102 protein-coding genes and 5 tRNA genes (2 of these 107 cut by a window edge) are annotated in these 115343 nt (G+C 64.2%); 75 read left to right on the forward strand and 32 right to left on the reverse strand.

The genetic code is table 11. The features are described 5' to 3' along the window. Window positions 1–261: the 5' portion of a DUF962 domain-containing protein gene (locus tag ABFA30_RS09715; RefSeq protein ID WP_225789750.1), read on the reverse strand. 51 nt of this gene lie to the left of the window's left edge; only the first 261 of its 312 coding nucleotides appear in the window; it begins with the start codon at window positions 259–261; its stop codon lies off the left edge, out of view. Window positions 262–416: 155 nt separating this feature from the next. On the opposite strand from ABFA30_RS09715, the gene ABFA30_RS09720 reads away from it, so the two are divergent. Then, the gene (locus ABFA30_RS09720) at window positions 417–1469 is read left to right on the forward strand and encodes an AraC family transcriptional regulator (RefSeq protein ID WP_225789749.1); all 1053 of its coding nucleotides are present in this window, start codon (window positions 417–419) and stop codon (window positions 1467–1469) included. Between the two features lie 16 nt (window positions 1470–1485). Here the strand turns inward: ABFA30_RS09720 and ABFA30_RS09725 are convergent, their stop codons facing one another. Beyond that, complete coding sequence (locus ABFA30_RS09725) at window positions 1486–2940, reverse strand: TrkH family potassium uptake protein (RefSeq protein WP_225789748.1); 1455 nt, start codon at window positions 2938–2940, stop codon at window positions 1486–1488. A 183-nt stretch (window positions 2941–3123) separates the two neighbouring features. On the opposite strand from ABFA30_RS09725, the gene ABFA30_RS09730 reads away from it, so the two are divergent. After that, window positions 3124–3681 carry a nitroreductase family protein gene (locus ABFA30_RS09730; RefSeq protein WP_225789747.1) on the forward strand — a complete coding sequence of 186 codons (558 nt, stop codon included), beginning with the start codon at window positions 3124–3126 and terminating at the stop codon, window positions 3679–3681. Between the two features lie 32 nt (window positions 3682–3713). Here the strand turns inward: ABFA30_RS09730 and ABFA30_RS09735 are convergent, their stop codons facing one another. The 6 genes from ABFA30_RS09735 to ABFA30_RS09760 form a co-directional block, all read right to left on the reverse strand. Continuing rightward, window positions 3714–5048: a sensor histidine kinase gene (locus ABFA30_RS09735; RefSeq protein ID WP_225789746.1), complete on the reverse strand. Its 1335-nt coding sequence runs from the start codon at window positions 5046–5048 to the stop codon at window positions 3714–3716. A 69-nt stretch (window positions 5049–5117) separates the two neighbouring features. Beyond that, window positions 5118–5534 carry a Spy/CpxP family protein refolding chaperone gene (locus ABFA30_RS09740; RefSeq protein WP_225789745.1) on the reverse strand — a complete coding sequence of 139 codons (417 nt, stop codon included), beginning with the start codon at window positions 5532–5534 and terminating at the stop codon, window positions 5118–5120. A 167-nt stretch (window positions 5535–5701) separates the two neighbouring features. After that, window positions 5702–6379 carry a response regulator transcription factor gene (locus ABFA30_RS09745; RefSeq protein ID WP_225789744.1) on the reverse strand — a complete coding sequence of 226 codons (678 nt, stop codon included), beginning with the start codon at window positions 6377–6379 and terminating at the stop codon, window positions 5702–5704. A 7-nt stretch (window positions 6380–6386) separates the two neighbouring features. Continuing rightward, window positions 6387–6773 (reverse strand): translation initiation factor 2, encoded by a 387-nt coding sequence (locus tag ABFA30_RS09750; RefSeq protein ID WP_253081468.1) that lies wholly within the window; start codon window positions 6771–6773, stop codon window positions 6387–6389. A 142-nt stretch (window positions 6774–6915) separates the two neighbouring features. Next, on the reverse strand, window positions 6916–7215 hold the full coding sequence (locus ABFA30_RS09755) for a YciI family protein (protein WP_225789742.1): 300 nt from the start codon (window positions 7213–7215) through the stop codon (window positions 6916–6918). A gap of 1 nt (window position 7216) precedes the next feature. Further along, a complete protein-coding gene (locus tag ABFA30_RS09760) occupies window positions 7217–7813 on the reverse strand; it encodes a septation protein A (RefSeq protein WP_225789741.1) in 597 nt (198 codons plus the stop codon). Between the two features lie 67 nt (window positions 7814–7880). On the opposite strand from ABFA30_RS09760, the gene ABFA30_RS09765 reads away from it, so the two are divergent. The 6 genes from ABFA30_RS09765 (at window position 7881) to ABFA30_RS09790 (ending at window position 14339) form a co-directional block, all read left to right on the forward strand. Next, window positions 7881–8741 carry a PHP domain-containing protein gene (locus tag ABFA30_RS09765; protein WP_410045375.1) on the forward strand — a complete coding sequence of 287 codons (861 nt, stop codon included), beginning with the start codon at window positions 7881–7883 and terminating at the stop codon, window positions 8739–8741. Window positions 8742–8754: 13 nt separating this feature from the next. Continuing rightward, the gene (locus tag ABFA30_RS09770; RefSeq protein WP_225789739.1) at window positions 8755–9384 is read left to right on the forward strand and encodes an L-threonylcarbamoyladenylate synthase; all 630 of its coding nucleotides are present in this window, start codon (window positions 8755–8757) and stop codon (window positions 9382–9384) included. Window positions 9385–9509: 125 nt separating this feature from the next. Continuing rightward, window positions 9510–10208 carry a segregation and condensation protein A gene (locus ABFA30_RS09775; RefSeq protein ID WP_225789849.1) on the forward strand — a complete coding sequence of 233 codons (699 nt, stop codon included), beginning with the start codon at window positions 9510–9512 and terminating at the stop codon, window positions 10206–10208. A gap of 21 nt (window positions 10209–10229) precedes the next feature. Further along, complete coding sequence (gene scpB / locus ABFA30_RS09780; protein ID WP_253081470.1) at window positions 10230–10994, forward strand: SMC-Scp complex subunit ScpB; 765 nt, start codon at window positions 10230–10232, stop codon at window positions 10992–10994. Between the two features lie 187 nt (window positions 10995–11181). After that, on the forward strand, window positions 11182–12246 hold the full coding sequence (gene rluB / locus ABFA30_RS09785) for a 23S rRNA pseudouridine(2605) synthase RluB (protein WP_253081471.1): 1065 nt from the start codon (window positions 11182–11184) through the stop codon (window positions 12244–12246). Between the two features lie 674 nt (window positions 12247–12920). Next, a complete protein-coding gene (locus tag ABFA30_RS09790; protein ID WP_225789372.1) occupies window positions 12921–14339 on the forward strand; it encodes an amino acid permease in 1419 nt (472 codons plus the stop codon). 145 nt (window positions 14340–14484) lie between these two features. Here the strand turns inward: ABFA30_RS09790 and ABFA30_RS09795 are convergent, their stop codons facing one another. Further along, window positions 14485–15369 (reverse strand): LysR substrate-binding domain-containing protein, encoded by an 885-nt coding sequence (locus ABFA30_RS09795; RefSeq protein ID WP_253081472.1) that lies wholly within the window; start codon window positions 15367–15369, stop codon window positions 14485–14487. A 175-nt stretch (window positions 15370–15544) separates the two neighbouring features. Here ABFA30_RS09795 and ABFA30_RS09800 point away from each other — a divergent pair, with 175 nt between their 5' ends. Continuing rightward, entirely contained in the window at window positions 15545–18565 is a 3021-nt protein-coding gene (locus tag ABFA30_RS09800; protein ID WP_253081473.1) for an FAD-binding and (Fe-S)-binding domain-containing protein, read from the forward strand. A 135-nt stretch (window positions 18566–18700) separates the two neighbouring features. Here the strand turns inward: ABFA30_RS09800 and ABFA30_RS09805 are convergent, their stop codons facing one another. The 5 genes from ABFA30_RS09805 to phhA all read right to left on the reverse strand — a co-directional run bounded on the left by ABFA30_RS09805 (window position 18701) and on the right by phhA (window position 22720). Next, window positions 18701–19882 carry an MFS transporter gene (locus tag ABFA30_RS09805; protein ID WP_253091267.1) on the reverse strand — a complete coding sequence of 394 codons (1182 nt, stop codon included), beginning with the start codon at window positions 19880–19882 and terminating at the stop codon, window positions 18701–18703. 102 nt (window positions 19883–19984) lie between these two features. Next, on the reverse strand, window positions 19985–20113 hold the full coding sequence (locus ABFA30_RS09810) for a hypothetical protein (protein WP_262923792.1): 129 nt from the start codon (window positions 20111–20113) through the stop codon (window positions 19985–19987). Between the two features lie 229 nt (window positions 20114–20342). Further along, window positions 20343–21536, reverse strand: coding sequence for an amino acid aminotransferase (locus ABFA30_RS09815; RefSeq protein WP_410045376.1), 1194 nt, complete (start codon window positions 21534–21536; stop codon window positions 20343–20345). Further along, a complete protein-coding gene (locus ABFA30_RS09820; protein WP_225789367.1) occupies window positions 21536–21892 on the reverse strand; it encodes a 4a-hydroxytetrahydrobiopterin dehydratase in 357 nt (118 codons plus the stop codon). The genes ABFA30_RS09815 and ABFA30_RS09820 overlap by 1 nt, the downstream gene beginning before the upstream one ends. Before the next feature lie 39 nt (window positions 21893–21931). Further along, complete coding sequence (phhA, locus tag ABFA30_RS09825) at window positions 21932–22720, reverse strand: phenylalanine 4-monooxygenase (protein WP_225789366.1); 789 nt, start codon at window positions 22718–22720, stop codon at window positions 21932–21934. Window positions 22721–22977: 257 nt separating this feature from the next. On the opposite strand from phhA, the gene ABFA30_RS09830 reads away from it, so the two are divergent. Further along, on the forward strand, window positions 22978–24537 hold the full coding sequence (locus ABFA30_RS09830; RefSeq protein WP_225789365.1) for a sigma-54-dependent transcriptional regulator: 1560 nt from the start codon (window positions 22978–22980) through the stop codon (window positions 24535–24537). 97 nt (window positions 24538–24634) lie between these two features. On the opposite strand, the gene ABFA30_RS09835 is transcribed toward ABFA30_RS09830, so the two are convergent. Next, on the reverse strand, window positions 24635–24892 hold the full coding sequence (locus ABFA30_RS09835; protein ID WP_225789364.1) for a DUF2790 domain-containing protein: 258 nt from the start codon (window positions 24890–24892) through the stop codon (window positions 24635–24637). Window positions 24893–25300: 408 nt separating this feature from the next. Here ABFA30_RS09835 and acs point away from each other — a divergent pair, with 408 nt between their 5' ends. The 21 genes from acs (at window position 25301) to mgtE (ending at window position 47155) form a co-directional block, all read left to right on the forward strand. After that, the gene (gene acs, locus ABFA30_RS09840; protein ID WP_410045377.1) at window positions 25301–27262 is read left to right on the forward strand and encodes an acetate--CoA ligase; all 1962 of its coding nucleotides are present in this window, start codon (window positions 25301–25303) and stop codon (window positions 27260–27262) included. A 621-nt stretch (window positions 27263–27883) separates the two neighbouring features. Next, on the forward strand, window positions 27884–28669 hold the full coding sequence (locus tag ABFA30_RS09845) for an ABC transporter substrate-binding protein (RefSeq protein WP_253081411.1): 786 nt from the start codon (window positions 27884–27886) through the stop codon (window positions 28667–28669). Window positions 28670–28760: 91 nt separating this feature from the next. Beyond that, complete coding sequence (locus ABFA30_RS09850; RefSeq protein WP_225789361.1) at window positions 28761–29450, forward strand: ABC transporter permease; 690 nt, start codon at window positions 28761–28763, stop codon at window positions 29448–29450. Beyond that, the gene (locus ABFA30_RS09855) at window positions 29447–30145 is read left to right on the forward strand and encodes an ABC transporter permease (RefSeq protein WP_410045378.1); all 699 of its coding nucleotides are present in this window, start codon (window positions 29447–29449) and stop codon (window positions 30143–30145) included. The genes ABFA30_RS09850 and ABFA30_RS09855 overlap by 4 nt, the downstream gene beginning before the upstream one ends. 22 nt (window positions 30146–30167) lie before the next feature. Continuing rightward, entirely contained in the window at window positions 30168–30932 is a 765-nt protein-coding gene (locus ABFA30_RS09860) for an ABC transporter ATP-binding protein (protein WP_253081410.1), read from the forward strand. Between the two features lie 99 nt (window positions 30933–31031). Continuing rightward, window positions 31032–32012, forward strand: a complete 981-nt coding sequence (argR, locus tag ABFA30_RS09865) for a transcriptional regulator ArgR (RefSeq protein WP_225789358.1) — start codon at window positions 31032–31034, stop codon at window positions 32010–32012. 323 nt (window positions 32013–32335) lie between these two features. Further along, on the forward strand, window positions 32336–33556 hold the full coding sequence (locus ABFA30_RS09870; protein WP_225789357.1) for an aspartate aminotransferase family protein: 1221 nt from the start codon (window positions 32336–32338) through the stop codon (window positions 33554–33556). Between the two features lie 140 nt (window positions 33557–33696). After that, window positions 33697–34716: an arginine/ornithine succinyltransferase subunit alpha gene (aruF, locus tag ABFA30_RS09875; protein ID WP_410045379.1), complete on the forward strand. Its 1020-nt coding sequence runs from the start codon at window positions 33697–33699 to the stop codon at window positions 34714–34716. Window positions 34717–34797: 81 nt separating this feature from the next. After that, window positions 34798–35829 carry an arginine N-succinyltransferase gene (gene astA, locus ABFA30_RS09880; RefSeq protein ID WP_225789355.1) on the forward strand — a complete coding sequence of 344 codons (1032 nt, stop codon included), beginning with the start codon at window positions 34798–34800 and terminating at the stop codon, window positions 35827–35829. Then, the gene (gene astD / locus ABFA30_RS09885; protein ID WP_253091264.1) at window positions 35826–37289 is read left to right on the forward strand and encodes a succinylglutamate-semialdehyde dehydrogenase; all 1464 of its coding nucleotides are present in this window, start codon (window positions 35826–35828) and stop codon (window positions 37287–37289) included. Before astA ends, astD begins: the two co-directional genes overlap by 4 nt. Window positions 37290–37312: 23 nt before the next feature. Continuing rightward, window positions 37313–38662, forward strand: coding sequence for an N-succinylarginine dihydrolase (gene astB, locus ABFA30_RS09890; protein ID WP_410045380.1), 1350 nt, complete (start codon window positions 37313–37315; stop codon window positions 38660–38662). Window positions 38663–38676: 14 nt separating this feature from the next. Then, window positions 38677–38964, forward strand: a complete 288-nt coding sequence (locus tag ABFA30_RS09895) for a topoisomerase II (RefSeq protein ID WP_225789352.1) — start codon at window positions 38677–38679, stop codon at window positions 38962–38964. An 11-nt stretch (window positions 38965–38975) separates the two neighbouring features. Continuing rightward, entirely contained in the window at window positions 38976–39983 is a 1008-nt protein-coding gene (astE, locus tag ABFA30_RS09900) for a succinylglutamate desuccinylase (protein WP_225789351.1), read from the forward strand. A gap of 341 nt (window positions 39984–40324) precedes the next feature. Beyond that, window positions 40325–42949 (forward strand): alanine--tRNA ligase, encoded by a 2625-nt coding sequence (gene alaS / locus ABFA30_RS09905; RefSeq protein WP_225789350.1) that lies wholly within the window; start codon window positions 40325–40327, stop codon window positions 42947–42949. Window positions 42950–43034: 85 nt separating this feature from the next. After that, window positions 43035–44270 carry an aspartate kinase gene (locus ABFA30_RS09910; RefSeq protein WP_225789349.1) on the forward strand — a complete coding sequence of 412 codons (1236 nt, stop codon included), beginning with the start codon at window positions 43035–43037 and terminating at the stop codon, window positions 44268–44270. Between the two features lie 171 nt (window positions 44271–44441). Continuing rightward, the gene (csrA, locus tag ABFA30_RS09915; protein WP_043209419.1) at window positions 44442–44630 is read left to right on the forward strand and encodes a carbon storage regulator CsrA; all 189 of its coding nucleotides are present in this window, start codon (window positions 44442–44444) and stop codon (window positions 44628–44630) included. A 72-nt stretch (window positions 44631–44702) separates the two neighbouring features. Continuing rightward, window positions 44703–44793 (forward strand) — tRNA-Ser (locus ABFA30_RS09920). 107 nt (window positions 44794–44900) lie between these two features. Next, window positions 44901–44977, forward strand: a tRNA-Arg gene (locus ABFA30_RS09925). Window positions 44978–45051: 74 nt separating this feature from the next. Further along, window positions 45052–45128 (forward strand) — tRNA-Arg (locus ABFA30_RS09930). Window positions 45129–45202: 74 nt separating this feature from the next. Further along, window positions 45203–45279 (forward strand) — tRNA-Arg (locus tag ABFA30_RS09935). A 433-nt stretch (window positions 45280–45712) separates the two neighbouring features. Next, complete coding sequence (gene mgtE / locus ABFA30_RS09940; RefSeq protein WP_225789348.1) at window positions 45713–47155, forward strand: magnesium transporter; 1443 nt, start codon at window positions 45713–45715, stop codon at window positions 47153–47155. A 131-nt stretch (window positions 47156–47286) separates the two neighbouring features. On the opposite strand, the gene ABFA30_RS09945 is transcribed toward mgtE, so the two are convergent. Beyond that, entirely contained in the window at window positions 47287–47613 is a 327-nt protein-coding gene (locus ABFA30_RS09945) for an Arc family DNA-binding protein (RefSeq protein ID WP_225789347.1), read from the reverse strand. Between the two features lie 86 nt (window positions 47614–47699). Between ABFA30_RS09945 and ABFA30_RS09950 the strand changes: the two genes are divergently transcribed. The 12 genes from ABFA30_RS09950 to ABFA30_RS10005 all read left to right on the forward strand — a co-directional run bounded on the left by ABFA30_RS09950 (window position 47700) and on the right by ABFA30_RS10005 (window position 59407). Beyond that, complete coding sequence (locus tag ABFA30_RS09950) at window positions 47700–47945, forward strand: hypothetical protein (RefSeq protein WP_225789376.1); 246 nt, start codon at window positions 47700–47702, stop codon at window positions 47943–47945. 11 nt (window positions 47946–47956) lie between these two features. Next, entirely contained in the window at window positions 47957–48568 is a 612-nt protein-coding gene (gene phnN / locus ABFA30_RS09955) for a phosphonate metabolism protein/1,5-bisphosphokinase (PRPP-forming) PhnN (RefSeq protein ID WP_410046038.1), read from the forward strand. 161 nt (window positions 48569–48729) lie between these two features. Continuing rightward, window positions 48730–48804, forward strand: a tRNA-Arg gene (locus tag ABFA30_RS09960). 147 nt (window positions 48805–48951) lie between these two features. After that, window positions 48952–49974 (forward strand): LacI family DNA-binding transcriptional regulator, encoded by a 1023-nt coding sequence (locus ABFA30_RS09965; protein WP_225789346.1) that lies wholly within the window; start codon window positions 48952–48954, stop codon window positions 49972–49974. A gap of 83 nt (window positions 49975–50057) precedes the next feature. Continuing rightward, window positions 50058–50828, forward strand: a complete 771-nt coding sequence (locus ABFA30_RS09970; RefSeq protein ID WP_225789345.1) for a sugar phosphate isomerase/epimerase family protein — start codon at window positions 50058–50060, stop codon at window positions 50826–50828. Beyond that, window positions 50821–51774 (forward strand): sugar kinase, encoded by a 954-nt coding sequence (locus tag ABFA30_RS09975; RefSeq protein WP_225789344.1) that lies wholly within the window; start codon window positions 50821–50823, stop codon window positions 51772–51774. Before ABFA30_RS09970 ends, ABFA30_RS09975 begins: the two co-directional genes overlap by 8 nt. A gap of 64 nt (window positions 51775–51838) precedes the next feature. Beyond that, window positions 51839–53116 carry an MFS transporter gene (locus ABFA30_RS09980; RefSeq protein ID WP_225789343.1) on the forward strand — a complete coding sequence of 426 codons (1278 nt, stop codon included), beginning with the start codon at window positions 51839–51841 and terminating at the stop codon, window positions 53114–53116. A gap of 9 nt (window positions 53117–53125) precedes the next feature. Continuing rightward, complete coding sequence (locus ABFA30_RS09985; RefSeq protein WP_410045381.1) at window positions 53126–54112, forward strand: 2-hydroxyacid dehydrogenase; 987 nt, start codon at window positions 53126–53128, stop codon at window positions 54110–54112. A 139-nt stretch (window positions 54113–54251) separates the two neighbouring features. Further along, window positions 54252–55004: a gluconate 2-dehydrogenase subunit 3 family protein gene (locus tag ABFA30_RS09990; protein WP_368816031.1), complete on the forward strand. Its 753-nt coding sequence runs from the start codon at window positions 54252–54254 to the stop codon at window positions 55002–55004. Between the two features lie 3 nt (window positions 55005–55007). Then, on the forward strand, window positions 55008–56795 hold the full coding sequence (locus ABFA30_RS09995; protein ID WP_410045382.1) for a GMC family oxidoreductase: 1788 nt from the start codon (window positions 55008–55010) through the stop codon (window positions 56793–56795). A 10-nt stretch (window positions 56796–56805) separates the two neighbouring features. Next, entirely contained in the window at window positions 56806–58119 is a 1314-nt protein-coding gene (locus ABFA30_RS10000; RefSeq protein WP_368816030.1) for a c-type cytochrome, read from the forward strand. A 289-nt stretch (window positions 58120–58408) separates the two neighbouring features. Beyond that, window positions 58409–59407, forward strand: coding sequence for a diguanylate cyclase domain-containing protein (locus ABFA30_RS10005; protein WP_225789338.1), 999 nt, complete (start codon window positions 58409–58411; stop codon window positions 59405–59407). An 86-nt stretch (window positions 59408–59493) separates the two neighbouring features. Here ABFA30_RS10005 and lpdA read toward each other — a convergent pair whose 3' ends face one another. The 4 genes from lpdA to ABFA30_RS10025 are packed head-to-tail and all read right to left on the reverse strand — an operon-like array spanning window position 59494 to window position 64434. Beyond that, complete coding sequence (gene lpdA, locus ABFA30_RS10010) at window positions 59494–60873, reverse strand: dihydrolipoyl dehydrogenase (RefSeq protein WP_410045383.1); 1380 nt, start codon at window positions 60871–60873, stop codon at window positions 59494–59496. Window positions 60874–60875: 2 nt separating this feature from the next. Further along, window positions 60876–62141 (reverse strand): dihydrolipoamide acetyltransferase family protein, encoded by a 1266-nt coding sequence (locus ABFA30_RS10015; RefSeq protein WP_368816028.1) that lies wholly within the window; start codon window positions 62139–62141, stop codon window positions 60876–60878. Further along, a complete protein-coding gene (locus ABFA30_RS10020; protein ID WP_225789335.1) occupies window positions 62142–63200 on the reverse strand; it encodes an alpha-ketoacid dehydrogenase subunit beta in 1059 nt (352 codons plus the stop codon). Window position 63201: 1 nt separating this feature from the next. After that, window positions 63202–64434: a 3-methyl-2-oxobutanoate dehydrogenase (2-methylpropanoyl-transferring) subunit alpha gene (locus tag ABFA30_RS10025; RefSeq protein WP_225789334.1), complete on the reverse strand. Its 1233-nt coding sequence runs from the start codon at window positions 64432–64434 to the stop codon at window positions 63202–63204. A gap of 198 nt (window positions 64435–64632) precedes the next feature. Here ABFA30_RS10025 and bkdR point away from each other — a divergent pair, with 198 nt between their 5' ends. From bkdR to ABFA30_RS10040, 3 genes are all read left to right on the forward strand, one after another. Beyond that, entirely contained in the window at window positions 64633–65118 is a 486-nt protein-coding gene (gene bkdR / locus ABFA30_RS10030; protein ID WP_054891915.1) for a Bkd operon transcriptional regulator BkdR, read from the forward strand. A 268-nt stretch (window positions 65119–65386) separates the two neighbouring features. After that, window positions 65387–66628 carry a glutamine synthetase family protein gene (locus ABFA30_RS10035; RefSeq protein ID WP_225789374.1) on the forward strand — a complete coding sequence of 414 codons (1242 nt, stop codon included), beginning with the start codon at window positions 65387–65389 and terminating at the stop codon, window positions 66626–66628. Between the two features lie 149 nt (window positions 66629–66777). Beyond that, window positions 66778–68112: an MFS transporter gene (locus ABFA30_RS10040; RefSeq protein ID WP_410045384.1), complete on the forward strand. Its 1335-nt coding sequence runs from the start codon at window positions 66778–66780 to the stop codon at window positions 68110–68112. 263 nt (window positions 68113–68375) lie between these two features. Here the strand turns inward: ABFA30_RS10040 and ABFA30_RS10045 are convergent, their stop codons facing one another. From ABFA30_RS10045 to flgA, 4 genes are all read right to left on the reverse strand, one after another. Then, on the reverse strand, window positions 68376–69119 hold the full coding sequence (locus ABFA30_RS10045) for a flagellar brake protein (RefSeq protein WP_225789332.1): 744 nt from the start codon (window positions 69117–69119) through the stop codon (window positions 68376–68378). 80 nt (window positions 69120–69199) lie between these two features. Beyond that, window positions 69200–69667 carry a flagella synthesis protein FlgN gene (locus tag ABFA30_RS10050; RefSeq protein ID WP_225789331.1) on the reverse strand — a complete coding sequence of 156 codons (468 nt, stop codon included), beginning with the start codon at window positions 69665–69667 and terminating at the stop codon, window positions 69200–69202. 47 nt (window positions 69668–69714) lie between these two features. Beyond that, a complete protein-coding gene (flgM, locus tag ABFA30_RS10055; RefSeq protein WP_225789330.1) occupies window positions 69715–70029 on the reverse strand; it encodes a flagellar biosynthesis anti-sigma factor FlgM in 315 nt (104 codons plus the stop codon). Window positions 70030–70240: 211 nt separating this feature from the next. After that, window positions 70241–70993: a flagellar basal body P-ring formation chaperone FlgA gene (gene flgA, locus ABFA30_RS10060; protein WP_253081016.1), complete on the reverse strand. Its 753-nt coding sequence runs from the start codon at window positions 70991–70993 to the stop codon at window positions 70241–70243. Between the two features lie 66 nt (window positions 70994–71059). On the opposite strand from flgA, the gene ABFA30_RS10065 reads away from it, so the two are divergent. The 16 genes from ABFA30_RS10065 to ABFA30_RS10140 all read left to right on the forward strand — a co-directional run bounded on the left by ABFA30_RS10065 (window position 71060) and on the right by ABFA30_RS10140 (window position 91312). Next, window positions 71060–71989: a chemotaxis protein CheV gene (locus ABFA30_RS10065; protein ID WP_225789328.1), complete on the forward strand. Its 930-nt coding sequence runs from the start codon at window positions 71060–71062 to the stop codon at window positions 71987–71989. Window positions 71990–72038: 49 nt separating this feature from the next. Then, on the forward strand, window positions 72039–72866 hold the full coding sequence (gene cheR / locus ABFA30_RS10070) for a protein-glutamate O-methyltransferase CheR (RefSeq protein ID WP_225789327.1): 828 nt from the start codon (window positions 72039–72041) through the stop codon (window positions 72864–72866). Between the two features lie 209 nt (window positions 72867–73075). Continuing rightward, window positions 73076–73483 (forward strand): flagellar basal body rod protein FlgB, encoded by a 408-nt coding sequence (gene flgB, locus ABFA30_RS10075; protein WP_225789326.1) that lies wholly within the window; start codon window positions 73076–73078, stop codon window positions 73481–73483. A gap of 2 nt (window positions 73484–73485) precedes the next feature. Further along, window positions 73486–73929, forward strand: a complete 444-nt coding sequence (gene flgC / locus ABFA30_RS10080) for a flagellar basal body rod protein FlgC (RefSeq protein WP_043210925.1) — start codon at window positions 73486–73488, stop codon at window positions 73927–73929. 15 nt (window positions 73930–73944) lie between these two features. Next, entirely contained in the window at window positions 73945–74643 is a 699-nt protein-coding gene (gene flgD, locus ABFA30_RS10085) for a flagellar hook assembly protein FlgD (RefSeq protein WP_225789325.1), read from the forward strand. Between the two features lie 32 nt (window positions 74644–74675). Continuing rightward, window positions 74676–76031: a flagellar hook protein FlgE gene (flgE, locus tag ABFA30_RS10090; RefSeq protein ID WP_225789324.1), complete on the forward strand. Its 1356-nt coding sequence runs from the start codon at window positions 74676–74678 to the stop codon at window positions 76029–76031. A gap of 69 nt (window positions 76032–76100) precedes the next feature. Next, window positions 76101–76286, forward strand: coding sequence for a hypothetical protein (locus ABFA30_RS10095; RefSeq protein ID WP_410045385.1), 186 nt, complete (start codon window positions 76101–76103; stop codon window positions 76284–76286). A gap of 302 nt (window positions 76287–76588) precedes the next feature. Then, window positions 76589–77329, forward strand: coding sequence for a flagellar basal-body rod protein FlgF (gene flgF, locus ABFA30_RS10100; RefSeq protein ID WP_225789322.1), 741 nt, complete (start codon window positions 76589–76591; stop codon window positions 77327–77329). A 48-nt stretch (window positions 77330–77377) separates the two neighbouring features. Beyond that, window positions 77378–78163, forward strand: a complete 786-nt coding sequence (flgG, locus tag ABFA30_RS10105; protein WP_225789321.1) for a flagellar basal-body rod protein FlgG — start codon at window positions 77378–77380, stop codon at window positions 78161–78163. Window positions 78164–78197: 34 nt separating this feature from the next. Continuing rightward, a complete protein-coding gene (gene flgH, locus ABFA30_RS10110) occupies window positions 78198–78893 on the forward strand; it encodes a flagellar basal body L-ring protein FlgH (protein ID WP_225789320.1) in 696 nt (231 codons plus the stop codon). A 12-nt stretch (window positions 78894–78905) separates the two neighbouring features. Beyond that, window positions 78906–80015 carry a flagellar basal body P-ring protein FlgI gene (locus tag ABFA30_RS10115; RefSeq protein WP_410045386.1) on the forward strand — a complete coding sequence of 370 codons (1110 nt, stop codon included), beginning with the start codon at window positions 78906–78908 and terminating at the stop codon, window positions 80013–80015. 11 nt (window positions 80016–80026) lie between these two features. Next, window positions 80027–81187, forward strand: coding sequence for a flagellar assembly peptidoglycan hydrolase FlgJ (gene flgJ / locus ABFA30_RS10120; protein ID WP_410045387.1), 1161 nt, complete (start codon window positions 80027–80029; stop codon window positions 81185–81187). Between the two features lie 12 nt (window positions 81188–81199). Continuing rightward, the gene (gene flgK / locus ABFA30_RS10125; RefSeq protein ID WP_225789317.1) at window positions 81200–83248 is read left to right on the forward strand and encodes a flagellar hook-associated protein FlgK; all 2049 of its coding nucleotides are present in this window, start codon (window positions 81200–81202) and stop codon (window positions 83246–83248) included. A gap of 13 nt (window positions 83249–83261) precedes the next feature. Continuing rightward, window positions 83262–84830, forward strand: a complete 1569-nt coding sequence (locus ABFA30_RS10130; protein ID WP_410045388.1) for a flagellar hook-associated protein 3 — start codon at window positions 83262–83264, stop codon at window positions 84828–84830. A 77-nt stretch (window positions 84831–84907) separates the two neighbouring features. Then, a complete protein-coding gene (locus ABFA30_RS10135) occupies window positions 84908–88483 on the forward strand; it encodes a glycosyltransferase (protein WP_410045389.1) in 3576 nt (1191 codons plus the stop codon). Window positions 88484–88537: 54 nt separating this feature from the next. Next, the gene (locus tag ABFA30_RS10140) at window positions 88538–91312 is read left to right on the forward strand and encodes a glycosyl transferase (protein ID WP_410045390.1); all 2775 of its coding nucleotides are present in this window, start codon (window positions 88538–88540) and stop codon (window positions 91310–91312) included. A gap of 104 nt (window positions 91313–91416) precedes the next feature. Here ABFA30_RS10140 and ABFA30_RS10145 read toward each other — a convergent pair whose 3' ends face one another. Genes ABFA30_RS10145 through ABFA30_RS10180 form a run of 8 tightly spaced genes read right to left on the reverse strand, consistent with a single transcriptional unit; the run spans window position 91417 to window position 100980 of the window. Then, window positions 91417–95811 carry a glycosyltransferase gene (locus tag ABFA30_RS10145; protein ID WP_410045391.1) on the reverse strand — a complete coding sequence of 1465 codons (4395 nt, stop codon included), beginning with the start codon at window positions 95809–95811 and terminating at the stop codon, window positions 91417–91419. Then, window positions 95808–96224 (reverse strand): FdtA/QdtA family cupin domain-containing protein, encoded by a 417-nt coding sequence (locus tag ABFA30_RS10150; protein ID WP_368816020.1) that lies wholly within the window; start codon window positions 96222–96224, stop codon window positions 95808–95810. The genes ABFA30_RS10145 and ABFA30_RS10150 overlap by 4 nt, the downstream gene beginning before the upstream one ends. Beyond that, window positions 96215–97363, reverse strand: coding sequence for a DegT/DnrJ/EryC1/StrS family aminotransferase (locus tag ABFA30_RS10155; RefSeq protein WP_368816019.1), 1149 nt, complete (start codon window positions 97361–97363; stop codon window positions 96215–96217). The genes ABFA30_RS10150 and ABFA30_RS10155 overlap by 10 nt, the downstream gene beginning before the upstream one ends. Next, window positions 97347–97829, reverse strand: a complete 483-nt coding sequence (locus ABFA30_RS10160; protein ID WP_368816018.1) for an acyltransferase — start codon at window positions 97827–97829, stop codon at window positions 97347–97349. Before ABFA30_RS10160 ends, ABFA30_RS10155 begins: the two co-directional genes overlap by 17 nt. Further along, complete coding sequence (locus tag ABFA30_RS10165) at window positions 97826–98974, reverse strand: CDP-glycerol glycerophosphotransferase family protein (RefSeq protein WP_410045392.1); 1149 nt, start codon at window positions 98972–98974, stop codon at window positions 97826–97828. Before ABFA30_RS10165 ends, ABFA30_RS10160 begins: the two co-directional genes overlap by 4 nt. After that, window positions 98967–99638: an NTP transferase domain-containing protein gene (locus tag ABFA30_RS10170; protein WP_368816016.1), complete on the reverse strand. Its 672-nt coding sequence runs from the start codon at window positions 99636–99638 to the stop codon at window positions 98967–98969. The genes ABFA30_RS10165 and ABFA30_RS10170 overlap by 8 nt, the downstream gene beginning before the upstream one ends. Next, a complete protein-coding gene (locus ABFA30_RS10175) occupies window positions 99614–100216 on the reverse strand; it encodes an HAD-IB family phosphatase (protein WP_368816015.1) in 603 nt (200 codons plus the stop codon). Before ABFA30_RS10175 ends, ABFA30_RS10170 begins: the two co-directional genes overlap by 25 nt. Further along, a complete protein-coding gene (locus tag ABFA30_RS10180; RefSeq protein ID WP_410045393.1) occupies window positions 100213–100980 on the reverse strand; it encodes a class I SAM-dependent methyltransferase in 768 nt (255 codons plus the stop codon). The genes ABFA30_RS10175 and ABFA30_RS10180 overlap by 4 nt, the downstream gene beginning before the upstream one ends. A 314-nt stretch (window positions 100981–101294) precedes the next feature. Here ABFA30_RS10180 and ABFA30_RS10185 point away from each other — a divergent pair, with 314 nt between their 5' ends. The 13 genes from ABFA30_RS10185 to fliH form a co-directional block, all read left to right on the forward strand. After that, on the forward strand, window positions 101295–102227 hold the full coding sequence (locus tag ABFA30_RS10185) for a ketoacyl-ACP synthase III (protein WP_410045394.1): 933 nt from the start codon (window positions 101295–101297) through the stop codon (window positions 102225–102227). A gap of 238 nt (window positions 102228–102465) precedes the next feature. Then, entirely contained in the window at window positions 102466–103317 is an 852-nt protein-coding gene (locus tag ABFA30_RS10190; RefSeq protein ID WP_368816012.1) for a flagellin domain-containing protein, read from the forward strand. Between the two features lie 72 nt (window positions 103318–103389). Then, complete coding sequence (locus tag ABFA30_RS10195; RefSeq protein WP_410045395.1) at window positions 103390–103749, forward strand: flagellar protein FlaG; 360 nt, start codon at window positions 103390–103392, stop codon at window positions 103747–103749. Window positions 103750–103828: 79 nt separating this feature from the next. Then, a complete protein-coding gene (fliD, locus tag ABFA30_RS10200) occupies window positions 103829–105244 on the forward strand; it encodes a flagellar filament capping protein FliD (protein WP_410045396.1) in 1416 nt (471 codons plus the stop codon). A 132-nt stretch (window positions 105245–105376) separates the two neighbouring features. After that, window positions 105377–105772 carry a flagellar export chaperone FliS gene (gene fliS, locus ABFA30_RS10205; protein ID WP_225789311.1) on the forward strand — a complete coding sequence of 132 codons (396 nt, stop codon included), beginning with the start codon at window positions 105377–105379 and terminating at the stop codon, window positions 105770–105772. A 13-nt stretch (window positions 105773–105785) separates the two neighbouring features. Then, window positions 105786–106082 (forward strand): flagellar protein FliT, encoded by a 297-nt coding sequence (locus ABFA30_RS10210; RefSeq protein WP_225789310.1) that lies wholly within the window; start codon window positions 105786–105788, stop codon window positions 106080–106082. Between the two features lie 166 nt (window positions 106083–106248). Next, a complete protein-coding gene (gene fleQ, locus ABFA30_RS10215; protein ID WP_225789309.1) occupies window positions 106249–107724 on the forward strand; it encodes a transcriptional regulator FleQ in 1476 nt (491 codons plus the stop codon). Between the two features lie 884 nt (window positions 107725–108608). Then, on the forward strand, window positions 108609–109826 hold the full coding sequence (locus ABFA30_RS10220) for a sensor histidine kinase (RefSeq protein WP_410045397.1): 1218 nt from the start codon (window positions 108609–108611) through the stop codon (window positions 109824–109826). Then, window positions 109826–111199 carry a sigma-54-dependent transcriptional regulator gene (locus ABFA30_RS10225; RefSeq protein WP_225789307.1) on the forward strand — a complete coding sequence of 458 codons (1374 nt, stop codon included), beginning with the start codon at window positions 109826–109828 and terminating at the stop codon, window positions 111197–111199. The genes ABFA30_RS10220 and ABFA30_RS10225 overlap by 1 nt, the downstream gene beginning before the upstream one ends. Window positions 111200–111362: 163 nt before the next feature. Continuing rightward, the gene (fliE, locus tag ABFA30_RS10230; RefSeq protein ID WP_225789306.1) at window positions 111363–111695 is read left to right on the forward strand and encodes a flagellar hook-basal body complex protein FliE; all 333 of its coding nucleotides are present in this window, start codon (window positions 111363–111365) and stop codon (window positions 111693–111695) included. Window positions 111696–111709: 14 nt separating this feature from the next. Then, window positions 111710–113488 (forward strand): flagellar basal-body MS-ring/collar protein FliF, encoded by a 1779-nt coding sequence (fliF, locus tag ABFA30_RS10235; protein WP_225789305.1) that lies wholly within the window; start codon window positions 111710–111712, stop codon window positions 113486–113488. Beyond that, window positions 113481–114500, forward strand: a complete 1020-nt coding sequence (gene fliG, locus ABFA30_RS10240; RefSeq protein WP_225789304.1) for a flagellar motor switch protein FliG — start codon at window positions 113481–113483, stop codon at window positions 114498–114500. The genes fliF and fliG overlap by 8 nt, the downstream gene beginning before the upstream one ends. Before the next feature lie 107 nt (window positions 114501–114607). Beyond that, window positions 114608–115343, forward strand: partial view of a flagellar assembly protein FliH gene (fliH, locus tag ABFA30_RS10245; RefSeq protein ID WP_225789303.1) — the 5' portion only. Its footprint extends 32 nt past the window's final position; the window shows 736 of its 768 coding nt (coding positions 1–736); its start codon is at window positions 114608–114610; its stop codon lies beyond the right edge, outside the window.

Below are 115343 nucleotides of genomic sequence, written 5' to 3' on the forward strand. Positions count from 1 at the left end.
GATCAGGCTATACAGCGGATGGCTGAACGTCGCCGGACGGTTCTTCTCGAAGAAGAAATGCCCAACCCAGGCAAAGCCATAGCCTGCCACGGGCACCGCCAGCAGCAACCACCAGCTCCCACTGGCAAAGGTATAGGCCAGCAGGGCGATGACCAGGCTGGTGCCGACGAAGTGCAAGCGACGGCAGGTGGGGTTGCTGTGCTCCCCCAGGTAATAAGGGTAGAACTCGGCAAAACTGCGGAACTGCGCTCTGCGGTTCATGGCTGTGCTCCCGGAGGATTCGCGTTCTGGACAGGATACACGGCGTGGAGCCTGATTCGAGTCTAGAGTCATTGGCGGAGCCGGCCAGTGACAATAGGCGCCAAATGAGTATCCTTTGGGTTCACCGCAGGAGCGGTCAGCACAAGAAGCCTGTCATGAGTGAAAGAACCACGTCAGCCAGCTGGGCATCAGGGATCGTCAAGGCGCTCGAGCTGGAAGGGCTCGATTGCCGGGCCATGTTCAAGCAGCTCGGGCTGGACTTCGCCGCCCTCGACGACCCGGACGCACGTTTCCCCCAGGACGACATGACCCGCCTTTGGCAATTGGCGGTGGAGCTGTCCGGCAACGAGGCCATCGGCCTGAACATGGCGCGGGTGGTGCGTCCGGCCTCGTTCCACGTGGTGGGCTATGCGCTGATGTCCAGCCGCACCCTGGCCGAGGGCTTCGAGCGCCTGGTGCGCTACCAGCGGATCATCGCCGAGAGTTCCGACCTGAGTTTCCGCCTGGAGCCGGACGGCTATGTCCTGACGCTGACCGTGCACGGTGACCATCTGCCCCCGACCCGCCACAGCGCCGAGGCGTCGCTGGCCTGCGCGTTGTCGCTGTGCACCTGGCTCAGCGGGCGGGCGGTCCAGCCGCGGCGGGTGCTGATCCAGGGGCCGCAGCCGAAGAACGTCGAGCCGTACAAGGTAGCCTTCCATGCGCCGCTGGTGTTCGGTGCGCCCCATGATGCGTTGGTGCTGGAGCGTGCCGACATGGAGGCGCCGCTGCCCACCGCCAACGAGGCCATGGCCATCCTGCACGATCGCTTTGCCGGGGAATACCTGGCGCGTTTCTCGGAAAGCCGGGTGACCCACCGGGTACGCCAGGTGCTGTGCCGCATCCTGCCCCAGGGCGAGCCCAAGCGCGAGACGGTCGCCCAGGCCCTGCACCTGTCCCAGCGGACCCTGCAGCGCCGTCTGCAGGAGGAGGGCACGAGCTTCCAGGCCTTGCTCGACGATACCCGTCGGGAGCTGGCCGAGCAGTACCTGGCCCAGCCCGGCATGACTTTGCTGGAAAGCGCCTACCTGCTGGGGTTCGCCGATCCGAGCAATTTCTTCCGGGCGTTCCGGCGCTGGTTCGACGTCACGCCCAGCGAGTACCGTGCCCGCCTCGGTGCCGGGGCGGCTTCGTTCGCGCCCCCGTTGCAGCGGCACGCGCCCCACTAGCGGGGCGTATCCTGGGTCAGTGACGCCAGAATGCCGGCATGCACAAGACCAGCACCGTGATGATCTCCAGGCGGCCGAGCAACATGCCGCCGGCGAGGATCCACTTGGCCGCGTCCGGCAGGCTGGCATAGTTGCCGGCCGGGCCGATCACCTCGCCCAGGCCAGGGCCGACGCCCGAGACGGTGCCGGCGGCGCCGGTCAGGGCGGTCATCCAGTCCACGCCCAGCAGTGACAGCAACAGGGCGATGATGCAGATGGTGATGGCGAAGAAGAACGAGAAGGTCAGGATCGAGCGTACGATCTCCTCGTCGAGGCGGTGGCCGTTGTACTTTTGCTTGATCACCGCGCGCGGGTGGATCAGTTGGTTGAGGTTGGCCTTGAGCAGGATGTAGGCCACCTGGAAGCGGAAGATCTTGATCCCGCCAGCGGTCGACCCCGAGCAGCCGCCGATGAAGCCCAGGTAGAAGAACAGCATCAGCGAGAAGTTGCCCCACAGGCTGTAGTCGCCCAGGGCGAAGCCGGTGGTGGTGACCACCGAGGTGACGTTCAGTGCCACGTGGCGCAAGGCGTCGAGCCAGGGCAGGCTGGTGGTGGCCCAGTACCAGGTGCCAAGGACGACCCAGGTCGCGACCAGCAGGCCGAGCAGGCCCTGGACCTGCTGGTCCTTGAACAGTGCCTTGCGGTGCCCGCGCAAGGTGGCCACGTACAGGGTGAACGGCATGCTGCCGAGGATCATCACCACCACCGCGACCCAGTGCACCGCCGGCATGTCCCACTTGGCCAGGGATTGATCCGAGGTGGAGAAGCCGCCGGTGGAGATCGCCGACATGGCGTGGTTGACGGCGTCGAACGGGGTCATGCCGGCCCACCAGAAAGCCAGGCTGCCGAGCAGGGTGATGCCGATGTACACCAGCACGATCGACTTGGCGACCATGTGCGAGCGTGGCATGACCTTCTCCGAGCGGTCCGAGGACTCGGTCTGGAACAGGCGCATGCCACCGATGCGCAGCAGCGGCAGGATCGCCACCGCCATGGCGATGAAGCCGATGCCGCCGAGCCAGTGCAGCATCGAGCGCCACATCAGGATCCCTGGCGACATGTTGTCCAGCCCGCTGAGCACCGTGGCGCCGGTGGCGGTGATGCCGGACATGCTTTCGAAGAAGGCGTCGGTATAGCTGATGTGCTGGGTCAGGAGCAGGGGCAGGGCGGCGAACACGCACACCACCACCCAACTGCTGACGGTCAGCAGGTACATGTCGCGAGGCCGCAGGCGCACGTGTTCGGGGCGGCCCTGGATGACCATGGCCAGGCCGGCGACGAAGGTGATCAGGCTCGACCAGAGGAACGACGGCATGTCGCCGGTGCGCTCGAAGATCACCAGAGTCGCCATGGGCACGACCATGCTGACCGCCAGGGTGATCAGGAAGATGCCGATGATGAAACCAATGATCCTTAAGGTCGGCAACGCCATGTGATCTGCTCTGACTCGAAACGGAAGGGCGCCATTCTACCTGTGGGTCAGGCAGCTGCAAGCGACAAGCTGCGAGCTGCAAGAAACAGCGGGCTGTGCATGGCCGGCTTTTTCCTGAAGCTTGCAGCTTGTCGCTTGCAGCTTGAGAATGGCCGCACATTTCGTTTGCCAGGAGGGTAGCCTATGGAGGCTCTCGACGCATTGCTCAACCGTGTTTCCGTGCCACGCCTCACCGACCCGGCGCCCAATGCCGCCCAGCGCGAGGCGCTGTTCCAGGCGGCGCTGCGTGCCCCGGACCATGGCCAACTGCGCCCCTGGCGCTTCCTGACCATCGAGGGGACGGGCCGGGAAAAGCTCGGTGAGCTGTTCGCCGAAGCCGTGCAGAACAAGGGCGATGCCAGCCAGGCCGCGCTGGACAAGGCGCGCGCCATGCCGCTGCGGGCGCCCCTGCTGGTCGTGGTGATCGCACGCCTGCAGGATCATTTCAAGGTGCCCAAGTCGGAGCAGCGCCTGGCCGCGGGCTGTGCGGCACACGGTATTCTCATCGCCGCCCATGCCCAGGGTATCGGCGCGGTGTGGCGCACGGGCGACATGGCGTTCGATGCCCATGTGCATCGGGGGCTGGGCTTGGCGGACAACGAGGAACTGATCGGCTACCTGTACCTGGGCACGCCGGTGAGCGAGCCGCGGACCGCGCCGGTGCTGGAGACTGCCCAGTTCGTCAGTGCCTGGGGCGAATGAGGGTTTTGGGGGCCGCTTCGTGCCCCCGGGATTCAACTGCCCATCGCCTCGGCCAGGGGTAACTCCAGCCTGGCGATGAAGCCCCCCTGCGGGTGATTGCTCAGCACCAGGCTGCCCCCATGGCGCTCCGCCGCTCGCCGGGCGATGGCCAGCCCCAGGCCGTGCCCTGGCGCCTCCTGCCCCGGTGCGCGGAAGAAAGGCTCGCCCAGTTGCGCCAGGTGCTCCTCGGCTACCCCAGGGCCATGGTCGCGCACACTCAGTACTACGCGGTCTTGTTCACGGCTGGCACGGATCTCGATCGGTTTCCCCGGCGGATTGAAGCGCAAGGCATTGCGCAGCAGGTTGTCCACGGCACGTTCGATCAGCGTTGGCCAGCCCTGCAAGGTCAGGCCGGGCGTGGCTTCCAGGCGCACGTCCTGCTCCGGGGCGCTGAGCTGGGCATCCTTGCGCACGCTGCCGAGCAGGGCGTTGACGTCGACAGCCTCGCTGTGGGCCTGCTCGGCATCGACCCGGGCCAGGGCGAGGATCTCGCTGATCAGGTCTTCCAGGCGGTCGCACTCGCGGGTCAGGCGTGGCCATAGCGTCTGGCGCTGCTCGGGGCCGGCGCGTTCGGCCAGGGCCAGGGCGATGCGCAGGCGCGCCAGGGGCGAGCGCAGTTCGTGGGACACATCGCGCAGCAGCTGGCGCTGGCTGCCGATCAGGCTCTGCAGGCGCGCCCCCATCTTGTTGAAGTCGTTGGCCAACACGCCGAACTCGTCGCGCCGGGCGGCCAGACGGGCCAGGCTGTGCTGCTGGTAGCTGGTCTGGCCAAGGTCGTGCACCGCGCCGCGCAGGCGGCTGAGTGGGCGGGTGATGGACAGGGTCACCAGCAGGCTGAACAGGGTCAGTACCACCAGGGCGATGCCCAGGGCACTGAGCGGCCAGAGCAGGCTCTCGCGGTGCCAGGCGTCCAGCGCCGGGTGGGGAATGCGGTAGATCAGCAGGTAAGTCTCGCCGCTGTAGGGGCTGGTGTATTCCTCGGTCAGGCGACGCCAGGGCAGGCGACGCTGATCGTTGTGCTGGCGCGCCTCGAAGGCTGCGGCACGGCGCGGGAAGGTGCCAGGCACCACGGCCTCGCCGCTGTCGTCGAGCACCTGGACATCGATCTTGAAGCGCTGTTTGCGCCGTTCCAGGAAGTGCTGGGCGGATTCCCTGCCTTCCTGTTCGTAATGCCGGGCCCAGTGGCTGGCCAGGGTGTTCAGGCCAGGGTGGCGACTGAGGATCCAGGCGTCCTGGTTGAGCATGTGGCCGAGCAGGATCGACAGGCCGGCGACCAGGGTAATGGCCAGCCAGAAACTGGCCAGGATGCGCCAGAACAGTGAACGCAAGACAGGCTCCTCCAACGAACGGACAAAACCCGGCCCGCATGGGAGCGGGCCGGGCAGGGGGGGGACAGCTTACTGGGCCTTGCCGGCTTTTTCAGCCTTCCAGGCCTGGAACTCTTTCCACTCGGCCTTGCGTTCGGCACGTTTCTTCTGCAGTTCGTCGAACTTCTTCTGTTGCTCAGGCTTGAGCAGGCCGCGGATGTCGGCCTGGGTCTTGTCGTGGCTGGCCTTGAGCTCGTCCTTCAGGGCTTTCTGCTCGGCCGCGGGCAGTTTGTCCAGGTAGCGCTGGGTGATGTCGCGGCGCTGCTTCATCTGCTCACCCATCAGCTTGCCGATCTGCTGGCGTTGCTCGCGGCTCAGGTCCAGCTGGGCGAAAGGCGCGTCACCGCGATGATGCGGGCCGTTGTGGCGCGGGCCGCCGTCGGGCATGGCCATGGCTACGGTCGGCAGGGCGGCGGCGAACATCAGGGCGATAAGGGTCTTGCGCATGGTGTTTCTCCTTTCATGGGCCGGTGATTACCGGATGAGCCCAGTCTAGGGGGATCAAGGTCAAGGGCGGTCAGCGGACGGTAAAGGCTGGGTAAAGACAGCTTCAAGCTGCAAGACAAGAGCGGATCGGTGTCGGTCGCGTGATCTGCTTCTAGCTTGCAGCTTGGTTAGAGGCTGTAGTAGTAGCCCCGGCTGCGCAGGGCGACGATGCGAGGGCGGCCGTCGGCGTGTGGGCCGATCTTCTTGCGCAGGTTGCTGACGTGCATGTCCAGGCTGCGGTCGTACAGCGTCAACTTGCGTCCCAGGCCGACCTGCGCCAGCTCCTGCTTGTCCAGTGGCTCGCCCGGTTGGCGCAGCAGGGCTTCGAGGATGCGGCTCTCGGAAAGGGTCAGGGTCATCTCGCGCTCGTCGATGCTGACCACACCCCGTGCAGGGCTGAAGGTCAGGTCGCCGACCTCGACCTGGCTGCTGCTGGCGGCCGGGTGGCTGCGGCGTAGCACGGCGCGCAGGCGGGCAGTGAGCTCGCGCGGGTCGCAGGGCTTGGCCAGGTAGTCGTCGGCCCCAAGCTCCAGGCCGAGGATGCGGTCCAGCGGCTCGCCCCGCGCCGAGAGCATCAGCACCGGCAGGTCGGCATGCTCGCTGCGCAGCTGCTTGAGCAGCTCCAGGCCACTGCCGTCGGGCAGCATCACGTCCAGCACCACCGCCGAAGGGGCGTGCTCGGCCAAGGCCTGGCGCGCGCTCTGGCCGTCGTGGCAGGCGCGTACCGCAAAACCTTCCTGGACCAGCCAGCTGCCGAGCAGCTCGCAGAGTTCCTGGTCATCGTCAATCAGTAACAGCTCGCTCATGACTCACTCAATTCAACCATTGACGGCGTCTCCTGTGTCCGCCACTGGCAAAGATACCGCAGACGGCCGAGAACAGTGCAACGGCCGAACCGATCAGGAACCACAGCTGCTGGTCGGTCAGCAGGGCCTGGGCAGGGCTGGCCTGCAGTTCCTTGATCGCCAGCTTCAGGCGCTGGTTCTCCTGGCGCAGGCGGGTGAGCTGGGCATCCAGCCGCTCGCTGTCGGCGTTCTGCAACTGCTGGGCGAGCGTGGCGCGTTGCTTCTCGCTCTCTTCCAGGCGCTGTTGCAGCTCGGTGATGCGGGCACCGGCTTCCAGCGACAAGGGTTGCTGGGCAGTGGCGAAAGGGGACAGCAACAACAGGCAAAGCAGCAGGGACATCGGACCTTGACGCATTGGAACTCCTGATTCCTATCGGTTCAGGAGGTTGTCGGCCGTTCGTCGGAAGAGATGAGCCGAAGGGCGGCGGTAGCTACAGCTTGGGGCTGCAAGGCAGCCCCAAAAACGGCTCAGGCCGGCACCGAGGTCGTCTCGCTGCTCAGGGCAGGACCTGCTTGAACGGCTTGACCACGACCTTGTCGTAGACGCCCGCGGCGACGTACGGGTCGGCATCGGCCCAGGCCTTGGCCGCGGCCAGGGAATCGAACTCGGCGACGATCAGGCTGCCGCTGAAGCCGGCTTCGCCCGGGTCGTTGCTGTCGATCGCCGGGTGCGGGCCGGCCAGTACCACGCGGCCTTCGGCCTTGAGCTGCTGCAGGCGCTCGATGTGCGCGGGGCGGGCGGCCAGGCGCTTTTCCAGGGAACCTTCGACGTCGCTGGCAATGATGGCGTAGAGCATGTCAATCCTTGGGTTTGGAGGTGGAGGGATCGCTGTCGTGCAGGTGGCGCGAGAGGTACACGCCCTGGGCCACCAGGAAGATCACGGTCATGCCCAGGCTGCCGAACACCTTGAAGTCGACCCAGATGTCCTGGAAGGTGAAGGCGACGAACAGGTTGGCCGCGCCGCAGACCAGGAAAAAGCCGATCCAGGCCAGGTTCAGGCGTGTCCAGATGGCGTCGGGCAGGGCCACGGCATGGCCCATGATGCGCTTGATCAGCACCCGGTCGCCGATGAAGTGGCTGGCGGCGAAGCCCAGGGCGAACAGCCAGTTGACCACCGGGGCCTTCCACTTGAGGAAGGTCTCGCTGTGGAAGGCGAGGGTCAGGCCGCCGAACACCAGGCAGGCCACGAGGGTCAGCAACTGGCCTTTTTCCAGCTTGCCCTGGCGCACGAACAGCGCCCCGTAGACCACCAGCGAGCTGATGATCAGCACCGCCGTGGCACTGTAGATGCCGCCCAACTCGAAGCCATGGCCGGCGATTTCGAGGGGGCGCGGATCGAGCTTGTAGACGATGAAGAACAGCAGCAGCGGGATGAAATCGATGAATTGTTTCACAGTGGCAGCCAGAAGCGGGATGTGACGGCATAATATCAAACATCGATTCCAGCGAAAGCGCTCCTCCATGAATGTTGATCTGCACTGTCACAGCACGGCCTCCGACGGCGCCCTGTCGCCCTCGGCACTGGTCGCCCGGGCCCATGAGCACGGCGTGCGGACACTGGCGCTCACCGACCACGACACCATCGAGGGCCTGCCCGAGGCGCGCCAGGCCTGCCGCGAGCGAGGCATGCAATGGGTCAGTGGTGTGGAGCTGTCGTGCACCTGGGGTGGCGCCACCATCCATGTGCTGGGCTATCACTTCCCGCTCGACGCAGTGCCGCTGCTCGAGGCCATCGAGGCCTTGCACCGTGGCCGCTGGCTGCGCGCCGAGGAAATCGACCGGCGCCTGGCGGCCAAGGGCATGCCGGGCAGCCTCGAAGGCGCGCGTGCCGTGCAGCAGGCGCTGGGCGACAGCGACAACGCCCCGGCGCGCCCGCACTTCGCCGAGTTCCTGGTGCGTGCCGGGCACGTTAAGGACCGCGGCGAGGCCTTCCGCAAGTGGTTGGGCGCCGGCAAGCTGGGCGACGTCAAGCTGCACTGGCCGACGCTCGAGGAAACCGTCGCGACCCTGCGCCAGTCCAACGCATGGGTGAGCCTGGCCCATCCCATGCACTACGAACTCACACGCAGCAAGCGCAGACGGCTGATTGCCGACTATATTCAGGCAGGCGGGCAGGCGCTTGAGGTGGTCAACGGGATGATGCCGGCCGAGCAGGTGGGCACGATGTCCATCCTCACCCGTGAGTTCGGTCTGCTGGCCAGCGCCGGCAGTGATTTCCACGGCCCCGGCACCTGGGGCGAGATCGGTGCCTACCGGCCACTGCCCGAGGACCTGCCACCTTTGTGGCGCCGATTCAGCCATGAACAGCCTATGGCGGTATGAACAGGACGACTACGTGAGCCAATTCTTCCAGATCCATGCGGAAAATCCGCAGGCACGCCTGATCAAGCAGGCCGTCGAGATCATCCGCAAGGGTGGCGTGGTGGTGTACCCCACCGACTCGGCCTACGCGATGGGCTGTCAGATCGGTGACAAGACCGCCGTGGAGCGGGTCCGGCGCTTGCGCCAACTGGACAAGAACCACAATTTCACCCTGCTATGCTGCGACCTGTCGCAGATGGGCCTGTTCGCCAAGATCGACACGGCCACCTTCCGCCTGCTCAAGGCGCACATCCCCGGGCCGTACACCTTCATCCTCAATGCCACGCGCGAAGTACCACGGCTGTTGCTGCACGAGAAACGCCGGACCATCGGCCTGCGGGTGCCGTCCAACCCGATCGTCCTGGCCTTGCTCGAAGAGCTGGGCGAGCCGTTGATGAGCGTGAGCCTGATCATGCCGGGGGACGAAGAGCCGATGACCGACCCCTACGAGATCCGCCAGCGCCTGGAGCACCACGTCGACCTGATCATCGACGGTGGTTTCGGCGACCTGAAGGCCTCGACCGTGATCAGCCTGGCCGGCGACGAACCGGAAGTGATCCGCGTCGGCTGCGGCGACCCCGCGCCGTTCCTGGCGCTCGCGTGAGCCAGGTGGATGCGCCCGAGGCGCCGCCCAGCGACGCCGAGGCTCCCCAGCAACTGCAGTTGGCGCTGGTCTACGGCGAGGCGGTGACCGAGCTGCCGGTGGACCTGTACATTCCACCGGATGCGCTGGAAGTCTTCCTGGAGGCCTTCGAGGGCCCGCTGGACCTGCTGCTGTACCTGATCCGCAAGCAGAACATCGACATCCTCGACATCCCGGTGGCGGAGATCACCCGCCAGTACATGGCCTATGTCGAACTGATGAAGTCCGTACGCCTGGAGCTGGCCGCCGAGTACCTGGTGATGGCCGCCATGCTCGCGGAGATCAAGTCGCGCATGCTGTTGCCGCGCTCCAGCGAAGTGGAGGAAGAGGAGGGCGACCCGCGCGCCGAGCTGATCCGCCGCCTGCAGGAGTACGAACGCTTCAAGGCCGCCGCCGAGGGCATCGACGAGTTGCCCCGGGTCGGCCGCGAGATCGTCGTGCCGCGCCTCGACGCGCCCCAGGCCAAGGTGCGCAAGCTGTTGCCCGAGGTCAGCCTGGAAGAGTTGCTGGTGTCCATGGCCGAGGTGATGCGCCGCAACGACCTGTTCGAAAGCCACCAGGTCACCCGCGAGGCGCTGTCTACCCGCGAGCGCATGAGCGAAGTGCTCGAGCGCCTGAAGGGGGGCGGCTTCGTGCCCTTCGTCGAGTTGTTCACGGCAGAGGAGGGCAAGCTCGGCGTGGTGGTCACCTTCATGGCGATTCTCGAATTGGTGAAGGAATCGCTCGTCGAACTGGTGCAGAATGAGCCCTTCGCCCCGATCCATGTCCGTGCCCGGGCCGAGTGACAACGAGCCAGCCCCCATACGATGAACCTGAACGAACCCCGCGACCTGGCGTCGCTGATCGAGGCCTTCCTCCTGGCATCCGGCAAGCCGCAATCCCTGGAGCGCTTGTACGAGCTGTTCGAGGAAGCCGAGCGCCCGGCGCCTGCTGTCTTCCGGAAGGCCCTGGAGGTCCTGGGCAAGTCCTGCAGCGGCCGTGCCTTCGAGCTCAAGGAGGTGGCGACCGGCTACCGCCTGCAGATCCGCGAGGACTTCGCACCCTGGGTCGGGCGGCTGTGGGAGGAGCGTCCGCAGCGCTATTCCCGTGCCCTGCTGGAGACCATGGCGTTGATCGCCTACCGCCAGCCCATCACCCGCGGCGAGATCGAGGACGTGCGTGGCGTAGCGGTCAACAGCAACATCATCAAGACCCTGATGGAGCGCGAGTGGATCCGCATCGTCGGTTACCGCGAGGTACCTGGCAGGCCGGCCATGTTCGCCACCACCAAGGCGTTCCTCGACCATTTCAATCTCAAGAGCCTCGACGAGCTGCCGCCTTTGGCCGAGCTGCGCGAACTGGAGCCGGGGCCGTTGCTCGACCCCGACGAGGCCGCGGTGCCTGCGCACCTGCAGGCCCTGGCCGATGCCAGCCTGGGCGAGGAGGGCGAGGCTGCGCCGCCTGCCGAGGAAACCAGTTTCCGCACCCTGCTGGTGGAGCTCGATGCCATGGAAGAGGGGCTCAAGACCGATTTCGACGATTTGCGCGATGAAGCCCCGCAGGCCGAGGTCGAGGACGAACCTAAGCCGTAGGCGGTGCCGGCCCATTCGCGGCGGCCCGGCATGACCTGCCGAAAACCTTCGGGCGGAAAACCGGGGCGCGCGCAAGAAAACCCGCTAGTCTCCAGTGCGTTCGCCCGTCGAACCGCGTATGATGCGCGCCCCTTTGGCGCATCCGTCGCCAAGACCGATTTCACTACATACACCGGGAGGTGCCCAGATGAGTGACAAAGACCTGCAGGAAACCCAACCTACCCCGCCGTCCGGCGAAAAGCTGCAGAAGGTGCTGGCGCGCATTGGCGTCGGCTCGCGCCGTGATGTCGAGGCCTGGATCAGCCAGGGCCGGATCAAGGTCAATGGCGTCGAAGCCACCCTCGGCCAGCGCGTCGACCTGCACGACGCCATCGCCGTCGATGGCAAGCTGATCAAGCGCGTGGAAGCCGCCGAGGCGACCCGCCGGGTGATCATGTACAACAAGCCCGATGGCGAGATCTGCACCCGTGACGACCCCGAGGGCCGCCCGACCGTGTTCGACCGCCTGCCGCGGCCGAAGGAAGGCCGCTGGATCAACATCGGCCGCCTGGACATCAACACCACCGGCCTGTTGCTGTTCACGACCGATGGCGAGCTGGCCAACCGCCTGATGCACCCGTCCTACGAGATGGACCGCGAGTACGCGGTACGGGTGCGCGGCGAGGTCGACGACGACATGATCGAGCGGCTCAAGGCCGGCGTGATGCTCGAGGACGGCCCGGCCAAGTTCACCGATATCCAGAAGGCTCCGGGCGGTGAAGGCTTCAACCACTGGTACCACTGCGTGGTGATGGAAGGCCGCAACCGTGAGGTACGCCGCCTGTGGGAATCCCAGGGCGTGGTGGTCAGCCGCCTCAAGCGGGTACGCTTCGGCCCGGTGTTCCTCAATGCCGACCTGCCCATGGGGCGCTGGCGCGAGATGACCCAGGGCGAGATCGACATCCTCGCCGCCGAGGTCGGGCTGCAGCCGGTGGCGCTGCCGGCATTGAACCTCAAGGCCAAGGACAAGCTCGAGCGCATGCAGCGCAAGTCCACCCGCCCGCTGGGGCGTGGCGAGCGTGTGCGTACCTTGCGTCCGGCCCATGAGGGCCAGGCCGAGCGTCCGGCGCGCCCTGCTCGCGAAGAGGCCGCACCGCGCAAGGGTGGTCGCGGTAGCACCGTGGCGGAGCGTCCGAGCGAGATGCGCAAGCGCCCGGCCCGGCCCGACGGCGACAAGCCCGCGGGGCGTGGTCGCGGCAAGCCGCGCGGCTGAGCAGCGATTGCCTGGGGCCGTTTCGCGCCCCTATCGCGACACAAGGCCGCTCCCACAGGCACAGCGCTGTGCCTGTGGGAGCGGCCTTGTGTCGTAATAGGGGCGCAAATGGGCAGTCCCTAACTACCTGATCCCACAGATATTTCTTCAAGCAGCGGAAACTTTTCACACCGCCTTGTAAGGATTTTTTTACGAATCAGGGTGAATTCCCTACTCTTTCCCCTGCCTGTAAACAGAACTTGCCGCATCCGCCGTCCCAGCGCTTTTCCCGCCCCTCCCGCCCCCTTGTCCAAACCCTCGCCCCGCGTTGATATAGCGCCATTGCCGTGTGCAAGGCCGGGCCGCAGAGCCGGGCATCGAAAACAACAAATGGAGGCGCCATGTACGCCGATCACTCCGCCTTTCCAGGCTTTCCCCCCAGGACCGGTGCGTTTTTTCATCAGGAAACGACGCAACGCGTTGACGCCTGCGCGTGCGCAGGGGTATACAATGCGCCGCGTTTTACCTGTGACCCCTATGCGTACCACGCACTCTCGCCGACTCCCGGTTGATCCGCCCAGGGCTCTTGCCCGAGTCCCGAGAAACCCAAGGTAACCACCTTGCCCATTCCGCTGCGCCACGAGCGCGGTGGGTCCGATTCCGTCACAGATAAAAACAAGCAGGTGACTTCGTTCATGAGTGGACACAACATGCAGTCAGGCGAGCTCAAGCGGGGCCTGAAAAACCGCCATATCCAGCTGATCGCCCTGGGAGGCGCGATCGGTACCGGATTGTTCCTGGGCTCGGCCGGCGTGATGAAGTCCGCCGGCCCGTCGATGATCCTCGGCTATGCCATCTGCGGCTTCATCGCCTTCATGATCATGCGCCAACTGGGCGAGATGATCGTCGAGGAACCGGTGGCCGGCTCCTTCAGCCACTTCGCCCACAAGTACTGGGGTGGCTTCGCCGGCTTCCTGTCCGGCTGGAACTGCTGGGTGCTGTACATCCTGGTCGGCATGTCGGAGCTGTCGGCGGTCGGCAAGTACGTCCACTACTGGTGGCCGGAGATCCCCACCTGGGTCACGGCGGCTGCCTTCTTCCTGCTGATCAACGCCATCAACCTGATGAACGTCAAGGTGTTCGGCGAGGCCGAGTTCTGGTTCGCGATCATCAAGGTCCTGGCCATCGTCGGCATGATCGGCCTGGGTGCCTACCTGCTGACCAGTGGCAGCGGCGGCCCTGAAGCCTCGGTCACCAACCTCTGGGCCCATGGCGGCTTCTTCCCCCATGGCGTGAGCGGGCTGGTCATGGCCCTGGCGATCATCATGTTCTCCTTCGGCGGCCTGGAAATGCTCGGCTTCACCGCAGCCGAGGCCGACAAGCCCCGTACCGTGATCCCCAAGGCGATCAACCAGGTCATCTACCGTATCCTGATCTTCTACATCGGCGCCCTGGTGGTGCTGCTCTCGCTGACCCCGTGGGACAGCCTGGTGGCCAGCATCGATGCCTCTGGCGGTAGCTACGGCAGCAGCCCATTCGTCCAGGTCTTCTCCCTGCTGGGTAGCGACGTGGCCGCCCACCTGCTGAACTTCGTGGTCCTGACCGCGGCACTGTCGGTGTACAACAGCGGCACCTACTGCAATGCGCGCATGCTCTACGGCATGGCCGAGCAGGGCGATGCTCCGGCGGGCCTGGCGAAGATCGACAAGCGTGGCGTACCGGTACGCTCGATCCTGGCGTCGGCGGGCGTCACCCTGGTGGCGGTGCTGCTCAACTACCTGATCCCGCAGCACGCCCTGGAGCTGCTGATGTCGCTGGTGGTCGCGGCACTGGTGATCAACTGGGCGATGATCAGCTACTCGCACCTGAAGTTCCGCCAGCACCTGGACCGTACCGGCCAGAAGCCGCTGTTCAAGGCGCTGTGGTACCCCTATGGCAACTACCTGTGCCTGGCCTTCGTGGTGCTGATCCTGGGCATCATGCTGCAGATTCCGGGGATCCAGATCTCGGTGTATGCGATTCCGGTGTGGCTGGTGGTGATGTACGTGTGCTACCTGCTCAAGAGCAAGCGTGGCCAGCAGCGCCACGCTGCGGTGGGTAGCGTGGCCAAGTAAGCGCTCAGGCGCAGGCTTGGGAAACCCGATGCCAGGTGACTGGCATCGGGTTTTTTGCTGTCAGGGTCGGCTAATGTCGGGCAGTGTAATTTCGGGGCCGCTTCGCGCCCCAAAGGGCGGTGAAAATAGTGCCCACCCAATAGGCTCAGATCTGCTCCAGCAACCAGCTGCGAAACGCCCGCAACGATGGCAATGCCTCGTTGCGCGGTGGGTAGATCAGGTAATAGCTGCGCTGGCTGGCGAACGGCAACCCGGCGCTGAACAGCTCCCCGCTGGCCAGCTCTTCCTCCACCAAGATTCGCGGCACCAGGCCGATGCCGATCCCGGCCCGTACCGCCTGGATCAGGTGCGAGGTCAGCTCGAAGCTCGGCCCCAGGCGCATGGCTCGGTGCGCCAGGGCGTGGTGGGAGAACCATTCGCCCCAGGCATGGGGGTTGTTGGCGACATTCAGCAGCACCTGCTCGCTGATGCGCGCCGGGCTCCAGCCTTGCGGGTCGCCCGCAGCCTCCGGTGGCAGGATCACCACCAGCTCCTCGGCATGCAGCCGATGGCAGATCAACCCCGGCAGGTCATGGGTCGCCACGCCGATGGCGGCGTCGATCTCGCTGGTGTCGAAGTTGATGGCTTCGATCCGCGAATGAATGTGTACCAGCATCCCTGGGTGGGCGCTGTAGAACGCATGCAGGCGCGGCAGCAGCCATTTCGAGCCGAACGTGGGCAGGGTGGCCAGGCGCAGGGTGCCGACGCCGGACTGATAGGCCAGCGCCTGCAAGGTGGCGCTGCGGATGCGGCCCAGGGCTTCGCTCAGTTCGCGCTGGTACAGGCGGCCGACATCGGTCAGTTGGACCTGGCGCCCCTCGCGGCGAAACAGCGTCAGCCCAAGCTGCTGCTCCAGGGCCTGCACCTGCCGGCTGACCGCGCTCTGGGTCAGCGACAGCTCGGCGGCGGCGCGGGTATAGCTTTCGTGCCGGGCGGCGGCCTCGAAGGCCAGCAGCAGCGACATCGAGGGTGTCAGGTGGCGGTAATTCATTCATAAAGCTCATCGATAGCGGCAGGAATATCCGTTTGCCCCTGGCTGGAAAGTACAGGAACATTGGCACATCCGTCATCCGGTCTTGAAACATACATACCGGAACTGCAGGGGAACGCCCTGCAGCTGCACCCGAATGCCCGTGACCTAGCCAATATCAAGAGGCCATCCATCGATGATCGCCCAGTTGCCGACCAGCGCCCCTAGCGCCAACTACCCTGAATTTCTCGACGCCCTGCGTGCCAGCGGCTTCCGTGGCCAGATCAGTGCCGACTACGGCACCCGCACGGTGCTCGCCACCGACAACTCCATCTACCAGCGCCTGCCCCAGGCGGCGGTGTTCCCGCAGGATGCCGACGATGTGGCGCGGGTGGCGGCGCTGATGGCCGAGCCGCGCTTTCGCCAGGTCAAGCTGACCCCGCGCGGCGGCGGCACGGGGACCAACGGCCAGTCGTTGACCGACGGTATCGTCGTCGACCTGTCGCGGCACATGAACAAGATCCTCCAGATCAACGTCGAGGAGCGTTGGGTGCGGGTCCAGGCCGGCGTGGTCAAGGACCAGCTCAATGCTGCGCTCAAGCCCCATGGGCTGTTCTTCGCCCCAGAACTGTCCACCTCCAACCGCGCCACCGTGGGCGGCATGATCAACACCGATGCCAGCGGCCAAGGCAGTTGCACCTATGGCAAGACCCGCGACCACGTGCTCGAGCTGCACAGCGTGCTGCTCGGCGGCGAACGCCTGCACAGCCTGCCGATCGACGACCAGGCGCTGGAGCAGGCCTGTGCCGCGCCTGGCCGGGTCGGCGAGGTGTACCGCATGGCCCGAGAGATCCAGCAGACCCAGGGCGAATTGATCGAAAGTACCTTCCCCAAGCTCAACCGCTGCCTGACTGGCTACGATCTGGCCCACCTGCGCGACGAGCAGGGCCGCTTCAACCTCAACAGCGTGTTGTGCGGCGCCGAGGGCTCGCTGGGCTACGTGGTCGAGGCCAAGCTCAACGTGTTGCCGATCCCCAAATACGCGGTACTGGTGAACGTACGCTACACCAGCTTCATGGATGCCCTGCGCGACGCCAATGCGTTGATGGCGCACAAGCCGCTGTCGATCGAGACCGTCGATTCCAAGGTGCTGATGCTGGCCATGCAGGACATCGTCTGGCACAGCGTCGCCGAATACTTCCCGGCCGACCCGGAGCGTCCGACCCTGGGCATCAACCTGGTGGAGTTCTGCGGTGACGAGCCGGCCGAGGTCAACGCCCGGGTCGAGGCCTTCATCGCCCACCTCAAGGCCGACACCAGTGTCGAGCGCCTGGGCCATACCCTGGCCGAGGGCGCCGAGGCGGTGACCCGTGTCTATGCCATGCGCAAACGTTCGGTGGGTTTGCTGGGCAACGTCGAGGGCGAGGTCCGGCCGCAGCCGTTCGTCGAGGACACCGCGGTACCACCGGAGCAGTTGGCCGACTACATCGCCGACTTCCGTGCCTTGCTCGACGGCCACGGCCTGGCCTACGGCATGTTCGGCCATGTCGATGCTGGCGTGTTGCACGTGCGCCCGGCCCTGGACATGAAGGACCCGGCCCAGGCCGCGCTGGTCAAGCCGATTTCCGATGCCGTGGCGGCGCTGACCCAGCGTTATGGCGGCCTGCTCTGGGGCGAGCACGGCAAGGGCCTGCGCTCGGAATACGTGCCGGAGTACTTCGGTGAACTGTACCCCGCGCTGCAACGCTTGAAGGGGGCCTTCGACCCACACAACCAGCTCAACCCGGGCAAGATCTGCACGCCGCCGGACAACGCCGAAGGCCTGACCAGGGTCGATGGCGTGACCCTGCGCGGCGACCTCGACCGGACCATCGACGAGCGGGTCTGGCAGAGCTTCGGCAGCGCCGTGCACTGCAACGGCAATGGCGCCTGCTACAACTACGACCCCAACGATGCCATGTGCCCGTCGTGGAAGGCCACTCGCGAGCGCCAGCATTCGCCCAAGGGCCGTGCCTCGCTGATCCGCGAATGGCTGCGCCTGCAGGGGGCGGCGGATATCGACGTGCTGGCGGCGGCGCGCAACAAGGTGTCCTGGCTCAAGGGCCTGCCGGCGCGGCTGCGCAACAACCGGGCGCGCAGCCAGGGCCAGGAGGACTTCTCCCACGAGGTCTACGACGCCATGGCCGGCTGCCTGGCGTGCAAGTCCTGCGCGGGGCAGTGCCCGATCAAGGTCAACGTGCCGGACTTCCGCTCGCGTTTCCTCGAGCTGTACCACGGCCGCTACCAGCGCCCGCTGCGTGACTACCTGATCGGTTCGCTGGAATTCACCATTCCCTACCTGGCCCACGCGCCGGGGCTGTACAACGCGGTGATGGGGTCGAAATGGGTGAGCCGGCTGCTGGCGGACAAGGTCGGCATGGTCGACAGCCCGTTGATCAGCCGCTTCAACTTCCAGTCGACCCTGACCCGTTGCCGTGTCGCCGTGGCCAGCGTGCCAGCCCTGCGCGAACTGACCCCGGCCCAGCGCGAGCGCAGCATCGTGCTGGTCCAGGACGCCTTCACCCGTTACTTCGAGACGCCGCTGCTGGCGGCATTCATCGAACTGGCCCATCGCCTCGGCCACCGTGTGTTCCTGGCGCCCTACAGCGCCAATGGCAAGCCGTTGCACGTGCAGGGCTTCCTCGGTGCCTTCGCCAAGGCGGCGATCCGCAACGCCACCCAGCTCAAGGCCCTGGCCGACTGTGGTGTGCCGCTGGTGGGGCTGGACCCGGCCATGACCCTGGTCTACCGCCAGGAGTACCAGAAGGTGGAGGGGCTGGATGGCTGCCCGAAGGTGCTGCTGCCCCAGGAGTGGCTGATGGACGTGCTGCCCGAGCAGGCCGAGGGCAATAGTGGCAGCTTCCGCCTGATGGCCCACTGCACCGAGAAGACCAACGTGCCGGCCAGCACCCGGCAGTGGGAGCAGGTGTTCGCCCGTCTGGGCCTGAAGCTGGTCACCGAGGCCACTGGCTGCTGCGGCATGTCGGGCACCTATGGCCATGAGGCGCGCAACCAGGAGACCTCGCGGACCATCTTCGAGCAGTCCTGGGCGACCAAGCTGGACAAGGAAGGGGAGGCGCTGGCGACCGGCTATTCGTGCCGCAGCCAGGTCAAGCGCATGACCGAGCGGCAGATGCGGCATCCGCTGGAGGTGGTGTTGCAGTACGCGCAGCGCTGAAAGAAGGGGCGCCTCGCGCCCCGACAAGCCCGCTCCCACAGGGCCCTGCAAACCACAGCGTTTGCGAGCGACTCGCAACCCTGGGGGAGCCGGCTTGTCGACGATGGGCTGCAGAGCGGCCCCAGGATCGTCCTTTCAGCGCCCCAGTCGCGCCTGGCGATACAGGTACAGGCTCAACACCAGCCCACAGCAAGACGCCGCCGCCGCGAACAGGAAGATCGAGGCAAAGCCGAACCCCGACGCCACGGCCCCCACCAGTGGTCCCGTGATCCCCAGCGACAGGTCGATGAACAGCGAATAGGCACCCACTGCCGCCCCGCGGTTGGCCGCCGATACCTGGTTCACCGCCTCCACCCCCAGTGCCGGGAACACCAGCGAGAAACCGAACCCGCTCAAGGCCGCGCCGGCCAGGGCCAGTTCGGCACTCGGCGCCAGCCACAGCATCAGCAGGCCCAGGGTTTCCACCGCCAGGCAGACGATCGCCACACGGAAACCTCCGATGCGGTTGATCAGGTTGCCGAACAGCAGCCGTGCGCTGATGAAGCTGGCGCCGAACAGGCTCAGGGTCAGTGCGGCGTTGGGCCAGTCACGGCTGGCGTAGTACAGGGTGATGAAGGTGGCGATGGTGCCGAAGCCGATCGAGCCCAGGGCCAATCCAGAGCCATGGGGGAATACTTTGCCCAGCACCCGCAGGAACGGCAGGCGCACGCCGGCGACCACTGGGGCGGCATGTTTCGGCCAGGCCAGCAGCAAGCCGAGCACCGCCAGCAGGATGATGCTCGCGCCCATGCTCCACAGCCCCAGGGTCTTCACCATCAGCACGCCCAGCGGGGCGCCGATGGCCAATGCGCCATAGCTGGCGATGCCGTTCCAGGAGATGACCTTGGCGGTGTGCTCGGCGCCGACCCGGCCGATGCCCCAGCCGATCGAGCCGGAGCCCACCAGGCTTTCGGCGCTGCCCAGCACCAGGCGGCCGATGAGCAAGCAGGCCAGGCTCAGCCAGGGCAGCGAGGTGAGGAAGCTGCAGGCCAGCATGAACACCCCGCTCAGCCCGCAGCCGAGCAGGCCGTACATGACCGCTTTCTTGCTGCCGAGGTTGTCGATGATGCGGCTGGCGGTGGGGCGGCTGAGCAGGGTGGCCAGGTACTGGACGCTGATCACCAGGCCCGCGACCACGGCGCTGAACCCCAGGTCGTTGTGCACGTAGCCGGGCAGCACGGCCAGGGGAATGCCGATGTTCAGGTAGCCGATGAAGGTGAAGAGGACGATGGAGACGACTTGCAGGGTGACCGCAAGGGGGCGCGGTGAGTCGGGCATGGGGCGCTTTCGTGGGCTGGGGTTCTGGACGGTGTGAAAACGCGATGACGGGCAAGGTTCCCGCGAGTCAGCCGTTTTCACACTGTCGGATGGGATGCGCGGTTATTCCTGGTCGGCGCAGGGTTGATCGTCGCCATCCTGCTCGACGGCGGGCGTCGGTTCGGTGTGGGCGGCAACGGTTTGCTCTTCGGGGTTCAGGCTTGGGAAGGGAAGATTCGGGATTTCATGCATCTCGTCGTTCCTCGCAAGTGTGAGTGAAAAGACTGCGCCAGGCGCGTGGAGGCTTCGAAAAGCTGGGGCAGGATACAGGAGTCTGGGTGACAGTTTGAAATTTTTCCGGGTCGCTGGTCGGTTTTGCGACGGTGGTGTTGGCGGTTGCGGGGCTGGTCGGTCCAGGTTTGCAGCGCTATCTGGGGCTGCAAGGCAGCCCCAGATCATGGGTGAGCGGCTCGGGCCAGGCTCAGCGACAGACGTCGGCGATCGCCGCTGCCAGTTGCTCCAGGCGCTGGGCATCGGCGCCGGCGATGTTCGCCCGGCCGGTACCGACCATGTACACGCTGTGCTTTTCCCGCAGCAGGCGAACCTGCTCCGGATCCAGCCCGGTGTAGGAGAACATCCCGCGTTGCGCGGCGATATGAGCGAAGCGCTGCGCCAGCCCGTGGGGCTCCAGCGCCTTGACCAGGCCGTGGCGCAACTCGGCGATGCGCTGGCGCATGGCGTTCACTTCCTCGACCCACAAGGCCTTGAGGGCCGGGTCGCCGAGGATCTGCGCGACCACCGCGGCGCCGTGGTCCGGCGGTGTCGACCACAGGTTGCGGGCCAGCAGTGCCAGTTGGCTGCGCACGTCCTGCAGCTTCTCGGCATCGTGGCTGCACACCAGCAGGGCGCCGGTGCGCTCGCGGTACAGGCCGAAGTTCTTCGAGCAGGAGCTGGTGACCAGCAGCTCCGGCAGCTCCGCGGCGAACAGCCGTACCGCCCAGGCATCTTCTTCCAGGCCGTCGCCGAAGCCCTGGTAGGCGAAGTCGATCAGCGGCAGCAGGTTGCGCCTGCGCACCACCTCGAGCACCGCACGCCAGTCGTCCTGGCCCAGGTCGAAGCCGGTGGGGTTGTGGCAGCAGGCGTGCAGCAGCACCACGTCGCCTTCCGGCATCTGCTCCAGGGCCGCCAGCATGCCAGCGACATCCAGGCGGTTGTCCGCACCGACATAGGGGTAGTGCGACACCTTCAACTTGGCGCTGGCAAACAGGGACTCGTGGATCGGCCAGGTCGGGTCGCTGAGCCAGACGCCGCGGCCCGGCAGGCAGTGGGCGATGAACTCCGCCGCCAGGCGCAGGGCGCCGGTGCCGCCCGGGGTCTGGGTCGCGCCGGCGCGCTGGCTGGCGAGCAGCGGCGAAGCGCTGCCCAGCACCAGTTCGCTGACCAGGCGGCCGAACGCTGGGTCACCGTGGCCGCCGACATAGCTTTTGGTGGCTTGCTGCGCCACCAGGCGCTGTTCGGCCTGCTTGACCGCCGCGGGGATCGGCGTCAGGCCCTGGGCGTCCTTGAACACGCCCACACCCAGGTCGAACTTCGCCGGATTGGCGTCGCGGGCGTAGGCGTCCATCAGCCCCAGGATCGGGTCGCCAGGGACCCGGCCAATGGCTTGGAAATGCATCACTTGCGCCCTTCGGCAGTTTCGGCGACTTGGTCGGTGCGCGCGGCCATGATGAAGTCGTTGCGGTGCAGGCCCTTGATCGAGTGGCTCCACCAGGTGACGGTGACCTTGCCCCACTCGGTCAGTAGGCCTGGATGATGGCCCTCGGCCTCGGCGATCTCGCCGATGGCGTTGGTGAAAGCCAGGGCGTGCTTGAAGTTCTTGAACAGGAAGACGCGCTCCAGCTCCATGTGGCCGTCGCGAACTTCGATGTTCCAGTCTGGAATCTCGCGGATCAGTACCGCCAGTTCCTCGTCGGTGACTTTCGGCGCGTCGGCGCGGCAGGCTTCGCAATGGGCTTGGTTCAAGGCATTCATGGGTCTTTTCCGGTTTGAGTTGTTATTCGGCAAGGCGGCTCAGGCGGCCGCCTTGGGTGGAAACTTCGGTGCGTGCAGGCCCAGTTGCATGGCCTGGCGGACCAGGGCCATGATGTCTTCGTGGGCCAGGTCGAACAGGCGCTTGAGGTTCGGCAGGACGAAGTACAGCGGCTGCAGGATATCGATGCGATACGGCGTGCGCATGGCTTCGAGGGCGTCGAAGGCCTGGTGTTCCGGCTCGCCGGACAGGCAGTAGACGGTTTCCTTGGGCGAGGACAGGATGCCGCCGCCATAGATCTTGCGGCCCTGTGGCGTGTCCATCAGGCCGAACTCGATGGTCATCCAGTACAGGCGCGCCAGGTACACACGTTCTTCCTTGGTGGCCGCCAGGCCCAGCTTGCCGTAGGTGTGGGTGAACTCGGCGAACCAGGGGTTGGTCAGCAGCGGGCAGTGGCCGAAGATCTCGTGGAAGATGTCCGGCTCTTGCAGGTAGTCCAGTTCTTCCGGGGTGCGGATGAAGGTGGCGACCGGGAAGCGCTTGCTGGCCAGCAGTTCGAAAAAGGTCTGGAAGGGGATCAGCGCCGGTACGCGGGCGACCTGCCAGCCGGTGGTGGCACCCAGGACCTTGTTGATTTCACCCAGTTGGGGAATACGATCGTGGGGCAGCTTGAGCTGCTCGATGCCGTCCAGGTATTCCTGGCATGCGCGGCCTTCGATCACCTTCAGCTGCCGGGTGATCAAGGTGTTCCATACCGCGTGTTCCTGCTGCGGGTAGTCGATAAAACCGTGCGCATCGGGCTCGCGTGCCACGTATTGCGTCTGTTTCATGTGGCTCTCCTGGTGAGGGCTTTCTTGTTATGTTCACGACATACCCTAGGAATATCCCCTCGCTGCCAGCTTTGCACGGGGTGCGGTGGGGTGCATGGAGGACCTTTCATCCTGTTTTCGTAACGTAAATTTTACAAAATGAGCCTGGTCCCGGAAAATCGCGGGTATCGAGCTGGCCGTCTGGATTATTTTGTCAGCTTATCTTTACGACTTTTCCATGCGCCGGTGAAAAATCCGGCTGCCTCGGGGCCTTTTCCATGCGTATCAAAGTGCATTGCCAGAACCGCATCGGCATCCTGCGCGACATCCTCAACCTGCTGGTGGAATACGGCATCAACGTGCTGCGGGGAGAGGTCGGCGGCGACCATGGCAACGCCATCTACCTGCATTGCCCGAACCTGATCAACCTGCAGTTCCAGGCGCTGCGGCCGAAGTTCGAGTCGATCGCCGGGGTGTTCGGCGTCAAGCGTGTGGGCCTGATGCCCAGCGAGCGTCGGCACATGGAGCTCAATGCGTTGCTCGGTGCCCTGGAGTTCCCGGTGCTGTCGATCGACATGGGCGGCAGCATCGTCGCTGCCAACCGCGCTGCTGCCCAACTGCTCGGGGTGCGGGTCGACGAGGTGCCGGGCATCCCCCTGGCACGCTACGTCGAGGACTTCGACCTGCCGGAACTGGTGCGCGCCAACAAGTCGCGGATCAACGGCCTGCGCATCAAGGTCAAGGGCGATGTGTTCCTCGCCGACATCGCCCCGTTGCAGTCGGAGCATGACGACAGCGAGGCACTGGCCGGCGCGGTGCTCACCCTGCACCGGGCCGACCGTATCGGCGAGCGCATCTATAACGTACGCAAGCAGGAGCTGCGCGGCTTCGACAGCATCTTCCAGAGCTCGCGGGTGATGGCGGCGGTGGTGCGCGAGGCGCGGCGCATGGCGCCGCTGGATGCACCGCTGCTGATCGAAGGCGAGACCGGCACCGGCAAGGAGCTGCTGGCCCGCGCCTGCCACCTGGCCAGCCCGCGTGGCCAGGCGCCACTGATGGCGCTCAACTGCGCCGGCCTGCCGGAGTCCATGGCCGAGACCGAGCTGTTCGGCTACGGCCCGGGCGCGTTCGAGGGTGCGCGCGCCGAGGGCAAGCTGGGGCTGCTGGAGCTGACGGCGGGCGGCACGTTGTTCCTCGACGGGGTGGGGGAAATGAGCCCGCGCCTGCAGGTCAAGCTGCTGCGCTTCCTGCAGGATGGCTGCTTCCGGCGGGTCGGCAGCGACGAGGAGGTGTACTTGGACGTGCGGGTGATCTGCGCCACCCAGGTGGACCTGTCCGAACTGTGCGCCCGTGGCGAGTTTCGCCAGGACCTCTACCATCGCCTGAACGTACTGTCGTTGCACATCCCGCCGCTGCGCGAATGCATGGATGGCCTGGAGGGCCTGGTGCAGCACTTCCTCGACCAGGCCAGCCGGCAGATCGGCTGCCCGATGCCGCACCTGGCGCCAGCGGCGATGGAAAAGCTGGGCCAGTACCACTGGCCGGGTAACGTGCGGCAATTGGAGAACGTGCTGTTTCAGGCTGTGTCGTTGTGCGAGGGCGGTGTGGTGAAAGGCGAACATATTCGCCTGCCGGATTATGGTGCGCGTCAACCCTTGGGTGAGTTTTCACTGGAGGGGGATCTTTCGGAAATTGTCGGGCGTTTTGAAAAAGCCGTACTGGAAAGTTTGATGAGCGAGTTTCCAAGTAGTCGGGCATTGGGCAAGCGGTTGGGCGTTTCCCATACGACGATTGCCAATAAGTTGCGTGATTATTCGCTCAATAAAACAGCCGAGTAGAACCAGGTTCATATCGGGGCTGTCATGCAGCCCTTTTGCGAAGACGCTCGGTTGTCATTTTGGGGCCGCTTCGCGGCCCCAAAGAAGGCAAGGCGCCTCAACCGTTGGAGCAGCCGTTGCCCATCACACGGTATTCGAGAATGTGCTTCTGGCCCTTGGAATCTTCGTAGGTCATGCGTGCAGGCACCACTTCGCAGACATTGGGTACTTCGCTCATGGAGATGACCCGGGCAATGTCCAGGTGCTGCGAATAACTGTACTGTTCAACCGGAATCTGCTCGGCATCCTTTGCAACTTCGTCGGCCATCGCCGCGCTGCAAAGACCACCAAGTACCAATACCAGTAAAGCTTTCATTTTCAATTTACCTGTCTAAGGTCGTGAGGGGGCACGCGGCGCTTGTGGCGCCGCGAGTACATCCAGTTTTCAACTATCGAAATTAGCGGGGGATTAACATGCCTTCGTGGGGGCTGTTACAAGAAGTTAATCGCCTTGCCATTGCTGGCGAGGTGAATTCTATGGGGGTGCCAGAGGCTGAAACAGAGGGACTTTTGATAAAGTCTTTTGACAGAATCTGTAACAATCCCCGGCAAAAATCTGCCCCCGCCCTGTGTGCTGGGCTGGAGTGCGCCAACTAGAGCGCTCGCCTCGCGCGACAGGGAAAAATACCGGCCTTGGTACTACCAACGTCGAATGGCCTTTGCCGCTCTGGTACAGTTACAAACGGTTTCATACAAAAACAACTATTACACCGAGGTAAAACAGATGAGTGCGGCTCCACTGTATCCCGTTCGTCCCGAGGTTGCGGCCAGTACCCTGACCGACGAGGCCACCTACAAGGCCATGTACCAGCAATCGGTGATCAACCCGGACGGCTTCTGGCGTGAGCAGGCCCAGCGCCTGGACTGGATCAAGCCTTTCACCAAGGTCAAGCAGACCTCCTTCGACGATCACCATGTCGACATCAAATGGTTCGCTGACGGCACTCTGAACGTTTCCTACAACTGCCTGGACCGCCACCTGGAAGAGCGTGGTGACCAGGTCGCCATCATCTGGGAAGGCGACGACCCTTCCGAAAGCCGCAACATCACCTACCGCGAGTTGCACGAGCAGGTCTGCAAGTTCGCCAACGCCCTGCGTGGCCAGGACGTGCACCGTGGCGACGTGGTGACCATCTACATGCCGATGATCCCGGAAGCCGTGGTGGCCATGCTGGCCTGTGCCCGTATCGGCGCGATCCATTCGGTGGTATTCGGTGGCTTCTCGCCCGAGGCCCTGGCCGGCCGCATCATCGACTGCCGCTCCAAGGTGGTGATAACGGCCGACGAAGGCGTGCGCGGTGGCCGCCATACGCCGCTCAAGGCCAATGTCGACCTGGCCCTGACCAACCCTGAAACCAGCAGCGTGCAGAAGATCATCGTGTGCAAGCGCACCGGTGGCGAGATCGCCTGGCACCAGCACCGCGACATCTGGTACGAAGACCTGATGAAAGTCGCCTCCAACCATTGCGCGCCGAAGGAAATGGGCGCCGAGGAGCCGCTGTTCATCCTTTATACCTCCGGCTCCACCGGCAAGCCCAAGGGCGTGCTGCACACCACCGGCGGCTATCTGGTGTACGCCGCGCTGACCCATGAGCGGGTCTTCGACTATCGCCCGGGCGAAGTCTACTGGTGCACCGCCGACGTGGGCTGGGTCACCGGCCACAGCTACATCGTCTATGGCCCGCTGGCCAACGGCGCCACCACGCTGCTGTTCGAGGGCGTGCCGAACTACCCGGACATCACTCGGGTGTCGAAGATCATCGACAAGCACAAGGTCAACATTCTCTACACCGCGCCGACCGCCATCCGCGCGATGATGGCCGAGGGCGAGGCGGCGGTCGCCGGCGCCGATGGCTCCAGCCTGCGCCTGCTGGGCTCGGTGGGCGAGCCGATCAACCCCGAGGCCTGGAACTGGTACTACCAGACCGTCGGCAAGGAGCGCTGCCCGATCGTCGACACCTGGTGGCAGACCGAGACTGGCGGCATCCTGATCAGCCCGCTGCCGGGCGCCACTGGCCTGAAGCCAGGCTCGGCGACCCGTCCGTTCTTCGGCGTGGTGCCGGCGCTGGTGGACAACCTGGGCAACCTGATCGAAGGCGCCGCCGAGGGCAACCTGGTCATCCTCGACTCCTGGCCGGGCCAGTCGCGCTCGCTGTACGGCGACCACGACCGCTTCGTCGACACCTACTTCAAGACCTTCCGTGGCATGTACTTCACCGGTGACGGTGCGCGTCGCGACGAGGACGGCTACTACTGGATCACCGGCCGTGTCGACGACGTGCTCAACGTCTCCGGCCACCGCATGGGCACCGCCGAGATCGAGAGCGCGATGGTCGCCCACTCGAAGGTCGCCGAGGCGGCGGTGGTCGGTGTGCCGCACGACATCAAGGGGCAGGGCATCTATGTCTATGTCACCCTCAACGCCGGCGTGGAGCCGAGCGAGCAACTGCGTCTGGAGCTGAAGAACTGGGTGCGCAAGGAGATCGGCCCGATCGCCTCGCCGGATGTGATCCAGTGGGCGCCGGGGCTGCCGAAGACCCGTTCGGGCAAGATCATGCGCCGTATTTTGCGCAAGATCGCGACCGGCGAGTACGACGCGCTGGGGGATATCTCGACCCTGGCCGACCCGGGTGTGGTGCAGCACCTGATCGATACCCACAAGGCGATGGGGCTCGCGTCAGCCTGATGTGAATCGGGGCTGCCTTGCAGTCCATTCGCGACACAAGGCCGCTCCCGCGGTGTCCGTGTAGCGCCCGACAATGGGCGTTGCATGAACGGTGCGGGAGCGGCCTTGTGTCGCGATGGGGCGCAAGGCGGCCCCGGTACGGGTCGGCGGGGCTTCAGTGAACTTACGTCTTTGGCGAGGTGTTTGCTTTTGTTACCCGACATCCATCGGTAACCCCTTGGGCTACCCAATTTCGCCCAGAAGCGGGGCGAGTAGAAACATTCGTGTGCCATTGTAGGGCGATTCTGCAGGCGTTTCGTACGCGACGGCACGCTGCGCTTGCCGGACTACAAGGGTTTGCCAATAATAGGCCCGGTTATTGCTTGGCTTATGGGTTATTTTTCTTTTGCTCTTGCATAATATGCAAGGGCTGTCAATATCGCCCGCCGTGGTTCCTGGCGCTTCTGTAACTAGTTGTCGCTTTGAAGAAATATCGACTACCCGCCTGTCGTTAAAATGCCACTCACTCGCTCGTGGTCTGCGACCTTGGTCGATACCCCCTGCGGCTCGCGTTGTACCCATTCGCATATCGGGCAGCCGTTACACCTGCCTTGTATTGCCCCGTACCGATGGAGTTACCAGATGAAGAAGCTCGCACTGCTTGGCGCCCTTGCGCTGTCCGTGTTGTCCCTGGGTTCGCAGGCCGATGAAAAACCGTTGAAGATCGGTATCGAGGCCGCCTACCCACCCTTCGCCTTCAAGCAGCCCGATGGCAGCATCGCCGGTTTCGACTACGACATCGGCAACGCCCTGTGCGAAGAGATGAAAGCCAAGTGCACCTGGGTCGAGCAAGAGTTCGACGGCCTGATCCCGGCGCTGAAGGTGCGCAAGATCGACGCCATCCTCTCGTCCATGTCGATCACCGAGGACCGCAAGAAGTCGGTCGACTTCACCAAGCGCTACTACCTGACCCCGGCACGCCTGGTCATGAAGGAAGGCACCACCGTCAGCGACAGCCTGGTCGAGCTGAAGGGCAAGAAGATCGGTGTGCAGCGCGGCTCGATCCATGACCGCTTCGCCAAGGAAGTCCTGGCTCCGCAGGGCGCCACCGTCGTGCCGTACGGCACCCAGAACGAAATCTACCTGGACGTCGCCGCTGGCCGCCTGGACGGCACCGTGGCCGATGCCACCCTGCTCGAAGACGGTTTCCTCAAGACCGACGCCGGCAAGGGCTTCGCCTTCGTCGGCCCGTCCTTCACCGACGTGAAGTACTTCGGCGACGGCGTCGGCATCGCCGTGCGCAAGGGCGACAACGCCAACCGCGAGCGTATCAACGCCGCGATCGATGCGATCCGTGCCAACGGCAAGTACAAAGAGATCCAGGACAAGTACTTCAACTTCGACATCTACGGGCCGGACGCCCAGTAAGACGTCGAGTTTCACCTGTGCAATGGTGCAAACAGCAGAAGCTCTGAGGTTTGCACCATTTTTCATTCCCAAGCCCTGAGGAATCCCAATCATGTTGAAAGGCTACGGGGCAGTCATCCTCGACGGGGCGTGGCTGACGCTGCAGCTCGCCCTGTCGTCGATGGCCCTGGCCATCGTGCTTGGCCTGATCGGCGTGTCGTTGCGCTTGTCGCCGGTGCGCTGGCTGGCCTGGCTGGGCGACCTGTATGCCACGGTGATCCGTGGCATCCCGGACCTGGTGCTGATCCTGCTGATCTTCTATGGCGGCCAGGACGTGCTCAACCGGGTCGCGCCGTTGCTCGGCTACGACGACTACATCGACCTGAACCCGTTGGCTGCCGGTATCGGTACCCTGGGCTTCATCTTCGGCGCGTATCTCTCGGAAACCTTCCGCGGTGCCTTCCTCGGCATTCCCAAGGGCCAGGCCGAGGCGGGCGTGGCCTATGGCATGAGCAGCCGGCAGGTGTTCTTCCGCATCATGGTGCCGCAGATGATCCGCCTGGCGATCCCCGGCTTCACCAACAACTGGCTGGTGCTGACCAAAGCCACGGCGCTGATCTCGGTGGTCGGCCTGCAGGACATGATGTTCAAGGCCAAGCAGGCGGCCGACGCCACCCGCGAGCCTTTCACCTTCTTCCTGGCGGTAGCGGCCCTGTACCTGGTGCTCACCAGTGTCTCGCTGCTGGCGCTGAAGTATCTCGAGAAGCGCTACTCGGTGGGCGTAAAGGCGGCTGAACTATGATCTTCGACTACAACGTGATCTGGGAGGCGATGCCGCTGTACCTCGGCGGGCTGCTGACCACCATCAAGCTGCTGGCGCTGTCGTTGTTCTTTGGCTTGTTGGCGGCCATTCCGCTGGGCCTGATGCGGGTGTCGAAGCAGCCGCTGGTGAACATGACCGCCTGGCTCTACACCTATGTGATACGCGGCACGCCGATGCTGGTGCAGCTGTTCCTGATCTACTATGGCCTGGCCCAGTTCGAGGCGGTGCGCGAGAGTTTCCTCTGGTCGTGGCTGTCCAGCGCGACCTTCTGCGCCTGCCTGGCCTTCGCCATCAATACCAGCGCCTACACCGCCGAGATCATCGCCGGCAGCCTCAAGGCCACGCCCCATGGCGAGATCGAGGCTGCCAAGGCGGTGGGCATGTCGCGCATGAAGATGTACCGGCGCATCCTGCTGCCTTCGGCCTTGCGCCGGGCGCTGCCGCAGTACAGCAACGAAGTGATCATGATGCTGCAGACCACCAGCCTGGCGTCGATCGTCACCCTGATCGACATCACCGGCGCGGCGCGCACCGTCAATGCCCAGTACTACCTGCCTTTCGAGGCCTACATCACGGCGGGCGTGTTCTACCTGTGCCTGACCTTCATCCTCGTGCGCCTGTTCAAGATGGCCGAACGCCGCTGGCTCGGCTACCTGGCGCCGCGCAAGCACTGAACGCTCTGTGAGAACCGACAGCATGTACAAACTCCAAGTCCAAGACCTGCACAAGCGCTATGGCAGCCACGAAGTGCTCAAGGGCGTGTCGCTCGCGGCCAAGGCAGGCGATGTGATCAGCATCATCGGCTCCAGCGGCTCGGGCAAATCGACCTTCCTGCGCTGCATCAACCTGCTCGAGCAGCCCCATGCCGGCAGGATCCTGCTCAACAACGAAGAGCTGAAGATGGTCGCCGGCAAGGATGGCGCGCTCAAGGCCGCCGACCCGAAGCAGTTGCAGCGCATGCGTTCGCGCCTGTCGATGGTGTTCCAGCACTTCAACCTGTGGTCGCACATGACCGCCCTGGAGAACGTCATCGAGGCGCCGGTGCATGTGCTGGGGGTGAACAAGAAGGAGGCGCTGGAGAAGGCCGAACACTACCTGGCCAAGGTCGGCGTGGCCCATCGCAAGGACGCCTTCCCGGGGCATATGTCCGGGGGTGAGCAGCAGCGGGTGGCGATCGCCCGGGCCCTGGCCATGGAACCGGAGGTGATGCTGTTCGACGAGCCGACCTCGGCGCTCGACCCCGAACTGGTGGGCGATGTGCTCAAGGTCATGCAGGCCCTGGCCCAGGAAGGCCGCACCATGGTGGTGGTGACCCATGAGATGGGCTTCGCCCGCGAGGTCTCCAACCAGTTGGTGTTCCTGCACAAAGGCCTGGTGGAGGAGAGCGGCAACCCGCGCGAGGTGCTGGTCAACCCGCAATCGGAGCGTCTCAAGCAGTTCCTCTCCGGCAGCCTGAAGTAAAAAGCTGCACCTTTGCACCAGGATAGGGCATGCTGCGCAGCGAGCGCAGCCTGACCCGGCGCCACAGACACGAACGACCCAGGTTTCGGACCACGACCCATGACCACCCAGCGAATCGGATTTCTCATCTGGCCCGGCACCAGGCCGCTGACCCTGGCGCTGGCCGAGGAAGTGTTGCGGGTTGCCCAGCACGTGCACCCGGATGTGGTCTACGAGTTGGCCTTCCTCCAAGCCGAGGCGGCCGAGGAGGGCGCCTGGCGCCTGCCGGGCGAGCCCTGGAATGGCCGCTTGGAGGGTTGCCAGAAGCTGTTCTTGCTGGCGGACGAGCCGCCGCTGGCCGTGGGAGCGGCCTTGTCGGCCGCGCTCAAGCAAGTGGCGCGCAGTGGTTGCATGATCGGCGGGCTGTCCGCCGGGGTCTATCCGTTGGCGGCCCTGGGTTTGCTCGATGGCTACCGGGCGGCGGTGCACTGGCGCTGGCAGGATGATTTCGCCGAGCGCTTCCCCAAGGTCATCGCCACCAGCCATCTGTTCGACTGGGACCGCGACCGCCTGACCGCCTGCGGCGGCATGGCCGTGACCGACCTGTTGCTGGCGGTGCTGGCCCGCGACCACGGTGCGGAGCTGGCGGGGGCGGTGTCGGAGGAGCTGGTGGTCGAGCGCATCCGCGAGGGCGGCGAGCGCCAGCGTATTCCGCTGCAGAACCGCCTTGGCTCCAGCCATCCCAAGCTGACCCAGGCCGTGCTGCTGATGGAGGCCAACATCGAGGAGCCGTTGACCACCGACGAGATCGCCCAACATGTGTGCGTCTCTCGGCGACAACTGGAGCGGATCTTCAAGCAGTACCTCAATCGCGTGCCCAGCCAGTACTACCTGGAGCTGCGCCTGAACAAGGCGCGGCAGATGCTGATGCAGACCAGCAAGTCGATCATCCAGATCGGGCTGTCCTGCGGTTTTTCGTCCGGGCCGCATTTCTCCAGTGCCTACCGCAACTTCTTCGGCGCCACGCCGCGGGAAGACCGCAACCAGCGGCGTAGCAGCAGCCCGTTCGAGTTGAGTTCGGCGCCGGCCGAGCGCAGCTGATAGTCCTTTGCACGGGGGGGCGAAGCGGCCCCAGGATTACAAATCCCCGTTTGTAACTGACCGGCATCGAGGCAAGCCGACAACACCGATGCCGCAGTGAACATCCGTTCTCCCAATTTACCTTCCCATCTCCCCGTCACCCCCGCCTCCCGCTACACTGCGCGATTGCGACAATGTTTGTCGCATTGCCGAAAGCCTCGGTAAAACAGGGTTTGGCGCTGTAACAAGTTGTCGCCTGGCAGCAAGGACAGGCGCCGATCAGTCCTTACAATCCCCCCATCGCTCGCCACTTCCAGGCCAGCGTTCCTCTTCAGGAGACTCAGATGTCCGTTGAGCAAGCCCCGGTGCAACGTGCCGATTTCGACCAGGTCATGGTCCCCAACTATTCCCCGGCGGCCTTCATCCCTGTGCGCGGCGCAGGCTCCCGAGTATGGGACCAGTCGGGTCGCGAGCTGATCGACTTCGCCGGCGGCATCGCGGTCAACGCCCTGGGGCACTGCCACCCGGCACTGGTCAAGGCCCTGACCGAGCAGGCCAACACGCTCTGGCACGTATCCAACGTCTTCACCAACGAGCCGGCCCTGCGCCTGGCCCACAAGCTGGTGGACGCGACCTTCGCCGAGCGCGCCTTCTTCTGCAACTCCGGCGCCGAGGCCAACGAGGCCGCGTTCAAGCTGGCCCGTCGCGTCGCCCACGACCGCTTCGGCCCGGAGAAACACGAGATCATCGCCACCGTGAACAGTTTCCACGGTCGCACCCTGTTCACCGTCAGCGTCGGTGGCCAGCCCAAGTATTCCGACGGCTTCGGCCCGAAGATCACCGGCATCAGCCATGTCCCGTACAACGACCTGGAAGCGCTCAAGGCGCAGATCTCCGACAAGACCTGCGCCGTGGTGATCGAGCCGATCCAGGGCGAGAGCGGCGTGGTCCCGGCCGACAAGGCCTACCTGGAAGGCGCGCGCAAGCTGTGTGACGAGCACAACGCCCTGCTGATCTTCGACGAGGTGCAGACGGGCGTCGGCCGCACCGGTTCGCTGTACGCCTACCAGCACTACGGCGTGACCCCGGATATCCTGACCAGCGCCAAGAGCCTGGGCGGCGGCTTCCCGATCGGGGCCATGCTGACCACTACCGACCTGGCCAAGCACCTGGCCGTCGGCACCCACGGCACCACCTATGGCGGCAACCCGCTGGCCTGTGCCGTGGCCTGCGCCGTGCTGGACGTGGTCAATACCCCCGAGACGCTCGCCGGTATCAAGGCCAAGCATGAGCGCTTCAAGGCCCGCCTGGAGAAGATCGGCCAGCAGTTCGGCCTGTTCACCCAGGTGCGTGGTGTGGGTCTGCTGATCGGCTGCGTGCTCAGCGACGCCTGGAAGGGCAAGGCCAAGGACGTGCTCAATGCCGCCGAGAAGCAAGGCGTGATGGTCCTGCAGGCCGGCCCGGACGTGGTGCGTTTCGCGCCGAGCCTGGTGGTCGAGGACGCCGATATCGACGAAGGCCTGGAGCGCTTCGAGCGCGCCGTAGCCACGCTGACCCAGGGCTGATACCGGCCTGCGGTCCTTTCGCCGGCCTGTGCCATCGGGCACGGGCCGGCGATACCTGAATTCCAGTGCGTGCGCCCGCAGGCGCACGCCGTTTTTCCGTGCCGACGCTGTTGGCCCGTTTTCCCGAAAGGAGTGACACCATGCTGGTGATGCGCCCCGCGCAAATGGCTGATCTGAACGAAGTGCAGCGCATGGCTGCAGACAGCCCCATTGGTGTCACCTCGCTGCCGGACGACGCCAGTCGCCTGGGTGACAAGATCGCCGCCTCGGAGACGTCCTTCGCCGCCGAGGTCAGCTTCAATGGCGAGGAGAGCTACTTCTTCGTGCTCGAAGACAGCGAGACCGGCAAGCTCGCCGGCTGCTCGGCCATCGTCGCCTCGGCCGGTTATTCCGAGCCGTTCTACAGCTTCCGCAACGAGACCTTCGTGCATGCCTCGCGGGAGCTGAAGATCCACAACAAGATCCATGTCCTGTCGCTGTGCCACGACCTGACCGGCAACAGCCTGCTGACCAGCTTCTACGTGCTGCCGGAACTGGTGAACAGTGCCTGGGCCGAGCTCAACTCCCGTGGCCGCCTGCTGTTCATGGCCTCGCATCCCGAGCGCTTCGCCGATTCGGTGGTCACCGAGATCGTCGGCTACAGTGACGAGCAAGGCGAGTCGCCGTTCTGGGATGCCATCGGTCGCAACTTCTTCGACTTGAACTACGCCGAGGCCGAGCGGCTGTGCGGGCTCAAGAGCCGTACCTTCCTCGCCGAACTGATGCCTCATTACCCGATCTACGTGCCGCTGCTGCCGGACGCGGCCCAGGAAGCCATGGGCCAGGTTCACCCGCGGGCGCAGATCACCTTCGACATCCTCATGCGCGAAGGCTTCGAGACCGAGCACTACATCGACATCTTTGACGGCGGCCCGACCCTGCATGCCCGGGTCTCGGGCATCCGCTCGATCGCCCAGAGCCGGGTGGTGCCGGTCAGGCTCGACGACAGCCAGGTCAAGGGCGGCCGTCCGTACCTGGTGTGCAACGGCCAACTGCAGGACTACCGGGCCGTGCTGCTGGAACTGGACTGGGTGCCGGGCAAGCCGCTCAGCCTGAGCCTGGAGGCCGCCGAGGCGCTGGGCGTCGGCGATGGCGGCAGCGTTCGCCTGGTGGCCGTCTGAGGCCCGGGCACGGATAGCCCAGGCCAGGACCCGCAACAGAGAGATTCGCGGCAGGCACAGGCCACCGCACAAGGAGATAGCATGATCGTTCGTCCCGTACGCAGCAGCGATTTACCCGCGCTGATCGAATTGGCACGCAGCACCGGCACGACCGGGCTGACCACCTTGCCGGCCAACGAGGAGCGCCTCGAACAGCGTGTCGGCTGGGCCGAGAAGAGCTTTCGCGGCGAAGCCGAGCGCGGCGATACCGACTACCTGTTCGTGCTGGAGAACGACGAAGGCCTGGTGGTCGGCATCTGCGCCATCGCCGGGGCGGTCGGCCTGCGCGAGCCCTGGTACAACTACCGGGTCGGCCTGACCGTCAGCGCCTCCCAGGAGCTGAAGATCTACCGCGAGATCCCCACCCTGTTCCTGGCCAACGACCTGACCGGCAACTCCGAGCTGTGCTCGTTGTTCCTGCGCAGCGACTATCGCACCGGCCTCAACGGCCGTCTGCTGTCCAAGGCGCGCCTGTCGTTCATCGCCGAGTTCCCCGAGCTGTTCGGCAACAAGATCATCGCCGAGATGCGCGGCATGTCCGACGAAAGCGGTCGCTCGCCGTTCTGGGAAAGCCTGGGCCGGCACTTCTTCAAGATGGAGTTCAGCCAGGCCGACTACCTCACCGGGGTGGGTAACAAGTCGTTCATCGCCGAGCTGATGCCCAAGTTCCCGCTGTACACCTGCTTCCTGTCGGAGGCCGCGCGCAACGTCATCGGCCGGGTGCACAGCGACACCGAGCCGGCCCTGGCCATGCTCAAGCGCGAAGGCTTCAGCTACCAGGGCTACGTCGACATCTTCGACGCCGGCCCCGCCATCGAGTGCGAGACCTCGAAGATCCGTGCCGTGCGCGACAGCCAGACCCTGGTGCTGGCCGTGGGCACGCCGGGCGACGATGCCACCCCTTACCTGATCCACAACCGCAAGCGCGAGGACTGCCGCATCACCGCCGCGCCCGCGCGCCTGGCGGCCGGCACCCTGGTGGTCGATCCGTTGACCGCCAAGCGCCTGCGCCTGGGCGCCGGTGACCATGTGCGCGCCGTGCCGCTGTCCGCCAGCCGGGAGGCCAACCCATGACCACGCATTACATCGCCGGCCATTGGCAGGCCGGGCAGGGCGATGCCCTGCAATCGCTCAACCCCGTTACCCAGGCGGTGGTCTGGGAAGGGCAGGGTGCCGACCCAGCCCAGGTCGAGGCTGCCGTGCAAGCGGCCCGCCAGGCCTTCCCTGGTTGGGCGCAGTTGAGCCTGGATGCGCGCATCGGCGTGCTCGAGGCGTTCGCCGACCAGCTCAAGGCCCATGCCGACGAGCTCGCCCGCTGCATCGGCGAGGAAACCGGCAAGCCGCTGTGGGAGTCGGCCACCGAAGTCACCAGCATGGTCAACAAGGTGGCCATCTCGGTGCAGAGCTACCGCGAACGCACCGGCGAGAAGAGCGGCCCACTGGGCGACGCCAGCGCCGTGCTGCGGCACAAGCCCCATGGCGTGGTGGCTGTGTTCGGCCCGTACAACTTCCCCGGCCACCTGCCCAATGGCCATATCGTTCCGGCCCTGCTGGCGGGCAACTGCGTGGTGTTCAAGCCCAGCGAGCTGACCCCCAAGGTCGCCGAGCTGACTGTCCGCTGCTGGATCGACGCCGGCCTGCCGGCAGGCGTGCTCAACCTGGTCCAGGGCGCGCGCGAGACTGGCATGGCCCTGGCGGCGAACCCGGGCATCGACGGGCTGTTCTTCACCGGCTCCAGCCGCACCGGCAACCTGCTGCACCAGCAGTTCGCCGGGCGACCGGACAAGATCCTGGCCCTGGAGATGGGCGGCAACAACCCGCTGCTGGTGGACGAGGTCAAGGACCTGGATGCGGCGGTCTACACCATCATCCAGTCGGCCTTCATCTCGGCGGGCCAGCGCTGCACCTGTGCCCGGCGCCTGCTGGTGCCGCAGGGCGCCTGGGGCGATTCGCTGGTCGAGCGCCTGGTCGAGGTGAGCCGTGGCATCAGCGTCGGTGCCTTCGACCAGCAACCGGCGCCGTTCATGGGCTCGGTGATCTCGTTGCAGGCGGCGCGCGCCTTGCTCGCGGCCCAGGCCGAACTGCTGGGCAAAGGGGCCGTGGCGCTGCTGGAAATGACCCAGCCACAGGCCGAGGCCGCCCTGCTGACCCCTGGCATCCTCGATGTGACCGGCGTGGCCGAGCGCCCGGACGAAGAGTTCTTCGGCCCGCTGCTGCAGGTGATCCGCTACGCCGATTTCGAGGCCGCGATCGACGAGGCCAACAACACCCAGTACGGCCTGGCCGCCGGCCTGCTGTCCGACTCCCGGGCGCGCTACCAGCATTTCTGGCTGCGCAGCCGCGCCGGTATCGTCAACTGGAACAAGCAGTTGACCGGCGCCGCCAGCAGCGCGCCGTTCGGTGGCGTCGGCGCCAGCGGCAACCACCGCGCCAGTGCCTACTACGCGGCTGACTACTGTGCCTACCCTGTGGCTTCGCTGGAGACCGCCAGCCTGGCCTTGCCGGCGACCCTGACGCCGGGCGTCACCCTATAACAACCGGTCTCGGAGCCTAGCCGATGAAATCCTATGAAGTGAATTTTGATGGCCTGGTGGGGCCGACCCACAACTACGGCGGCCTGTCCTACGGCAACGTGGCTTCGCAGAGCAACAGCCAGCAGGTTTCCAACCCGCGTGAGGCGGCGCGCCAGGGCCTGGCGAAGATGAAGGCGCTGGCTGACATGGGCTTCAAGCAGGGCGTGCTCGCCCCGCAGGAGCGACCGGACGTGGCCGCGCTGCGCCGCCTGGGCTTTTCGGGCAGCGATGCCGAGGTGATCCGTTGCGCCGCCCAGGAGGCCATGCCCCTGCTGGTGGCCAGTTGCTCGGCGTCGAGCATGTGGGTGGCCAACGCCGCCACGGTCAGCCCCAGTGCCGACACTGCCGATGGCCGCGTGCATTTCACCGCCGCCAACCTCAACTGCAAGTACCACCGCAGCATCGAGCACCCCACCACCAGCCGCGTGCTGGCGGCCATGTTCGCCGACGACAAGCATTTCGCCCACCATCCGGCGCTGCCGGCGGTGGCCCAGTTCGGCGACGAGGGGGCAGCCAACCATACCCGTTTCTGCCGGGCCTATGGCGAGCCGGGCGTGGAGTTCTTCGTCTATGGCCGCAGCGCCTTCGACAGCCGCTATCCCGCGCCGCAGAAGTATCCGGCGCGCCAGACCCTGGAAGCCTCCCAGGCCGTGGCCAGGCTGCATGGGCTGGCCGAGGACGGTGTGGTCTACGCTCAACAGAACCCGGCGTTGATCGACCAGGGCGTGTTCCACAACGACGTGATCTCGGTGGGCAACGGCGAGGTGCTGTTCTACCACGAGGATGCCTTCCTCGAGACCGATACGGTGCTTGGCCAGCTGCAAGCTAAACTGGCCAGCAAGGGCGGCCGGTTCCAGGCGATTCGCGTGCCGCGCTCGGCGGTGACGGTGGAGGACGCGGTGCGTTCCTACCTGTTCAACAGCCAGCTGCTGTCTCGCGACGACGGCTCCATGCTGCTGGTGGTGCCGGAGGAGTGCCGCAACAACGAACGGGTCTGGGCCTACCTGGGACAGCTGACCCGCCAGGGCGGCGCGGTGAAGGAGGTCAAGGTGTTCGACCTCAAGCAGAGCATGCAGAACGGCGGTGGCCCGGCTTGCCTGCGTTTGCGCGTGGCCCTGAAGGAAACCGAACTGGCGGCGGTCAATCCAGGCGTTATCATGACCGCGCCGCTGTACGACACCCTGGTGCAGTGGGTCGACAAGCACTACCGCGATCGCCTGGGCGAAGCGGACCTGGCCGACCCGCAACTGCTGGACGAGTGCCGTACAGCCCTGGATGAGCTGACCCAGATACTCAAGCTGGGCTCGGTCTATCCATTCCAACGCCAACCTTGAAGAGAGAATTTGCAATGTCCGACGCCCTGCGCCTGATCCTCGAAGACGACGACGGTACCCAGCTGGAAACCTCCTGCACCCGCTTTGCCGTGGTCTGGCAAGGCAAGGAGGTGTGGATCCAGCAGGACGGCCGTGGCCAACTGCTGATCGGCGTCGACGTCGAGGAAGACGACACCGAGTACGCCAACCTGTTGCTGCGCCCCATGGCCACCAACCTGGTCAGCCTGCAACTGGAGATGGAACCGGCCGAGGTTGGCGACGACGACCACGTGCACGGCCCGGACTGCGGTCATAACCACTAAGGAAACGCCCTATGCTCGCCCTCGGCAAATTGCTTGACCTGACCCTGGCCGATCATGAACCGGCCGAGAAGACGCAAGTGACGGTCGAGGGTGTGCGCTTGCGCTGGCTGGGGGAGGGCGCCCTCGAGGTGCGTCCGCCGCAGGGCAAGGACAATGGCCTGGACCTGCTGCTGTCGGCGGGTATCCATGGCAACGAGACCGCGCCCATCGAGTTGCTCGACGCGCTGCTGCATGGCGTGGCCCGAGGCGACATCAAGCCGCGGGCGCGGGTGTTGTTCCTGTTCGGCAACCCTGAGGCGATTCGCAAGGGCGAGCGCTACGTCGAGCAAGACATCAACCGCCTGTTCAATGGCCGCCACGAGTTGTCCAGTGGCGCCGAGGCCCTGCGCGCGGCGGAGCTGGAGCAGTTCGCCCGGGTGTTCTTCAGCCAGCCGGAGCGCACGCGCCTGCACTACGACCTGCACACGGCGATCCGTGGTTCGAAGATCGAGCAGTTCGCGCTCTACCCGTACAAGGAAGGCCGCCAGCACTCCCGTCGTGAGCTGGCGCGCCTGCACGCGGCCGGCATGGAGGCGGTGCTGTTGCAGAACAAGGCATCGATCACCTTCAGTGCCTTCACCTACGAACAACTGGAGGCCGAGGCCTTCACCCTGGAACTGGGCAAGGCACGGCCGTTCGGCCACAACCAGCAGGTCAACCTCGACCGCCTGGAAACCCGCCTGGTACAGATCATCGAGGGCAACGAGCCGGAGACCGACGAGAGTCTCGATGGCCTGCAACTGTTTAGCGTCGCCCGCGAGATCATCAAGCACAGCGACAGCTTCCACCTGCACCTGCCGGCGGACATCGAGAACTTCTCCGAGCTCAGCAAGGGTTACCTGCTGGCCGAGGACCTGGCCGAGACCCGCTGGATCGTCGAGGAGGAGGGGGCGCGGATCATCTTCCCCAACCCCAGGGTCCGCAATGGGCTGCGGGCCGGGATCCTGATCGTGCCGGATTCTGGACAGCGGCTGGGCTGATCGGTAGGCGGCGCGTCAAGCTGGGGCGCGAAGCGGCCCCAAATGGCAGCACAGGCGCCGCTGTTTTTGGATCCCTTCGCTGATGAAAGTCCCTTGTTTCACCAGCTGTTCCATTTTCCGCCTACCTGGGTCGTAATTGGCTTGCCAGTGGCGAAAGGCAGGCTATAGCATCCCACTCATGATTTTGTTCGTGCCGACCTGAAAATCCGTCCAAACGGCGGTTTCCATCGCATAAACACACTGCACCGAGACTGCAGGACCGATATAATGCGGCCCTTTGCCGTCGTTTCGTCGATTCGACGTGTTTGCCTTAAAGGGCCGCCGTTTCCGTGGAAGAACCTATGAAAAGCGCAGAAATCCGTGAAGCCTTCCTTCGCTTCTTCGAGGAGCAGGGGCATACTCGAGTCGCCTCCAGCTCCCTGATCCCGGGCAATGACCCGACCTTGCTGTTTACCAACGCCGGCATGAACCAGTTCAAGGACTGCTTCCTCGGGCAGGAAAAGCGCGCCTACACCCGTGCGGTCAGCAGCCAGAAGTGCGTGCGCGCCGGCGGCAAGCACAACGACCTGGAAAACGTCGGCTACACGGCGCGTCACCACACGTTCTTCGAGATGCTGGGTAACTTCAGCTTCGGCGATTACTTCAAGCGCGACGCGATCACCTTCGCCTGGACCTTCCTGACCTCGGACAAGTGGCTGAACCTGCCCAAGGACAAGCTGTGGGTCACCGTCTACGAGAGCGACGACGAAGCCTACGACATCTGGACCAAGGAAATCGGCGTCCCGGCCGAGCGCATGGTGCGCATCGGCGACAACAAGGGCGCGCCCTACGCCTCCGACAACTTCTGGACCATGGGCGACACCGGCCCTTGTGGCCCGTGCACCGAGATCTTCTACGACCACGGCCCGGAAATCTGGGGCGGCCCACCCGGCTCGCCGGAAGAAGACGGTGACCGCTACATCGAGATCTGGAACAACGTCTTCATGCAGTTCAACCGCACCGCCGACGGCGTGCTGCATCCGCTGCCGGCACCGTCGGTGGATACCGGCATGGGCCTGGAGCGCATCAGTGCGGTCATGCAGCACGTGCACTCGAACTACGAGATCGACCTGTTCCGCAACCTGCTGGCGGCCGCGGCCAAGGCCATCGGCTGCAGCAACGACGGCCAGCCGTCGCTGAAAGTGGTCGCCGACCACATCCGCTCCTGCGGCTTCCTGATCGCCGACGGCGTGCTGCCGTCCAACGAGGGCCGTGGCTACGTGCTGCGCCGGATCATCCGCCGCGCCTGCCGTCACGGCAACAAGCTCGGGGCCAAGGGCAGCTTCTTCTACCAGATCGTCGCGGCCCTGGTGGCCGAGATGGGCGATGCCTTCCCCGAGCTCAAGGCCCAGCAGGCGCACATCGAGCGCGTGCTCAAGACCGAGGAAGAACAGTTCGCCAAGACCCTCGAGCAGGGCCTGCGCATCCTCGAGCAGGACCTGGCCCAGCTCCAGGGCGACGTGGTCCCGGGCGACGTGGTGTTCAAGCTGTACGACACCTACGGTTTCCCCATGGACCTGACCGCCGACATCGCCCGCGAGCGCGAGCTGACCATCGACGAAGCCGGTTTCGAGCGCGAAATGGAGGCCCAGCGCGAGCGTGCCCGTTCCGCCAGCGCCTTCGGCATGGACTACAACAGCCTGGTCAAGGTCGACGTGGCCACCGACTTCCTCGGCTACGAGACCACCGAAGGCCAGGGCAAGGTGGTTGCCCTGTACAAGGACGGCCAGGCCGTCGAGCGACTGGGTGAAGGCGAGCAGGGCGTCGTGGTCCTGGACCGTACCCCGTTCTACGCCGAGTCCGGCGGCCAGGTCGGTGACACCGGCTACCTGCAGGCCGGCGGCGTGCGCTTCGACGTGCGCGACACCACCAAGACCGGTGGCGCCTTCCTGCACCACGGCGTGGTCGCCAGTGGCGAACTGCGTGTCGGCGCCCAGGTCGAGGCGCGCGTCGATGCCGAAGTGCAGCACGCCACCTCGCTGAACCACTCCGCCACCCACCTGCTGCACGAAGCGCTGCGCCAGGTGCTGGGCGAGCATGTGCAGCAGAAAGGCTCGCTGGTCGACAGCCAGCGCCTGCGTTTCGACTTCAGCCACTTCGAGGCGGTCAAGCCAGAGCAGATCAAGGCGCTGGAAGAGATCGTCAACCGCGAAGTGCGCAGGAACACCGAGGTGCAGACCGAACTGACCGATATCGAAACCGCCAAGCGCAAGGGCGCCATGGCCCTGTTCGGCGAGAAGTACGGCGATACCGTGCGCGTGCTGAGCATGGGCGGCGACTTCTCGGTGGAGCTGTGCGGTGGCATCCACGCCAAGCGCACCGGCGATATCAGCCTGTTCAAGATCATCAGCGAAGGTGGCGTGGCCTCGGGTGTGCGCCGTATCGAAGCGATCACCGGCGCCGCCGCGCTGGCCTACCTGAACACTGCCGAAGAGCAGGTCAAGGAAGCTGCGCAGCTGGTCAAGGGCAATCGTGACAACCTGATCGACAAGCTGTCGGCTGTGCTCGAGCGCAACCGTCAGCTGGAAAAGCAGCTCGAGCAGCTGCAGGCCAAGGCCGCCAGCGCCGCCGGGGACGATCTCTCCAACGCGGCCGTTGAGGTCAAGGGCGCCAAGGTTCTTGCCGCACGCCTGGATGGGCAGGACGGCAAGGCCCTGCTGGCCCTGGTCGATCAGCTGAAGAACAAGCTCGGCCACGCAGTGATCCTGCTGGGCAGCGAGTACGAGGGCAAGGTCGTGCTGGTGGCCGGCGTGACCAAGGACCTCTCCGGCCAACTCAAGGCCGGCGACCTGATGAAGCAGGCCGCAGCGAAGGTGGGTGGCAAGGGCGGTGGCCGTCCGGACATGGCCCAGGGTGGTGGCGTCGACGTCGCCGCGCTGGACGATGCCCTGGCCCTGGCCGTGCCGTTCGCCGAGCAGGGGCTTTGAGATGACCGGGGGCCACTGTCTAGTAGTGGCCCCCGGCGTGATGGATTGTTATTGGGTGCCCATCGTGGGCTGAGGCAGCTTTGAAATGGCGTTGATCGTACAGAAATTTGGCGGCACCTCTGTCGGTTCCATCGAGCGGATCGAGCAGGTTGCCGACAAGGTCAAGAAATTCCGCGAGCAAGGCACTGACCTGGTGGTTGTGCTGTCGGCCATGAGCGGAGAAACCAATCGCCTGATCGAGCTGGCCAAGCAGATCAGCGACCACCCGGTTCCCCGCGAACTGGACGTGATCGTCTCGACCGGCGAGCAAGTGACTATCGCCTTGCTGACCATGGCCTTGATCAAGCGCGGCGTGCCGGCGGTGTCCTACACCGGCAACCAGGTGCGAATCCTCACCGACAGCGCGCACAACAAGGCGCGCATCCTGCAGATCGACGACCAGAAGATCCGCGCCGACCTCAAGGCCGGCCGCGTGGTCGTGGTGGCAGGTTTCCAGGGTGTCGACGAGCACGGCAACATCACCACCCTCGGTCGTGGCGGCTCCGACACCACCGGCGTTGCCCTGGCGGCGGCGCTCAAGGCCGACGAGTGCCAGATCTACACCGATGTCGATGGCGTCTACACCACCGATCCGCGCGTGGTGCCCCAGGCCCAGCGCCTGGAGAAGATCACCTTCGAGGAGATGCTGGAGATGGCCAGCCTCGGCTCCAAGGTGCTGCAGATCCGTTCGGTCGAGTTCGCCGGCAAGTACAACGTTCCGCTGCGCGTGCTGCACAGCTTCAAGGAGGGTCCGGGTACCCTCATTACCATTGATGAAGAGGAATCCATGGAACAGCCGATCATTTCCGGTATCGCCTTCAACCGTGATGAAGCCAAGCTGACCATTCGCGGCGTGCCGGATACCCCGGGCGTTGCCTTCAAGATCCTCGGCCCGATCAGCGCCGCGAACATCGAAGTCGACATGATCGTGCAGAACGTCTCGCACGATAACACCACCGACTTCACCTTCACCGTGCACCGCAACGAGTACGAGAAGGCCCACAGCGTGCTCGAGAACACTGCCCGTGAAATCGGTGCGCGTGAAGTGATCGGCGATACCAACATCGCCAAGGTGTCCATCGTCGGCGTCGGCATGCGCTCCCACGCGGGTGTCGCCAGCCGCATGTTCGAGGCCCTGGCCAAGGAGAGCATCAACATCCAGATGATCTCCACCTCGGAGATCAAGGTGTCGGTGGTCATCGAGGAGAAGTACCTGGAGCTGGCCGTACGCGCGTTGCACACTGCGTTCGAACTCGACGCTCCCGCCCGACAGGGCGAGTAAGGCGCTGCCTGGAGGGGCGCGGCTTGCCGCGCCCTTTCGCGTTTCTGGCCGCAGCGCAGGCGCCTGTCCAGCCTTGCGCAGCGACCTTCCGGGCTTGAGCCGTCGTCCCCGGCCCTGGCCCTTGCTTACCACAGACTGTTGTCCCTGAATGAATTGCTTGAGGAGAAAGCTATGTTGATTCTGACTCGTCGGTGCGCCGAGAGCCTGATCATTGGTGACGGTGAAATCACCGTTACGGTCCTGGGTGTCAAAGGCAACCAGGTGCGTATCGGCGTGAGTGCCCCTAAGGAAGTGGCCGTGCACCGCGAGGAAATCTACCTGCGGATCAAGAAAGAGAAGGACGAAGAACCAACCCTTTAATTTTTCTCGGTTTTTTTTCAAAAAAGGGTTTGCAAACGGGGAAAGGTCTGGTTATTATACGCCCCGTGTTGCGGTGAGGTGGCCGAGTGGCCGAAGGCGCTCCCCTGCTAAGGGAGTATACCTCAAAAGGGTATCGGGGGTTCGAATCCCCCCTTCACCGCCATTTTTCGTGTAGGGCGCCGTAACTGGCCGAATCACTTAAGTAGTTGAAAATAAACGAAAAAGTGCTTGGCAAATCAGTTTGGCGAACTATAATGCGCGGCAAGACACGGACTCATAGCTCAGCTGGATAGAGTACTCGGCTACGAACCGAGCGGTCGGAGGTTCGAATCCTCCTGAGTCCGCCATACAATGAAGCGGTTTTGATCATCAAGGCAGCTTCATCCACCAGTGGTAACCTGGTCTAAAAAATACCACCTACGGACTCATAGCTCAGCTGGATAGAGTACTCGGCTACGAACCGAGCGGTCGGAGGTTCGAATCCTCCTGAGTCCGCCACACAATGAGGCGGTTTTGGTCATCAAGGCGGCTTCATCCACCAGTGGTAATCTGGTCTAAAAAATACCACCTACGGACTCATAGCTCAGCTGGATAGAGTACTCGGCTACGAACCGAGCGGTCGGAGGTTCGAATCCTCCTGAGTCCGCCATACATCAAGAAGCCCGCTTATAGCGGGCTTTTTGTTTTTCTCTGTTTCACTGTTTTGTCAGTGATGCCCGGCTAGACTCCTGAATAGGGGTGGGCGGCCTGCATGTCGCCCGTGCCTTGCACGACCGTGCAGCCTGCCGAGCTGCGCGATCTTCCATGGGCTCGAACTCGAATGTGCTTTTTAGTCTGGATCGGCCGTCGCACTGTTGGCTTCCAGCGTTGTCACAGCTTTATCGCGCAAACGATTGTTCTGGCCAAAAATTTAAGCGATCCGACAGCTGATGCAGTGTATGATTGCGCCCGTCAGCCCCGCCGGGGCTTGTGGAATACCACCATGGACTTACCCAGTAGTTACTCGATAACACGATTTACCAAGCTAGATCCGACCGATTGATTCTCCCGGCGTGCTCCGCTGCTGGGAGTGGAGTTCGCCTATGACCGAAGTCGAAGTAAAGAAAGCCCAAGAGAGCCTGCAGGATCGCCTTGCCCAGGTGATCGAGCTGCTGCAGCGCCAACGGGTGGTCGAGGACCTGACGCACCGTCAGGAAGGTCACCATCACGACCTGGTGGAAAATCTCGTCCACCGCCAGAACCTGGTCGAGCTGCAGCGCAAGCTCGACGATCTGCACCCCGCCGATATCGCCTACATCCTCGAGGCCCTGCCGCTCGACGACCGCCTGACGGTCTGGCAGCTGGTCCGCTCCGAGCGCGACGGCGACATCCTGCTCGAAGTCTCCGACGCCGTGCGCCAGACCCTGATCGCCGACATGGACGATCACGAGCTGCTCGCCGCTGCCAAGGAAATGGATGCCGACGAACTGGCCGACCTGGCGCCGGAGTTGCCGCGCGACGTTGTCCATGAGCTGATGGAAAGCCTCGATGCCCAGCAGCGCGAGCGTGTGCGCTCGGCCCTGAGCTACGACGAGGAGCAAGTCGGTGCGCTGATGGACTTCGAGATGGTAACCATCCGTGAGGATGTCAGCCTGGAAGTGGTGCTGCGCTACCTGCGCCGGCTCAAGGAGCTGCCCAGTCATACCGACAAAGTGTTCGTGGTCGACTACGACGGCCTGCTCAAGGGCGTGCTGCCGATCAAGCGTCTGCTGGTCAACGATCCGGAGAAAAAGGTCGCGGAGGTCATGGCCACCGACCCGGTGACCTTCCACCCCGAGGAAGATGCCTACGACGCAGCCCAGGCCTTCGAGCGCTATGACTTGATTTCCGCTCCGGTGGTGGACAAGGGCGATCGCCTTATCGGCCGCCTGACCATCGACGAGATGGTTGACCTGATCCGTGAGGAAAGCGAGAGCGAAGTGTTGAACATGGCCGGTCTGCGCGAAGAGGAAGATATCTTCGCCTCGGTCTGGCGCTCGCTGCGCAACCGCTGGGCCTGGTTGGCCATCAACCTGATCACGGCCTTCCTGGCCTCGCGGGTGATCGGCCTGTTCGAGGGCTCGATCGAGAAGCTGGTCGCGTTGGCCGCCCTGATGCCGATCGTGGCGGGTATCGGTGGCAACTCAGGCAACCAGACCATCACCATGATCGTTCGCGCAATGGCGTTGGACCAGGTCTCGCCAGGCAACACCAGCCGCCTGATGCGCAAGGAGCTGGCGGTTTCGCTGCTCAACGGCCTGATCTGGGGTGGGGTGATCGGTGCGGTGGCGTTCTGGCTCTACGGCAGTTGGTCGCTGGGGCTGGTGATGACCGCGGCAATGACCTTGAACCTGTTGCTGGCGGCGCTCATGGGTGTGCTGATTCCCATGACCCTGACACGCCTGGGACGCGACCCGGCGATGGGTTCGAGCGTTATGATCACCGCGGTCACCGATAGCGGCGGCTTCTTCATCTTCCTGGGGTTGGCGACGCTGTTTCTGCTTTGAGCATGCCGTAGGGGCTGTCATCCTGGGGCTGCAGTGCAGCCCATCGCGGGCAAGCGGCCCTGAAGGGCGATCACTGAGCCACAACGAAAAAAGCCAGCTTACGCTGGCTTTTTTGCTGGGGTTGGCGTCGGTCAGGAAGCGTCTGCAGCCATTTCCACGTCATGGGCGATCAGGGCGACCAGGGCGTTCTGCTGGCGGTGGGTAAGTTGACGGAAGCGTTGCAGCAGCTCACGTTCGTGCAGGGTCAGCTCGGGGCTGTCCAGGCGCATGCTCAGCTCGTCGCCCAGCGCGCCTTCCTGGATGAGGCTCTGCTCCAGGCGCGCGATGATTTCGGAGTTCATGCTGCGGTGATGGTTGCGCGCTACCTCGGCAATGCGCTCACGCATTCCGTCTGGCAGGCGGACGACGAACTTGTCAGCGGTGCGGCTCGAATAGATAGCCTGTTTCATTGGGCGCATATTAAATTGACCGGTTTTTCAGGTTTCAAGGGGAAGCGGTTCTCAAATTGGCCGCACGATGGAAGTACGACCGTGGCGACGGCAAAATGTTCAACCGTGATGCAATTCGGGTGCTCATCTTGCCTTATGGTCGCCGTTTCCTTGGCGTCAATTCTGTGACAAATAGTGATCCGGATAAAGGCTTTTTGCCAGTACCAATTATCAGAAATGAGTACTGGTTTGAAAAGTTTTGCTTTTCCCGGTTTGTCGCCTCGTCAGGCCTTTGTCGTCAAAATCTGGTAAAAATCAGCAAAGGCCCGGTAAAAATCAAAAACGTGCAGGTTTTCAATTGAGCATAGTGGCAATGCAGCATGACGCAAGCGGCACGACCACCCCAGCAGGTCGCCTGGTATTTTTGCTTGGACCTTCCGGATCGGGAAAAGATTCCCTGATCGAGGCGGCTCGCGGGCAATTGATGGCCAATGGGGTGCGGATCGCCAAGCGGGTCATCACTCGCTCGGCAGAAGCCAGGGGCGAGGATGCCCATGGGGTCAGCCCCGAACGCTTCGAAGAAATGCGGGCGGCGGGGGCTTTTGCGATGCATTGGCAGGCCAATGGCCTGGCCTACGGCATTCCCGCGCAGATCGATGACTGGCTGGCAGCGGGCTACCCTGTGCTGGTCAATGGCTCGCGCGGTTACCTGGCCGAGGCGCGCCGACGCTATCCCGGGCTGTTGACGATCCGCCTTGAAGTGGCGCCGCAGGTCCTGCGCCAGCGCTTGCTCGCCAGGGGGCGGGAGAGCGCCCTGGAGATCGAACGACGCTTGGCGCGCAGCGCTCGCCTGCAGGCCGATGACGATCCTGCGACGCATGTTTTGGACAATTCCGCTTCGTTGGACACGACGGTCACTGTCTTGCTCGACCTGCTGGCCCGGGAAGGCGTGATCGACAGGGTGGTGCATGCCCCGGCGAGCTAGGGCAGAAAAGGATTACGTGCAAAAAGCCCGATTGAGACATGACAAACGGCGGATCGCTGGTTAACATGCTCGCCGTTCTTGCGCGCCAGGCTGGCCCGTGCAAGGCCGCACGACCGTCGCTCCCTTCTGCATGCCGTATGGCCAAGGGGGCCGAGCTATCCGTCCTCGTAGTTTAATGGATAGAACGGGGCCCTCCTAAGGCCTTGATGCAGGTTCGATTCCTGCCGGGGACGCCATCTTCCAGTAGCGATGCCGTTACGCTTTCCACTCAAACCCCGACAACCCTGAACGCCTTGTGCGCTTGACGAAGCCGGCCATCCCTGATTTATTGAAACCGGTTTCATCAACCCTACCAGCACAAGTGCAAACAAAAAGGTGACAGGGTGGACAAGATACTTTCGCCAGCTCGCGGGCGGGCCACCATCAGTGACGTAGCCAAGGCCGCCGGTGTTTCCAAGGCCACGGTGTCGCGTTATATCGGCGGTGATCGGCAACTGCTCGCCGACGCCACCGCGCAGCGCATCGAGGCGGTGATCGAGCAGCTCGACTACCGCCCCAGCCGCATGGCCAGCGCCCTCAAGCGTGGCCACACGCGGCTGGTCGGCATGCTCCTGGCGGATATCCGCAATCCTTATTCCGTCGCGGTGATGCACGGCGTCGAGACTGCCTGCCGCCAGCATGGCTATAGCCTGGTGGTGTGCAACACCGATTGCGACGACGAGCAGGAGCGCCTGCACCTGCAGGCCCTGCAGTCGTACAACGTCGATGGCCTGATCGTGAATACCCTCGGCCATCATGCCGGCGAGTTGTCCAGCCTTGCCCGTGAACTGCCCATGGTGCTGGTGGATCGCCAACTGGCGGAGTTGCAGGCCGACCTGGTGGGCCTGGACAACGCCGATGCGGTCGAGCAAGCCCTCGATCACCTGCAGCAGCGTGGTTACCGCGACATCCTGGCCATCAGCGAGCCCCTCGACGGTACCAGTTCACGGCAAGAGCGGGTGTCGGCTTTCCAGGCTTCCATCGCCCGGCGGCGTGGGCTACGAGGTCAGGTGATAGAAGTGGGTGGCAACCTGCACGAGCGACTGGCGGGCTTTCTCGCCAGCGCCGGCCACGGCCCGCAGGCCCTGTTCACCTGCAACGGCGTGGCCACGCTCGAAGTCATGCGCAACCTGCGCGAACGGGGGGAGCACCTGTTCCGTGACCTGGGCCTGGTAGCGCTCGACGAACTGGACTGGTACCCCTTGGTCGGGGGGGGCATCACCGCCTTGGCGCAACCCACCGAACGCATCGGCGCCGCAGCCTTCCAATGCCTGTTGGAGCGTCTGCAGGGCAGCCGCTTGCCCGCGCGGCGCATGGACCTGCGGGCCGAACTCATCGTGCGAAACTCCACCCCGATACGCGACTGAAGCCGGCGCGGCCCGCTGCCGCGCCGTCTCTTCGCCTGAAAATGAAACCGGTTTCATATCAACAAAAACAAGGACAAACGACCATGCACACGCACCCCGTTTCCATCAGCCTGTCGAGCTTCGGTGCCGATGCCGTGAAGCGCCAGGGCCAGCTCGCCTACCTGCCGCTCTTGGCTGCGTCCGGCGCCAGCCGTGTCGAGTGGCGCGAAGAACTGTTCGAGGCGTGGCCGGATGCCGTCATGCTGGCCACGGCCAGTGCCGAGCAGGGCCTGGAAAGCCTCTATTCGACGCCGCTGGAGCTCTGGCGCGAGGACGGCAGCCTGGAGCCGGAGGTGGCCGGGCGGTTGCGCCTGGCCTGCGCGATCGGGGCCGTGGCGTTGAAAGTCTCGTTGGGCCACTACCGCGACGATTGCGACCTCGAGGCCTTGCGCCCCCTACTGGGGCACAGCGCGGCCCTGTTCGTGGAGAACGACCAGACCGTCCAGGGTGGTCGCCTCGAGCCCCTGTTGCGCTTCTTCCAGCGCGCAGAAGAACAAGGCCTGGCACCCGGGATGACCTTCGACATCGGCAACTGGCACTGGCAGGACGAATCGCCCTTGCAGGCGGCGCAACTGTTGGGGCGCTGGGTGCGCTACGTACATTGCAAGGCCGTGGTGCGTCGTGACGACGGGCGCCTGGTGGCGGTGGCGCCGCAACCTGACGACCTTGCGCAGTGGTGCGAGCTGATGAGCCATTTCGCGCCCGGCGTGCCGCGCGCCATCGAATACCCCCTGGCTGGCGACGACCTGCCAGCCTTGACCCGGCGGCAGGTCGCGCACCTGGCCCAGTTGGGTTCGCAGGTGCGCCATGGCTGAACATGATGTGTTGTGCTTCGGCGAGACCATGGCCATGTTCGTCGCCGAACACTGCGGTGACCTGGCCCAGGTGCAAGGCTTCGGCAAGCGCATCGCCGGTGCCGACAGCAACGTGGCCATCGGCTTGGCACGTCTGGGCCTGCGGGTGAACTGGCTGAGCCGTGTCGGCGACGACTCCCTGGGGGCGTTCGTGCTGGCCAGCCTGCGCCGCGAAGGCCTGGGCTGCGACGCTGTCGAGGTCGACCCCGAGCATCCCACTGGCTTTCAGCTCAAGGCGCGCTGCGACGATGGCAGCGACCCGCAGGTGGAGTATTTCCGCCGTGGCTCGGCGGCCAGTCGCCTGTCGCCGGCAGCGCTGCGTCCTGAACTGTTGCAGGCGCGCCACCTGCACGCCACGGGCATCCCGCCGGCCTTGTCGGCGACCTGCCGCGAGCTGTCCCACCGGCTGCTGGATACCATGCGCGCCAACGGCCGCAGTATTTCCTTCGACCCCAACCTGCGGCCCTCGCTATGGCCGGACCGCCAGACCATGGTGCGCGAGATCAATGCCCTGGCGGTCAAGGCCCACTGGGTACTGCCGGGGCTGGAGGAGGGCCGCCTGCTCACCGGCCGGCAGACCCCGGAGGCCATCGCCGGCTTCTACCTGGAGCACGGCGTGCAATGCGTGGCCATCAAGCTGGGTGCCGAGGGCGCGTATTTTCGCGATGCCCGCGGTGGCGAAGGTGTGGTCGCCCCTCGACCGGTGGCCCAGGTGGTGGACACGGTCGGGGCGGGCGATGCCTTCGCCGTCGGCGTGATCAGCGCCTTGCTCGAGGGCCACGACCTGCGCCGCGCCGTGACGCGAGGCAACTGGTGCGGCAGCCGCGCGGTGCAGTCGCGCGGCGACATGGAAGGCCTGCCGCAGCGCCATGAACTGGACGATTACGAAGGCCGCTGTGGCGGCTGAACCCTGAACCACCGGCCCGGCCGGTACCTGTTGCAACAAAAACAAAAAGCTCAGGAGAAACATCATGCCGATCGAACGACTCGCGCCACGCCGTTGGTGGTACATCATGCCCATTGTCTTCATCACCTACAGCCTGGCCTACCTCGACCGTGCCAACTACGGCTTCGCCGCAGCCTCCGGCATGGCCGACGACCTGCACATCACCCCGGCGTTGTCCTCGTTGCTGGGGGCGCTGTTCTTCCTGGGGTATTTCTTCTTCCAGGTGCCTGGCGCGATCTATGCGCAAAAGCGCAGCGTGAAGAAACTGATCTTCGTCAGCCTGATCCTCTGGGGCGGCCTTGCGACCCTCACCGGCATGGTCCAGGACGTGTACCTGCTGATCGGCATCCGCTTCTTGCTCGGCGTGGTGGAGGCTGCCGTGATGCCAGCCATGCTCATCTACCTGTGCCACTGGTTCACCCGTGCCGAGCGTTCGCGGGCCAATACCTTCCTGATCCTCGGCAATCCCGTGACCATCCTCTGGATGTCGGTGGTCTCCGGCTATCTGGTCAAGCACTTCGACTGGCGCTGGATGTTCATCATCGAGGGCCTGCCGGCGGTGTTCTGGGCCTTCATCTGGTGGCGCCTGGTGGATGACCGCCCGGCCCAGGCCAAGTGGCTCAGCGAAGGCGAGAAGACAGCGCTGCAGGAGGCTCTGGACGCCGAGCAACAAGGTATCGCGCCGGTGAAGAACTACCGCGAGGCCTTCCGCTCGCCCAAGGTGATCGTGCTGTCGCTGCAGTACTTCTGCTGGAGCATCGGGGTCTACGGTTTCGTCCTCTGGCTGCCGTCGATCCTCAAGCACGCGGCCTCCGTGGACATCGTCACCGCCGGCTGGCTGTCGGCGGTGCCGTACCTGGTGGCGGTGCTGGCGATGCTCGGCGTGTCCTGGGCGTCCGACCGCATGCAGAAGCGCAAGCGCTTCGTCTGGCCACCGCTGCTGATCGCCGCCTTGGCCTTTTACGGCTCCTACAGCCTGGGCACCGAGCATTTCTGGTGGTCCTACGCGCTGCTGGTGATCGCCGGCGCCTGCATGTACGCCCCCTATGGCCCGTTCTTCGCCATCGTGCCCGAGGTGTTGCCGAGCAACGTCGCCGGCGGCGCCATGGCGCTGATCAACAGCATGGGCGCGCTGGGCTCGTTCTCCGGCTCCTGGCTGGTCGGCTACCTCAACGGCGTCACCGGTGGCCCCGGGGCTTCCTACCTGTTCATGTGCGGCTCGCTGCTGCTGGCCGTGGCCCTGACCGCCATCCTCAATCCGTCGCACCAGGCGCGTCGCTCCCGCCTGGCGCCCAGCCAATAGGTACCGATCATGAAAAAACGCATCGTCCTCTACAAACGCCTGTCCGATGAGCTCATGCAGCGTCTGCAGGCTCACGCCGAGGTGACCTTGGTCGAGGCCCCGTCTGCCGATGGCCTGGCCCGCCTGCGTGCGGCTCTGCCTGGGGCCCATGGGCTGCTCGGCGCGAGCCTGCGCCTGGACAGCGCGCTGCTGGGCCTGGCGCCGCAGCTTGAAGTGGTCTCCAGTGTGTCGGTGGGGGTGGACAACTACGACATCGACGAACTGGACCGCCGCGGCGTGCTGCTGACCAACACCCCTGACGTGCTCACCGAGACCACCGCCGATACCGGCTTCGCCCTGCTGCTGGCCTGCGCCCGGCGGGTGGTCGAGCTGGACGGCTGGATCCGCGATGGCCACTGGCGTGCTGGCATCGGCCCGGCGCAGTTCGGCTGCGACGTGCACGGCAAGACCCTCGGCATCGTCGGCATGGGGCGCATCGGCGAAGCCCTGGCGCGCCGGGCCCAGGCCGGCTTTGGTATGCAGGTGCTGTATCACACCCGGCGGCCGCGCCCGGAGGTGCAGGCGCGGCATGGGGCTCGTCACCGCAGCCTCGACGCCTTGCTGGCAGAGTCCGATTTCGTCTGCCTGTGCGTGCCCCTTGGCCCAGAGACGGAAAACCTCATCGGCGAGCGGGAACTGGCGCTGATGAAGCCCTCGGCGATCCTGGTGAACATCTCCCGTGGCCGGGTGCTGGACGAGCCGGCGCTGCTGCAGGCCCTGCGCGAGCGGCGCATCCGTGGCGCCGGCCTGGACGTCTTCGTTCGCGAGCCGTTGCCTGCGGACTCGCCGCTGCTGCAACTGGACAACCTGGTGGTGACCCCGCACATCGGCTCGGCCACCCAGGAAACCCGCGAAGCCATGGCCCGTTGCGCGGTGGACAACATGCTCGCCGCGCTGGCCGGCGAGCGGCCGGCGAACCTGGTGAACCCCCAGGCCTGGGAGCGCCGGGCAGGCTGACCGGACGGAGCCTGCACGGGCCCCAGCGTGGCTCGTTGCAGGCTTGCCGAGGCTACCCCCGAAAACAACAACAGCCCCGCACGAACGGAGCGTATGCCTTGTATGACCTGATTGACTTGTTAAAGGAGAGGCTCAAGCCATGCCTAACGACGAACCTGCCTTCGCGCAACCGGCGCGACGCGAGTTCCTGCGCAAATCACTGACCCTCATTCCGGTGGCGACCCTCGCCAGTACCGGCATGGGCGGGGTCGTGCTTGCCGAAACTGCCAAACCCGCATCCCCTGCGGCCCGAGAAAAAGCCCAGGTTCAGGCCCGCGCCTACCAGCCGACTTTCTTCAGCGCTGAAGAATGGGCGTTCATCGTCGCTGCCGTGTCGGTGCTGATTCCGGCCGATGCACTGGGCCCTGGTGCTGCGCAGGCCGGTGTGCCGGAGTTCATCGACCGCCAGCTCAACACCCGCTATGGCAGCGGTGGCCTGTGGTACATGCAGGGGCCGTTCCACCCGGATGCCCCGGCCGAACTGGGCTACCAGCTCAAGCTCAGCCCCCAGGAAATCTATCGCCTGGGTATCCAGGAGACCGATGCCTGGTGCAAGGCGCAGTGGCAAAAGCCCTTCGCCGAGATGCCCCTTGCGCAACAGGAGCAGGCCCTGGAAGCCCTGGACAGTGGCAAGGCGCAGTTCCAGTCGGTACCCGCCGCGACCTTCTTCGCCATGCTCTGGCTCAACACCCGCGAAGGCTTCTTCAGCGACCCTCTGCACGGCGGCAACCAAGGCATGGCCGGCTGGAAACTGGTGGGGTTCCCCGGTGCCCGCGCCGATTTCATGGATTGGGTGGAGCGCGACGAGCGCTATCCCTTCCCGCCGGTATCCATCAGTGGCGAGCGAGGCTGAGCAATGGCCCAGGTGATGAAAAAAGTCGATGCGGTCATCGTCGGGTTCGGCTGGACCGGCGCCATCATGGCCAAGGAGCTGACCGAGGCTGGCCTGCAGGTGGTGGCCCTGGAGCGCGGGCCTGCCCGTGACACCTACCCGGACGGGGTCTATCCGCAGACCATGGACGAGCTGACCTACAACTCGCGCAAGAAGCTGTTCATGGACATCTCCCGCGAGACCGTGACCTTGCGCCACAGCCTGAACGATATCGCCGTACCCTATCGCCAGTTCGGCGCCTTCCTCCCCGGCACGGGGACCGGCGGGGCAGGGCTGCACTGGTCCGGCGTGCACTTTCGGGTCGACCCGATGGAGCTGCGCATGCGCAGCCATTACGAGGAACGCTACGGCAAGGCCTTCATCCCCGAAGGCATGACCATCCAGGACTTTGGCGTCAGCTATGAAGAACTGGAGCCGTACTTCGATTTCGCCGAGAAGGTCTTCGGTACCTCCGGCACCGCCTGGTCGATCAAGGGCCAGGTGGTCGGTCGCGACACAGGCGGCAACCCGTTCTCCCCGGACCGCTCCGATGACTTCCCGCTGCCGGCGCAGAAGAACACCGTTTCGGCCCAGTTGTTCGAAAAGGCCGCCCGCGAGGTCGGCTACCACCCCTACAACCTGCCCTCGGCCAACACCTCCGGCCCCTACACCAACCCCTACGGGGCCCAGATGGGGCCGTGCAACTTCTGTGGCTACTGCAGTGGCTATGCCTGCTACATGTATTCCAAGGCCTCGCCCAACGTGAATATCCTGCCGGCCCTGCGCCAGGCGGAGAACTTCGAGCTGCGCAACAACGCCCATGTGCTGCGGGTGAACCTCAACGTCGAGAAGAACCTGGCCACCGGCGTGACCTACGTCGATGCCCAGGGGCGCGAAGTGGAGCAGCCGGCGGACCTGGTGATCCTCGGCGCGTTCCAGTTCAACAACGTGCGCCTGATGCTGCTCTCGGGTATCGGCAAACCCTACGACCCGGTCCGCAACGAAGGGGTGGTGGGGCGCAACTTCGCCTTCCAGAACCTCTCCACGGTGACGGCATTCTTCGATAAGGACAGCCACCACACCAACCCCTTCATCGGTGCCGGCGGCAATGGCGTGGCGGTGGACGACTTCAATGCCGACAACTTCGACCACGGTCCTCACGGCTTCGTCGGCGGCTCGCCATTCTGGGTCAACCAGGCCGGCACCAAGCCTATCGCCGGTACCAAGACCCCGCCGGGTACGCCCAAGTGGGGCAGTGCCTGGAAGGCCGCGGTGGCCGACAGCTACAGGCACATGCTGTCGATGGACGCCCACGGTGCGCACCAGTCCTACCGCGACAACTACCTGGACCTGGACCCGGTGTACAAGGACGCCTACGGCTTGCCGCTGCTGCGCATGACCTTCGACTGGAAGGACAACGACGTGAAGATGAACCGCTTCATGGTCGAGAAGATGCACAAGATCGCCGAGGCCATGGGGCCCAAGGCGCTCACCGCATCGATGAAGGACCTCGGCGAGCATTTCGATGCCACCACCTACCAGACCACCCACCTCAACGGCGGCGCGATCATGGGCACCGATCCCAAGACCAGCGCCATCAATCGCTACTTGCAGAGCTGGGACGTGCACAACGTGTTCGTACCGGGCGCCTCGGCCTTCCCCCAAGGGCTGGGCTACAACCCCACCGGGCTGGTGGCGGCGCTGACCTACTGGTCGGCACGGGCCATTCGCCAGGTGTACCTGAAGAACCCAGGTCCACTGGTGCAGGCATAGGAGGTCGAGCATGAAACGATTTCTGATCGCCGCCCTGAGCCTGGGCGTCAGTACCCTGTCGTACGCGGCAGACGCCGTCGACCCAGCGCTGGTGAAGCAGGGCGAGTACCTGGCTCGCGCCGGCGACTGCGTGGCCTGCCACACGGCTAAGGGCGGCAAGCCGTTCGCCGGTGGCCTGCCCATGGAGACGCCCATCGGTACGCTGTATTCGACCAACATCACCCCCCACCCGACCGGCATCGGCGACTACCGCTACGAGGACTTCGAGCGCGCCGTGCGCCAGGGCATCGGCAAGAACGGCAGTACCCTGTACCCGGCCATGCCGTATCCCTCCTACGCCCGGGTCAGCGACGACGACATGCGTGCCCTCTACGCCTACTTCATGCACGGCGTGCCGCCGGTGGAACAGGCCAACCAGGACAGCGACATCCCCTGGCCGTTGAGCATGCGCTGGCCGCTGGCGTTCTGGCGCGGGTTGTTCGCCCCCGAGGTCAAGCCGTTCGAGGCCGCTGGCCGCGACCCGGTGCTGGCCCGTGGCGCATACCTGGTCGAGGGCCTGGGGCATTGTGGTGCCTGCCACACGCCCCGGGCGCTGACCATGCAGGAAAAAGCCCTGGACGCCTCTGAGGGCGATGCTTACCTGTCTGGCAGTGCTCCGCTGGAAGGCTGGATCGCCAAGAACCTGCGTGGAGACCACAAGGACGGCCTGGGCAGTTGGAGCGAGGCGCAGATCGTCGACTTCCTCAAGACTGGGCGCAACGAGCGCACCGCGGTGTTCGGCGGTATGAGCGACGTGGTCGAGCACAGCATGCAGTACATGAGCGATGCCGACCTCACCGCCATTGCCCGCTACCTGAAGTCGTTGCCGCCGGTGAACCCGAACGACACGCCGTTCCGGGAGGACCGCCAGGTCGCCGAAGCCTTGTGGAAGGGCGATGACGGCAAGACTGGCGCGGCGCTCTACGTGGACAACTGCGCCGCCTGCCACCGTACGGATGGCAAGGGGTACGCGCGGGTGTTCCCGGCCCTGGCCGGCAACCCGGTCTTGCAGGGCGAGGATGCCACCTCGCTGATCCATATCGTGCTCGAAGGCGGGACCCTGCCGGCTACGGCGACAGCGCCTTCTACCTTCACGATGCCGGGCTTCGCCTGGCGGATGACGGACCAGGAGGTGGCCGATGTGGTCAACTTCATCCGCGGCAGCTGGGGCAACCAGGGCGCGACCGTGACGGCGCGCCAGGTGGCCGGTTTGCGCAAAGGGCCACGGCCTGCGCTGACGGTCGACTCGCTGATCGGCGATACGACAGGGGTGAAGGAGCCCTGACCTGCCAGGGGGCTGCAAGGCAGCCCCCGCTCAAGCACCGCGAAACACCACGCCGATACGCCTGCACTCCCATCGTTCTGCTCATCGCCCTCCCGGCCTGTCACCAGGGGCAAGGCCTGTAGCTGTGTTCGCAAAGCCACGAAACAGGCCGTGCAGGCTATTCTGACAAGCCAGCAGCCCGGACTATGCTTGCCAGCGAGAGGAACGAGCTTGCCACCTGCGGCAAATACGACAACTGCCGGCAGCACCTTGAACAGGGTGCCGTTGCTGGACACGAGGGAGAGCGTCCATGAGCGAGGAGTCCAGGCCGGTACCCGCCGGCTTCAGCGAGCAGCAACTGCACACCTTGTTCGACCTGATCAGCGACGGCATCTGGGATTGGAACGCCAATACCGGTTATGTCTACCGCAACCCCGGCTGGTACGCCATGCTCGGCTACGAGAGCCATTCCATGGCCAACAACGTGCTCACCTGGGAGAGCGTGATCCACCCGGAGGACTATCCACGGGTGATGGCCCACTTCGAGGCATACATCAACCAGCGCAACGAACGCTACCGTATCGAATACCGCTGCCGTTGCCAGGATGGCAGCTATATCTGGATCGAGGACAGCGGCCACATCATCGCCCGCAACGAGGATGGTTCGGTGGCGCGCATGCTCGGCGCCCACCGCAACATCGACGCGGGCAAGCGCCTGGTGATCGAGCTCCAGCAGAAGAACCAGTCCCTGGAGAGCCAGGTGGCCGAACGGACGCGCGAACTGTCCTGGGTGAACCAGCAGTTGCAACGGCAACTGGACGAGAACCGCGAACTGGCCGAGCGCGATGCGCTGACTCGGACGGCCAATCGCTATCGCCTGGAAAAGACCCTGCAGCAGGAATGCGAAAGGGCCCGGCGCTTCCGCCAGTCGCTGGCGTTGATCGTCATGGACGTGGACGACTTCAAGCCGATCAACGACCACTACGGCCATGCCCGTGGCGATGCGGCGCTGCTCGAGGTGGTGGAGCGCATCCGCCAGTGCCTGCGCGACCAGGACCTGCTGGCGCGCTGGGGTGGGGATGAGTTCGTCGTGGTGCTGCCGCAGACAGGTCTGGAGGAGGCGCTGCAGGTGGCGAGGGCGATTCGCCAGGCCATGGAGGCGGTCGAGCCGGTGGGGGATTACCGCCTGACCATGAGCTACGGGGTGGTGCAGTGGCGGGAGGACGAAGACCAGTACTGCCTGCTGGCCCGTGCCGACAAGGCCCTGTACCGGGCCAAGGCGGCTGGCAAGGATACCGTGGGTGAGTAGGGGAGCCGAGGCGGCCACCCGCACATGAAAAAAGACCCGCGGCGCCTGTGGCGCAGCGGGTCAAGTCGGCTGTCGCCGCTTCAGTATCAGATGTGCAGGGCGTGGCCCAGGGCGCGCAAGGCCGCTTCCTGGACGGTCTCACCGAGGGTGGGATGGGCATGGATGGTGCCGGCGACGTCTTCCAGGCGCGCACCCATCTCCAGGGACTGGGCGAAGGCGCAGGACAGCTCCGAGACACCCACTCCCACAGCCTGCCAGCCGAGGATCAAATGGTTGTCACGGCGCGCCACCACCCGCACGAAGCCACTCTTGGACTCCAGCGTCATGGCCCGCCCGTTGGCGGCGAAGGGGAACTGCGCGACGATGCAGTCCAGCCCCTCCTGGCCCGCCTGTTCCGGGCTCTTGCCGACCACTACCAGCTCCGGGTCGGTGAAGCACACCGCAGCGATCGCGGTGGGTTCGAAGCGCCGCGCCTTGCCGGCGATCAGCTCGGCGACCATCTCGCCCTGGGCCATGGCCCGGTGGGCCAGCATCGGTTCGCCGGTCAGGTCGCCGATGGCCCAGACATTGCGCATGCTGGTCTGGCAGCGCGCATCCACGGCCACGGCCGGGCCGTTCATCTTCAGGTCCAGGCACTCCAGGTTGAAGCCCTGGGTACGCGGCCGGCGGCCGACCGCCACCAGCACCTGGTCGGCCTCCAGGCGCAGTTGCCCGCCCTGGCCATCGCTGGCCAGCAGGCAACCCTCGTCGTAGCCTTCGACGCTGTGCCCCAGGTGCAGGGCGATGCCTAGTTTCTTCAGCGACTCGGCCACCGGTTGGGTGAGTTCGGCGTCATAGGTCGGCAGGATGCGCTCGCGCGCCTCCACCACGCTGACCTGGGCTCCCAGCTTGCGGTAGGCGATGCCTAGCTCCAGGCCGATGTAGCCGCCACCGACCACCACCAGGTGCCGGGGCAGGGCCTTCGGCGCCAGCGCCTCGGTCGAGGAGATCACCGGGCCGCCCAGGGGCAGCATGGGCAGCTCCACGCTATTGGAGCCTGTGGCCAGCAGCAGGTGCTTGCACTGGATGTGCTGGCCATCGACTTCCACGCGCTTGCCATCGATGATCTTCGCCCAACCATGGATCACCTTGACCCCATGCTTCTTCAGCAGGGCGGCGACGCCACTGGTCAGGCGGTCGACGATGCCGTCCTTCCATTCGACGCTGCGGCTGATGTCCAGGCGTGGCGAAGACACGCTGATGCCCAGGGCGGACTGCTCATTGTGCTGGCAGGCCTGGTGGAACTGCTCGGCGACATGGATCAATGCCTTGGACGGGATACAGCCGATGTTCAGGCAGGTGCCGCCCAGGGCCTGGCCTTCGACCAGCACGGTGGGGATGCCCAGTTGTCCGGCGCGGATGGCGGCCACGTAGCCGCCGGGGCCGCCGCCGATGATCAGCAGGGTGGTATCGAGGATCTGTTGCATGCTCACTCCACGAACAGGCAGGCGGGCTGTTCCAGCAGGCCGCGCACGGCCTGAATGAACAGGGCTGCATCCATGCCATCGACCACGCGGTGGTCGAAGGAACTGGACAGGTTCATCATCTTGCGCACGACGATCTGGCCGTCGATCACCATGGGCCGCTCGACGATGCGGTTGACGCCGACGATGGCCACTTCCGGGGTGTTGACCACCGGCGTGCTGGCGATACCGCCAAGGGCCCCGAGGCTGGTCAGGGTGATGGTCGAGCCGGACAGTTCCTCGCGGCTGGCCTTGTTGCTACGGGCGGCATGGGCCAGGCGGGCGATCTCGCTGGCATTGCTCCACAGGCTGCCCGCCTCGGCATGGCGCAGTACCGGCACCATCAGGCCGTTGTCGCCCTGGGTGGCGATCCCCACGTGCACCGCGCCATGGCGGGTGATGACCTGGGCCTCGTCGTCGTAGGTGGCGTTGATCTGCGGGAAGTCACGCAGTGCCACGACCATCGCACGCACCAGGAACGGCAGCAGGGTCAGCTTGCCACGGCTGTCGCCATGCTTCTGGTTGAGCTGCTGGCGCAGGGCCTCGAGGGCGGTGACGTCGATTTCCTCGACATAGCTGAAATGAGCGACACGGCGCTTGGCATCCTGCATGCGCTGGGCGATCTTGCGGCGCAGGCCGATCACCGGCACCTGTTCACTGTCGGTGCGCTTGGCGTAGCCGCCCGGCGCCTGGCCGGCGCTGGTCTGCGGCTTGCGCATGAAGGCATCGAGGTCTTCGTGCAGGATGCGCCCGGCGGGGCCGCTGCCATGCACGTAGCGCAGCTCGATACCGGCATCCAGCGCGCGCTTGCGCACGGCAGGGGAGGCCAGCGGTTTCTCGTGGGCCTGGCGTGGCACGATGGGCGCGGCGGGCGCGCTGGCGTGTGCGACGGGCGCCTGGGCCTCGACATGCGGCGCGGGCTCGGCCGGGGGCGGCGCGGCCTCGGCTGCCAGCGGCCTGGCCTGAGGCTCGTCGACATGGTTGCCGCTGCCTTCGACCTCGATGCGGATCAGCTCGCTGCCCACCGCCATGACTTCACCCGGCTGGCCGCCCAGGGACAGCACCTTGCCGCTGACTGGCGAGGGGATTTCCACGGTGGCCTTGTCGGTCATGACATCGGCCACCACCTGGTCCTCGGCGATCATGTCGCCGACCTTGACGAACCACTCCACCAACTCGACCTGCGCGATGCCTTCGCCAATGTCCGGCATCTTGATGACGTGCGTGCCCATTCAGACCTCCATGACCCGTTTCAATGCCGCGCCTACCCGCGAAGGGCCGGGGAAGTAGGCCCATTCCTGTGCGTGGGGGTAGGGGGTGTCCCAGCCGGTGACGCGCTCGATCGGCGCCTCGAGGTGATGGAAGCAATGCTCCTGGACCAGCGCCACCAGTTCGGCGCCGAAGCCGCAGGTACGGGTGGCCTCGTGGACCACCACGCAGCGGCCGGTCTTCTTCACCGACTCGACGATGGTCTCCAGGTCCAGCGGCCAGAGGCTGCGCAGGTCGATGACCTCGGCGTCGACGCCGGTCTCCTCGGCAGCCGCCTGGGCCACGTAGACCGTGGTGCCGTAGGTCAGCACGGTGACGTCGTTGCCCGGGCGGGCGATCGCCGCCTTGTCCAGGGGCACGCTGTAGTAGCCATCCGGCACGGCGCTGTGCGGGTGCTTGGCCCAAGGCGTCACCGGGCGCTCGTGGTGGCCGTCGAAGGGGCCGTTGTACAGGCGCTTGGGCTCGAGGAAGATCACCGGGTCGTCGCATTCGATCGAGGCGATCAGCAGGCCCTTGGCGTCATAGGGGTTGGACGGCATCACCGTGCGCAGGCCGCAGACCTGGGTGAACATCGCCTCCGGGCTCTGGCTGTGGGTCTGGCCGCCGTAGATGCCGCCGCCGCAGGGCATGCGCAGGGTCAGCGGGGCGATGAACTCGCCGGCCGACCGGTAGCGCAGGCGCGCCAGCTCCGAGACGATCTGGTCGGAGGCCGGGTAGAAGTAGTCGGCGAACTGGATCTCCACCACCGGGCGCAGGCCGTAGGCGCCCATGCCCACGGCGGTCCCGACGATGCCGCTCTCGGAGATCGGCGCGTCGAACACCCGCGACTTGCCGTACTTGTTTTGCAGGCCTTCGGTGCAACGGAACACGCCGCCGAAGTAACCGACGTCCTGGCCGTAGATCACCACATTGTCGTCGCGCTCGAGCATGACATCCATGGCCGAGCGCAGGGCCTGGATCATGGTCATGGTGGTGGTGGACATGGCGGTTTCCAGATGGATGCTGTTGTTGTGGTCGTTCATCTCAGACCCCCAGTTCCTGGCGCTGGCGGCGCAGGTGTTCGGGCATCTCCTTGTACACGTCCTCGAACATCGAGGCGGCACTGGGGATATGGCCATTGCTCAGGGTGCCGTACTGCTCGGCTTCCTTCTGGGCCTTGAGGACCTCGGCCTCGAGCTCGGCGGTGACCGCCTGGTGCTCTTGCTCGGACCAGTGGCCGATGGCGATCAGGTGCTGTTTCAGGCGAGCGATCGGGTCGCCCAGCGGGAAGTGGCTCCAGTCGTCGGCCGGGCGGTACTTGGACGGGTCGTCCGACGTCGAGTGCGGGCCGGCGCGGTAGGTCACCCATTCGATCAGGCTCGGGCCCAGGCCGCGGCGGGCGCGCTCGGCAGCCCAGCGCGAGGCGGCGTACACCGCGAGGAAGTCGTTGCCATCGACCCGCAGCGAGGCGATGCCGCAGCCGACGCCACGGCCGGCGAAGGTGGTCGCTTCGCCACCCGCGATGGCCTGGAAGGTGGAGATGGCCCACTGGTTGTTGACCACGTTGAGGATCACCGGGGCGCGGTAGACGTGGGCGAAGGTCAGGGCGGTGTGGAAGTCGGACTCGGCGGTGGCGCCATCGCCGATCCAGGCCGAGGCGATCTTGGTATCGCCCTTGATCGCCGAGGCCATGGCCCAGCCGACCGCCTGGACGAACTGGGTCGCCAGGTTGCCGCTGATGGTGAAGAAGCCGGCTTCGCGCACCGAATACATGATCGGCAGCTGGCGGCCCTTGAGCGGATCGCGCTCGTTGGACAGCAACTGGCAGATCATCTCCACCAGCGACACGTCGCGGGCCATCAGGATGCTCTGCTGGCGGTAGGTGGGGAAGCACATGTCGGTGCGGTTCAGCGCCAGGGCCTGGGCGCTGCCGATGGCCTCCTCGCCCAGGCTCTGCATGTAGAAGGACATCTTCTTCTGGCGCTGGGCGACGACCATGCGGTTGTCGAAGATCCGCGTCTTGAGCATGGCACGCATGCCTTGGCGCAGGATTTGCGGGTCGATGCCTTCGGCCCATGGGCCCAGGGCATTGCCCTGCTCGTCGAGCACGCGGACCAGGCTGGAGGAGAGGTCTGCGGTGTCGGCGGGTTCGACATCGATGGGCGGTTTACGGACTTGCCCTGCGTCGTTCAGGCGCAGGTAGGAGAAATCGGTCTGGCAGCCTGGCCGGCCGGTAGGCTCGGGCACATGCAAACGCAGGGGGGCGTACTCGTTCATGCTTTTTACGCTCGCTCGGATGTTGTTTTTGTGAGCTTTGAAGCGGCCGCCGCTGGATACCGGCTTGTGACCGGTAGGTCAGCGTTAAATACAATCATAGGGGCATGGCAGGAGAATTTTTCTCTCAAGTTGATTGCCTTCGCCGCCAGACGCAGATAAATATTCTGTACAAACACAAGAAACAGGTGAATTTGTCTCATGCGCAAACTGGATCGCACGGATATCGGCATTCTCAACAGCCTTCAGGAAAACGCCCGGATCACCAACGCCGAGCTGGCCCGTTCGGTGAACCTGTCGCCCACGCCCTGTTTCAACCGGGTCAAGGCCATGGAGGAGCTGGGGGTGATCCGCCAGCAGGTGACCCTGCTGTCGCCCGAGGTGCTGGGGCTGGACGTCAACGTGTTCATCCACGTGAGCCTGGAGAAGCAGGTGGAGCAGTCGCTGCATCGCTTCGAGGAAGAGATTGCCGAGCGGCCGGAGGTGATGGAGTGTTACCTGATGACCGGTGACCCGGACTACCTGTTGCGCGTGTTGCTGCCCAGCATCCAGGCGCTGGAGCGTTTTCTCGACTACCTGACGCGCCTGCCTGGGGTGGCCAACATCCGCTCCAGCTTTGCCCTCAAGCAGGTGCGTTACAAGACCGCCTTGCCGTTGCCGGCCAATGGCATGACCTTGCGCGAGTGAGCGGGGGCAGTGTCAGCCCCTTCCCACAAGTTTCTCGCGAGATCAATCCCCCGCTGTTCATAAATTGCTACGGAAACCTTCCGGGCTGCTTGATATTTTCAACGCCCAGCGCCTATGGTTGTGCCTGTCGCCGTTCACGGCATACGAAAACAATAAGGACAGTGTCATGACGACCAATGACCAGCGCTCGTTCGCCGAGCGCTTGACGGGCATTGACGAGATCGAGTGCATAACCCCCGACCTCAATGGCATCCCTCGCGGCAAGGTAATGACCGCCGAGGGTTTCCTCGAGGGCCGGCGCCTGCAGATGGCGCGAGGGGTATTGCTGCAGTGCATCATGGGCGGCTACCCGCCGGCCAGGTTCTATGGCAGCGACGACGGCGACCTGGCCCTGGTGGCCGATCCTGCGCAGGTCCACCGCCTACCCTGGAGCGACGAGCCGCGGGCGCTGGCCATCTGCGACGCGGTCGAGTTGGACGGCGCGCCATCGCGGCTGTCCAGCCGTGGTCAGCTCAAGGCGGTGATCGCCCGCTACGCGGCCAAGGGGCTGGCGCCGGTGGTCGCCACCGAGCTTGAGTTCTTCGTCTTCGCGCCCAACCCGGACCCCACCCAGCCCTTCCTGCCGCCGCAGGGCCTGGACGGCCGCCGCGAACTGGGGCACTCGGCCTTCAGCGTCAGCTCCAACAACGGCCTGCGCCCCTTCTTCAACGAGGTGTACCGGTGCATGGCGGCCCTTGGTTTGCCGCGCGATACCTTCATGCACGAGATGGGCGTCAGCCAGTTCGAGATCAACCTGCTGCACGGCGACCCGCTGTTGCTGGCCGACCAGACGTTCCTGTTCAAGCACCTGCTCAAGGAGGTGGCGCTCAAGCATGGCCTGACCGTGGTATGCATGGCCAAGCCGCTGGCCCACACGCCGGGCAGTTCGATGCACCTGCACCAGAGCCTGGTGCAGCTCGACACGGGGCGCAATGTGTTCAGCGACGCGCAGGGCCAGCCGACCGAGACGTTCCATCACTTCATCGGCGGCCTGCAGGCCTGCATGGCCGACTTCACCGCGCTGTTCGCGCCCAACGTCAACGCCTACCAGCGCCTGTGCCACCCGTACGCCTCGCCGAACAATGCCTGCTGGTCGCACGACAACCGTGCCGCAGGCTTGCGCATCCCGGCCAGTTCGGCGGCGGCGCGACGGGTCGAGAACCGCCTGCCAGGCGCCGACGCCAATCCTTACCTGGCCATTGCCGCCAGCCTTGCCGCCGGCCTGCACGGCATCGAACAGCGCTTGCAGCCGGAACCGGCCATCCAGGGCGAGTTCGCAGTGCCTGACCACCTCAGCCTGCCCTGCACCTTGCATGCGGCCCTGGAGCGCCTCAAGCGCAGCGCCCTGGCCCGGGAGCTGTTCGGCGAGGAATTCATCGATGGCTACGTCGCCACCAAGTCCCTGGAGCTGACCGACTTCCTCGATGAGATCACGCCCTGGGAGCGACGCGTGCTGGCGGCACAGGCCTGATCGCGACACAACCGGCACTGGACGCGCCCCCGGCGATTTTTTTCCGCGCCGGGGGCCTGCACCACCCTGGATTTCCCCTTATGCTTGCCCTGCAGTGGCCATGCAGGCCACCCGTCTTCTCCACCTGACCAGGGAGCCCACCGGGACGCATGCGCCAGATCTGGAAGTCTTTTCGTTCGCTGTATTTCGCCGCCCTGATGATGCTGATCGGTTCGGGCCTGCTCAGTACTTACCTGGCCTTGCGCCTGGCTGCCGACAACGTGGACAGCCTCTGGGTCGGTGCCTTGATGGCGGCCAACTATTTCGGTCTGGCGGTGGGGGGCAAGATCGGCCACCGCCTGATTGGCCGGGTCGGGCATATCCGGGCCTACGCCACCTGTGCCGGCATCGTCGGCGCCGCCGTGTTGGGCCATGGCCTGACGAGCTGGCTGCCGGCCTGGGTGGGCCTGCGGATGGTCGTCGGCCTGGGGATGATGTGCCAGTACATGGTCATCGAGAGTTGGCTCAACGAGCAGGCCGATGCCAAGCAGCGTGGCGCGGTGTTCGGCGGCTACATGATCGCGTCCTACCTGGGGCTGGTGCTCGGGCAACTGATATTGGTGATACACCCGCAGCTCGGCCCCGAGCTGTTGATGCTGGTCGCCATGTGCTTCGCCCTGTGCCTGGTGCCGGTGGCCATGACCCGGCGGATCCACCCGGCGCCGCTGCGCCCGGCGCCGATGGAACCGAAGTTTTTCATCAAGCGCGTGCCCCAGTCGCTTTCCACGGTGCTCGGCGCGGGCCTGATCGTCGGCTCGTTCTATGGCCTGGCGCCGCTGTACGCGGCCAACCAGGGGCTCTCCACCGAGCAGGTCGGCCTGTTCATGGGTAGCTGCATCTTCGCTGGTCTGGTGGTGCAGTGGCCGCTGGGCTGGCTGTCGGACCGCTACGACCGCGCGGTGCTGATCCGCAGCGTGGCAGTGGGCCTGGCGCTGGCCGCGTTGCCGCTGGCGGTGCTGCCCAGTGTGCCGCTGGAGCTGCTGTTCGCCGTGGGCTTCCTGATCTCGTTGCTGCAGTTCTGCCTTTATCCGCTGGCGGTGGCGTTTTCCAACGACCACGTCGAGGGCGAGCGGCGGGTTTCCCTGACGGCGATGCTGCTGGTCACCTATGGCGTGGGCGCCTGTATCGGCCCTCTGGCGGCGGGGGTGTTGATGAAGCTGCTGGGGGCGCAGATGCTCTATGCCTTTTTTCTGTTCTTCGCCCTGGTGCTGGTCTGGCGTATCCGGCCGAAGGCGGTCACCGGGTTGCACCAGGTGCAGGATGCGCCGCTGGGTCACGTGGCCATGCCGGCGGCGGGTTCGCCATTGTCGGCGGCGCTCGACCCGCGGGTCGATGAGCAGACGGTGCAGGAGGTGATGCAGGCGCCGGTGGCGGCGGAGGACACCGAGGAAGAGGAGGAGCCTGGGGAGGATATGGCGCAGACGGAGGTCAACAGGACAGTTTGAGGTGGGGCGTGATGCGGCCTTAGCTACAGCGCACCCAAACAAAAACGCCACCCGGGCAGGTTAATGCTGTTCACTTAAGTCTGATGTGACATCGATTGGGGCTGCTTTGCAGCCCTTCGCGGGCAAGCCCGCTCCCACAGGATCGTGCATTTGCAGCGTACTTGTGAGAGCGGGCTTGCCCGCGAAGGGCCGCAAGGCGGCCCCAATTGCTTAAGTGAACAGCATTAACCCGGGCAGGTGGCGTTTTGCTCAGCGTACAAGCCTCAATAATCGTCCTTGTCGAACCGCCGCGCTTCGCGCTGCAACTGGTACACGAAGCTCTCGACCTTGCGCTGCATCTGCCCGTTGAGGTTGTGGAAGCGCACCCCGGCGAAGGTGGTGTTGAAACGCTCCTCGAAATGCAGGTGGCGCAGCTCCACCATGACCTGCGACATGCCCAGTGGGCCACTGGCGCCGAAGCGCTCATAGACCTGGCCCAACTGCAGGCGTTCGCCAACGTTACCGTCGAAACGCAACTTGCAGCCGGTGGCGGAGATGTCCAGCAGCTTGCCGCGCAGGGCGCCGTTGCCCTTGAGCTTGTCACCGTCGAGCACCACGTCGACCAATTGCGACAGCTTGAGCGCGGCCCGGAAGGCGTTGCGCCGCTGGTGGTAGGTCACCTCGGTGGGCAGGGGGCCACGGTAGCAGCGGTGGCCGTCGATTTCGCCGATGCGCAGCGGGGTGTCGCATTCCCAGGCGATGCGTACACCCTCATGGAAGCCTTCGACGCGGAACGGTTCGCCGTTCTCTATGTATTTCTCGCCATCACGCGGGATCATTTCGTCCAGCGCCAGGGTATTGCCGTCACGGTCCACCTGAACCACGTAGCTCTGGAAGCGTTGGCTACGTTCATGGAAGGTGATGATCAGCGGATCGTGGCTATCCAGCAGCTGGCGCAGGTTGGCTGCGATCTCCAAAGGAGTGGTGAGCACCTTTGGCGGCTGGGGAGCATCGGACTCATTGAACACGGGTTATCAATCTCCAGGCAAAAACGACACACGCAAGTAACGGCATTTTGCCAGTATGTTCCGTGCCTTGATAGAAATAATCACACTTGGCTGAGCGCCCGGGGCTTGGCCAGTGGCGAGGTGGCGCCACGGCTGTCGTAGAGCGACGGAGAATCGCCGCCCATGAGGATCCTGATCTGGTTGGCCGTGGCGTGCTGCTGCACCTGGATGATCCGCCCGTTGGTCTCGTTGACCTTCTGGCAGGCATCCATCAGTTGGCTGAGCACGTCGAGCTGCTGCAGCAACACCGCGCCGTTGGGCGATTGCGCGGCCAGTGCCTGCACGCCGGCACGATCGGCGCTCAGGCCGAGGCTGGTGAGCAGGTGGTTGCGCCGCTGCCCTTGCTGTTCGAGCAAGGCGATCAACGACTGCTTGCGTGCCAGGATGTGCTCCAGCATCGCCATGTCCCGGCCGTGCAGGGCGACCGCTTCGTTCTGGAGCAGTTCGAGCAGTTGCTGGGTTGGCGCGATGTCGTTTTCGATCAGTTGCAGCAGGGTGATGTCGTGCATGGCTGGCTCTTGGCGTGTGGCGTCCTTGAAGTCAGCGCGCCGGAAGGTCAGCGCTGGGCTTCGAATTCAAGCAGTTTGCTGGCGACCCGGCCGGCATCGACCTGGTAGCTGCCGTCTGCGATCGCCTGTTTCAACTGGGCCACGCGGGCACTGTTGACCTCGGGCTGGTCGCGCAGCTTGTCGCTGATCTTCTGCAACTGCTGGGCCTCTTGGCTGAGGTGTACCGCTTCTCCGCTGACGCTGGAGCGCTTGGGCGCTTCGCTGGTTTCGCCGGCTTTCTCGGCGTTGCCGGCCGCGGTGTTGCCGCGAACGCCGCCCGTGACGGACGGAGAGTTATTCAAACGACTGAAGTCGATGACCATGATCAGAAACCTCTGGGGATTTGGACGCTTGCCATGTTTTCGGCCAACCCGAAAGAAACTTTAGCCGCGAATGCATCGCTGCCCGTCGGCAAGCTCGCACGACCCGTTTTCTGACACAGTTTAGGAAAAGCGGTTCCGCGCCGCCAGCCTTATATCCCCGGCGGTCGGGGCTGCCTTGCAGCCCATCGCCCCCCAATGACAGTTGAAACCGCTACATGGCCACCTCGACCTGCCCCGGCCCGGTCACCCGTGCCTTCACCACGCGCTTGGAGTTCAGGTTGCGCACCCGGATCTGTTCGGACAGGCCGCCCTTGGCCAATGCTTCGCCCGGCATGCGCACGCTCAGGCTGCCGCTGCGGGCGACGATCACGACATGGTCGCCCTTGCGCACCACCTCGGCCTGCTCCAGATGCTGCGGCGTGAGCACCTGGTCGAGCACGGCCGGGCGCAGCAGCTTCATGCCCACGGCCTGCTCCAGGTCGCTGAGGAAACCCTGGTTGAGCGTACCCACGTCGCGCTCGCGCAGGGCCACGTCGTCCTCGCCGATGACGCTTTCGCGCTTGAGCGGACGGGTCATCACCACCACGTCGCGAAACAGCCGCACCTGAGCTGGCACGAACACCGTCCACGGCCCGCTGCCGTTGCAGCGCAGCCGCACCGTGACCCGGCCCAGCGGCTGCGCCGGGCTCTCCAGCGAAGCGTCAAGTTGCTGGCTGCACAGCGGCATGCGCAGGCGCGGGTCGAGCGAGTTGACCTGGATCTCGTAGCGGCCTGGTGTCTGGCTGGTGGCCAGGTAGTCCTCCACGGCGAATTCAAGAAACCCTTGTGTGACGCCGATAAGTTGTTCAGGCAAGGTAAACGCATCCGCCAGCGTGCGGGCGCCGGGTGCCAGCAGGCACAGCGCGGCCAGCGAGCCGGTCAGCAGGTGCGTCAATCGTCGGGAAAATGTCGTTTTCGTGTACATGACGCTCAAAAAAGCAAAGCCTGTGCCGATCTGGTACATAGGCTGATACGTATGAAGGAGTCTGGCATGGCTGGTGTTATGGATTCGGTCAACCAGCGCACGCAACTGGTGGGGCAGAACCGCCTGGAGCTGTTGCTGTTCCGCCTCAATGGCGATCAGCTCTACGGCATCAATGTGTTCAAGGTCCGGGAGGTGCTGCAGTGCCCGGAGCTGACGCTGTTGCCCAAGTCCCACCCGGTGGTGCGCGGCGTGGCCAACATTCGCGGGGCGACCATCCCGATCCTCGACTTGTCGATGGCGACCGGCCTGCCGGCCCTGCAGGAGGAGGCGCGCAACAGCTTCGTGATCATCACCGAGTACAACACCAAGACCCAGGGCTTTCTGGTGCATTCGGTGGAGCGCATCGTCAACATGAACTGGGAGGAGATCCACCCGCCACCCAAGGGCACTGGCCGCGACCACTACCTGACCGCCGTCACCCGGGTGGACGAGCGTATGGTGGAGATCATCGACGTGGAGAAGATCCTCGCCGAGGTCGCGCCTTCCTCCGAGGCGGTGTCGGCTGGGGTGATCGACGCCGAGGTGCAGGACAAGGCGGTGCTGCTGCGGGTGCTCACGGTCGATGACTCGTCCGTGGCGCGCAAGCAGGTCAGCCGCTGCCTGCAGACCGTCGGTGTCGAGGTGGTGGCGCTCAACGACGGGCGCCAGGCGCTGGACTACCTGCGCAAGCTGGTGGACGAGGGCAAGCGTCCGGAGGAAGAGTTCCTGATGATGATCTCCGACATCGAAATGCCCGAGATGGATGGTTATACCCTCACTGCGGAGATTCGCAGCGATCCGCGCATGCAAAACCTGCACATCCTCCTGCATACTTCCCTGTCGGGGGTATTCAACCAGGCCATGGTCAAGAAGGTCGGCGCCGATGACTTCCTGGCCAAGTTCAAGCCGGATGACCTGGCCCAGCGAGTGGTCGACCGGATCAAGGCGACGCATTGAAACGGCCGGGGCGTGCCCCGGCCTCAGCGATTGAAAAGAGGCGGTAGCCGTGTCTACGGGTAATTTGGATTTCGAACAGTTCCGGGTCTTCCTGGAGAAAGCCTGTGGCATCCTGCTGGGCGAGAATAAGCAGTACCTGGTCTCCAGCCGTCTCAACAAGCTGATGGAGCAGCAGGGCATCAAGACGCTCGGCGAGCTGGTGCAGCGCATCCAGACCCAGCCGCGCGGCGGCCTGCGCGAGCAGGTGGTCGATGCCATGACGACCAACGAGACCCTCTGGTTCCGCGATACCTACCCGTTCGAGGTGCTCAAGAGCAAGGTCATCCCGGAGTTCGTGCGCGGCAACCCGGGTCAGCGCTTGCGCATCTGGTCGGCGGCGTGTTCGTCGGGGCAAGAGCCGTACTCGCTGTCGATGGCCATCGACGAGTTCGAGCGCAGCAACCTCGGCCAACTGAAGATGGGCGCGCAGATCGTCGCTACCGACTTGTCCGGGGCCATGCTGAACAACTGCAAGACCGGCGAGTACGACAGCCTGGCCATCGCCCGCGGCCTGTCCCAGGAGCGCCTGCAGCGCTATTTCGACCCCAGGGGGGCTGGGCGCTGGGCGGTCAAGCCGGCGATCCGCAGCCGGGTCGAGTTCCGCTCCTTCAACCTGCTCGACAGCTATGCCAGCCTGGGCAAGTTCGACGTCGTGTTCTGCCGCAACGTGCTGATCTACTTCTCGGCCCAGGTCAAGAAGGACATCCTCATGCGTATTCACGGCACGCTCAAGCCGGGGGGCTACCTGTTCCTGGGGGCGTCCGAGGCGCTCAACGGGTTGCCGGACCATTACCAGATGGTCCAGTGCAGCCCGGGGATCATCTACCAGGCCAAGTAAAGGGCGGGGTCGCTGTGCGGCCCCGGCTTCATTTCATCCCCCCATTGCCGCTTTGCTGACGCCAAGCGGTAAGGCATTGCCGCTTTTCTGGCATTGCCGCCCCCGGCAAACGGCCCGGAGTGCCGGATTCATTGGGTCGTGCATGTTGGCACAGACCTTGCTCAAGCTTGCTCACGATTCTTCCGGTCACCTTCGAAGGTTTCCCCGACATGAGCATCAGTTTCGACAAGGCGCTCGGCATCCATGAAAAGGCCCTGGGCTTTCGCGCCCAGCGCGCCGAAGTCCTGGCCAACAACATCGCCAACGCCGACACGCCCAACTACAAGGCGCGCGACATGGATTTCTCTTCGGTGCTCGCCGCCGAGGCCGAGAAGCAGCAGGGCGGCCGCATCGCCCTGGACCGTACCAACACCCGGCACATCGAGGCCCAAGGCCTGGCCATGGGCGACGATACCCTCAAGTACCGCACGCCGATGCAGCCTTCGATCGACCAGAACACCGTGGACGCGCAGATCGAGCAGTCGAACTACGCGGAAAACGCCATCGGCTTCCAGGCCAGCTTCACCCTGCTCAACAGTAAATTCAAAGGGCTGGTTTCGGCCCTGCGTGGAGAGTGACCATGTCCCTTGCCAGTGTCTTCAACATTGCCGGTAGCGGCATGAGCGCGCAGAACACGCGCTTGAACACCGTCGCCTCGAACATCGCCAACGCCGAGACCGTGTCCTCGAGCATCGACCAGACCTACCGCGCACGCCACCCGGTGTTCGCCACCACCTTCCAGCAAGCGCAGAACGGCGCTGGCCAGTCGCTGTTCCAGGACCAGGGCGAGGCCGGCCAGGGCGTGCAGGTGATGGGTATCGTCGAGGACCAGAGCAACCTCGAGGCACGCTACGAGCCCAATCACCCGGCGGCGAACAAGGACGGCTACGTCTACTACCCGAACGTCAACGTGGTCGAGGAGATGGCCGACATGATCTCCGCCAGCCGTGCGTTCCAGACCAACGCCGAGCTGATGAACACCGCCAAGACCATGATGCAGAAAGTGCTGACCCTGGGTCAGTGATAAGGAATCCCGACCATGGCAGTCGATAGCACAGGTGTGAACCTCAACGATGTTCTCTCGGCGTCGGGCGTGAGCACCGGCACCAAGAAGACCACGCCCGAGAACACCGACAAGAATGCGCTGGGCAAGGATGCGTTCCTGCAGTTGCTCGTGACCCAGATGCAGCACCAGAACCCGCTGGACCCGCAGGACAACGGCGAGTTCATCGCCCAGCTGGCGCAGTTCAGCAGCCTGGAAGGCATCACCACGCTCAACGACACGGTCAACTCGATCGCCGGTGCCCTGGGCTCGTCCCAGGCTCTGCAGGCGTCATCGCTGGTCGGGCGTTCGGTGGTGGTGCAGAACGACAAGGCGGTGGTCGATACCGCCGAGAGCTTCAACGGCCAGATCGTCGTTCCGCAAGCGATCGGCGAAGCGAAGATCACCATCAAGGACAAGGACGGCAACGTGGTCAAGACCATCGAGCTGGGCGAGCAGAAGGCTGGCTACGCCGACTTCATCTGGGATGGCACCAACGAGAAGGGCGAAAAGGTCGATCCGGGCACCTACAGCTTCTCCGCCACCACCACCGTGGATGGCAAGGCGGTGGAGATGTACACGCTGCTGCCGGCCAAGGTCACCAGCGTCAGCATCAACCCGAGCGGCGAGATGATGCTCAACCTTGCAGGGCTCGGGAAGGTTCCCCTGTCCAGTGTGCAAACCATCGGTATCTAAGGCCGGTTTAACGCGGCACAAGGAGCGAATTCATGTCTTTCAATATCGGCCTTAGCGGTCTGTACGCAGCCAACAAGCAGTTGGACGTCACCGGCAACAACATCGCCAACGTCAACACCATTGGTTTCAAGTCGTCCCGTGCCGAGTTCGCCGATGTCTACGCCGGCGCCAACCGCCTGGGCGTGGGCAAGAACCAGGTTGGCAACGGTGTGCGCCTGGGGGCTGTCTCCCAGCAGTTCGGCCAGGGTGACATCAACAACACCGGCAACGTGCTGGACATGGGCATCCAGGGCCAGGGCTTCTTCGTCCTGTCCGACAACGGCTCGCTGGTCTACACCCGTGCCGGTGCCTTCCAGACCAGCAAGGACAACTACGTGGTCACCTCGGACGGCCTGCGCCTGCAGGGCTACGCCGCCGACTCGACCGGCAAGATCCAGAAGGGCGTGCTGACCGACCTGAAGATCGATACCTCGGCACTGGCACCCAAGGCCACCACCCTGATCGACCAGGGGATCAACCTGAACTCCTCGGCCACCGACATCCCGCTGGAAGTGGATGACGGCACCGGCACCATGATCCCGAACAAACCGTTCGACCCGGCTGACGAGACCACCTACACCAAGTCGTTCCCGACCAAGGTGTACGACAGCCAGGGCAACGAGCACACGATGGAGCAGTTCTATCGCAAGACCGGCACCAACGAGTGGACCATGTACACCCTGGTCGATGGGCGCAACCCCTTCGACCCTGCGAGCACCGCACCGCTGACCGGCACCATCAGCTTCAACAGCGACGGTTCGGTCAAGAGCATGACGGCTGACAGCACCGGCCTGCCGCCAGGCTCCTCCTTCACCGTGGCCAACAACACCTTCACCATGAGTGGCTGGATCCCGGCGGTGCAGGATGCGTCCGGTAACTGGATCTCCAACGGTGCCGAGGGCAATGCCGACGGCATGCGCCTGTCGATGAACAGCACCACCTCGTACAACACCGAGACCGCACGCATGTCGCAGTCCCAGGACGGCTATGCCACTGGTATCTTGTCGAGCTTGTCGATCGACTCCACCGGTGTGCTGTTCGCCAGCTTCAGCAACCAGCAGTCCCGTGCCATCGGCCAGGTTGCCGTCGCCAGCTTCGCCAACGAACAGGGCCTGCAGCAGATCGGCGGTACCCGCTGGACGGAAACCTTCGCTTCGGGCATCCCGGGCATCGACGCGCCGAAGACCGGTACCCTGGGGAGCGTCGAGTCCAACTCGCTGGAGGCGTCCAACGTCAACCTGACCCAGGAACTGGTCGAGCTGATCAAGGCACAGAGCTACTACCAGGCCAATGCCAAGACCATTTCCACCGAAAGTACCGTCATGCAGACCATTATCCAGATGACCTGACGGTCGCTGGTTGGTTGAACCTGCACGAACCCCTTTCCCGAGAAGGGGTTCGTCGTTTTCGAGGGTGTCATGAAAAGACTGATCGTTGCGCTCGCCGCGCTGTTCTGCCTGTTTCAGGCCCAGGCTGCCATGGCGCCCTGGTGGCGCTGGGAAAGCCAGGTCGATGGTCGCCTGGTGTGCTCCCAGTGGTCGCCGGGGGAGGGCTGGAAGCGTTTTGCCGGGCCTTACAACAACGCCGGTTGCCGTGAGCGCTGATGCTGTGTCTGGGGCTGCTTTGCATGGCGCAGGATTTGTGAGCGCCGCGGACCCTGTGGGAGCGGGCTTGCCCGCGAATAGGCCGGCACAGCCTGCGCAAAGGCAATACCCTGGTCTGCCGCCTCGTTGCCACCTGCGGCAATGAGGCGCCGGATATCCGGCGGCAGCCCTTGCCAAGCACTCGAAAAAAGCCCGTATCCACGGGCTTTTTCGCGTTTCAGTAAAGTTGGTTCGGAACTTGCTTTAGTGCCTGCACAGCAGCGGCGAGCGGCAACCGGTCGCCAGTGCAGCGGAGGATGACTGTGGACAAGATGCTTTACGTGGCCATGACCGGCGCCAGCCAGAACGCGCTGGCGCAGAAGGCCCACGCCAACAACCTGGCGAACATTTCCACCAACGGTTTCCAGCGTGACCTGGAGCAGGCGCGCTCGATGCCGGTGTTCGGCGACAGCTTTCCGGCGCGGGCCTTCGCCATGACCGAGCGTCCGGCCACCGACTTCAGCGCCGGCCCCATGGTCGAGACCGGGCGTGAGCTGGACGTGGCCGTCAGCGGCGACGGTTTCATCGCCGTGCAGGCACCGGACGGCAGCGAAGCCTACGTGCGCACCGGCAGCCTGAACATCGACGCCCTGGGCGTGCTGCGTGCCGGCAACGGCATGCCGGTGATCGGCAACGGCGGCCCCATCGCCATTCCGCCGGAGCAGAAGGTGGAGGTCGGCGAAGACGGCACCATCAGCATCCGCGCCATGGGCGAGGACCCGCGGGTGATGGCCGAGGTCGACCGGATCAAGCTGGTCAACCCCGACACCCGTGGCCTGGTCAAGGGCCCGGACGGGCTCATCCACACCAAGAGCGGCCAGCCAGCCGACGCCGATGTGAACGTCAAGGTGGTGTCGGGCTTCCTGGAGGGGAGCAATGTCAATGCCGTCGAGGAAATGACCTCGGTGCTGGCGCTGTCCCGCCAGTTCGAGCTGCACGTCAAGATGATGAACACGGCCAAGGAAGGCGACGAAGCCATGGCTCGGGTTTTGCAAATCGGCTAATCACATTTGAACGGGTGCCGTAAAACAGGCGCACGAGGAGAACACTGAATGCTTCCGGCTCTTTGGGTCGCTAAAACCGGCCTGTCCGCCCAGGACACCAACCTGACGGTCATTTCCAACAACCTGGCCAACGTCTCGACCACCGGCTTCAAGCGCGATCGCGCCGAGTTCCAGGACCTGTTGTACCAGGTCAAGCGCCAGCCGGGCGCGCAGTCCACACAGGACAGCGAACTGCCGTCGGGCCTGCAGGTCGGTACCGGCGTGCGCATCGTCGGCACCCAGAAGAACTTCCAGACCGGCAGCCTGCAGACCACCGAGAACCCGCTGGACATGGCGGTCAACGGCCGTGGCTTCTTCCAGGTGCTGCAACCGGACGGCACCGTGTCGTACACCCGTGACGGCACCTTCCACCTGAACTCCGACGGCCAGATCGTCACCGCCAACGGTTTCGCCCTGGAGCCTGCGATCGTCGTGCCGCCGGATGCCCAGACCTTCACCGTCGGCCAGGACGGCACCGTGTCGATCACCACCGCCGGCAACCCGGCCGCGCAGATCATCGGCAACATCCAGACCGCCGACTTCATCAACCCGGCTGGCCTGCAGGCGATCGGCAACAACCTGTTCCTCGAGACCGCCGCCAGCGGCGCGCCGCAGATCGGCACCCCGGGCCTGAACGGCTTCGGCACCACCCAGCAGCAGACCCTGGAGAACTCCAACGTCAGCACCGTGGAAGAGCTGGTGAACATGATCACCACCCAGCGCGCCTACGAGATGAACTCCAAGGTCATCTCCACCGCCGACCAGATGCTCTCGTTCGTCACCCAGCAGCTGTAAGCCCTAAGCCTGTTACACCCGTGAGGTAAGCGTCATGAATCGTCTGTTGTCCGTCTTCGCCCTGGGGGGCGCGGTGTTGCTGGCCGGTTGCGTCGCACCGACGCCCAAGCCCAACGACCCGTACTATGCGCCGGTCCTGCCGCGTACCCCGTTGCCGGCGGCGGCCAACAACGGTTCGATCTACCAGGCCGGTTTCGAGCAGAACCTGTACTCCGATCGCAAGGCGTTCCGGGTGGGTGACATCATCACCATCACCCTCAACGAGCGCACCTCGGCGAGCAAGAACGCCGGCTCGCAGATCCAGAAGGACAGCAACGCCAACATCGGCCTGACCTCGCTGTTCGGCGCCACGCCGAACACCAACAACCCGTTCGGCGGTGGCGACCTGTCGCTCAACGCCGGCTACAGCGGCGAGCGCGCCACCAAGGGCGACAGCAAGGCCACCCAGGGCAACACCCTGACCGGCTCGATCACCGTCACCGTGGCCGAGGTGCTGCCCAACGGCATTATCGCCGTGCGCGGGGAAAAATGGATGACCCTGAACACCGGCGAGGAGCTGGTGCGCATCGCCGGGCTGGTCCGTGCCGACGACATCGCCACCGACAACACCGTGCCCTCGACCCGCGTGGCCGATGCGCGCATCACCTACTCGGGCACCGGCTCGTTCGCCGATGCCAGCCAGCCCGGTTGGCTGGACCGCTTCTTCCTCAGCCCGCTTTGGCCTTTCTGAGTCCGGATGACCATGTTCAACGTAAGGCAGCTGATTGCCGCAACCCTTCTCTTGTCCTGTGCGTTCGGCGCCCACGCCGAGCGCCTGAAGGACATCGCCAGCATTTCTGGCGTGCGCACCAACCAGCTGATCGGCTATGGCCTGGTGGTGGGGTTGAACGGCACGGGTGACCAGACCACCCAGACCCCCTTCACCCTGCAGACCTTCAACAACATGCTCTCGCAGTTCGGCATCAAGGTGCCGGCCGGCTCCGGCAACGTACAGCTGAAGAACGTCGCCGCGGTGTCGGTGCATGCCGATCTGCCGGCTTTCGCCAAGCCGGGCCAGGTGGTGGACATCACCGTGTCGTCGATCGGCAACTCCAAGAGCCTGCGCGGCGGCAGCCTGCTGATGACCCCGCTCAAGGGGATCGACGGCAACGTCTATGCCATCGCCCAGGGCAACCTGGTGGTCGGCGGCTTCGACGCCGAGGGGCGCGACGGCTCGCGGATCACGGTCAATGTCCCGTCGGCCGGGCGCATCCCTGGCGGCGCCACGGTCGAGCGCGCGGTGCCGAGCGGCTTCAGCCAGGGCAACAGCCTGACCCTGAACCTCAACCGCCCGGACTTCACCACCGCCAAGCGCATCGTCGACAAGGTCAACGAGCTGCTCGGCCCGGGCGTGGCCCAGGCCGTGGACGGCGGCTCGGTGCGGGTCACCGCACCCATGGACCCAAGCCAGCGGGTGGACTACCTGTCGATCCTCGAGAACCTGGAGATCGACCCGGGCCAGGCCGTGGCCAAGGTCATCATCAACTCGCGCACCGGCACCATCGTCATCGGCCAGAACGTCAAGGTCTCGCCGGCGGCAGTGACCCACGGCAGCCTGACCGTGACCATCACCGAAGACCCGATCGTCAGCCAGCCGGGGCCGTTCTCCAATGGCCAGACCGCCGTGGTGCCGCGTTCGCGGGTCAATGCCGAGCAGGAAGCCAAGCCGATGTTCAAGTTCGGCCCGGGCACCACGCTGGATGAGATCGTCCGCGCGGTGAACCAGGTGGGCGCGGCGCCCAGCGACCTGATGGCGATCCTCGAAGCCCTGAAGCAGGCCGGCGCCTTGCAGGCCGACCTGATCGTGATCTGAGGACGCCACGCATGAACCCCAAGAGCCTGGTTTCCAGCCCCGTCGACAGCGGCGCCTACACCGACCTCAACCGCCTGAGCTCGCTCAAGCATGGCGATCGCGACAGCGACGCCAACATACGCAAGGTGGCCCAGGAGTTCGAGTCGCTGTTCATCAGCGAGATGCTCAAGGCCTCGCGCAAGGCCAGCGACGTGCTGGCCGCCGACAACCCGATGAACACCGAGACGGTCAAGCAGTACCGCGACATGTACGACCAGCAACTGGCCGTGAGCATGTCCCGCGAGGGCGGCGGCATCGGCCTGCAGGGCGTGCTGGTGCGCCAGCTCTCGAAGAACAAGAGCGCATCGGTCAACACCAGCCCGTTCCCGCGTATCGAGGGCCATGCCCCGGCGTTGTGGGGCAGCAAGGTGGCCGCGCCGGTGCATGCCATTGAGTCGACCGCCACCCGCAACGACGTCGCCGCGCTCAACTCCCGGCGCCTGGCGTTGCCGGGCAAGCTCACCGATCGCCTGCTGGCCGGTATCGTGCCGTCGGCGAGCGCCCCTACCGCCGCTGTACCGGCCGGTGAAGGCCAGCCGGCCTCGGGCGTCGCCCAGGCTTTCGCCGCACCCGATAGCGGCCTGCGCATCCTCGGCCGCGCCGTGGCCCAACCGCCGCTGGCACCGAAGAAAGCCTTCGCCGACAGCGATGCGTTCGTCGCCACCATGCTGCCGATGGCCGAGCAGGCCGCCAAGCGCATCGGTATCGACCCACGCTACCTGGTGGCCCAGGCCGCCCTGGAAACCGGCTGGGGCAAGTCGGTCATGCGCAATGCCGACGGCACCAGCAGCCACAACCTGTTCGGCATCAAGGCCAGCGGCAACTGGCAGGGCGGGCAGGCGAGGGCGATCACCAGCGAGTTCCGTGGCGGGCAGTTCGTCAAGGAGACGGCGGCGTTCCGTTCGTACGATTCCTACCAGGACAGCTTCCACGACCTGGTGAGCCTGCTGCAGAACAATTCGCGCTATCAAGATGCGCTGAAGGCCGCCGATAAACCGGAACAGTTCGTGCGGGAACTGCAGAAGGCCGGGTACGCCACCGACCCGAACTACGCCAGCAAGATCTCGCAGATCGCAAGACAGATGAAGTCGTACGAGAGCTACGCGATGCTCGGTACCACCACGAAACTTTAAGGGCAGGAAACCATGGCGAGTTTGATCAATATTGGCATGTCGGGGCTTGGCGCCGCGCAGTCGGGGATGTACACCCTGGGTAACAACATCGCCAACGCCGATGTGGACAGTTACTCTCGCCAGCAGAACATCCAGAAGACCAAGGGCTCGCAGCAGTACGGGCAGGTGTTCATCGGCAGCGGCACGACCCTGGCCGACGTGCGCCGGGTGTACAACGCCTTCCTGGAAAACCAGCTGCGCACCACTACGTCGCTGTCCAGCGACGCCGCGTCCTACCTGAACCAGATCTCGCCGCTGGATACCGCCTTGTCGAGCAGCGACACCGGCATCACCGCCGCGCTGCAGAGCTTCTTCAGTGCCATGCAGGATGCCTCGGCCAAGCCCACCGAGGACGCCTCGCGCCAGCTTTTGCTGACCAGCGCCCAGACCCTGGCCAAGCGTTTCAATACCCTGTCGGCGCAGCTCAACCAGCAGAACAGCAACATCAACGCCAACATGGCCTCGATCGCTGACCAGGTGAACAAGCTCACCGCGACGATCGCCCAGTACAACGAGCAGATCGCGCGGATCTCGGCGGTGCAGGGCAGCCCCAACGACCTGCTCGACCAGCGTGACGGTGCCGTGCGCGAGCTGACCGCGCTGATCGGTGCCGACGTGGTGGAGCGCGACGGCAACTATGACATCTACCTGAAGAACGGCCAGGCCCTGGTGCTGGGCAAGACCACCCAGACCCTGGGCGTGGAGCCGAACGCGACCGACCCGACCCGCATGAGCCTGGTGCTCAACCGTGGCACCACCAAGATGGACATCACCAACAGCGTCACCGGCGGCGAGCTCGGTGGCCTGATTCGCTACCGCAAGGAAACCCTGGACCCGGCGCTCAACGAGCTGGGCCGCGTGGCGCTGGTGGTGGCCGATGCGATCAACAGTCAGTTGGCCCAAGGCATCGACAAGAATGGCGAGTTCGGCGCCATCCTGTTCGGCGACATCAACAGCGCCAAGGCCATCAGCGAGCGCAGCGTGCCCAAGCTGGGCAACAGCGCAGGTTCCGGCAACCTCGACGTGACCATCAAGGACACCGGCAAGCTGACCACCAACGACTACCAGGTGACTTTCACCAGCGCCACCGAGTACACCGTGCGCCGGCTGCCCGACAACACCGAAATGGGTAGCTTCGACCTCAACGACGACCCACCCCCGGTGATCGACGGCTTCACCCTGTCGCTCAATGGCGGTGGCTTGAGCGCCGGCGACAGCTTCAAGATCACCCCGACGCGCAATGCCGCGGCCAACATCGAGTCGGTGCTCACCGATCCCAAGCGACTGGCGCTGGCCTCGCCGCTGACGGGTACCAGCGGTTCGGGCAACCAGGGTACCGGGCTGATTACCCAGCCGAACCTGACTTCCGAGCTGGATATCTACGATGCGCTGCAGCGTGCCGACCTGCAGACGGGCCTCAAGTACTCCACGCCGGTCAAGCTGGTGTTCGGCGACGACAGCAGCTCGCCCCAGGCCTACACCGTGTACGACGCCAAGGGCAATGCCATCGGCAGCGGCACCATCGTTCCCGGCCAGGAAAACAAGCTGCAGATCTCGGTACCGATGGTCGACGGTAGCGGCAACCCGATCCTTGACGGCAGCGGCACGCAGAAGGCTTTCACCTTCGAGATGAACGTCTCCGGTGCGCCGAAGAACGGCGACAACTTCACCGTGTCGCTGACCGGCGCAGGCTCGGCCGACAACCGCAACGCCCAGTCGGTGATTGACCTGCAGACCAAGTCCACCGTCGACGTAGGGGCCGACGGCAAAGGCATCAGCTTCACCGACGCCTACGCCAAGCTGGTTTCCAATGTCGGTGGCAAGACCGGCCAGGCGCAGATGGACAGCAGCGCCACCGAGGCACTGCACAGCTCGGCGCTCGACAGCCGCAACTCGGTGTCGGGCGTATCGATCGACGAAGAGGTCGGCAACCTAGTCAAGTTCCAGCAGTACTACACCGCGTCGTCGCAGATCATCAAGGCGGCCCAGGAAACCTTCGCCACCTTGATCAACAGTCTTTAAGGAGCCGTAGACCGTGCGCATCTCCACTTCGCAGTTCTACAACACCAGCAGCGCCAACTACCAGCGCACCTTCTCCAACGTCAACAAGACGACCCAGGAGGCCAGCGACTTCCTGCGCGTACGCACCGCCGCCGACGACCCGGTGGGCGCCGCGCGCCTGCTGCAGCTCGAGCAGCAGCAGGACATGCTCAAGCAGTACAGCGGCAACATCGTCAACGTGCGCAACGCGCTGGGGACTGCCGAGAGTACGCTCAATGCCATCGGCACCCTTCTGCAGCGCGTCAACGAACTGGCGCTCAGCTCGGGTAACGGCGCCTTTACCGATTCCGACCGCAAAGCCAATGCCGACGAACTGGCTTCCCTGGAGGACCAACTGTTCACCTTGATGAACAGCAAGGATGAGAACGGCAAGTACCTGTTCTCTGGCTCCAAGGGCGACACTCCCCCTTACGTGCGCAACGCCGACGGCACCTACACCTACCAGGGCGACCAGAGCAGCCTGATGTTGCAGGTCGGCGACATGCTCAGCCTGGCCGCCAACGAGACCGGCTACAGCGCCTTCGAGCAGGCCCTGAACACCAGCCGCAGCGAGACACGCTTGACTGCTCCGGCTACCGATGACGGCCGTGTCAGCCTGTCCAATGGTCAGGTTTCCGGCAGCGCGACCTACAACGATCGCTTCCGCAGCGGCGAGCCGTACAGCATCGAGTTCACCAGTAGCACCGAGTACAAGATCCTCGATGCCAATGGCAACGATGTGACCCTCGAAGCCAGCCAGGGCGGCAAGTTCGATCCGAACGGCGACAACACCACCATCAGCTTCCGTGGCGTCGACCTGCGCCTGAATATCTCGTTCAAGGCTGGCGACGAGGCCAATCCGGACGCGGCCATTGCCGGCCACACCTTCAGCCTGAGCTCCAAGGCCGATTCGATCGCCGGTACCCGTAGCCCGGGCAATAGCTCGTCGACCCAGATCACTGGCGCCAACATCACCGACCCGGCGCTCTACAAGGCAGCGTTCCCCGGTGGCGGCGCGGTGCTCAAGTTCACCAGTGCCACGGAGTTCGAGCTCTATGCATCGCCAGTGACTGCCGACAGCCGGCCAGTTTCCACCGGTACCCTGAGCGGCACCACCGCCACGGCGGCGGGGGTCAGCTTCGAGCTGTCGGGGGCGCCGAATGCCGGGGATTCGTTTGGGGTCAAGGTCGATACCCACCAGACGCAGAATCCGCTCGACACCATTGCACAGTTGCGCGCGGCGCTGATGACGCCCCAGGACAACGACCCAGTGGCCCGGCAGAATTTCCTGGCTTCGCTGGATTCGGCGATCGGGAATGTCGCCAGTGCGATCGACCAGGTGTCTTCGTCGGTCTCTTCCATTGGTGGGCGCGGGCAGGCCCTGGATGTGCAAGCCGAGGCCAACGAGGCGTTGAGTACCGAGAACCTGAAGACCCAGAGCTCGATTCGTGAAAGTGATCCGGCGGAAGTGATGCTGCGCTTGGAGATGCAGAAGAACATGCTGCAGGCTTCGATGCAGTCGTTTGCGAAGATTGCTGGGTTGTCGTTGGTTAACTACATCTGATCCTCCCTTCTGCGTCATCGGCCGTGCGTCGTCACTCCCTGGATGCGACGCATGCGCCACCGTCAAGGTCGTCTACCGTGAACGAACTGGCCCTCGTCAGCATTGCCATCCCAGCATTCAACCCCGAGTTTTTCCGCAGCGCCTTGCAGAGCGCTATCGCCCAGGATTATCCGCATCTGGACATCCTGGTCTGCGATGACAGCCGGGACGGCCTTATTCGGGACATCGTCCAGAAGCTGCAGGCTGAGTCCGGCAGGACCATACGCTACGTGCGCAACTCCCAGACCCTGGGCTTCGCCCGGAACCTGCAGGTGTGCCTGGAGCATGCCAGGGGTAGCCTGATCAAATTCCTTTGCGACGACGATCGCTTGTTGCCGGAGTGCATCTCGCACCAGGCTCGAGCGATGAATGAGCATCCGGATATCAGTATCACCATTTGCCAGCGCCTGCTCTGTGCCGCCGATGACGCATTGCTGCCAGCCCGTATGCTCAATGCCGTGCTCTGCGCCGAAAACGCTGTGATCAAGGGCAGTGACCTGCTCGAGACGCTGGAAACCAATGTCCCCAACCTGTTCGGCGGTCTTACCCATGCCTTGCTGCGTCGCGAATGGGTCGCTGAATTCCTACCCGCATTGGTACAGCAGGGCCAGGGTTTCAACGCACGTCTGGACCTGGCGTTGTGCATCTGCCTGCTGCGTCGGGGGCACTTGTGCAGCCTGACGCGCATTCTCAGTATCGAGCGTCTGTATGCCGGGCGACTGAGCAATCATGCCAGCATGACCATCGCGTTCCCCAAGGAGACCGAATGGTTGAGGGAAATGCTGGCCGCGCGGGTCAGTGAGCCGATGCCGGTCAATGGCTGGGTCCGCTACCTGCCGTTGGAACAGTATCGCGATGGCCAGGACATCGCCTGGCAGGAGTTCGAACTCAACCGCCTTCATTCCAACCAGCAGGCGCGTCTGGCACAGCAGGTTGGGACCGAGAGCTTGACGTCTGGGCAGGTCTATGCCGAATGGTTAGCTTGCCGCAGACTATCGCCATCGCAGTTGAGCCAACTGCCCAAGCGCTTCGGGCACTGGCCGCGCCAGCCTCGGATCGTTCCAGTCATCTGGGCCGAGGCGGGGGAGGAGGCCGCGTTGCGGGTCACTCTTGAAAGCCTGGCGGAGCAGTCCTATGGAGCGAGCGACTGTTGGGTATTGGCTCCGACCTCACTGATGGTGCTGAACGAGAGGGGGATACGGCATATTCCCTTGCAGGCCAACGGGCTGGCGCAGTTGAACGAGCGCCTGGCCTTGAGCGACGAGGCCGACTGGATCTTCCTGCTGCGTGCCGGTGATCGGCTGCATCCGCAGGCGCTTGCCATCATGGGTGAGCGCATGGCGCTGCGTGCCGATCGCCTGTGCCTGTATGTCGACGAGGGGACTCATGACGGCCTCGAAGCTTCGGCGCCGGTCTTCAAGCCGGATTTCAACCTCGATTTGATGCGCAGCATCCCTTACGTCGGTAGGCTGCTTGCCTTCGAATGCAACGCGTTGCGTGAAGCCGGTGGCTTCGACCTGGCTTTCGACGTGCTCGCTCCTCATGATCTGCTCTGGCGCCTGGTGGAGCGGCATGGCCTGCAGGTGGTCGAGCATATCGACGAATTGCTGGTGCAGTGCCAATCGAGCCATGCCCAGTGGCTCGCTGACCCGCGCTGTGTATTCCAGGCCCCGCGGGTGGTGGATGCTCACTTGCAGCGCCTTGGCGTGCAGGCCCAGGTCAACGCTGAGGGCGAGGCTGCGCTGTGCCGGGTTCGTTACGGTTATGACTGTACCGCGGGTGTCTCGGTTATGTTGCCGGTGGGCAACGACCTGGCGGCGCTGACGCGATGCGTCGAGTCGCTCTTCGAACATACCTTGCATAGCAATTTCGAACTGCTCCTGCTCGCCACGGCCGAAGCGCCCGAGGCGATTCGCCAATGGCTTGGCGCGATGCATGCTTTGGGCAGCGATCAACTGCGCGTGGTGGAAGTTGAGGTGGGCTCCCGTGCAGCGCAGTTGAACCAGGCCAGCCAGCAGGCTCGTGGCGATTTTCTGTTGTTGTTGCGGGCCGCTTGCGTAGCCATCGATGGCCAATGGCTGGGAGAGCTGCTGTCGCTGGCCCAGCGCCCTGAGGTCGGAGTAGTCGGTCCGAAGCTCTGCAATCCCGATGGCAGCATCCAGGCCGCCGGCATCGTGCTAGGGTTCGGCGGTACGGTCGGTACGCCTTTCGCTGGTTTCCCGCTGGAGTCCGCTGGCTACATGCAGCGCCTGAAGGCCGTGCAGAACTGGAGCGCGGTCTCCCTGGACGGCATGTTGGTGCGCCGTGAAATCTTCAGCAGGCTGGGAGGGCTGGACAGCCAGGCGCTGGAGAACGACTTCCACGGCGCGGACTTCTGCTTACGGGTACGGGAGCAGGGCTATCTGGTTGTGTGGACCCCCCATGCGTTGCTGGCACATAGTGGCGATACAGGCGAGCAGGCCATTCCTGCCGAGCGGTGGGCGCGCTCCAAGGGGATTTTCTACGATCGTTGGTTGGCGTCGATCGCACGCGACCCGGCGTACAACCGCAATCTCAGTCTGAAACAGGCTGGTTTCAAGCTTGAGCCGGGGCTGCGATCAGGCTGGGATCCGTTCATCAGCCGGGCGTTGCCCTCAGTCCTGGCATTGCCGGTCAACACCACGGCGATCGGCCATTACCGTGTCATCCAACCGTTCAACGAACTGGAGAAGGCCGGCTGGATCCAGGGGCGGCTCTCCTACAGCACGCCTGGTCTGGTCGAGCTGGAGCGCATGCAGCCGGAATTCATCGTCTTCCAGTGCCGCTATTCTGAGTCTTCATTGAACGACATGGCCCGTACGCGGCGCTACTCCAATGCGCGGCGCATCTACGAGATCGACGACTATGTGATTGATGTGCCCAGCAAGAACGACCATGGCCGCAACATGCCGGGCAATATGCGCGAGATGGTGGCTCAGTGCATTGCCCAGTGCGATCGTGTGGTAGTGACCACCGAGACCCTGGCCGATGCCTTGTCGAGCATGCACCATGACATTCGTATCGTACCCAACATGCTCAGTGCTCAACTGTGGACGGGGTTGGCGAGCCAACGCCAGACCTCGCCGCGGCCTCGCGTGGGGTGGGCGGGAGGCACCAGCCATCGGGGCGATCTGGAGTTGCTGTTCGACGTCGTCAGGATGCTGGCCGACGAAGTCGACTGGGTATTCTTCGGTATGTGTCCGGATAGGCTGCGGCCCTATGTGAAAGAGTTCCACCGTAGTGTGCCGTTGGCTCGCTACCCGCAGAAGCTGGCCAGCCTCAACCTGGATCTCGCCCTGGCGCCACTCGAGCAGAACCTTTTCAACGACTGCAAGAGCAATCTGCGGTTGCTCGAATACGGCGCTTGTGGCTTTCCAGTGATCTGTACCGATACCAGGGCCTATGCCGGCTACCTGCCGTGTACGCGTGTGCGTGAAAACACCACCGATCAGTGGCTGGATGCCATCCGTATGCACCTGGCCGATCCTGGAGCCAGTTACCGCCAGGGCGATGCCTTGCGCGAAGTGGTCCTGCGTGACTACGTGTTGATGCCAGGCAACCTGCAGCAATGGGCCAATGCCTGGCTGACCGACTGATTTCCTCCCATCGGCGGTCGCCATGTGGAGAACCACCAATTGAACGGGTGAACTATGAGCGTAAACGCAAGCCAATTGCGCAAGGACGTGACAGTCGTCCTGATGGGGCATGACGAGCCGGATCACCGGGAACGCTCCCTGCATTACTACAGCACCCTGGGCGTGCCTTGTCTGGCGCTTGCCGAGCGCTCGGAGACTGAGCATGGAGCAGGCTGGAGAGGTCTGCTGGAGCAGATGCTGGAGCAGGTGCGGACACCTTTCGTAGTGCTGGCCCTGGATGCCGATTTCGTTCTGGCTGCGGCCCTGGAGCAGGCCGTGGGGCTTCTGCAGGCACAGCCACAGGTGGTGGCGGTGCAGGGCTATGCCTTGGCTTACCAGGTGGGCAACGCAGAGGTGACCTACCACAAGACCGGCGCGGCCTTCGCTCCTGTGCCGCAAGTGGGTGTCCAGGGGCGTCTGTGGCAGTACGCCTCGGCTGGCCAGCAAGCGTGGCGCGCTGTGTTGCGAGTGCCAGTGTTGCGCACCGCGCTGGCCGATCTGCCTGAAGGCTTGGATTTCCCTGCCTGGCGAACGGCGCTGTCGTTTTCCCTGCTTTGCCAGGGCGAGTTCGCCCAAGTTGCCCAGGCTGGCGTGATCCGCGCCTATGCACCGACCTGCGAGAGCCCAGCGGCACGGGACGAGCGATTGGCGCATGCCATGCGGGTGCTGCGTCAATGGGATGGCGATCATCTGCGTGCCTGCTCGGATGATACGGACTTCGCCTTGCTCAGTGAGTTCGTGCGCAAAACCTGCGATCAGGGTAGGGAACCTTTGCTGTTCACATCCAAGTGGCACAGCGTTGTAGCCGAGCCGGAGCGGCGTTTCGAACCGCGCCAGTACGTCGAGCTGCCTTACTACAATGGCGAGTTGTTCAGCCAGCTGTCGTCTCTTGAGTTTCTTTGGCATGCCTGGCCGACAGGCCATGCCCAGCGCCATGCCTTGGAAGGTACCTGGGTACGCCAGCGTGATCTGCTCGTCGAACATCCCAATGACACCGTCGACAGTCTCAAGGAACGTTACTGGCAGGCCCAGGCACTTGGCTTGTTCAACCGTGAGGTATGCCAACGCCTGCTGTCCACCCTCAATGGCGAGTCCGATGGAGAGTACCGGCGAGAAATGGGCGACTGGCTGGAGCGGCTCGGGCAGTTGCCAGCCATCGACCAGGCCTCCTTGTTGCAGCAGACTGCTTCGGGTCAAGTGCTCCAGGCCATCGCTGCTGCCACGCCGGACGCCACCGGCCGGCAGCGTGTCCTCGATCACCTGGCCAAGCGTGGTGGTGCGCAGATCGCCTTCGTGGTGCTGGACCTGGAGAGCGATGACCAAGCCTTGCAGTCCACGTTCGACAGCCTGTTGGCCAGCGGCTTGCGCAATTTCAAGCTGGTCGTGCTCAAGGCTGGAGAGCCGCCAGCGCTCACCACTGCTCGGGATACACTGCACTTTATCCAGGTAACCCAGGGCAATTGGGTCTCTCATCTCAACCAGGTGGCGCGCCAACTGTCCAGTGAGTGGATGTTGCTGATGCAGGCCGGCGACGTGCTGCTTTGCGGTGCCCTGTTGCGCTTGCAGGTTGAGCTGGCTGAAGAGCCTGGCTGCCAGGCCATCTGTGCCAATGAGGTGCAACGCGACAGCGAAGGGCGCCTGGTCAGCGTCGTGCGGCCAGGGGCCGACCTCGATCTGTTGCGTGGCCGTCCAGACCTGATGTCCCACCACTGGCTGGTACGCCGCCAGGCGGTGGTCGACCTCGGCGGTTACAGTGAGGCGAATCGCCATGCTCTGGAATTCGACCTACTGCTGCGTCTGGTCGAACAGAACGGCGTGGGCAGCCTGGCCCATATGGACGAATACCTAGTCATCGGCCAGCAACCTGCGCTGCAGATGAGCGCGGACGCGCAGGCGGCCCTCAACCGGCACCTGACCCAGTTGGGGTATCGCGCTCAGGTCGAGGAGCGGCGCGAAGGCGGTTTTCTGATCGACTACCGTCATGGGGTGACACCGTTGGTGAGCCTCCTGATTGGCGTGGAAGCTCCAGGGCAATTGCGTGACTGCCTGGCCAGCGTGTTCCAGCGGACCCGCTATTCGCGTTACGAGGTCCTGGTGGCCTGTGCTGAAGGTGATGCACAGTCGTGCGCCGATGTGGTCTCCATCTTTGGCACAAGGGCGCGTCTGGTGGTCGGTGCGGCAGGCGCATCGCGTAGTGAGTTGCTCAATGCCCTGGCGGCTCAAGCTCGTGGTGAATACGTGGTGCTGTTCTCGGAGCGCTGCCAGGTGCTGACCCCGGCATGGATCGAATCCCTCCTGAACCAGGCGCTGCGTCCCGAAGTGGGCGTGGTCGGAGGTTGCCTGCTGTCTAGCGACGGAGCTATCAGTCATGCCGGCTTCGACCTGATGCGTGGGCCATGGGTGAACGCGCCTTGGCGGGGACTGCCGCTGCCGGCGTCTGTCCAAGCCTGTTGGCCGGCGATGGTGCGTGGCTGTGCAGCGATCTCCTCCGATTGCCTGATGGTGCGCAAGGAGCTGCTCGACCACTGTGGTGGGCTACGTACGGTGGCAGGGACCGATATCGACCTTTGCCTGCGGGCCACAGAGGCGGGGCTGCTGGTGGTTTGGACCGCCGATATGCAAGTGATGAACAATGCCGTGGCCATACCCGACGTGCAGCAGGCTCAAGCATTGCAGGCTCTCTGGCCAGCGTCATTCGCAGGGCGTGTGGTAGTCGACGCGCGTAGCGGGGTGGACGTTTCACGCTCGGGGGCGGGCGCTGAATTGGAATGGCTCGCCCACCTGGACTGACCAGGTGCTAGAAAAAATCCGATGCCGGAGACGGCATCGGATTTTTTATCCCCTCGCCAGTAGATCAGGTGAAGGGCCCGTTCCATGGCGGCCGGTACATCGACTCAGCCCGGGAGCCATGCCTTCTGCCAAGCATCCAGGTGATGCCCCTCGAGCATCCAGTCCCGGTGCACCACCGTTTGTAGCTCATCGCCCAGCCGTGCGCTGGCGTCCAAGTCGCCGGTATGCATGTGGATGGCGTCCACCCAGGTCCTGGCCTCGTTGTCGACCCGTGTCACCGGAAGGGTATCGTCTTGGTAGGCGCGTACGTTGCTACAGATGACTGGAATACCGCAGGCACCGAACTCCAGCAGTACCAGATTGCCCTGGCAGTCATTGGCCAGGTTCTGCCGCAGAGGCGCCAGCGCCAGGTCGAGGTTCAGGCTTGCCAGCATCGTCGGATATTGCTCGACGGCGACCTGAGGATGCAGCTCGTGCGCAAAGGTCCGCAGCCCAGCAGGGCAGTCGCCGATGAACACCCATTCGACCTCTCCGGCCAGTGCCTGGAACACTTCGGCCATCATCTGTGGGTCAGCATCCGCAGCGTTCCAGCCAACGCGCGGCTTTCGTCCAGCCCTGCGCAGCCCTTGCTGGGCTTTCCACAGTACCGGCAGACGATTCTCGAGGATCTGCACATCATGGTGCAGGTTTGAAAACAGTTCTGCCAGGGCCGGTGTGGCAACCACGAAACGGTCGACGAAGCCCAGACCATTGCGCAGGACTTTCAGGGCGTCACCCTGCGTCGAGGGGGCCGCCAGCGAGTCGCAGAGGCTGTCCATGTCAAAGACCTTGAAGGAGGTGGACAGGCTTTTCATGCGGCGCATGGCTTCGAGACGCTCGCTATCCATGCGCTGGTGCAGGATGATGCTGTCTGGCGCATAGCGCGCCAGTTCAGTCAACTGCAGCAACCCCAGGGACAGTGCACCTTCGACCAGGCCGGCATGCTGCAAGGCGCAGAACGGTTGGATGATGCGGGCATGACCCGACGAGGACGCAGTTGCCGGGTGGGCCAGGACCGTCGGCAACGGTCTCCAGGAAGACAGTGGACGCCACGACAATTCGCTGTCTGCCAGCTTGAAGCCGCCAGGCTGGCTCAGTGACAGGTTACGGTTGTAGGCCGGATCTCGGACGATGAGCGGCAACCACTTGCGGTATAGCGCGTCTTGCTCTTCATGCGGTACTGGCGCGGGATCCTGCGCGCCGAGCATGACCCGCGCATTCGCCGCCCAGACGATCAGATAGCCGGCTTGCCTGACCCGTAGGCACAGATCGATGTCCAGGTAGCGCTCGGGCACGTCTGGAGACAGGCCGCCGAGGGCCTGGTACAGCTCGCGGGCAATCATCAGGCAGTGCTGGCTGACCGCGCTGTAGCTCTGGTCGACCTGCAATCGCTCCATGTAGCCGGCACTGTCCATCGCCTCTCCGGCGAAGGCCTCGCCAGCTGGGCCCTCGAGACCCAGTAACAGGCCAGCATGGCGGATTTTGCCTTCCGGGGTCAGCAGCTTGCCGCCGACGACCCCGACTTCAGGGCGCTGGGCGTGGTTGAGCAACTCATCTAGCCAGTCGCCATCGATGATTGCCGACTCAGGAGAGAGCAACAGCAAGTAATCGCCAAGGGCCTGCTCCGTGGCGAACTGGAGCATGGCTGTCACACTGTTGCCGGAAAGACCCGGGTCGATGGTACGTAGGCGAGGTTCGCCAAGACTGCCGATCGCCTGAAGCCATTGACTGACATCGTCAGCCGTTGCGGCGCTGTCGATCAGCAGCAACTCGTAGTTGGGGTAGCGCGTGGTCTCGAGTAGGCTTTCGACACAGCGCTGCACATGGGCCAGGCTGCTGCCTGCCATGATCAGCACCGACACAGGGGGCTGTTGCGCATGGCCGTAGTTCAGCCGGTATTGGCCGGGCCGGTCGGAACGCACTTGTGCATTCACGTAACCCCGGTCGCGCAGATGGCAGAGGATGGCGCGCTTCTCATCGTCCACGTCCTGCAGGCTGGGAGAGTCGGTCACCAGCAAGGGCTCGGCGACATGTCCCAACCCTTCCAGGCCGCCTGAGTTGATCAGGCGCAGGATCAGTTCGAACTCCGGCGCATGGGCATACGCTTTGTCGAAGCCCCCTGTCGCCAATACCTCGGTGCGCCGGAACAACCAATGCCGTCCCATACCGGTCGGCAGGCTCAACAGGTAGTCCAAGTTGAAGTCTGGGCGCAAGGCCGCACCCAGGCTACCATCGGTGTGGCGATACATACCGTCGCAGTACAGTGCACGGGTATCTGGTGCTGTGAGCAATTCAAGGGCCACGATCAGCAGGCCGTGGGCAGTGAGTTCATCACCGGCGTGGATCAGGCCCATCCAGTCGCAGTTGGATTCAGCTATCAGCCGATTGAGCGTTTCCAACCAGTTGTCAGGCGTGACCGGCAAGACCGGGCCTCTGAAGTCGGCTGCGGTGTCCGGCGCTACGCTCAGTAGCGTGGATTGGATACGAGGGTACAGCGCCTTGGCGGCATGCAGCGATGCCAGCGTGGCACTGACTTTCGCCGCATCGCCTTGTAGGTCGATCACCGCGATGGCGAACAGGGGCGCGCAGGCGTGCTGTTGCAGGCGCTCTTCTACCAGTCGCTGCTGGATGGGGGTGAGCTGGCGCTGATCCAGCCACTGGCGCATGGCTATCCCATGTCGCTGACCCGATTCGGCGACACCCAGGCGCTGGAGCATCTTGCGTCGGCCTTGGCGTACCGTTTCGCTGCCCAGATCGCCATGGCGAGCATAGAGATCGAGGTAGAGCCGCGAGTAATCCTTGAACGCCTGCTGCGAGCGGCGGGTCGGGTCGAACTTGGCTTCGCGCAGCCGGACCTCCACCGTATCGCCCGGCACATGACGCAAGGTCGCGCGTGAGGCGAGGCGCATTAGGAAATCCCAGTCCTCCAGCCCGTGCATGGATTCGTCGAAGCCTCCGATGAGTTCGAGCAGTTCACGCGGACAAGCGAAGGTGTTGATGGGGATGTAGTTATCGACGAACAGACGTTCCTTGGAGTATTCCCCATGCCGATAGCGCTGTTCGCGGGCCTGCTCGACCCGAGCCTCGCCTTCCAGGGATTCGATGATGTAGATCGCATCCGCGTATGGCACCTGGTTGGGATGGACCTCAATGGCCTGTGCCAGAGTTTGCAGATGCTCCGGTAGGTAGCGATCGTCGTCGTCCAGGTAGGTCACGAAGCGGCCGCGAGCTAGGCGATGAGCGGCGTTGCGTGCGGCAGCGGGGCCTCGATTGCGGCTTTGGCGCATGTAGGTGATGGGAAACTCGAAACCGTCCAGCATGTTTTCCACGGGCGAGCCGTTGTCGTTCACCAGTATCACCTCGAAGTCCTTGCAGGACTGCGATGCCAGACTGGCCAGCGCATCCATCAGGAACTTCGGGCGGTTGAATGTCGTGACGATCACCGAGAACAGGTATTCGCATGCCAGTGCCTGCCCTGGGGTGAAGTCGAACAGCATCCGGCGAATCTGTTCCTGGCGCTGTGCATAGTGTGCCTGGAGCTCGGTCGGGTAGCTGGCCATGCGACGCAGGTACAGCTTCCAGATGCCATCGGCCGAGCGTTGCATGCGCTTGCGTGCCGCCGGCTCGGCGAGATTCAGTTCGAGGATCCGGGTGTGCTCGGCCAGCGGTTTGTCCGAGGCATAGAAGTTCTGAGAGATTTGTCCGCCGTGGATGCGGTAGCCCACCGTGGCTTGATGCAGGAACAGGAAGTCGGGGGCAACCTGAGCCATGCGGGTCCACAGCTCCCAGTCGCCTGCCAGCATGCCGTCCCGGTGGACACCGCCGTCGGGCAGGGTCAGGCTGGGCAGGATGCTACGGCGGAAGATGGCGGCCGACGGGGTGATATAGCTGTCATGGGTCAGCAGATCGACCAGCTCATCGCGGCCGCCGACGTAGCTCTCGGCGCGATGACCCGGATGCACCGCGTGCCGCAGTACCTTCCCGTGTTCGTCGATCCACATGCACTGGGTGTATCCCAGGGAAGCATGAGGGTGTCGGTCCATGGCCTGTACCAGGCTGCGCAAGTGGTCTGGATACAGGATGTCATCGGAACCCAGCACCACTACATAGCGCCCGGAGCCGGCACGCAGGCACTGGTTGTAGTTGCCAATCATGCCCAGGTTGCGGGGGTTGATCTGGTAACGGAAGCGGGCATCGTGGCGATAGCCTTCCAATACCTGCACGCTGTGGTCGGGGGAGCAGTCATCGAAGACCACGAGTTCCAGGCGCACGCCTTCCTGGGCCAGCACTGACTCGATGGTCTCCCCCAGGAAGGCGGCGTTGTTGTAGGACATCACGGCAACCGTGACATCTACGGCAGGGGCCTTGGGCTTACGCTGCCGTGCCTTGATTTCGCGCAACTGGCCAAGCCCGTGGAGCAGGCGATCAATCGCGTTGCCGGGGGTATTCGATGCGCTCATGCCTGTTCTCCGAGTACCACATTGCGGAACGTATCGTAGTCCCGGTAGTAATCGCTTTCGTCATAGCGCTCAGAAGCCAGCACCATGCACACCGAACCACTGGAGAAGTTATCGATTTCCCTCCAGATCATCGGCGGTATGTACAGCCCGTAGTACGAGCGGTTCAGGTGGTACTTGAAACGGGTGCGGCCGTCGTCCAGTAGAATGTCGAAGCTGCCGGACATGGCGATCAGCAATTGATGCAGCCCTTTGTGGGCATGACCGCCACGGTGGGAGCCGCCAGGCACGTCATACAGGTAGTAGACCCGGGCGATATCGAATGGGATGTGGTTATCGGATTCGATGAAGGTCAGGTTTCCCCGTGGATCCTCGATCTTGGGCAGGTCGATGATCTTGCAGTCCTTCAGTGACATGGCGGCTCCTCGGGCGTTGCATGCTTGGCATCGCCGGTAAAACGATTGCAGGCTTCGATCACGGCCTCGACCAGCGCTTCGGGCATGCCCGGATACAGGGGCAAGCTGAGGATCTCGGCAGACAACCGCTCGGTGATCGGAAGTTGGCGGGCCGACAGTTCCGCATAGGCGGCCTGGAGGTGGATCGGGATCGGATAGTGGATCAGCGTCGGTATGCCGTTGGCGTCCAGGTGTGCTTGCAGGGCGTCGCGCTGGGCGCAACGCACCACGAACAGGTGCCAGACGTGGGCCGTGTCGATCTCATCCGCGTCGGGCAGAGTGACCAGTGGGTTGCGGATGCCGGCCAGGTACCGTTGCGCCAGGCGCCGACGCTGTATGGCGTCCTCCATCATGCGCGGCAACTTGACTCGCAGCAGCGCCGCCTGTAGCTCATCCAAGCGCGAGTTGACGCCTTTGGCGTCGTGCACGTACTTCTCGCTGGAGCCATAGTTGCGCAGGCTGCGTATCCTGTCGGCTAGTTGGGCGTCGTTGGTGGTCACCATGCCGGCATCGCCAAGGGCGCCGACATTCTTGACAGGGAAGAAGCTGAAGCCGGCGGCATCCCCCAGTGAGCCGACCGAGCGCCCCCGGGCATCGAGCGCACCATGGGCCTGCGCGGCATCCTCGATGAGCAGCAACCCATTCCTGTCAGCGATTTCACGCAGGCTGGCCATGTCGGCCAAACGGCCATACAGGTGGACGGCAATGATCGCCCCTGTCTGTGGGCTGATGGCCGCCTCCACCTGTTGTGGATCGATCAGGAAGCTGCCCTCAAGCGGCTCCACCGGTATCGGCTGGCAGCCAGCCTCGCTCACCGCCAGGGCCGTAGCGATGAAACTGTTGTCGGGCACGATGACATGCGCGCCCTTGGCCAGTCGCCCCTGTTGGATATAAGCCTTAAGGATCAGGGTCAGTGCATCCAGCCCATTACCCACGCCGATCCCATGGTCGACCTGGCAAGCCTTGGCGAACGTCTGCTCGAGGGCCTGTACCTCCGGGCCGAGCACGTACCAGCCCGAGCGAAGCACGCGCAGGAAGGCCTCGGTCAGTTGCGCTTCGTCGCGTGCATTGAGTGCCTGGAGATCAAGAAACCGGTGCATTGTCGTTTTCCAGATAACGCACGATTCGTGCTGGGTTGCCGACCACCAGTGCCCGTGGCGGCACGTCACAGGTGACCACGGCGCCGGCACCGACCATGGCGTGTTCGCCGATGACCAGCCCGGGCAGGATCACAGCCGCGGCGCCAATCGATGCGCCGCGTTCGACCCGGGTCTGCGGGAAGTGGTCAGGCCACTGCCGGGATCGAGGAAAGCGATCGTTGGTGAAGGTGGCGTTGGGGCCGATGAAGACATCGTCGGCAATTCGCAGGCCGTCCCACAGGTGGACACCGCACTTGAGGGTGACACGGTCGCCGATCACCACGTCGTTCTCGATGAAGCAATGGGCGGCGATATTGCAGTCCCGCCCGATACGGGCGCCTGCGAGGACCACCACGAACTGCCAGATACGCGTTCCTTCGCCGATGATGACGCTTTGCACGTCGGCCAGAGGATGGGCCTGGGTCATGCCAGCAGCTCCTTGATGGCGGTTACCACACGCTGGCCGGCACGGCCATCGAATGCATGGAAGAACTGGCCGATTGCCGCGCGGCGGCTCTCGGCGAGCGTATCGTGACCCTGACGGAGCTGATCGAGGAAGCGTTCGACCCCGGCGGCATCGTCGGCGACCTGGTAATGGCGGACGACGGCCGAGCCTTCTTCGTTCAGGCCCAGGCCATGCGGGTTGCGCAGATAGAGCACCGGCTTGCCGGTGGCGAGGTATTCCATCAGGAAGGAGCCGACATCGCTCATCATCGCTTCGCTGACGGCGAAGGCGTGGCGGTGATCGGTGCGCTCGTCGACGATGACCCCTCGCGCCGCCAGTTCGCGCTTCAGTGCACAGATGCCTGTCTCGTCGAGAATGTTCAGGTTGGCCAGCTTCTTCCAGAGCAGCGGATGAGGGCGCAACACCAACGCCAGATCCGGGCGAGTGGCAAAGGCTGCCAGGATGTCGCCTGCCAATAGGTCGAACGTCGACCAGAGGTCGCCATCGATGGAGAAATGGGCATTCCACAGCACCGCACGCCGGTCGCCAATCGCTTCTCGCAGCGTCGGATCGACATCGAACCGCAACAGGTCGACCAAGCCGTCCATACGCGGATGCCCTGTGACCTGGACGTGGCTGGAGCCGGTGGGGCAATGGCGAGCGAACATTTGTCTGACACCCTCCGATCGAACGAACACGGCGGTGGCCTGCGCGGTGACGGGTTGCCCATACTGATAGACGTAGTTGTGCTCCCCGCCACCGACCTCCAGGCCGTAGGGGACGTAGGTGATGCAGCGTACGTGCTGGCGCAGGTTGGCGAAGCGATAGGCTTCGGGGCGTGTTTCGTCGTAGGGGGAGGTGTAGAGCACGGCGTCGAATCCGGCGTCTTCGAGAGCGAAGGTGTCCCAGGCAAGGAAGGGCACACCCAGCGCGTCCAGGTGTGCTTGCGACTGTTCGCGTTGCCAGCGGTAATCCTTGTGGATGAATGGCAGCATCACCACGATCACTTCGATTTGCGCATCGTCTTGCGCGGCCTCCCAGACGCTGCGTACATTGCCCCAGGACTCGGGAAGTTGGTACAGGATCGCCAGGCGCAGCCTGCGGGCCGCCATCTTGTCTTCACGCATGTTCTACCCTTTGCTTCCAGCCCGCGGCGAGAACCTGGCGCGCCATGTCCAGATCGTCGGTGGTGTCGATGTCGAATGCCTTGAGCCTCGCCGCACGAATTGGCAGGTAGGGCTCGATCGCTTGGTAGACGAAGATCGGCTTGTCCAGTACCAGTTGTGGCTCGATGACGGCAATGCCGGTCCACTCCCAGGGATGCTGGGGGTCGCGGGTGAAGCCGGTGACCGATTCCCCGTCGCTGTCCAGCAGGACGCGGACCCCATCGCTGGTGGTGTAGTCGGAAATGCCGATGAGTTGCCGGTGCTCCTCGGCCATTTCCATGAACGTCCGGAACGACACGTCCTCGACCACGGTGTCGGCGTCGATGACCAGAAAGCGTTCCTGGAGGTGGCGGGACACTCGGTGCAGGCTCTGAAGGGTGTTGGTCCTGGCATAGTCGGGGTTGCGCACGACAATCAGGTCATGACGCAGAGCCATGGCGTGGTTGATGACGTCCTGCTCCTCGAAGCCTACGACCAGCCATACCGTCTCGGCCCAGGCAAGGCGCTCGAGGTGATAGTCGAGCAGGGTGCGGCCGTTCACCTCCACCAGGCATTTGGGTTTGTTCAGCCCAAGCCGGGAGCCGATGCCGGCAGCGCAGATCACAGCATGCTTAATAGGCGACATAAGGCTTTCCCGTCGTTGATCACGAAATCACTGAGTTTGACCAGCAGGTGATTGGGTGAATGAGTGCCGCCGAAGGCGATACGCCAGTCGGCGGATTCGAACATGGGCACATCGTTCATGCCATCGCCAACGGCGATGATCCGGTCGAAACGGTTGCGCAGGCTGTTGACAGCGTCGCCTTTGTGCAGAACGTGCTTGATGCCCATTAGCTGGCCATCTTCCAGGCTCGCCGTGGAGGTGAAACTCTGGATGCCGAGACGCTCGAGCACGGGTTTGACCCAGACATCCAGGTTGCCGGTCACCACAAAGCACTGTTCGGGACGTTGGGCAATGAAGTCGAGCATGTGCCGGTCGAAGTCTACGTGTTCGGCGAGGGCGGCGTGGATCCAGTCCAGCGGCGCGTCCCGTAGCAGGCGAACCCGCAGCTTGAAGGACTTGTCGAATGGCAGCACCCCATTGATGGTCGCTTCGGTCAGCACGGATATCTCGTCCTCCAGGCCAACCGAGGAAGCGATCAGTGGCAGTAGTTCCTGGCGGGTCAGCGTGCCGTCGAGATCGAAGCAGTAGGCTGTTCTCATTGTGATCCCGCCTTTCTCAAGATGGTGTAGTACTGGCGAGTTTCGGCGCGTTTTTCCAGGTCGGCGGGAAACAGGAACTCGGCAGCCTGTGCAGTGAAGGCTCCCGGCTCTAGAGCGTGAGCCATCAGTTGGCCAAGTTCATCGATGGTGCGGTAGATGGCCGAGTATTCGTGTTCGAGTTCATTGGAATAGAAACGATCCAGGGTGAAACGCTCGGCCACGCCGACCGGCTCGCGCACGTAGATCAGCCCGCCCGGAGCGCAAAGCTGGCCTGCGTGGCGTAGCACATTCACGCAGTCTTCATCGTTCAGGTAGATCAGCAGCCCCGAGATGATCACCAGGTCGAAAGGGGCGCCGAGCACGAGCGAAGCAGGATCGATGGCCGTGGCCGACATCACCTGGAAGCGCAACCCGAGCTTGCTGCGACGTTGGGCTTCGGTGCTGGCCTTGTCGATCAATGCGGGGGAGAAATCAATGCCTAGATACTGCGCATCGGCGACCTGCTCGTCGATGAACCAGCCCCAGCGACCGATGCCGCAGCCGATATCGAGGATGCGGCTGCCAGCGTGCAATTGGAGTTGTGGCGCCAGCGCCCTCTTTTCGGCTTGATCACGCTGCTCGACCAGCTCAGGGCTGTGATCCTGATACATGGTCGTGCTCAGGACATTGGCGTAATCGCGTTTCCCACGTGCGTCGAAGAAGGCTTGGGTCGTGCGGTAGTCGATATCGATCCGCTCCCCTTTCAATCGGCCTCGGGTGCTCATATTCGTTCTCGTTGGTAAAGGCGGTCGGCAAAACAGGCCCAGAAGGCCGGACTGTGTCAGGCTTCCGACGTTGCGGGCGGTTCAAGCAAAAGACCTGCCAATCAGCGGGGAGGGGCGGCGGGTCGTATTCGTACTGCTGGTCGTCGGTACGTAGGCGTCGAATGATGACCATCTATCTGTACACGTGACTTGGCAGTCGAAACGCGCATCTCTAAGCTATTCAGTCAGCGGGAAACCCGTCTGGGGTGGCGTGATACCTAGCGCCAGAGCTCCAGTCCCCGAGAAAATTCGCCATATTGATTGGGAAAGCCACAATGATTGGCATCAAAAGCATCGCGAGTTACGTGCCTGTGGACGGCGTGGACAACTATGTCCAGGGTGCGAAATTCGGTAAGGATCAGGATTTCATCTTTGGCAAGATCGGCTCCACCTTTCTGCCACGCAAGGAAGACACCCAGGAAACCTCCGACCTCTGCGTCGAGGCTGCCAGAGCATTGTTCGCTGCCAATCCGGCTTTGGATCCGGCGTCCATCGATGCCGTTATCGTCGTTACGCAGAACGGCGATGCAGAAGGCTTGCCCCATACTGCCGCGATCGTCCAGGACAAGCTCGGGCTGGCGACCCATGTCGCAGCCTTCGATATCTCCCTGGGGTGCTCTGGCTATGTCTATGGCATCTATGCCATGAAAGGCTTCATGGAGGCGGCTGGCCTGAAGAATGGCCTGCTGATCACGGCCGACCCCTATTCGAAGATCGTCGATCCTGAGGACCGCAACACCACCATGCTGTTCGGAGATGCGGCAACCGCCACCTGGATGGCTGACGGGGCTCCGTGGCAATTGGGTAAATCGATGTTTGGCACCGATGGCGGCGGTGCGGAGTTTCTCAAGACCAATGATGGCAAGTTCTTCATGAATGGTCGGCAGGTGTTCAATTTCGCTCTGCTCAAGGTCCCGGCGCATCTGCATCAATTGCTCGAGGCCAGTGGGCTACAGGCCGATGACATCGATCTGTTCTGTATCCACCAAGGGAGTGCTGCGATCGTCGATGCGGTGGCGCGGCGTTTCGAGGAAGGTGGACCGGAGAAATTCATTAAGGACATGGTCGAGACCGGCAATACCGTGTCGTCCAGTATTCCCTTGCTGTTGGAAAAGCATGTGCTCGGGTCGCAGCACAGGCGCGTCGCCCTCAGTGGTTTCGGCGTAGGCCTGTCCTGGGGGTCGGCGATCATTGAGCGTGGCGACTGACCCGCTGCATACTGGCATGGGCGCCGCCTTTTTTCGGGCGGCGTTTTTGTTTGTGTCTGTCGGTATCTTGGCGTCAAGTCCTTGATTTCACTGGGCTGGCAGGATGCCAGTAATTTTTTTCGAAAAAGCACTAAAGCAACCCGCCCTGACGACGATAACAATTACGAAGGTTCTCTAGGCCGCACCCGGCGAATTGCCAAGGCCGGAAGCCGTAGTACCCACCAACGAGGAATTCGTCATGGCTTTGACTGTAAACACCAACACCACTTCGCTGGGCGTTCAGAAGAACCTGAACCGCGCTTCCGACGCTCTGGCCGTTTCTATGACTCGCCTGTCTTCCGGCCTGAAGATCAATAGCGCCAAGGACGATGCCGCCGGCTTGCAGATCGCTACTCGCATGACCTCGCAGATCCGTGGTCAGACCATGGCGATCAAAAACGCCAACGACGGTATCTCCATCGCCCAGACCGCTGAAGGTGCGATGCAAGAGCAGACCAACATCCTGCAGCGTATGCGTGAGCTGGCCGTCCAGTCCCGTAACGATTCCAACAGCGCCCAGGACCGCGAAGCTCTGAACAAAGAATTCGCCCAGATGTCCGACGAGCTGAGCCGTATTGCCAATAGCACCCAGCTCAACGGCAAGAACCTGCTCGACGGTACTGCCAGCGCGATGACCTTCCAGGTCGGTTCCAATGGTGGTTCCGAGAACCAGATCACCATCACCCTGACCGACAGCATGGATGCCGATGCCCTGGGCGTTGGTTCGGGCACCATCAACATCCTGGGTACCGACAGCGCCGATGCGGAAACCAACTTCTCCGCTGCCGTCGCTGCGATCGACGACGCTCTGCAGAAGATCAACACCACCCGTGCCGACCTGGGTGCCGCCCAGAACCGTCTGACCAGCACCATCAACAACCTGCAAAACATCAATGAGAACGCCGAAGCCGCTCGTGGCCGCGTACAGGACACTGACTTCGCTGCTGAAACTGCCCAGCTGACCAAGCAGCAGACCCTGCAGCAAGCTTCGACCTCGGTTCTGGCCCAGGCCAACCAGCTGCCGTCGGCAGTCCTGAAGCTGCTGGGCTAATTTGCCTGACAGTTCTCGGCGGGGAAGTGCACGCGCGGCGCTTCCCCGCCTTTTCATTGTGAGGTGCAGGACATGGACATGAGTGTCAAACTGAACCTGTCTTACCCGGCTGCGCGTTCAGCCGAGCAGGTTGCCGAAAATCCGGTTGCCCGGTTGGCCACTGATGCTTCCGGCGATGGTGAAAAGAAAGGCCCTGTCGAAGCGCAGGGGGCAGACAAGGTCAAGGATGCTGTCTCGGAGATCGAGAAGTTCCTGAAAGAGAGCCGACGCAACCTGGAGTTCTCTACTGATGAGGACTCAGGCAAGATCGTTGTCAGGGTCGTCGCCAGCGACACGGGCGAGCTGATTCGCCAGATTCCCTCGGAAGAGGCCCTGCGGATCGCCCGCAGCCTGAGCGATGTCAAGAGTGTTCTGTTCGACGCTAAAGTCTGACCGGCGGCGAGCGAAATGATGTGATTCATGTCAGTCTTGCAGGAGCGGAGCTGACGCGTTAAATGAGAGGGACAACAGCATGGCAAGCCCGATTACTTCCTCCACTGGCCTGGGTTCCGGTCTCGATATCTCCGGGATCGTCAAGGCTCTGGTCGAGTCCGACACTGCAGCGAAGCAGGCGCAGATCAAGCGCCAGACCAGCAACAACAGTGCGATGATCTCGGGGATCGGTGCGCTGCGCAGTGCCCTCACGGCGTTCCAGGATGCCATGAAGAAGCTTAACGACAAGAGCGCGCCTGCCTTCAACGCCTATGTGGCGACTTCCGCCAACGAGTCGGTCATCAAGGTCAAGTCGAGCAATAGTGCGGTGGCGGGCAAGTACGACATCGTCGTCAACCAGTTGGCCACCGGCTCCAAGGTCGCCAGCCAGCAGTTCGCCGGGGGAGCCACTTCCGCGATCACCGCAGGCGAAATGACCATCAGCCAGGGTGGCAAGACCTACAAGGTCGATGTGGCCAGCGGCGCCACGCTGCAGAGCGTGCGTGACCAGATCAACAAGGAGCTGGGCGCCAGCGGCATCTCCGCCAACATCGTCAACGAGGAAGGTGGCGCACGGCTCGTGTTCAGCTCCACCACTACCGGCGCCGGCACCGATATTTCCGTAAGCGGCATTGCTGAGTTGGAAATCGACGGCACTGCACAGATGTCCGGTACGGGGGCGGGCTATATCACCGCCCTGGCCCAGGATGCCGAGCTGACCATCGATGGCCTGAAGGTCAAGAGCGCGAGCAATACCGTCAGCGACGCCATCAGCGGCATGACGCTCGAACTCACGGGCGTCAGTGCCAAGGCCGCCGACGGTAGTCGTTCGCCGACGGCGCTTACCATCGCCGCGGACAACGACGGCCTGAAGAAGTCGGTACAGAGTTTCGTCGATGCCTACAACACGCTGCAGAAGGCGATCACCTCGCTGACCACCAGCAGTCGCGACGAAAACGACAACCTGGTGCTCGGTCCGCTGAGCAACGATCCGACCGCTCGTTCCCTGGTAGGTGACATTCGCAAGGTGCTGAGCGAAGTCGGCTCTGGCGATAAACTCACTTCCCTGAGCCAGCTGGGCATCAATACCCAGAAGGACGGTACTCTTGAGTTCAACAGTACCAAGTTCACGGCGGCGCTGAACGACAAGAAGCTCGGCCCCGAGATCCAGGAGTTGTTCACTGGCAGCAACGGTGTCTTCGAGCGGATGAACAAGGCCATCGATCCGTATAACAAGACCGATGGCAGTCTGGCGACGCGCAAGTCCAACCTGGACAAGGCCGCCAAGAACCTGTCCGATCAACAGGCTGCCCTGGACCGCCGTACCGAATCGTTGACCGAGTCCCTGACCAAGAAGTACGTCGCCCTGGACACCGCCCTGGGCAAGATGAAAGCCCAGGCCGACCAGATCACCTCGATCTTCGAAGCGATCAACGCCCAAGCCAAGAAGTCCTGATCGACACCTGGTGCCAAAAGCCCGGCAGCGTCACGTTCGACGCGCCGGGCTTTTTGCTTCCCCGCTAAAGTTTTTTGACGTACCGACGATACACAGGTATACGCAACCTTTTCGCTGCAACGAGGTAGATCCATGAACCCGATGTTGGCCCTTCGGCAGTACCAGAAAGTCAATGGTGTGGCGCAGACCTCCGAGGCCAGCCCGCACCGTCTGGTGCAGATGCTCATGCAAGGCGGGCTCGATCGCCTGGCCCAGGCCAAGGGCGCCATGGCGCGCAACGATATCGCCCAGCGCGGCATCCTGATCGGCAAGGCCATCGACATCATCGGCGGCCTGCGCGAAGGGTTGGATCTGGAAAACCATGCCGACAGCCTGGCCGACCTGGACAGCCTATATACCTACATGAGCCGGCGCCTGGTCGAGGCCAACGTGCAAAACGATCCGGCGATCATCGATGAAGTGGCGCGCCTGCTGATCACGGTCAAGGAAGGCTGGGACGCGATTGGCGACCCGTCGCCATCCATCTGATTGGGAGATTGCCATGAGCGAGGTGATCGAGCGTATAGAGCAGACCCGTGAGGCGCTGCTGGCGGCACTGGATAGTCGGGATTGGGATACGATTGGCGAGCTCGATCTCGAGTGCCGGCTGTGTGTCGATGAGGTGCTGGTCGAAGCCTCGCTCAATGAGGAAGCGGTAAGGGGCAGTCTAGAGCAGCTGCTCGGCGTTTATCGGCAACTCATTGAAATTGCAAGTGGTGAACGTCAATCGATAGTCGACGAGATGACGCAGATTCGTCAGGCGAAAAATGCCGCAAAGGTATACCATTTGTTCAGCTGACGCTGGACGGTATAGAAAAACGCGCCATTAATTTGACAGTGTGCGTTTTTTTAACTTAACTAGTGACTGTTTTCGCAAATTCAGACGTCCGAGCACTGGATCATTCAGTCGGAATGATGTCGAGCACGCCCTCGGGCGTCGAAATGACTAGGGAAGTTCCTAACGCATGTGGCGTGAAACCAAGATCCTCTTGATCGATGACGACAGCGAACGCCGCCGCGATCTGGCGGTGGTCCTGAATTTCCTCGGCGAGGAAAACCTCTCCTGCTCCAGCCTGGATTGGCAGCAGGTGGTCGAGTCGTTGTCTTCCAGTCGTGAAGTGCTGTGCGTGCTGATCGGGACTGTGAATGCTCCGGCAAGTCTCCTGGGGCTGCTTAAGACAGTGGCTGGGTGGGATGAGTTCCTTCCGGTTCTGCTTTTAGGTGAAATTTCTTCTGCGGAGTTCCCCGAGGACCTGCGACGCCGGGTGCTGTCGAACCTCGAGATGCCGCCGAGCTACAGCCAGTTGCTCGACTCCCTGCACCGTGCCCAGGTCTATCGCGAGATGTACGACCAGGCTCGCGAGCGCGGCCGCCAGCGCGAGACGAACCTGTTCCGCAGCCTGGTAGGCACCAGCCGGGCGATCCAGCATGTGCGGCAGATGATGCAGCAGGTGGCCGACACCGACGCCAGCGTGCTGATCCTGGGTGAGTCCGGGACCGGCAAGGAAGTGGTGGCGCGCAACCTGCACTACCATTCCAAACGCCGCGAGGCGCCGTTCGTGCCGGTCAACTGCGGGGCGATCCCGGCCGAGTTGCTCGAGAGCGAGCTGTTCGGCCACGAGAAGGGTGCCTTCACCGGGGCGATCACCAGCCGGGCCGGGCGTTTCGAGTTGGCCAATGGCGGCACCCTGTTCCTCGACGAGATCGGCGACATGCCGTTGCCGATGCAGGTCAAGCTGCTGCGCGTGCTGCAGGAGCGTACCTTCGAGCGGGTCGGCAGCAACAAGACCCAGAGCATCGACGTACGCATCATCGCCGCGACCCACAAGAACCTCGAGACGATGATCGAGGAGGGGGCTTTCCGCGAGGACCTGTACTACCGCCTGAACGTCTTCCCCATCGAGATGGCGCCATTGCGCGAGAGGGTCGAGGATATCCCGCTGTTGATGAACGAGCTGATCTCGCGCATGGAGCACGAGAAGCGGGGCTCGATCCGCTTCAATTCGGCCGCGATCATGTCGCTGTGCCGCCATGGCTGGCCGGGTAACGTGCGTGAGTTGGCCAACCTGGTCGAGCGCATGGCGATCATGCATCCGTACGGGGTGATCGGCGTTTCCGAGCTGCCGAAGAAATTCCGCTACATCGACGATGAAGACGAGCAATTGGTCGACAGCCTGCGCAGCGACCTGGAAGAGCGCGTGGCGATCAACGGCAATACCCCGAACTTCGCAGGCCACGCCATGTTGCCGCCTGAAGGACTGGACCTGAAGGACTACCTGGGCAGCCTGGAGCAAGGGCTGATCCAGCAGGCCCTGGACGACGCCAATGGCATCGTCGCGCGAGCCGCGGAGCGTTTGCGCATTCGCCGCACCACCTTGGTGGAGAAGATGCGCAAGTACGGCATGAGCCGGCGGGATGGGGAAGAGCAGGCGGAAGGTTGACGCAGATCGCTGCGTTACACCGCCTGACTGCACCATCGGGTTTGCAAGGGCTGCGAAGCGGCCCCAAAGACGGTTATCGAAGGCTTGACTGACATTAGAGCAATGTCTGCACAGGTTCGGTATTGTCCCGAGAAGCAGTGAGAGCCTTCGAGGCCTGGGGCGGCCTTGCAGCCCATCGCCGGTAAACCGGCTCCCACAGGGGCTCTGCAAGCCCCATCATCTGTGATCGACTCGACCCCTTGTGGGAGCGGGCTTGCCCGCGAATAGGCCGGAACAGCCAACCAAAAGGCCATTGCCTTGCCCCCGCCTTGCCCCAGCAGGCGCGCAGCGACCTGCCCGGCTCTTGATCTTGTCGCACGCCAGCTCAGGCGCCGCCAATCGCGACTTCAGGAGGCCGAGCAGAGGCATTGCGTAGTGAGGTGACGGCCATGGATGGCCGTCAAGCGCTGCGGGCCAGGACGGCCCGTCAGCGCGGTCCTCACGGGAGCAATGCCGGCGCGAGGGAACCCCGGAGCGCAGCGTAGGGGCCGTATGATGGAGCAGGCGGTTTTTGCTGGACCTGTCCCGCGAGCAAAAGTAGGTCGCCGTAAAGGCGAAAAGCGCCAGTGGCATCGCCGCCGCGAATGGATATTCACACCATCCCAATAATGTAGTGCCAGGGATTGCACAGCTCTGCCAGTGGAATGAGGTGGCCTATTCGCGGACAAGCCCGCTTAGGGTTCGGTGTTGCCCCGAGGCCGTCAGGGGCGTAATTGGTAAAGCAGCCCACACATCCATGCTCCTCCGTCAGCCGAAAGTTCCCCCGCTCCCCCACCCGGCACGGCTATTGCTACACCGCTGGCACCATACCGGTTTTATGACGGTCAGCCACGCGAGAAAGCACGATGCCCCAGGCCGCCCACATTTCCCGAATCCCCGATCCGCAGGGCCGAACCCTGGTCGAGCAGGAAAGCCGACAGGGCCTCGAGCAGGCGTTCGCCCTGTTCAACCAGGTGTCCAGCCAGCTCAACGCGTCCTACAGCATGCTCGAGGCGCGGGTCAGCGAGCTCAAGGGCGAGCTGGCGGTGGTCAGCGCCCAGCGCATGGCCGAGCTGGGCGAGAAGGAACGCCTGGCCAACCGCCTGCAGAACCTGCTGGACCTGCTTCCAGGCGGCGTGATCGTGATCGATGGCCAAGGCTATGTGCGCGAAGCCAACCCCGCCGCGTGCGAGCTGCTTGGCGAACCCTTGGTCGGCGAACTGTGGCGCCAGGTGATCGCCCGCAGCTTCGCCCCGCGCAAGGACGATGGCCACGAAGTGTCCCTGCGCGACGGTCGACGCCTGTCCATCGCCACGCGCTCGCTGGACGCCGAGCCCGGGCAACTGGTGCTGCTCAACGACCTGACCGAAACCCGCCGCCTGCAAGACCAGCTGGCGCGCCACGAGCGCCTGTCGTCCCTGGGGCGCATGGTCGCCTCCCTGGCCCACCAGATCCGTACCCCCTTGTCGGCGGCCATGCTCTACGCCAGCCACCTGGCCGATAGCGAAAACGACCTGCCGAAGGAAACCCGCCAACGGTTCGCCGGCAACCTCAAGGAGCGCCTGCACGAGCTGGAGCACCAGGTCCGCGACATGCTGGTGTTCGCCCGTGGCGAGCTGCCGCTGGGCGACCGGGTGAGCCCGAAGGCATTGTTCCAGGCCCTGCAGCAAGCGGCCCAGGCCCATGTCCAGGGGCATGCGGTGCGTTGGCAGTGCGACAGTCACCTGGGCGAGTTGCTGTGCAGCCGCGACACCCTGGTGGGTGCCTTGCTCAACCTGATCGAGAATGCCCTGCAGGCCAGCCAGGGGGCGGCGCGGCTCAAGGTGCACCTGTACCGCCGGGAGCAGTCGCTGCACCTGTGCGTCAGCGATGCCGGCTGCGGCATCGACGCCGAATTGCTGGCGCGCCTGGGCGAGCCGTTCCTGACCACCAAGGCCACCGGCACCGGCCTGGGGCTGGCGGTGGTCAAGGCTGTGGTGCGCGCGCACCAGGGCAGTCTGCAGGTGCGCTCGAAGGTGGGCCGTGGCACCTGCGTGCGGGTGGAGCTGCCGCTGATCGGCGCTGACCGGGCAGGGGGCGTGTGATGGCCATCAAGGTGTTGCTGGTCGAAGACGATCGCGTCCTGCGTCAGGCCCTGGCCGATACCCTGGAGATCGGTGGTTTCTCCTACCACGCCGTGGGCAGCGCCGAGGCGGCGCTCGAAGCGGTGGCTGGCGAGTCCTTCAGCCTGGTGGTCAGCGATGTGAACATGCCGGGTATGGACGGCCACCAGTTGCTGGCCCAATTGCGCCGCCATCACCCGCAGTTGCCGGTGCTGCTGATGACCGCCCATGCGGCGGTGGAACGTGCCGTGGAGGCCATGCGCCAGGGCGCCGTCGATTATTTGGTCAAGCCGTTCGAGCCCAAGGCCCTGCTCAGCCTGGTGGAGCGGCATGCCGCTGGGCGCATGGGCGGTGCCGATGAGGAAGGGCCGGTGGCTTGCGAGCCGGCCAGCCGGCAATTGCTCGAGCTGGCGGCGCGGGTGGCACGCAGCGACTCGACCGTGCTCATCTCCGGTGAGTCCGGCACCGGCAAGGAAGTCCTGGCGCGCTACATCCACCAGCAGTCGCCACGGGCAGCGCAGCCTTTCGTGGCGATCAACTGCGCGGCGATCCCCGACAACATGCTCGAAGCCACGCTGTTCGGCCACGAGAAGGGCGCCTTCACTGGCGCCATCGCCGCCCAGGAAGGCAAGTTCGAGCAGGCCGACGGTGGCACCCTGCTGCTCGACGAGATCTCCGAGATGCCCCTTGGCCTGCAGGCCAAGCTCCTGCGCGTGCTGCAGGAGCGGGAAGTGGAGCGGGTCGGCGGGCGCAAGCCGATCGCCCTGGACATTCGCGTGCTGGCCACTACCAACCGCGACCTGGCGGGCGAAGTGGCGGCCGGGCGTTTCCGCGAAGACCTGTACTATCGCCTGTCGGTCTTCCCCCTGGCCTGGCGCCCGCTGCGCGAACGCAGCGCCGATATCCTGCCGCTGGCCGAGCGCCTGCTGGCGCGCCATGTGGCGAAGATGAAGCACGCGCCAGTGCGCCTGTCTGCCGACGCCCGCGCATGTCTGGTAAGCCATGCCTGGCCGGGCAACGTGCGCGAACTCGACAACGCCCTGCAACGGGCGCTGATCCTGCAGCAGGGCGGGGTGATCGAAGCGGCGGATTTCTGTCTGGGCGGTGCTGTTGCCTTGTCGGCCCCCGCGCCAATGGCCGTCACGCCACAGGCGGTCGAGGCGCAGCAAGTCGGCGCCCTGGGCGACGACATGCGCCGCCACGAATTCCAGATGATCATCGACACCCTGCGCGCCGAGCGCGGCCGCCGCAAGGAAGCCGCCGAACGCCTGGGCATCAGCCCGCGCACCCTGCGCTACAAGCTGGCCCAGATGCGCGATGCTGGCTTGGACGTCGACGCCAGCCTGTTCGGCTGAAGCGGCAACGAGCTATCAACTACAAGCAACAGCAGTCCGACGCACGCCCGCTCTTGCTTGCCGCTCGCCGTTCGAATCCAGCCCAGGCTGGCACTCTTGTTGCTTTACCCAGGCATTCGCCGCATGAGCGTCAAAAAAATGCGGCCGCCGGAGAGAGAAGTTCATGAACCAAGGTGTTGAATTCAATCGTCTGATGTTGGACATGCGCGCCATGCAGGCCGATGCCATGTCCCTGCCCAAGGCCTCTGCCGCCCCCGAGCTGGCGCCAGGGCAGAGCAGCTTCGCCGACATGCTCGGCCAGGCCATCAACAAGGTGCATGACACCCAGCAGGCCTCCAACCAACTGGCCAACGCCTTCGAGATCGGCAAGAGCGGTGTCGACCTGACTGACGTGATGATCGCTTCGCAGAAGGCTTCCGTGTCGTTCCAGGCCCTGACCCAGGTGCGCAACAAGCTGGTCCAGGCGTACCAGGACATCATGCAGATGCCGGTTTGAGGACAGAGTGAGCCATGGCCGAAGCAGTCGTCGATAACGCCCCCGCCAAGAGCGGCCCGCCAGCGGCCAAGCCGCCGCTGTTCGGCATGGCGTTCCTGGAAAACATCTCGCAGATGCCCATGCTGCGGCAGGTCGGCCTGTTGGTCGGCCTGGCGGCGAGCGTGGCGATCGGCTTCGCCGTGGTGCTCTGGTCGCAGCAGCCGGACTACCGGCCGCTGTACGGCAGCCTGGCGGGCATGGACACCAAGCAGGTCATGGAGACCCTGTCGGCCGCTGACATCGGCTACCGCGTCGAACCCAACTCCGGCGCGCTGCTGGTCAAGGCCGACGATCTTTCCCGTGCGCGCCTGAAACTGGCCGCCGCCGGCGTGGCGCCGAGCGATGGCAATGTCGGTTTCGAGATCCTCGACAAGGACCAGGGCTTGGGCACCAGCCAGTTCATGGAAGCCACCCGCTATCGTCGTGGCCTGGAGGGTGAACTGGCCCGCACCGTCGCCAGCCTGAACAACGTCAAGGCCGCACGTGTGCACCTGGCGATCCCCAAGAGCTCGGTATTCGTGCGTGACGAGCGCAAGCCCAGCGCGTCGGTGCTGGTCGAGCTGTATCCCGGCCGCGCCCTGGAAGCCGGCCAGGTGATGGCGATCGTCAATCTGGTGGCCACCAGCGTACCGGAGCTGGACAAGTCCCAGGTCACCGTGGTCGACCAGAAGGGCAACCTGCTCTCCGACCAGTTGCAAGACACCGCCCTGACCATGGCCGGCAAGCAGTTCGACTACAGCCGCCGCATGGAAGGCATGCTCACCCAGCGCGTGCACAACATCCTCGAGCCGGTGCTGGGCAATGACCGCTACAAGGCCGAGGTGTCCGCCGACATCGATTTCAGCGCAGTGGAGTCCACCTCCGAGCAGTTCAACCCCGACCAGCCGGCCCTGCGCAGCGAGCAGTCGGTCAATGAGCAGCGCGCCAGCAGCCAGCCGCCGCAAGGCGTGCCAGGCGCCCTGAGCAACCAGCCGCCGGCCGGCGCCGCCGCGCCGGAAAATGCTACCGCTGCCGCGCCGGCAGCCGGTGCCGTGCAGCCTGGCCAGCCGCTGGTGGACGCCAACGGCCAGCAGATCATGGACCCGGCCACCGGCCAGCCGATGCTCGCGCCGTATCCGGCCGATAAGCGCCTGCAAACCACTCGCAACTTCGAGCTGGACCGCTCCATCAGCCACACCCGCCAGCAGCAGGGGCGCCTGACCCGCCTGTCGGTGGCGGTGGTGGTGGACGACCAGGTCAAGCTCGACGCCGCCACCGGCGAGGCCGTCCGCGCGCCCTGGGGCGCCGAGGACCTGGCACGCTTCACCCGCCTGGTGCAGGATGCGGTGGGCTTCGACGCCAGCCGTGGCGACAGCGTGACCGTGATCAACGTGCCGTTCGCCGCCGACCGGGGCGAGGTGCTGGCCGACATTCCGTTCTACTCGCAGCCGTGGTTCTGGGACATCGTCAAGCAGGTGCTCGGCGTGCTGTTCATCCTGGTGCTGGTGTTCGGCGTGCTGCGGCCGGTGCTCAACAACATCACCGGCGGTGGCAAGCAGGCCGCTGCCGACAGCGACATGGAACTGGGCGGGATGATGGGTCTGGATGGCGAGCTGGCCAACGACCGCGTCACCCTGGGTGGCCCGACAAGCATCCTGTTGCCGAGCCCGAACGAGGGCTACGAGGCGCAGCTGAACGCAATCAAGGGCCTGGTGGCCGAGGATCCGGGCCGCGTGGCCCAGGTCGTGAAAGAGTGGATCAACGCCGATGAGTGACAACCGAGCCGTTACCGCCAAGCTGAGCCGTGTCGACAAGGCGGCGATCCTGCTGCTCTCCCTGGGCGAGACCGATGCCGCCCAGGTGTTGCGGCACATGGGCCCCAAGGAAGTGCAGCGGGTCGGCGTGGCCATGGCGCAGATGGGCAACGTCCACCGCGAGCAGGTCGAGCAGGTGATGAGCGAGTTCGTCGAGATCGTCGGCGACCAGACCAGCCTGGGCGTGGGCTCCGACGGCTACATCCGCAAGATGCTCAACCAGGCCCTCGGCGAGGACAAGGCCAACGGCCTGATCGACCGCATCCTGCTCGGTGGCAACACCAGCGGCCTGGACAGCCTCAAGTGGATGGAGCCACGCGCCGTGGCCGATGTGATCCGCTACGAGCACCCGCAGATTCAGGCCATCGTGGTCGCCTACCTCGATCCGGACCAGGCCGGCGAGGTGCTGAGCAACTTCGACCACAAGGTGCGCCTGGACATCATCCTGCGCGTGTCGTCGCTCAATACCGTACAGCCTGCGGCGCTCAAGGAGCTGAACCAGATCCTCGAGAAGCAGTTCTCCGGCAACTCCAATGCCGCGCGCACCACCCTGGGCGGTATCAAGCGTGCTGCCGACATCATGAACTTCCTCGACAGCTCGGTCGAAGGCCAACTGATGGACTCGATCCGCGAGATCGACAACGACCTGTCGGAGCAGATCGAAGACCTGATGTTCGTCTTCAACAACCTGGCCGACGTCGACGACCGCGGCATCCAGGCGCTGCTGCGCGAGGTGTCCTCGGACGTGCTGGTGGTGTCGCTCAAGGGCGCCGACGAAAAGGTCAAGGACAAGATCTTCAAGAACATGTCCAAGCGTGCCTCGGAGCTGCTGCGCGACGACCTGGAGGCCAAGGGCCCGGTGCGGGTCAGCGACGTGGAAGCGGCGCAGAAGGAAATCCTCACCATCGCCCGGCGCATGGCCGAGGCCGGCGAGATCGTGCTCGGCGGCAAGGGTGCCGAGGAGATGATCTAAGCCAAGCGGCGCGCTTCAAGCGGCAAGAAAAAGCAGATCGCATGCTGCCGCTCTTGCTTGCAGCTTGACGCACGCCGCTAAAACCGATTCCACCAGCAGGCATTTGCATGTCCACCAAAGAACATCCCAGCGACCTGATCCGCGCTCGTGACCTCGAAGGCGTCGATGTCTGGCCGCTGCCCAGCTTCGATCCGGAGCCGGAGCCCGAACCTGAGCCGGAACCTGTGCCTGAGGTCGTCGAGGACGAAGTCGAGGAGGTGCCGCTGGACGAGGTCCAGCCGCTGACCCTCGAGGAGCTCGAGGCCATCCGCCAGGAGGCCTATAACGAAGGCTTCGCCACCGGTGAGCGCGAAGGTTTCCACAGCACCCAGTTGAAGGTGCGCCAGGAGGCCGAGGTCGCCCTGGCGGCCAAGCTGGACAGCCTGGAGCGGTTGATGGGCCACCTGCTTGAGCCCATCGCCGAACAGGACACGCAGATCGAGAAGTCCCTGGTGCACCTGGTCGCCCACGTGACCCGGCAGGTGATCGGCCGCGAGCTGCGCAGCGACTCCAGCCAGATCACCCACGTGCTGCGCGAGGCGCTCAAGCTGCTGCCGATGGGCGCCGACAATATCCGTATCCACCTCAACCCCCAGGACTTCGAGCTGGCCAAGGCCCTGCGCGAACGCCACGAGGAACGCTGGAAGCTGCTCGAAGACGAATCGCTGCTGCCGGGGGGCTGCCGTATCGAGACCGCCCACAGCCGCATCGACGCGACCATGGAAACGCGGATCGAGAAGGCCGTGGCGCAACTGTTCGACCAGCTCCACGACCAGGCCCTGCACCCGGCTGCGCCGGACCTGT

The sequence above is a fragment of the Pseudomonas sp. HLMP genome (assembly GCF_046365545.1).
GTDB classification, from domain to species: domain Bacteria; phylum Pseudomonadota; class Gammaproteobacteria; order Pseudomonadales; family Pseudomonadaceae; genus Aquipseudomonas; species Aquipseudomonas guariconensis_B.

Bases quoted from the DNA above. Each gene is read 5' to 3' on its own strand.
- ABFA30_RS09720 (WP_225789749.1), top strand. From the start codon at position 417: ATGAGTGAAAGAACCACGTCAGCCAGCTGGGCATCAGGGATCGTCAAG.
- ABFA30_RS09725 (WP_225789748.1), bottom strand. From the start codon at position 2,940: ATGGCGTTGCCGACCTTAAGGATCATTGGTTTCATCATCGGCATCTTC.
- ABFA30_RS09730 (WP_225789747.1), top strand. From the start codon at position 3,124: ATGGAGGCTCTCGACGCATTGCTCAACCGTGTTTCCGTGCCACGCCTC.
- ABFA30_RS09740 (WP_225789745.1), bottom strand. From the start codon at position 5,534: ATGCGCAAGACCCTTATCGCCCTGATGTTCGCCGCCGCCCTGCCGACC.
- ABFA30_RS09745 (WP_225789744.1), bottom strand. From the start codon at position 6,379: ATGAGCGAGCTGTTACTGATTGACGATGACCAGGAACTCTGCGAGCTG.
- ABFA30_RS09750 (WP_253081468.1), bottom strand. From the start codon at position 6,773: ATGCGTCAAGGTCCGATGTCCCTGCTGCTTTGCCTGTTGTTGCTGTCC.
- ABFA30_RS09755 (WP_225789742.1), bottom strand. From the start codon at position 7,215: ATGCTCTACGCCATCATTGCCAGCGACGTCGAAGGTTCCCTGGAAAAG.
- ABFA30_RS09765 (WP_410045375.1), top strand. From the start codon at position 7,881: ATGAATGTTGATCTGCACTGTCACAGCACGGCCTCCGACGGCGCCCTG.
- scpB (WP_253081470.1), top strand. From the start codon at position 10,230: ATGAACCTGAACGAACCCCGCGACCTGGCGTCGCTGATCGAGGCCTTC.
- rluB (WP_253081471.1), top strand. From the start codon at position 11,182: ATGAGTGACAAAGACCTGCAGGAAACCCAACCTACCCCGCCGTCCGGC.
- ABFA30_RS09790 (WP_225789372.1), top strand. From the start codon at position 12,921: ATGAGTGGACACAACATGCAGTCAGGCGAGCTCAAGCGGGGCCTGAAA.
- ABFA30_RS09795 (WP_253081472.1), bottom strand. From the start codon at position 15,369: ATGAATTACCGCCACCTGACACCCTCGATGTCGCTGCTGCTGGCCTTC.
- ABFA30_RS09800 (WP_253081473.1), top strand. From the start codon at position 15,545: ATGATCGCCCAGTTGCCGACCAGCGCCCCTAGCGCCAACTACCCTGAA.
- ABFA30_RS09805 (WP_253091267.1), bottom strand. From the start codon at position 19,882: ATGCCCGACTCACCGCGCCCCCTTGCGGTCACCCTGCAAGTCGTCTCC.
- ABFA30_RS09810 (WP_262923792.1), bottom strand. From the start codon at position 20,113: ATGCATGAAATCCCGAATCTTCCCTTCCCAAGCCTGAACCCCGAAGAG.
- ABFA30_RS09815 (WP_410045376.1), bottom strand. From the start codon at position 21,536: ATGCATTTCCAAGCCATTGGCCGGGTCCCTGGCGACCCGATCCTGGGG.
- ABFA30_RS09820 (WP_225789367.1), bottom strand. From the start codon at position 21,892: ATGAATGCCTTGAACCAAGCCCATTGCGAAGCCTGCCGCGCCGACGCG.
- phhA (WP_225789366.1), bottom strand. From the start codon at position 22,720: ATGAAACAGACGCAATACGTGGCACGCGAGCCCGATGCGCACGGTTTT.
- ABFA30_RS09830 (WP_225789365.1), top strand. From the start codon at position 22,978: ATGCGTATCAAAGTGCATTGCCAGAACCGCATCGGCATCCTGCGCGAC.
- ABFA30_RS09835 (WP_225789364.1), bottom strand. From the start codon at position 24,892: ATGAAAGCTTTACTGGTATTGGTACTTGGTGGTCTTTGCAGCGCGGCG.
- acs (WP_410045377.1), top strand. From the start codon at position 25,301: ATGAGTGCGGCTCCACTGTATCCCGTTCGTCCCGAGGTTGCGGCCAGT.
- ABFA30_RS09845 (WP_253081411.1), top strand. From the start codon at position 27,884: ATGAAGAAGCTCGCACTGCTTGGCGCCCTTGCGCTGTCCGTGTTGTCC.
- ABFA30_RS09850 (WP_225789361.1), top strand. From the start codon at position 28,761: ATGTTGAAAGGCTACGGGGCAGTCATCCTCGACGGGGCGTGGCTGACG.
- ABFA30_RS09855 (WP_410045378.1), top strand. From the start codon at position 29,447: ATGATCTTCGACTACAACGTGATCTGGGAGGCGATGCCGCTGTACCTC.
- ABFA30_RS09860 (WP_253081410.1), top strand. From the start codon at position 30,168: ATGTACAAACTCCAAGTCCAAGACCTGCACAAGCGCTATGGCAGCCAC.
- argR (WP_225789358.1), top strand. From the start codon at position 31,032: ATGACCACCCAGCGAATCGGATTTCTCATCTGGCCCGGCACCAGGCCG.
- ABFA30_RS09870 (WP_225789357.1), top strand. From the start codon at position 32,336: ATGTCCGTTGAGCAAGCCCCGGTGCAACGTGCCGATTTCGACCAGGTC.
- aruF (WP_410045379.1), top strand. From the start codon at position 33,697: ATGCTGGTGATGCGCCCCGCGCAAATGGCTGATCTGAACGAAGTGCAG.
- astA (WP_225789355.1), top strand. From the start codon at position 34,798: ATGATCGTTCGTCCCGTACGCAGCAGCGATTTACCCGCGCTGATCGAA.
- astD (WP_253091264.1), top strand. From the start codon at position 35,826: ATGACCACGCATTACATCGCCGGCCATTGGCAGGCCGGGCAGGGCGAT.
- astB (WP_410045380.1), top strand. From the start codon at position 37,313: ATGAAATCCTATGAAGTGAATTTTGATGGCCTGGTGGGGCCGACCCAC.
- ABFA30_RS09895 (WP_225789352.1), top strand. From the start codon at position 38,677: ATGTCCGACGCCCTGCGCCTGATCCTCGAAGACGACGACGGTACCCAG.
- astE (WP_225789351.1), top strand. From the start codon at position 38,976: ATGCTCGCCCTCGGCAAATTGCTTGACCTGACCCTGGCCGATCATGAA.
- alaS (WP_225789350.1), top strand. From the start codon at position 40,325: ATGAAAAGCGCAGAAATCCGTGAAGCCTTCCTTCGCTTCTTCGAGGAG.
- ABFA30_RS09910 (WP_225789349.1), top strand. From the start codon at position 43,035: ATGGCGTTGATCGTACAGAAATTTGGCGGCACCTCTGTCGGTTCCATC.
- csrA (WP_043209419.1), top strand. From the start codon at position 44,442: ATGTTGATTCTGACTCGTCGGTGCGCCGAGAGCCTGATCATTGGTGAC.
- mgtE (WP_225789348.1), top strand. From the start codon at position 45,713: ATGACCGAAGTCGAAGTAAAGAAAGCCCAAGAGAGCCTGCAGGATCGC.
- ABFA30_RS09945 (WP_225789347.1), bottom strand. From the start codon at position 47,613: ATGCGCCCAATGAAACAGGCTATCTATTCGAGCCGCACCGCTGACAAG.
- ABFA30_RS09950 (WP_225789376.1), top strand. From the start codon at position 47,700: ATGTTCAACCGTGATGCAATTCGGGTGCTCATCTTGCCTTATGGTCGC.
- phnN (WP_410046038.1), top strand. From the start codon at position 47,957: ATGCAGCATGACGCAAGCGGCACGACCACCCCAGCAGGTCGCCTGGTA.
- ABFA30_RS09970 (WP_225789345.1), top strand. From the start codon at position 50,058: ATGCACACGCACCCCGTTTCCATCAGCCTGTCGAGCTTCGGTGCCGAT.
- ABFA30_RS09975 (WP_225789344.1), top strand. From the start codon at position 50,821: ATGGCTGAACATGATGTGTTGTGCTTCGGCGAGACCATGGCCATGTTC.
- ABFA30_RS09980 (WP_225789343.1), top strand. From the start codon at position 51,839: ATGCCGATCGAACGACTCGCGCCACGCCGTTGGTGGTACATCATGCCC.
- ABFA30_RS09985 (WP_410045381.1), top strand. From the start codon at position 53,126: ATGAAAAAACGCATCGTCCTCTACAAACGCCTGTCCGATGAGCTCATG.
- ABFA30_RS09990 (WP_368816031.1), top strand. From the start codon at position 54,252: ATGCCTAACGACGAACCTGCCTTCGCGCAACCGGCGCGACGCGAGTTC.
- ABFA30_RS09995 (WP_410045382.1), top strand. From the start codon at position 55,008: ATGGCCCAGGTGATGAAAAAAGTCGATGCGGTCATCGTCGGGTTCGGC.
- ABFA30_RS10000 (WP_368816030.1), top strand. From the start codon at position 56,806: ATGAAACGATTTCTGATCGCCGCCCTGAGCCTGGGCGTCAGTACCCTG.
- ABFA30_RS10005 (WP_225789338.1), top strand. From the start codon at position 58,409: ATGAGCGAGGAGTCCAGGCCGGTACCCGCCGGCTTCAGCGAGCAGCAA.
- lpdA (WP_410045383.1), bottom strand. From the start codon at position 60,873: ATGCAACAGATCCTCGATACCACCCTGCTGATCATCGGCGGCGGCCCC.
- ABFA30_RS10015 (WP_368816028.1), bottom strand. From the start codon at position 62,141: ATGGGCACGCACGTCATCAAGATGCCGGACATTGGCGAAGGCATCGCG.
- ABFA30_RS10020 (WP_225789335.1), bottom strand. From the start codon at position 63,200: ATGAACGACCACAACAACAGCATCCATCTGGAAACCGCCATGTCCACC.
- ABFA30_RS10025 (WP_225789334.1), bottom strand. From the start codon at position 64,434: ATGAACGAGTACGCCCCCCTGCGTTTGCATGTGCCCGAGCCTACCGGC.
- bkdR (WP_054891915.1), top strand. From the start codon at position 64,633: ATGCGCAAACTGGATCGCACGGATATCGGCATTCTCAACAGCCTTCAG.
- ABFA30_RS10035 (WP_225789374.1), top strand. From the start codon at position 65,387: ATGACCGCCGAGGGTTTCCTCGAGGGCCGGCGCCTGCAGATGGCGCGA.
- ABFA30_RS10040 (WP_410045384.1), top strand. From the start codon at position 66,778: ATGCGCCAGATCTGGAAGTCTTTTCGTTCGCTGTATTTCGCCGCCCTG.
- ABFA30_RS10050 (WP_225789331.1), bottom strand. From the start codon at position 69,667: ATGCACGACATCACCCTGCTGCAACTGATCGAAAACGACATCGCGCCA.
- flgM (WP_225789330.1), bottom strand. From the start codon at position 70,029: ATGGTCATCGACTTCAGTCGTTTGAATAACTCTCCGTCCGTCACGGGC.
- flgA (WP_253081016.1), bottom strand. From the start codon at position 70,993: ATGTACACGAAAACGACATTTTCCCGACGATTGACGCACCTGCTGACC.
- ABFA30_RS10065 (WP_225789328.1), top strand. From the start codon at position 71,060: ATGGCTGGTGTTATGGATTCGGTCAACCAGCGCACGCAACTGGTGGGG.
- flgB (WP_225789326.1), top strand. From the start codon at position 73,076: ATGAGCATCAGTTTCGACAAGGCGCTCGGCATCCATGAAAAGGCCCTG.
- flgC (WP_043210925.1), top strand. From the start codon at position 73,486: ATGTCCCTTGCCAGTGTCTTCAACATTGCCGGTAGCGGCATGAGCGCG.
- flgD (WP_225789325.1), top strand. From the start codon at position 73,945: ATGGCAGTCGATAGCACAGGTGTGAACCTCAACGATGTTCTCTCGGCG.
- flgE (WP_225789324.1), top strand. From the start codon at position 74,676: ATGTCTTTCAATATCGGCCTTAGCGGTCTGTACGCAGCCAACAAGCAG.
- ABFA30_RS10095 (WP_410045385.1), top strand. From the start codon at position 76,101: ATGAAAAGACTGATCGTTGCGCTCGCCGCGCTGTTCTGCCTGTTTCAG.
- flgG (WP_225789321.1), top strand. From the start codon at position 77,378: ATGCTTCCGGCTCTTTGGGTCGCTAAAACCGGCCTGTCCGCCCAGGAC.
- flgH (WP_225789320.1), top strand. From the start codon at position 78,198: ATGAATCGTCTGTTGTCCGTCTTCGCCCTGGGGGGCGCGGTGTTGCTG.
- ABFA30_RS10115 (WP_410045386.1), top strand. From the start codon at position 78,906: ATGTTCAACGTAAGGCAGCTGATTGCCGCAACCCTTCTCTTGTCCTGT.
- flgJ (WP_410045387.1), top strand. From the start codon at position 80,027: ATGAACCCCAAGAGCCTGGTTTCCAGCCCCGTCGACAGCGGCGCCTAC.
- flgK (WP_225789317.1), top strand. From the start codon at position 81,200: ATGGCGAGTTTGATCAATATTGGCATGTCGGGGCTTGGCGCCGCGCAG.
- ABFA30_RS10140 (WP_410045390.1), top strand. From the start codon at position 88,538: ATGAGCGTAAACGCAAGCCAATTGCGCAAGGACGTGACAGTCGTCCTG.
- ABFA30_RS10145 (WP_410045391.1), bottom strand. From the start codon at position 95,811: ATGAGCGCATCGAATACCCCCGGCAACGCGATTGATCGCCTGCTCCAC.
- ABFA30_RS10150 (WP_368816020.1), bottom strand. From the start codon at position 96,224: ATGTCACTGAAGGACTGCAAGATCATCGACCTGCCCAAGATCGAGGAT.
- ABFA30_RS10155 (WP_368816019.1), bottom strand. From the start codon at position 97,363: ATGCACCGGTTTCTTGATCTCCAGGCACTCAATGCACGCGACGAAGCG.
- ABFA30_RS10160 (WP_368816018.1), bottom strand. From the start codon at position 97,829: ATGACCCAGGCCCATCCTCTGGCCGACGTGCAAAGCGTCATCATCGGC.
- ABFA30_RS10165 (WP_410045392.1), bottom strand. From the start codon at position 98,974: ATGCGTGAAGACAAGATGGCGGCCCGCAGGCTGCGCCTGGCGATCCTG.
- ABFA30_RS10170 (WP_368816016.1), bottom strand. From the start codon at position 99,638: ATGTCGCCTATTAAGCATGCTGTGATCTGCGCTGCCGGCATCGGCTCC.
- ABFA30_RS10175 (WP_368816015.1), bottom strand. From the start codon at position 100,216: ATGAGAACAGCCTACTGCTTCGATCTCGACGGCACGCTGACCCGCCAG.
- ABFA30_RS10180 (WP_410045393.1), bottom strand. From the start codon at position 100,980: ATGAGCACCCGAGGCCGATTGAAAGGGGAGCGGATCGATATCGACTAC.
- ABFA30_RS10185 (WP_410045394.1), top strand. From the start codon at position 101,295: ATGATTGGCATCAAAAGCATCGCGAGTTACGTGCCTGTGGACGGCGTG.
- ABFA30_RS10190 (WP_368816012.1), top strand. From the start codon at position 102,466: ATGGCTTTGACTGTAAACACCAACACCACTTCGCTGGGCGTTCAGAAG.
- ABFA30_RS10195 (WP_410045395.1), top strand. From the start codon at position 103,390: ATGGACATGAGTGTCAAACTGAACCTGTCTTACCCGGCTGCGCGTTCA.
- fliD (WP_410045396.1), top strand. From the start codon at position 103,829: ATGGCAAGCCCGATTACTTCCTCCACTGGCCTGGGTTCCGGTCTCGAT.
- fliS (WP_225789311.1), top strand. From the start codon at position 105,377: ATGAACCCGATGTTGGCCCTTCGGCAGTACCAGAAAGTCAATGGTGTG.
- ABFA30_RS10210 (WP_225789310.1), top strand. From the start codon at position 105,786: ATGAGCGAGGTGATCGAGCGTATAGAGCAGACCCGTGAGGCGCTGCTG.
- fleQ (WP_225789309.1), top strand. From the start codon at position 106,249: ATGTGGCGTGAAACCAAGATCCTCTTGATCGATGACGACAGCGAACGC.
- ABFA30_RS10220 (WP_410045397.1), top strand. From the start codon at position 108,609: ATGCCCCAGGCCGCCCACATTTCCCGAATCCCCGATCCGCAGGGCCGA.
- ABFA30_RS10225 (WP_225789307.1), top strand. From the start codon at position 109,826: ATGGCCATCAAGGTGTTGCTGGTCGAAGACGATCGCGTCCTGCGTCAG.
- fliE (WP_225789306.1), top strand. From the start codon at position 111,363: ATGAACCAAGGTGTTGAATTCAATCGTCTGATGTTGGACATGCGCGCC.
- fliF (WP_225789305.1), top strand. From the start codon at position 111,710: ATGGCCGAAGCAGTCGTCGATAACGCCCCCGCCAAGAGCGGCCCGCCA.
- fliG (WP_225789304.1), top strand. From the start codon at position 113,481: ATGAGTGACAACCGAGCCGTTACCGCCAAGCTGAGCCGTGTCGACAAG.